This is a genomic window from Paenibacillus sp. fava2, assembly GCF_058313675.1.
The window spans coordinates 5,586,900-5,702,242 of record NZ_CM177755.1 but is presented as its reverse complement, the minus strand read 5'-3'; the positions used below and the strand labels follow the sequence as shown (position 1 = coordinate 5,702,242).

Annotated in this window: 97 protein-coding genes and 1 riboswitch (2 of these 98 cut by a window edge); of the genes, 79 read left to right on the top strand and 18 right to left on the bottom strand. The window is 52.0% G+C overall.

Annotated elements, in window-relative coordinates; all coding sequences use genetic code 11:
- The 7 genes from ruvC to yajC form a co-directional block, all read left to right on the top strand.
- A protein-coding gene (gene ruvC / locus AC4G46_RS25090; protein WP_491125102.1) for a crossover junction endodeoxyribonuclease RuvC crosses the window boundary here: on the top strand, positions 1-115 show its 3' portion. The gene continues 389 nt to the left of window position 1, outside the view; the window shows 115 of its 504 coding nt (coding positions 390-504); its start codon lies off the left edge, out of view; the stop codon is at positions 113-115.
- On the top strand, positions 112-735 hold the full coding sequence (gene ruvA / locus AC4G46_RS25085) for a Holliday junction branch migration protein RuvA (protein WP_491125101.1): 624 nt from the start codon (positions 112-114) through the stop codon (positions 733-735). Before ruvC ends, ruvA begins: the two co-directional genes overlap by 4 nt.
- A 38-nt stretch (positions 736-773) precedes the next feature.
- Positions 774-1,781, top strand: coding sequence for a Holliday junction branch migration DNA helicase RuvB (ruvB, locus tag AC4G46_RS25080; protein ID WP_491125100.1), 1,008 nt, complete (start codon positions 774-776; stop codon positions 1,779-1,781).
- A gap of 56 nt (positions 1,782-1,837) precedes the next feature.
- Complete coding sequence (locus tag AC4G46_RS25075) at positions 1,838-3,916, top strand: SpoIID/LytB domain-containing protein (protein ID WP_491125099.1); 2,079 nt, start codon at positions 1,838-1,840, stop codon at positions 3,914-3,916.
- A 9-nt stretch (positions 3,917-3,925) separates the two neighbouring features.
- The gene (gene queA, locus AC4G46_RS25070; protein ID WP_491125098.1) at positions 3,926-4,954 is read left to right on the top strand and encodes a tRNA preQ1(34) S-adenosylmethionine ribosyltransferase-isomerase QueA; all 1,029 of its coding nucleotides are present in this window, start codon (positions 3,926-3,928) and stop codon (positions 4,952-4,954) included.
- A 23-nt stretch (positions 4,955-4,977) separates the two neighbouring features.
- Entirely contained in the window at positions 4,978-6,114 is a 1,137-nt protein-coding gene (gene tgt / locus AC4G46_RS25065; RefSeq protein WP_491125097.1) for a tRNA guanosine(34) transglycosylase Tgt, read from the top strand.
- Between the two features lie 120 nt (positions 6,115-6,234).
- Positions 6,235-6,540 (top strand): preprotein translocase subunit YajC, encoded by a 306-nt coding sequence (gene yajC, locus AC4G46_RS25060; protein ID WP_491125096.1) that lies wholly within the window; start codon positions 6,235-6,237, stop codon positions 6,538-6,540.
- 76 nt (positions 6,541-6,616) lie between these two features.
- Here the strand turns inward: yajC and AC4G46_RS25055 are convergent, their stop codons facing one another.
- Complete coding sequence (locus AC4G46_RS25055) at positions 6,617-7,462, bottom strand: phosphatase PAP2 family protein (RefSeq protein ID WP_491125095.1); 846 nt, start codon at positions 7,460-7,462, stop codon at positions 6,617-6,619.
- Positions 7,463-7,547: 85 nt separating this feature from the next.
- Positions 7,548-7,940 carry a TIGR04086 family membrane protein gene (locus AC4G46_RS25050; RefSeq protein ID WP_491125094.1) on the bottom strand — a complete coding sequence of 131 codons (393 nt, stop codon included), beginning with the start codon at positions 7,938-7,940 and terminating at the stop codon, positions 7,548-7,550.
- 273 nt (positions 7,941-8,213) lie between these two features.
- On the opposite strand from AC4G46_RS25050, the gene AC4G46_RS25045 reads away from it, so the two are divergent.
- Entirely contained in the window at positions 8,214-9,008 is a 795-nt protein-coding gene (locus AC4G46_RS25045; protein ID WP_491125093.1) for a YetF domain-containing protein, read from the top strand.
- Between the two features lie 3 nt (positions 9,009-9,011).
- On the opposite strand, the gene spoVB is transcribed toward AC4G46_RS25045, so the two are convergent.
- Complete coding sequence (spoVB, locus tag AC4G46_RS25040; RefSeq protein ID WP_491128973.1) at positions 9,012-10,574, bottom strand: stage V sporulation protein B; 1,563 nt, start codon at positions 10,572-10,574, stop codon at positions 9,012-9,014.
- A 255-nt stretch (positions 10,575-10,829) separates the two neighbouring features.
- Between spoVB and AC4G46_RS25035 the strand changes: the two genes are divergently transcribed.
- From AC4G46_RS25035 to AC4G46_RS25010, 6 genes are all read left to right on the top strand, one after another.
- Positions 10,830-11,081, top strand: a complete 252-nt coding sequence (locus AC4G46_RS25035) for a post-transcriptional regulator (protein WP_491125092.1) — start codon at positions 10,830-10,832, stop codon at positions 11,079-11,081.
- A gap of 220 nt (positions 11,082-11,301) precedes the next feature.
- Positions 11,302-12,552: a protein translocase subunit SecD gene (gene secD / locus AC4G46_RS25030; protein ID WP_342562548.1), complete on the top strand. Its 1,251-nt coding sequence runs from the start codon at positions 11,302-11,304 to the stop codon at positions 12,550-12,552.
- On the top strand, positions 12,542-13,438 hold the full coding sequence (gene secF / locus AC4G46_RS25025) for a protein translocase subunit SecF (RefSeq protein ID WP_491125091.1): 897 nt from the start codon (positions 12,542-12,544) through the stop codon (positions 13,436-13,438). The genes secD and secF overlap by 11 nt, the downstream gene beginning before the upstream one ends.
- 124 nt (positions 13,439-13,562) lie before the next feature.
- Positions 13,563-14,525: a cation diffusion facilitator family transporter gene (locus tag AC4G46_RS25020; RefSeq protein ID WP_491125090.1), complete on the top strand. Its 963-nt coding sequence runs from the start codon at positions 13,563-13,565 to the stop codon at positions 14,523-14,525.
- 29 nt (positions 14,526-14,554) lie between these two features.
- A complete protein-coding gene (gene recJ, locus AC4G46_RS25015) occupies positions 14,555-16,954 on the top strand; it encodes a single-stranded-DNA-specific exonuclease RecJ (protein ID WP_491125089.1) in 2,400 nt (799 codons plus the stop codon).
- A 377-nt stretch (positions 16,955-17,331) separates the two neighbouring features.
- Positions 17,332-17,850 (top strand): adenine phosphoribosyltransferase, encoded by a 519-nt coding sequence (locus AC4G46_RS25010; protein ID WP_039876305.1) that lies wholly within the window; start codon positions 17,332-17,334, stop codon positions 17,848-17,850.
- Positions 17,851-18,203: 353 nt separating this feature from the next.
- On the opposite strand, the gene uraA is transcribed toward AC4G46_RS25010, so the two are convergent.
- Complete coding sequence (gene uraA, locus AC4G46_RS25005; RefSeq protein ID WP_491125088.1) at positions 18,204-19,514, bottom strand: uracil permease; 1,311 nt, start codon at positions 19,512-19,514, stop codon at positions 18,204-18,206.
- Positions 19,515-19,916: 402 nt separating this feature from the next.
- Here uraA and AC4G46_RS25000 point away from each other — a divergent pair, with 402 nt between their 5' ends.
- Together AC4G46_RS25000 and dtd are read left to right on the top strand one after the other, a co-directional pair.
- Entirely contained in the window at positions 19,917-22,097 is a 2,181-nt protein-coding gene (locus tag AC4G46_RS25000; protein ID WP_491128972.1) for a RelA/SpoT family protein, read from the top strand.
- Between the two features lie 21 nt (positions 22,098-22,118).
- Positions 22,119-22,562: a D-aminoacyl-tRNA deacylase gene (dtd, locus tag AC4G46_RS24995; RefSeq protein ID WP_491125087.1), complete on the top strand. Its 444-nt coding sequence runs from the start codon at positions 22,119-22,121 to the stop codon at positions 22,560-22,562.
- A 302-nt stretch (positions 22,563-22,864) separates the two neighbouring features.
- Here dtd and AC4G46_RS24990 read toward each other — a convergent pair whose 3' ends face one another.
- A complete protein-coding gene (locus AC4G46_RS24990) occupies positions 22,865-24,070 on the bottom strand; it encodes an IS4 family transposase (protein ID WP_491124640.1) in 1,206 nt (401 codons plus the stop codon).
- A 255-nt stretch (positions 24,071-24,325) separates the two neighbouring features.
- On the opposite strand from AC4G46_RS24990, the gene AC4G46_RS24985 reads away from it, so the two are divergent.
- The 8 genes from AC4G46_RS24985 (at position 24,326) to AC4G46_RS24950 (ending at position 34,497) form a co-directional block, all read left to right on the top strand.
- On the top strand, positions 24,326-24,505 hold the full coding sequence (locus AC4G46_RS24985) for a hypothetical protein (protein ID WP_491125086.1): 180 nt from the start codon (positions 24,326-24,328) through the stop codon (positions 24,503-24,505).
- Positions 24,506-24,860: 355 nt separating this feature from the next.
- Positions 24,861-25,367 (top strand): type 1 glutamine amidotransferase domain-containing protein, encoded by a 507-nt coding sequence (locus tag AC4G46_RS24980; protein ID WP_221802506.1) that lies wholly within the window; start codon positions 24,861-24,863, stop codon positions 25,365-25,367.
- Between the two features lie 28 nt (positions 25,368-25,395).
- The gene (locus tag AC4G46_RS24975) at positions 25,396-25,845 is read left to right on the top strand and encodes a hypothetical protein (RefSeq protein WP_491125085.1); all 450 of its coding nucleotides are present in this window, start codon (positions 25,396-25,398) and stop codon (positions 25,843-25,845) included.
- A 935-nt stretch (positions 25,846-26,780) separates the two neighbouring features.
- Positions 26,781-28,034, top strand: coding sequence for a histidine--tRNA ligase (gene hisS / locus AC4G46_RS24970; protein ID WP_491125084.1), 1,254 nt, complete (start codon positions 26,781-26,783; stop codon positions 28,032-28,034).
- 45 nt (positions 28,035-28,079) lie between these two features.
- Positions 28,080-29,858: an aspartate--tRNA ligase gene (gene aspS, locus AC4G46_RS24965; RefSeq protein ID WP_221802503.1), complete on the top strand. Its 1,779-nt coding sequence runs from the start codon at positions 28,080-28,082 to the stop codon at positions 29,856-29,858.
- 72 nt (positions 29,859-29,930) lie between these two features.
- Positions 29,931-30,686: a tRNA threonylcarbamoyladenosine dehydratase gene (locus AC4G46_RS24960; protein WP_068726588.1), complete on the top strand. Its 756-nt coding sequence runs from the start codon at positions 29,931-29,933 to the stop codon at positions 30,684-30,686.
- 152 nt (positions 30,687-30,838) lie between these two features.
- Complete coding sequence (locus tag AC4G46_RS24955) at positions 30,839-32,140, top strand: NCS2 family permease (protein WP_491125083.1); 1,302 nt, start codon at positions 30,839-30,841, stop codon at positions 32,138-32,140.
- 155 nt (positions 32,141-32,295) lie between these two features.
- The gene (locus AC4G46_RS24950; protein WP_491125082.1) at positions 32,296-34,497 is read left to right on the top strand and encodes a HelD family protein; all 2,202 of its coding nucleotides are present in this window, start codon (positions 32,296-32,298) and stop codon (positions 34,495-34,497) included.
- A gap of 50 nt (positions 34,498-34,547) precedes the next feature.
- On the opposite strand, the gene AC4G46_RS24945 is transcribed toward AC4G46_RS24950, so the two are convergent.
- Positions 34,548-36,593, bottom strand: coding sequence for a methyl-accepting chemotaxis protein (locus AC4G46_RS24945; protein WP_491125081.1), 2,046 nt, complete (start codon positions 36,591-36,593; stop codon positions 34,548-34,550).
- A 546-nt stretch (positions 36,594-37,139) separates the two neighbouring features.
- On the opposite strand from AC4G46_RS24945, the gene AC4G46_RS24940 reads away from it, so the two are divergent.
- The 7 genes from AC4G46_RS24940 to AC4G46_RS24910 all read left to right on the top strand — a co-directional run bounded on the left by AC4G46_RS24940 (position 37,140) and on the right by AC4G46_RS24910 (position 44,921).
- Positions 37,140-37,421, top strand: coding sequence for a CD3324 family protein (locus AC4G46_RS24940; protein WP_039876272.1), 282 nt, complete (start codon positions 37,140-37,142; stop codon positions 37,419-37,421).
- 132 nt (positions 37,422-37,553) lie between these two features.
- Positions 37,554-38,858, top strand: coding sequence for a replication-associated recombination protein A (locus AC4G46_RS24935; protein ID WP_491125080.1), 1,305 nt, complete (start codon positions 37,554-37,556; stop codon positions 38,856-38,858).
- A 354-nt stretch (positions 38,859-39,212) separates the two neighbouring features.
- The gene (locus AC4G46_RS24930) at positions 39,213-40,229 is read left to right on the top strand and encodes an ABC transporter ATP-binding protein (protein WP_491125079.1); all 1,017 of its coding nucleotides are present in this window, start codon (positions 39,213-39,215) and stop codon (positions 40,227-40,229) included.
- Positions 40,216-41,151: an ABC transporter ATP-binding protein gene (locus tag AC4G46_RS24925; protein ID WP_491125078.1), complete on the top strand. Its 936-nt coding sequence runs from the start codon at positions 40,216-40,218 to the stop codon at positions 41,149-41,151. The genes AC4G46_RS24930 and AC4G46_RS24925 overlap by 14 nt, the downstream gene beginning before the upstream one ends.
- Before the next feature lie 5 nt (positions 41,152-41,156).
- Entirely contained in the window at positions 41,157-42,119 is a 963-nt protein-coding gene (gene opp4B, locus AC4G46_RS24920) for an oligopeptide ABC transporter permease (RefSeq protein ID WP_491125077.1), read from the top strand.
- A 28-nt stretch (positions 42,120-42,147) separates the two neighbouring features.
- Positions 42,148-43,053 carry an ABC transporter permease gene (locus AC4G46_RS24915; RefSeq protein ID WP_491125076.1) on the top strand — a complete coding sequence of 302 codons (906 nt, stop codon included), beginning with the start codon at positions 42,148-42,150 and terminating at the stop codon, positions 43,051-43,053.
- Between the two features lie 20 nt (positions 43,054-43,073).
- Positions 43,074-44,921, top strand: a complete 1,848-nt coding sequence (locus AC4G46_RS24910) for an oligopeptide ABC transporter substrate-binding protein (protein WP_491125075.1) — start codon at positions 43,074-43,076, stop codon at positions 44,919-44,921.
- A gap of 158 nt (positions 44,922-45,079) precedes the next feature.
- Here the strand turns inward: AC4G46_RS24910 and mnmA are convergent, their stop codons facing one another.
- Positions 45,080-46,207: a tRNA 2-thiouridine(34) synthase MnmA gene (gene mnmA / locus AC4G46_RS24905; RefSeq protein ID WP_491125074.1), complete on the bottom strand. Its 1,128-nt coding sequence runs from the start codon at positions 46,205-46,207 to the stop codon at positions 45,080-45,082.
- A 321-nt stretch (positions 46,208-46,528) separates the two neighbouring features.
- On the opposite strand from mnmA, the gene cymR reads away from it, so the two are divergent.
- Positions 46,529-46,948, top strand: coding sequence for a cysteine metabolism transcriptional regulator CymR (cymR, locus tag AC4G46_RS24900; RefSeq protein WP_277471788.1), 420 nt, complete (start codon positions 46,529-46,531; stop codon positions 46,946-46,948).
- Between the two features lie 75 nt (positions 46,949-47,023).
- A riboswitch (Fluoride riboswitch) is annotated at positions 47,024-47,084 on the top strand.
- Positions 47,085-47,145: 61 nt separating this feature from the next.
- Entirely contained in the window at positions 47,146-48,471 is a 1,326-nt protein-coding gene (locus AC4G46_RS24895) for a voltage-gated chloride channel family protein (RefSeq protein ID WP_491125073.1), read from the top strand.
- Positions 48,472-48,817: 346 nt separating this feature from the next.
- On the opposite strand, the gene AC4G46_RS24890 is transcribed toward AC4G46_RS24895, so the two are convergent.
- Both AC4G46_RS24890 and AC4G46_RS24885 read right to left on the bottom strand, forming a co-directional pair.
- Entirely contained in the window at positions 48,818-49,003 is a 186-nt protein-coding gene (locus AC4G46_RS24890) for a hypothetical protein (protein WP_491125072.1), read from the bottom strand.
- Positions 49,004-49,243: 240 nt separating this feature from the next.
- On the bottom strand, positions 49,244-49,912 hold the full coding sequence (locus AC4G46_RS24885; protein WP_491125071.1) for an SOS response-associated peptidase: 669 nt from the start codon (positions 49,910-49,912) through the stop codon (positions 49,244-49,246).
- Positions 49,913-50,004: 92 nt separating this feature from the next.
- On the opposite strand from AC4G46_RS24885, the gene AC4G46_RS24880 reads away from it, so the two are divergent.
- From AC4G46_RS24880 to leuS, 6 genes are all read left to right on the top strand, one after another.
- A complete protein-coding gene (locus tag AC4G46_RS24880) occupies positions 50,005-50,487 on the top strand; it encodes a 2-thiouracil desulfurase family protein (protein WP_491125070.1) in 483 nt (160 codons plus the stop codon).
- A 191-nt stretch (positions 50,488-50,678) separates the two neighbouring features.
- A complete protein-coding gene (locus AC4G46_RS24875) occupies positions 50,679-51,824 on the top strand; it encodes a cysteine desulfurase family protein (RefSeq protein WP_491125069.1) in 1,146 nt (381 codons plus the stop codon).
- Between the two features lie 103 nt (positions 51,825-51,927).
- Positions 51,928-52,449: a PRC-barrel domain-containing protein gene (locus AC4G46_RS24870; RefSeq protein WP_491125068.1), complete on the top strand. Its 522-nt coding sequence runs from the start codon at positions 51,928-51,930 to the stop codon at positions 52,447-52,449.
- 14 nt (positions 52,450-52,463) lie between these two features.
- On the top strand, positions 52,464-52,673 hold the full coding sequence (locus AC4G46_RS24865; RefSeq protein WP_042179559.1) for a YrzR-like zinc ribbon domain: 210 nt from the start codon (positions 52,464-52,466) through the stop codon (positions 52,671-52,673).
- 261 nt (positions 52,674-52,934) lie between these two features.
- Positions 52,935-54,002, top strand: a complete 1,068-nt coding sequence (locus AC4G46_RS24860) for an AI-2E family transporter (protein ID WP_491125067.1) — start codon at positions 52,935-52,937, stop codon at positions 54,000-54,002.
- Positions 54,003-54,406: 404 nt separating this feature from the next.
- Positions 54,407-56,857: a leucine--tRNA ligase gene (gene leuS / locus AC4G46_RS24855; protein ID WP_491125066.1), complete on the top strand. Its 2,451-nt coding sequence runs from the start codon at positions 54,407-54,409 to the stop codon at positions 56,855-56,857.
- Between the two features lie 172 nt (positions 56,858-57,029).
- On the opposite strand, the gene comER is transcribed toward leuS, so the two are convergent.
- On the bottom strand, positions 57,030-57,881 hold the full coding sequence (gene comER / locus AC4G46_RS24850) for a late competence protein ComER (protein WP_491125065.1): 852 nt from the start codon (positions 57,879-57,881) through the stop codon (positions 57,030-57,032).
- A gap of 139 nt (positions 57,882-58,020) precedes the next feature.
- Between comER and AC4G46_RS24845 the strand changes: the two genes are divergently transcribed.
- The 6 genes from AC4G46_RS24845 to AC4G46_RS24820 all read left to right on the top strand — a co-directional run bounded on the left by AC4G46_RS24845 (position 58,021) and on the right by AC4G46_RS24820 (position 64,009).
- Complete coding sequence (locus AC4G46_RS24845; RefSeq protein ID WP_491125064.1) at positions 58,021-58,725, top strand: ComEA family DNA-binding protein; 705 nt, start codon at positions 58,021-58,023, stop codon at positions 58,723-58,725.
- Between the two features lie 85 nt (positions 58,726-58,810).
- Positions 58,811-59,416: a TetR/AcrR family transcriptional regulator gene (locus AC4G46_RS24840; protein WP_491125063.1), complete on the top strand. Its 606-nt coding sequence runs from the start codon at positions 58,811-58,813 to the stop codon at positions 59,414-59,416.
- Positions 59,397-59,900, top strand: coding sequence for a flavodoxin family protein (locus AC4G46_RS24835; protein ID WP_491125062.1), 504 nt, complete (start codon positions 59,397-59,399; stop codon positions 59,898-59,900). Before AC4G46_RS24840 ends, AC4G46_RS24835 begins: the two co-directional genes overlap by 20 nt.
- A complete protein-coding gene (locus tag AC4G46_RS24830; RefSeq protein ID WP_491125061.1) occupies positions 59,900-60,571 on the top strand; it encodes a flavodoxin family protein in 672 nt (223 codons plus the stop codon). The genes AC4G46_RS24835 and AC4G46_RS24830 overlap by 1 nt, the downstream gene beginning before the upstream one ends.
- A gap of 69 nt (positions 60,572-60,640) precedes the next feature.
- On the top strand, positions 60,641-61,159 hold the full coding sequence (locus AC4G46_RS24825; protein ID WP_491125060.1) for a deoxycytidylate deaminase: 519 nt from the start codon (positions 60,641-60,643) through the stop codon (positions 61,157-61,159).
- Positions 61,160-61,282: 123 nt separating this feature from the next.
- A complete protein-coding gene (locus AC4G46_RS24820) occupies positions 61,283-64,009 on the top strand; it encodes a ComEC/Rec2 family competence protein (RefSeq protein ID WP_491125059.1) in 2,727 nt (908 codons plus the stop codon).
- An 80-nt stretch (positions 64,010-64,089) separates the two neighbouring features.
- On the opposite strand, the gene dpsA is transcribed toward AC4G46_RS24820, so the two are convergent.
- The 4 genes from dpsA to AC4G46_RS24800 all read right to left on the bottom strand — a co-directional run bounded on the left by dpsA (position 64,090) and on the right by AC4G46_RS24800 (position 69,727).
- Positions 64,090-64,986 (bottom strand): dipicolinate synthase subunit DpsA, encoded by an 897-nt coding sequence (gene dpsA, locus AC4G46_RS24815; RefSeq protein ID WP_491125058.1) that lies wholly within the window; start codon positions 64,984-64,986, stop codon positions 64,090-64,092.
- 215 nt (positions 64,987-65,201) lie between these two features.
- Complete coding sequence (locus AC4G46_RS24810; RefSeq protein WP_491125057.1) at positions 65,202-67,004, bottom strand: ABC transporter ATP-binding protein; 1,803 nt, start codon at positions 67,002-67,004, stop codon at positions 65,202-65,204.
- Positions 66,967-68,697, bottom strand: coding sequence for an ABC transporter ATP-binding protein (locus tag AC4G46_RS24805; RefSeq protein WP_491125056.1), 1,731 nt, complete (start codon positions 68,695-68,697; stop codon positions 66,967-66,969). Before AC4G46_RS24805 ends, AC4G46_RS24810 begins: the two co-directional genes overlap by 38 nt.
- Positions 68,698-68,737: 40 nt before the next feature.
- The gene (locus AC4G46_RS24800) at positions 68,738-69,727 is read right to left on the bottom strand and encodes a LacI family DNA-binding transcriptional regulator (protein ID WP_491125055.1); all 990 of its coding nucleotides are present in this window, start codon (positions 69,725-69,727) and stop codon (positions 68,738-68,740) included.
- Positions 69,728-69,941: 214 nt separating this feature from the next.
- Between AC4G46_RS24800 and AC4G46_RS24795 the strand changes: the two genes are divergently transcribed.
- The 3 genes from AC4G46_RS24795 to AC4G46_RS24785 all read left to right on the top strand — a co-directional run bounded on the left by AC4G46_RS24795 (position 69,942) and on the right by AC4G46_RS24785 (position 72,784).
- Positions 69,942-70,502, top strand: coding sequence for an RNA polymerase sigma factor (locus tag AC4G46_RS24795; RefSeq protein WP_491125054.1), 561 nt, complete (start codon positions 69,942-69,944; stop codon positions 70,500-70,502).
- Positions 70,499-71,650 (top strand): hypothetical protein, encoded by a 1,152-nt coding sequence (locus AC4G46_RS24790; protein ID WP_491125053.1) that lies wholly within the window; start codon positions 70,499-70,501, stop codon positions 71,648-71,650. The genes AC4G46_RS24795 and AC4G46_RS24790 overlap by 4 nt, the downstream gene beginning before the upstream one ends.
- A gap of 117 nt (positions 71,651-71,767) precedes the next feature.
- Positions 71,768-72,784 (top strand): LacI family DNA-binding transcriptional regulator, encoded by a 1,017-nt coding sequence (locus AC4G46_RS24785; protein WP_068724810.1) that lies wholly within the window; start codon positions 71,768-71,770, stop codon positions 72,782-72,784.
- A 522-nt stretch (positions 72,785-73,306) separates the two neighbouring features.
- On the opposite strand, the gene AC4G46_RS24780 is transcribed toward AC4G46_RS24785, so the two are convergent.
- A complete protein-coding gene (locus AC4G46_RS24780) occupies positions 73,307-74,260 on the bottom strand; it encodes a sugar kinase (RefSeq protein WP_491125052.1) in 954 nt (317 codons plus the stop codon).
- A 355-nt stretch (positions 74,261-74,615) separates the two neighbouring features.
- Between AC4G46_RS24780 and AC4G46_RS24775 the strand changes: the two genes are divergently transcribed.
- The 5 genes from AC4G46_RS24775 (at position 74,616) to holA (ending at position 79,161) form a co-directional block, all read left to right on the top strand.
- Positions 74,616-75,257 carry a bifunctional 2-keto-4-hydroxyglutarate aldolase/2-keto-3-deoxy-6-phosphogluconate aldolase gene (locus AC4G46_RS24775; protein ID WP_491125051.1) on the top strand — a complete coding sequence of 214 codons (642 nt, stop codon included), beginning with the start codon at positions 74,616-74,618 and terminating at the stop codon, positions 75,255-75,257.
- Between the two features lie 180 nt (positions 75,258-75,437).
- Entirely contained in the window at positions 75,438-75,692 is a 255-nt protein-coding gene (locus AC4G46_RS24770) for a hypothetical protein (RefSeq protein ID WP_491125050.1), read from the top strand.
- Between the two features lie 273 nt (positions 75,693-75,965).
- The gene (locus AC4G46_RS24765) at positions 75,966-76,517 is read left to right on the top strand and encodes an RNA polymerase sigma factor (protein ID WP_068724820.1); all 552 of its coding nucleotides are present in this window, start codon (positions 75,966-75,968) and stop codon (positions 76,515-76,517) included.
- Positions 76,514-77,761 carry an anti-sigma factor family protein gene (locus tag AC4G46_RS24760; RefSeq protein WP_491125049.1) on the top strand — a complete coding sequence of 416 codons (1,248 nt, stop codon included), beginning with the start codon at positions 76,514-76,516 and terminating at the stop codon, positions 77,759-77,761. Before AC4G46_RS24765 ends, AC4G46_RS24760 begins: the two co-directional genes overlap by 4 nt.
- Before the next feature lie 380 nt (positions 77,762-78,141).
- The gene (gene holA / locus AC4G46_RS24755; protein ID WP_491125048.1) at positions 78,142-79,161 is read left to right on the top strand and encodes a DNA polymerase III subunit delta; all 1,020 of its coding nucleotides are present in this window, start codon (positions 78,142-78,144) and stop codon (positions 79,159-79,161) included.
- A gap of 158 nt (positions 79,162-79,319) precedes the next feature.
- Here the strand turns inward: holA and rpsT are convergent, their stop codons facing one another.
- Entirely contained in the window at positions 79,320-79,592 is a 273-nt protein-coding gene (rpsT, locus tag AC4G46_RS24750) for a 30S ribosomal protein S20 (RefSeq protein ID WP_491125047.1), read from the bottom strand.
- A gap of 396 nt (positions 79,593-79,988) precedes the next feature.
- On the opposite strand from rpsT, the gene gpr reads away from it, so the two are divergent.
- The 6 genes from gpr to AC4G46_RS24720 all read left to right on the top strand — a co-directional run bounded on the left by gpr (position 79,989) and on the right by AC4G46_RS24720 (position 86,932).
- Positions 79,989-80,999, top strand: coding sequence for a GPR endopeptidase (gpr, locus tag AC4G46_RS24745; RefSeq protein WP_491125046.1), 1,011 nt, complete (start codon positions 79,989-79,991; stop codon positions 80,997-80,999).
- A 180-nt stretch (positions 81,000-81,179) separates the two neighbouring features.
- Positions 81,180-82,514, top strand: a complete 1,335-nt coding sequence (locus AC4G46_RS24740) for a stage II sporulation protein P (protein ID WP_491125045.1) — start codon at positions 81,180-81,182, stop codon at positions 82,512-82,514.
- Positions 82,515-82,531: 17 nt separating this feature from the next.
- Complete coding sequence (locus tag AC4G46_RS24735) at positions 82,532-83,023, top strand: hypothetical protein (protein WP_491125044.1); 492 nt, start codon at positions 82,532-82,534, stop codon at positions 83,021-83,023.
- Between the two features lie 205 nt (positions 83,024-83,228).
- The gene (gene lepA / locus AC4G46_RS24730) at positions 83,229-85,043 is read left to right on the top strand and encodes a translation elongation factor 4 (RefSeq protein ID WP_491125043.1); all 1,815 of its coding nucleotides are present in this window, start codon (positions 83,229-83,231) and stop codon (positions 85,041-85,043) included.
- A gap of 132 nt (positions 85,044-85,175) precedes the next feature.
- On the top strand, positions 85,176-86,348 hold the full coding sequence (hemW, locus tag AC4G46_RS24725) for a radical SAM family heme chaperone HemW (protein WP_491125042.1): 1,173 nt from the start codon (positions 85,176-85,178) through the stop codon (positions 86,346-86,348).
- A 92-nt stretch (positions 86,349-86,440) separates the two neighbouring features.
- Positions 86,441-86,932, top strand: a complete 492-nt coding sequence (locus AC4G46_RS24720) for an N-acetyltransferase (protein WP_090712666.1) — start codon at positions 86,441-86,443, stop codon at positions 86,930-86,932.
- A gap of 87 nt (positions 86,933-87,019) precedes the next feature.
- Here the strand turns inward: AC4G46_RS24720 and AC4G46_RS24715 are convergent, their stop codons facing one another.
- Positions 87,020-87,742, bottom strand: a complete 723-nt coding sequence (locus AC4G46_RS24715; RefSeq protein ID WP_491125041.1) for a hypothetical protein — start codon at positions 87,740-87,742, stop codon at positions 87,020-87,022.
- A gap of 229 nt (positions 87,743-87,971) precedes the next feature.
- On the opposite strand from AC4G46_RS24715, the gene hrcA reads away from it, so the two are divergent.
- The 4 genes from hrcA to dnaJ all read left to right on the top strand — a co-directional run bounded on the left by hrcA (position 87,972) and on the right by dnaJ (position 92,877).
- Complete coding sequence (gene hrcA / locus AC4G46_RS24710; protein WP_491125040.1) at positions 87,972-89,003, top strand: heat-inducible transcriptional repressor HrcA; 1,032 nt, start codon at positions 87,972-87,974, stop codon at positions 89,001-89,003.
- Positions 89,004-89,052: 49 nt separating this feature from the next.
- Positions 89,053-89,628, top strand: a complete 576-nt coding sequence (gene grpE, locus AC4G46_RS24705; RefSeq protein ID WP_491125039.1) for a nucleotide exchange factor GrpE — start codon at positions 89,053-89,055, stop codon at positions 89,626-89,628.
- 166 nt (positions 89,629-89,794) lie between these two features.
- Positions 89,795-91,630, top strand: a complete 1,836-nt coding sequence (dnaK, locus tag AC4G46_RS24700; protein ID WP_491125038.1) for a molecular chaperone DnaK — start codon at positions 89,795-89,797, stop codon at positions 91,628-91,630.
- A 119-nt stretch (positions 91,631-91,749) separates the two neighbouring features.
- Complete coding sequence (gene dnaJ / locus AC4G46_RS24695; protein ID WP_491125037.1) at positions 91,750-92,877, top strand: molecular chaperone DnaJ; 1,128 nt, start codon at positions 91,750-91,752, stop codon at positions 92,875-92,877.
- A 185-nt stretch (positions 92,878-93,062) separates the two neighbouring features.
- Here the strand turns inward: dnaJ and AC4G46_RS24690 are convergent, their stop codons facing one another.
- A complete protein-coding gene (locus AC4G46_RS24690) occupies positions 93,063-97,175 on the bottom strand; it encodes a S8 family serine peptidase (protein ID WP_491125036.1) in 4,113 nt (1,370 codons plus the stop codon).
- Between the two features lie 594 nt (positions 97,176-97,769).
- Between AC4G46_RS24690 and AC4G46_RS24685 the strand changes: the two genes are divergently transcribed.
- The 16 genes from AC4G46_RS24685 to AC4G46_RS24610 all read left to right on the top strand — a co-directional run.
- On the top strand, positions 97,770-98,129 hold the full coding sequence (locus AC4G46_RS24685; RefSeq protein WP_491125035.1) for a hypothetical protein: 360 nt from the start codon (positions 97,770-97,772) through the stop codon (positions 98,127-98,129).
- Between the two features lie 46 nt (positions 98,130-98,175).
- Complete coding sequence (locus AC4G46_RS24680) at positions 98,176-98,355, top strand: YfhD family protein (RefSeq protein WP_491125034.1); 180 nt, start codon at positions 98,176-98,178, stop codon at positions 98,353-98,355.
- 106 nt (positions 98,356-98,461) lie between these two features.
- A complete protein-coding gene (locus tag AC4G46_RS24675; protein ID WP_491125033.1) occupies positions 98,462-98,836 on the top strand; it encodes a hypothetical protein in 375 nt (124 codons plus the stop codon).
- Between the two features lie 142 nt (positions 98,837-98,978).
- On the top strand, positions 98,979-99,890 hold the full coding sequence (locus tag AC4G46_RS24670) for a methyl-accepting chemotaxis protein (protein WP_491125032.1): 912 nt from the start codon (positions 98,979-98,981) through the stop codon (positions 99,888-99,890).
- A 220-nt stretch (positions 99,891-100,110) separates the two neighbouring features.
- Positions 100,111-102,564: an EAL domain-containing protein gene (locus AC4G46_RS24665; protein WP_491125031.1), complete on the top strand. Its 2,454-nt coding sequence runs from the start codon at positions 100,111-100,113 to the stop codon at positions 102,562-102,564.
- A gap of 105 nt (positions 102,565-102,669) precedes the next feature.
- Positions 102,670-103,233, top strand: coding sequence for an RNA polymerase sigma factor (locus tag AC4G46_RS24660; RefSeq protein WP_491125030.1), 564 nt, complete (start codon positions 102,670-102,672; stop codon positions 103,231-103,233).
- Positions 103,151-104,851 (top strand): DUF4179 domain-containing protein, encoded by a 1,701-nt coding sequence (locus AC4G46_RS24655; protein WP_491125029.1) that lies wholly within the window; start codon positions 103,151-103,153, stop codon positions 104,849-104,851. The genes AC4G46_RS24660 and AC4G46_RS24655 overlap by 83 nt, the downstream gene beginning before the upstream one ends.
- A 184-nt stretch (positions 104,852-105,035) precedes the next feature.
- The gene (locus AC4G46_RS24650; protein ID WP_491125028.1) at positions 105,036-105,599 is read left to right on the top strand and encodes a DNA-3-methyladenine glycosylase I; all 564 of its coding nucleotides are present in this window, start codon (positions 105,036-105,038) and stop codon (positions 105,597-105,599) included.
- A 151-nt stretch (positions 105,600-105,750) separates the two neighbouring features.
- Positions 105,751-106,803, top strand: a complete 1,053-nt coding sequence (gene prmA, locus AC4G46_RS24645; RefSeq protein ID WP_491125027.1) for a 50S ribosomal protein L11 methyltransferase — start codon at positions 105,751-105,753, stop codon at positions 106,801-106,803.
- 2 nt (positions 106,804-106,805) lie between these two features.
- Positions 106,806-107,501, top strand: coding sequence for a site-2 protease family protein (locus AC4G46_RS24640; protein ID WP_491125026.1), 696 nt, complete (start codon positions 106,806-106,808; stop codon positions 107,499-107,501).
- 96 nt (positions 107,502-107,597) lie between these two features.
- Entirely contained in the window at positions 107,598-108,362 is a 765-nt protein-coding gene (locus AC4G46_RS24635) for an RsmE family RNA methyltransferase (RefSeq protein WP_491125025.1), read from the top strand.
- Positions 108,363-108,365: 3 nt separating this feature from the next.
- Positions 108,366-109,709, top strand: coding sequence for a tRNA (N(6)-L-threonylcarbamoyladenosine(37)-C(2))-methylthiotransferase MtaB (gene mtaB / locus AC4G46_RS24630; protein WP_491125024.1), 1,344 nt, complete (start codon positions 108,366-108,368; stop codon positions 109,707-109,709).
- Between the two features lie 547 nt (positions 109,710-110,256).
- Complete coding sequence (locus tag AC4G46_RS24625) at positions 110,257-110,706, top strand: NUDIX hydrolase (RefSeq protein ID WP_491125023.1); 450 nt, start codon at positions 110,257-110,259, stop codon at positions 110,704-110,706.
- Positions 110,707-110,873: 167 nt separating this feature from the next.
- On the top strand, positions 110,874-113,060 hold the full coding sequence (locus AC4G46_RS24620; RefSeq protein WP_491125022.1) for an Ig-like domain-containing protein: 2,187 nt from the start codon (positions 110,874-110,876) through the stop codon (positions 113,058-113,060).
- Between the two features lie 177 nt (positions 113,061-113,237).
- Positions 113,238-113,798, top strand: coding sequence for an ECF-type riboflavin transporter substrate-binding protein (locus tag AC4G46_RS24615; protein WP_491125021.1), 561 nt, complete (start codon positions 113,238-113,240; stop codon positions 113,796-113,798).
- A 96-nt stretch (positions 113,799-113,894) separates the two neighbouring features.
- Positions 113,895-115,343: the 5' portion of an ABC transporter ATP-binding protein gene (locus AC4G46_RS24610; protein WP_491125020.1), read on the top strand. 258 nt of this gene lie beyond the right edge of the window; the window shows 1,449 of its 1,707 coding nt (coding positions 1-1,449); it begins with the start codon at positions 113,895-113,897; its stop codon lies beyond the right edge, outside the window.

The following is a 115,343-nucleotide window of genomic DNA, read 5'->3' as shown; positions in this document are numbered from 1 at the left end:
GAAGCTGTCTGCTGTACCGAAGCCGGATGATGTGGCCGATGCCCTGGCGGTAGCAGTGTGTCATGCCCACTCCGTGAGTCTAAATTCCAAATTAAATGAGGTATTGCGAAAATGATAGATTTTTTAAGAGGACCGGTTGTTTATCTGGAGTCCGAATATATTGTGCTTGATATACAAGGGGTAGGCTACCGTGTGTTCTGCCCGAATCCGTATGCCTTCGCCAAGGCGGAAGGTCCGGTAATGGTCTATATCCACTATCAGACCCGTGAGGATGCTACGCTGCTGTTCGGGTTCCCGACCCGGGAGGAGCAGAAGCTGTTCCGCAAGCTGATCGAGGTGTCCGGCATCGGACCGCGGGTCGCGCTCGGCATTCTGACCGGGGGGACGCCGGATCAGCTGATCTCGGCCATCTACCAGGAGAATATCACCTTCCTGACCAAGCTGCCGGGTATCGGCAAAAAGACCGCCCAGCGGATGATCCTCGACCTGCGAGACAAGCTGGACGGACTGAGCTCCGTGCCGATCCAGACCGGATTGTTCGCGGTAGCGGCTGAAGCGGAGGCGAAAGCTGCCGCCCTGCCTTGGGAAGAGGCGCGGGATGCACTGAAAGCACTGGGATATACAGAAGCAGAGCTCGACCGTGTATGGCTGACAATGAAGAAGGAAGGCGCGGATACGGGAACTGTCGATGTGCTAATGAAGAAGGCGCTGGGGCTGCTGTATATTGCCAAGTAAGAGGCTGCTAACAGTGTTGAAGAACGGAGTGATAAATAATGGATGACCGGATTATATCGGCCAATCTGATGATGGACGAGCAGGCGGTGGAATTCAGCCTACGTCCGCGTTATTTAGGCGAGTACATCGGACAGAATCAGGTGAAGGAAAACCTGAAGATATATATTGAAGCCGCCAAGATGCGCAGTGAGGCACTGGATCATGTGCTGCTGTACGGGCCGCCGGGACTCGGCAAAACGACGCTGGCGAATATTATCGCCAACGAGCTCGGCGTAAATCTGCGGACAACCTCAGGCCCGGCGATTGAACGGCCCGGCGATCTGGCCGCCCTGCTGACCAATCTGCAGGAGGGCGATGTGCTGTTCATCGACGAGATTCACCGGCTGCACCGCACGGTGGAGGAGGTCATGTATCCGGCCATGGAGGACTTTGCCCTGGATATTATGATCGGCAAAGGGCCAAGCGCACGCTCCGTCCGGCTGGATCTGCCGCCGTTTACACTGATCGGGGCCACGACCCGCGCCGGTCTGCTGTCTGCGCCGCTGCGCGACCGATTTGGTGTGGTTAGCCGTCTGGAATACTACACCATCGACGAGCTCAGCTTTATCGTCTCGCGCAGTGCCGAAATGCTCGGCATTGAGATCGTCGGCGATGCAGCAGAGGCGGTTGCCCTGCGTTCAAGAGGGACACCGCGTATCGCCAACCGCCTGCTGAAGCGGGTCCGTGACTTCGCGCAGGTGCGCGGGGACGGGATTATTACCCCGGAGATTGCCGCCGAATCACTGAAGATGCTGCAGGTTGACCCGCGCGGCCTGGACAGCATAGACCATAAAATGCTGAACGCGATGATCACCTCGTTCCGCGGCGGACCTGTCGGGCTCGATACGATTGCTGCTACAATCGGTGAAGAAAGCCAGACGATTGAAGACGTATATGAGCCGTATCTGCTGCAGATCGGCTTTCTGCAGCGGACGCCAAGAGGCAGAATCGCAACTCCTGCCGCTTATCATCATTTGGGCCTGCCGCTTCCGCCGCAGCCGAATTAAGGTTATGTCCTGAACAGTAATCTTTTTAGCCTACAACTAACTCCAAGGGGGATGACATGATGAAGTTTGCCAGGCAGCTAAGCCGGGCGCTGCTTGCGGCAGCGCTGACCGCCGGAAGTTTGCTTGTTCCTGCAGGCGGCACTTACGCCGAATCCGCACCGATCAGGGTTGCCCTATATGCCGATATCGGCAGCAAATATAAATCGACTGTCCCGTTCGTTACACTGCAGTCTGCAGAAGCTTTCAATCTGATGGCCGGCGGAACAGCGCTGCTGCCGGTTCCCGGCAATAACAAAATCCGCGCGAGTCTGGATCTTTACAAGGTTAAAGTAATGGAGACCTCCTCCTGGCAGACTGCGGCCGATGCTGCGAAGAAGCTGCAGGCCACTTCTGATAAACCGCAGCTGTTCATGACAACACGCGCCGGTGCCAGTGTATACCAGTTGTACACGGCTCCTTATGCCAGTGAAGCTGCCGCGAAGGACGGGCTTGCCCGCGTCAATAAGGCCGGCCTGTCCATTCCGGACGGTCAGGCTGCAGCCGTGAAGGGCAATAAGCATCTGCTGGCCGGTGATTTTGCCACCTCACAGGAAGCGGAAACGGTGCTTGGGAGTATAACGGATGCCGGAATGGATGCCTGGAAGGTGCTGGCGGCAGGTGCTGACGGCAGCGCCCGGTTCCAGGTGTGGGCCGGAGAAGCGGTGAACGACAGTGAGCTGGCTGCTCTGCAGGTACAGGCAGCTGCAGCTCTGCCGCAGCTTTCTTTGGGGACAACTGCTGTGAGCACACCCGGATTAATCATCCGCACGGATGCCGGAATGGACTGGACGAGCCAGGATCAGGCGTTTCATTATGTTGTCTCCGGCAGCGGAGCGAAGTTTACTGCGGCCGGCAACACATCCGGAATCCAGATCACTGAAAGATCCAAACGGACCTACCGCGGGGATCTGGAGCTGAGCGGACTTGCCGGATCACTGGCTGTTATTAATGTGGTTCCCATGGAACAGTATCTGTATGCTGTAGTCGGCGGCGAAGTCTCCTCGGGTTGGCCGGCCGAAGCGCTGAAGGCACAGGCGGTGGCTGCAAGAAGCTATGCGCGGGCCCAGGGCAACAAATTTGAGGTGGCGAATGTGGTCGATACGACACTTAGCCAGGTTTATAACGGAATCGGCGCTGAAGCCCCGGTAATCACCAAGGCTGTTGATGATACAGCCGGCGAGGTGCTGATGAGCGGCGGAAAGGTGGTCGAAGCGGTCTTTTCCTCCAATAGCGGCGGCAAGACAGCCGACCCTTCCGAGGTATGGAATAACGGAGGGAATACCTTCGTCAGCGTACCCAGCTCAGAGGATGCGGCCGCGGTGGGGACCTCGAAGAAATGGTACTATCTCCTGCTGCCTAGCGGTGTGGCCGGTTATGCCCGTGAGGATAATATCAAGCTGACCGGAAGCAGGAATGCGGCCGGACTCAGCATTGCGACGGCAACAACCAAGGATGTGAATGTCCGGCCATTGCCGGTTATTGAGAGCAGTGCCAGCCCCGTAGGGAAGCTGAATCCGGGTGACAACGCCGTTGTACTGGACCAGGTCTACGAAAACGGCAGCTACAGCTGGATCAAAGGGCCTTATAGTTCAGCCGAGCTGCTTAAGAGTCTGAGCGGCAAGACCAGCAATGCTCTGCCATCATCGATTATCAGCCTGCAGGTAACGCAGCGCGGGCCTTCGGGCAGAGCAACGCAGGTGAAGGCAAATGGCGAAATCCTACAGGTGAAATACCCGGATTTGTTCCGGTCTGCCTTGGGCGGATTGCCCAGCACCTTGTTTGATATTGTACCTTCCGGCAGTTATACTGTATTAGGCGCTGACGGCAAAACCGCTACAGTCAGCGGATCGCAGACTGCGGGTGTGTTGTCTGCTGCCGGCAAGGTGTCTGCTAATACCAGCGGAACGGTTGTCATGGGCGCGGATGCTGCCGCAAGAGTCGTAACCGGAACCAGCGGATTTTATTTCATCGGCTGGGGTAACGGGCATGGACTCGGCATGTCCCAATGGGGCGTCAAGGGGATGGCGGACAAAGGGTATGATTATAGGCAAATATTGCAACACTATTTTAATAACGTTACTATAGTTAAGGAATGAAGACAGAGTATGAACGTAGAAGATTATGACTTTCATCTGCCGGAGGAGCTGATTGCCCAAACTCCGCTGCTTGACCGCAGTGCTTCAAGACTGCTGATGGTCGACAAGGAGAACGGGCAGACCCGGCACCGGCATTTCACAGATATACTGGAGCAGTTTCAGCCGGGAGATACCCTTGTATTGAACGATACCCGGGTCATTCCGGCCAGACTGTTCGGAGTCAAGGAGGATACCGGCGCCAAAGCAGAGGTGCTGCTCCTGAAGAATCTGGGCGAAGACCGCTGGGAAGCGCTGGTGAAGCCCGGCAAGAAGCTGAAGAACGGTGCAGTTATTGTGTTCAGCGATGAACTCAAGGCTGTTATTGAAGAAGAGGCTGATATGGGCGGACGGACACTCCGCTTCATCTATAAGGGAATTTTTCAGGAAATTCTTGACCGGCTGGGTTCAATGCCGCTGCCTCCTTATATTAAGGAGACACTGGATGACCGTGAACGGTACCAGACGGTATACGCCCGCCATGAGGGATCGGCGGCTGCGCCTACGGCAGGGCTGCATTTTACGAAGGAACTGCTGGAGCAGATCGCCGCTAAAGGGGTAAATATCGCGTATATTACCCTTCATGTGGGACTGGGCACCTTCCGGCCGATGTCGGTAGATAAGGTTGAAGAACATGTCATGCATGCCGAGTTTTATATGCTGTCCCAGGAGACTGCAGATCTGCTCAATGAAGCAAGATCAAGGGGCGGACGGATTATTGCTGTCGGCACCACCTCCTGCCGGACACTTGAAACGGCCGGAAGACAGGCGGACGGCGGACCGCTTACAGCCTGCAGCGGCTGGACGGATATTTTCATTTATCCCGGCTATCAGTTTACAGTGGTCAATGCGCTGATTACGAATTTCCACCTGCCGAAATCCACCCTTGTTATGCTGGTTAGCGCTTTAGCAGGTCGTGAGCATATCCTCGCCGCTTATGAGGAGGCAATCAAAGAGCATTACCGTTTCTTCAGCTTCGGCGATGCTATGTTTATTTATTAAGCAAGAGAAAGGGTTAGACATATATGGCAGCAATAACGTATGAACACATTAAGACCTGCAAGCAGTCCGGAGCACGGCTGGGCAGAGTCCACACACCGCACGGAATTATCGAGACTCCGACCTTTATGCCGGTAGGCACACAGGCCACTGTCAAAACGATGGCACCGGAAGAGCTCAAGCAGATGGATGCCCAGATTATTCTGAGCAATACTTATCACCTGTTTTTGCGTCCGGGCCACGATATTGTCCGCGAAGCCGGCGGACTGCACAAATTCATGAACTGGGACCGTCCGATTCTGACGGACAGCGGCGGTTTTCAGGTGTTCTCGCTTAGCGACATGCGCAAAATTACCGAGGAAGGCGTACATTTCCGCTCCCACCTCAACGGAGACAAGAAGTTCCTGTCACCGGAAGTGGCGATGGAGGTCCAGAACGCGCTCGGTTCCGATATTATGATGGCGTTCGACGAGTGTCCGCCTTACCCGGCGGAATATGATTACGTCAAAAAATCGCTGGAGCGCACAACGCGCTGGGCGGAAAGATGCCTCAAGGCTCACGCCCGCCCGGAGGATCAGGGCTTGTTTGCAATCGTGCAGGGGGGCATGTATGAAGACCTGCGCCGCCAGAGTGCCGCTGATTTGACTTCCATGGATTTCCCGGGGTATGCTATTGGGGGGCTCAGCGTCGGTGAGTCCAAGCAGATTATGTATGATGTGCTGGATTATACCGTTCCGCTCCTGCCGCAGAATAAACCGCGTTATCTGATGGGCGTCGGTTCACCGGATGCGCTGCTTGAGGGTGCAATCCGCGGAGTGGACATGTTCGACTGCGTCCTGCCTACCCGTATCGCCCGCAACGGAACGACGATGACCAGCCAGGGAAGACTTGTTGTGCGTAATGCGCAGTATGCCCGTGATTTCGGGCCGCTTGATCCAGAGTGCAGCTGCTATACCTGCCGGAATTATTCCCGTGCTTACTTACGTCATCTGATCAAAGCCGATGAAACCTTTGGCCTGCGTTTAACGACCTATCATAACCTGCAGTTCCTGCTGGATTTGATGCGCAAGGTGCGTGAAGCGATCAGAGAAGACCGGCTGCTTGATTTCCGCGATGAGTTTTTTGCACAATACGGATTGTATGATAATCTTAAAGGCTTCTAGTACAACTGTGTGTTTACCATATGGTCTTATTGCAGCATGAACAGAAATGTCTTAACTTGCAGTATAAGTGTACTAGAGAACTAGATTGTGCTTCCATGCATATTGAAAGGGGGGAGAAATATGTTTCAATTAGCAGCTACTACTGGAAGCGGAAGCATACTGGGTCTGGTAGGCCCGTTTGTGCTTATGTTCGTGGTGTTCTATTTCCTGCTGATCCGTCCGCAGCAGAAGAAGACCAAGACACGTAACGCTATGCTCAAAGCGCTGAAGAAGGGCGACAAGATCGTTACGATCGGCGGCCTGCACGGGACGATTGTTGAGCTGTCCGACGATATCGTTGTTCTGCGGGTTAATGATGTAACCAAGCTGACGTTTGACCGCGGGTCGATCAGCCATGCAGTTACGATTGCGGAAGATAAAGAATAATTCCGTTTATTACGTACATAAAAGCGGCGTTCTCTCTTATGGAGGAACGCCGCTTTTTTATTGTGCAGATGAAAGATTATGAATTGGTGACCCGGCTTGGAACGGTAAGGCTCTCCTGGCCGCTGCGAAGGGTAAGCTTAGCCAGCTGGACAGCTACAGTAGTGGAGATGACGGCCAGTACAGTACCCCCGATCATATCGGTAAGCCAGTGGATGCCTAAATAGAAAATTCCGAATACAATCAGTGCGGCTGAAATGGTCGTAATCGCCATCCAGCGCCGGTTGCCGGAGCGGTAAGCCAGGATCGCGGTAGAAACGGAAATGGCCGTATGCAGGCTCGGGAAGCAGTTGTTCAGGCCGGAAAGCGGCCGGTATTCCTGTTCAAATCTCGGAAATACATCCAGCATCGTAAACCGGACACCAGCCGGGGCATAGGCCCAAACCTCATTGACCGGAAAGTAGAGATAGAACGGAATTGCCACGGCATAAACCAGCATAATCGTATAGCAGGTTGCATAGAGCATGACACGGTTTTTATCCAGCAGATACACACCCAACGAAGCGCCAAGTACTGACTGAAGCATAAAAATATAGAAGAACACAATAACCGGTGTCAGCCACGGCGCATAAAAGAGCTGCTGGACATGCTGGACGAAGTGCCCCTCAAGCCCGAAGATAAATGAGGTGAAGTCGGAGCCGAGATGCATTTTTTTCTCAATCTGCAGTTCATATTTATTAAGGGTTAGAACACTAATCATACCGGCAACAATTAATAAAAACTTATAGGAGCGGAGCAGCTCCCTCCCGAGCTCTAAGAATGCTGATAAGGGATTGCGCCTGGACCCGATCCAGATTAACAGGACTACGATTACGATCGTAAACAGCACAACATGATTCATGGATTGGTAAAGCAAAGTAGTCAAAGCCTCCTCGAGCAAAAACAAATCAGATGAACCCAGTGTACCATATTTTCAATAAAAGATTTCAGGTTCTCCGAAATTAAATTTTTTAGGATTTTTGTAAATTGACGCCAAATATACCGCCGAGTGCGCCAATTGCCGCTGCTGCCAGCACCCATAAGCCGTCTATACCGGCTGGCGAGCTGTCCAGTGCAAGAAATCCGACCAGCAGGACAATCACGCCATAAAACACCCCTGTCAGCGCGCCTTGGTACCAGCCTTTACTTGAGGCTCTCCGTCCTGCGGTCAATCCCCCGAAGGCGGCGGCAATCCCGTGGACTATGTAGGTGTATATCGCGAGATCCTGTTCCTTCATTCCGCTGCCCCACAGCAAAAGCGAGAGGACGATGGCCCCCAGCAGCATCCACATAAAGGAGCGGCATAACCCCGAAAGCACAGGACTGGATATTCTCCACGAGAACAGACGCCGGATTAAATACATGATAGAACCTCCTAATATTTTTTTTGCATACCTTCCATTCACTTAGCTCCGTATAAAAATACAAAGACATTTTAAATGATGCTGTTCAGTTATTACATATTGTATGGGAGGGCTTGCCCCAATAGTACAAGTTTGGCAAAGGCTGTTCATTTACCAGTAATTTATAAGGCAGCTTCCGAATGTTCCCTTGGCAGTGAGGCCAGAATAGGGGTACATTCATCCACCCCGGCATACCGGCTGAGGGTGAGATACGGAAAGGGGAGCGGAGAGAATATGCTTCAGCATATTACCAGCCATGTCTTTCTGACCGTGCTGATGTATTTCTTCATTTTCCTGTGTATGCGGGTTATGGGGAAACGGGAGATCGGCAAGCTGTCAGTGTTTGACCTGACGATTTCCATCATGATCGCGGAGATTGCCGTCTTTGTCATAGATGATATTAAACGCCCCATCTATGATGGTATAACTCCGATGGTAACTCTGGTTGTAATCCAGATTATTGTCGCACAGCTCAGTCTCAAAAGCAGAAAGCTGCGGCTGCTGATTGACGGCAGGCCAAGCGTACTGATCTCTAACGGCAAGCTGCACCGGAGCGAAATGCGCAGGCAGCGCTACAACATGGATGATCTGCTGCTTCAGCTGCGCGGGCAGAATATTGTCAGCCCGGCCGATGTGGAGTTTGCGATTCTGGAGACGAGCGGCCAGCTGACGGTCATTGAGAAGAACAAAAATGTCTCGTCATCCAACCAGTCCGGCAACAGCAGCGATACCGCCGAGAATCAGGACCAGAGTTCAGGTGCAGGCCCGGGCGGCACAGGCGGCTCCGGGAAGTCAGGAAACGCTTCAGGAGTAAATATCACCAAGAGCAAAATCAGGTATGAAGGCTTGCCGGTTCCGCTGATAATGGACGGAAAGGTCCAGGATGATAATCTGGAGATGATCGGTAAAAACCGCTTCTGGCTGCGGACACAGATCCGTCAGAAGGGTGTATCCGATTTCCGTGATGTTTTTTTATGCTCCATCGATCATACCGGCAAAATTTATGTAGACCGGCAGCGCAGCCGCTAATGTCTAGCGACGCCTTCTGAAAAAAGGCACCCGGTCCAGATCCCGGACAGAGATCAGGCCGGACAGCAGGCAGATGCCCAGATAAAGAGCCATACCGCATGCGGAGGCGAACAGGAACTGCAGCCACATGGTGCCGGAAAGCGGCACGGAAGTATACACATAAGAGGTCCCGGCAGCCATGATTATCATGGCTGTAGCAGTTTTTAGCGGGTCAGTGATCCGCATTGAGAATTGAATCAGCTTTACGACACTGGCCCCGTGGAGTAGCGTCACCAGGATACTGTTAACGATAATGGCGATTATGGCACCATAAATCCCGTACTCCGGCCGGGAGGCCAGCATGAGAATCAGGAGGATCTTAACCACTGCACCGGCCAGTGTGTTGATGAGTGCCCGGCCGGGCCGGTCCATGGCCTGAAGGGCTGCCTGCAAGGGAGCCTGGACATATAGAAACAAGGCGAACGGGGCCATCAGCTTCAGCATGGGAGCGGTGTCCGCATTGCCGTACATCAGTGTACACAGCGGTACGGCAAGCACATACATAATGGCGGCAAACGGGGCACCTGTAACCATAGCCAGCCTAAGAGCCTGATGCATCCGTTTATGGATTGCGGGCAAATCCCGGCGGGCTGCCGCTTCCGACAGCGACGGTACGAGTGAAACCGCCAGGGAAGAGCTAAGGACTCCCGGCAGCAGCAGCAGCGGAATCACCATCCCCTGGAGGGAGCCGTATTGGGCAGTGGCCGCCGCAGCCGCAATTCCGGCAAGCGCCAGACTGCGGGCAGTAATTATCGACTCCAGCAGATAAGAAAAGGAACCGACGAGCCGGCCCGCGGTGACAGGAACCGCAATACCGAGCATGCGGCTCAGCAGCGAACCGCCCGGCTTTTCCCCAGTCTGGTTATGTTTATTTAATAAAGGCTCAGGCGCTAGATCGGGTGCGGAGCTGTCCTGCTCCTCTTTTTTTACGATAAAATAGTACTGGGCCAGCAGGGCCAGCATCCCCACGATCTCCCCTACCGTTACTCCCAGCATTGCACCGGCTGCCGCATAGGCCATTCCCTTGGGCAGAAGCAGATACGAGAACCACAGCATGAAAAAGATCCGGACTACCGATTCCAGAACCGAGGAAAGCGCGGAAGGAATCATGTTCTGCCTGCCCTGAAAATATCCGCGGAATATGGAGGACACCGCAACAATCGAAATCATCGGTGTCATGCTGACAAAGGTATAATATACCCGGCTGTCCGTCAAAATAAAGCGGGTAACCCAAGAAGCGCTAAGCAGCGCTATCACCGTAAACAGCAGTCCGAGCGACAAGCTGAGAATAAGTCCTGTCTGCAGAATGCGGCGTGACTGTCCGGGCTGATTTTCCCCTTCCGCCTCGGCCACCATTTTGGCAATAGCAAGCGGTAATCCCCCGGTAATAACGGTAATCAGCACGATGAAAAAAGGGTATCCGAGCTGGTATAAGCCGACGCCCTCAGCACCGATAATCCGCGGCAGTGCGATTCTGGGTATAAACCCCAGCATCCGGTTAATAATGCCTGCAGCCAGCAGAATCATCGTTCCCTGTATAAAGGTCTGTTTCCTCTGTTTCTTCAAGGGACACTCCTTCTTCCTGAAATGAAATAAAATGAGACGCAGGTGAGCCGGTCCGCTGATGCTGCGGGGCTTGTATATTGATATGCTTGACCCCGGCCCATCCATGACAAGCTTTGGATATGACATCTTTTTTGCGGGAAGAAGGATAGTCGGCCGGTAAGGTCGAATATATATCCGGTAGCCTGCTTCAGCGCAGACCTTGGGAGGTGTAACACTATGGAATCGGAACCGTGGAAGTACGAGGAGCTTAGTGATGTAATCGAAGCTATGTGCGCCAGTAAAGCGGAGGAATTCCGGCTCCTGGGCTATGAATATGTAACCGGCAAGGATATCTGGGAGTGCGTTAGCAGCAAATATGCCAAGGAGGGCCAACCTCCGCTGTATAAGCTGGTAAATGATATTTATTCGCTTAAAGCTACAACGTATATGAATTACCTGATGCTCGCGGCCTACAGGGGGATTACCTGACTTGCAGGAACGAATTTCTTTTGCAAACCGACTGAGGAAGCAGTAAAGTAAGAGAGGATAACCAGGCACTACCTATCCAAACGGAAGGCTTGCTGAGCAGAGCACAGCCCGCCGTTTCTTTGTGTGATCTAAGCACCGTCGTTCTGCGCCTCAATTGACGGTGATTTCGCACGTAGCTATAATAGGAATATTGAGTAATGAAAGGGGAACTAGCAAGAGCATGAAGAGACTGTTAAGCTTTATCATTACCGTGCTCGTTTTAACCGGCGTCATGGCGTTCACAACCCCCGGTCTGCTGGACAAGGTCCGTCTGGGTCTTGACCTGAAAGGCGGCTTTGAGATTCTGTATCAGGCTTCGCCGATGGATACCGGCGGTGAACTGACCAGAGCTTCGCTGCAGCAAACCGCAAAGAGTCTGGAGAAACGCGCTAACGCACTGGGCACAAGCGAGCCGGAAGTGACAACGGAGGGAACAGACCGCATTCGTCTTAAGATTGCCGGTGTTACCGACGAGGCTGAAGTCCGCGAGAAGATGAAAGAACCTGCTGTTTTGACATTCCGCAGTGCTGCCGAGGGCGATGCAGCGGGAGTATACAGCAAGATCGAGCTCGTGGGCAGTGATTTTGTTGAAGGTGCGGCAGAGGTTCAACGCAGTAATCTGAACCAGCCGGAAATCAGCATCAGCATTAAAGATAAGGATAAATTCGCTGAAATTACCAAGCGCCTGCTTGGGAAAGAGCTTGCTATCTACCTGGATGAGAACCTGCTGTCGGCTCCGTTTGTAAGAGCAGAACTGACTGACGGCAAAGCATCAATCTCAGGTAACTATACGTTAGATGAAGCACGTGAACTGGCCGATACCATTAACCTTGGCGCACTGCCGCTGAAGCTGACCGAGAAATACTCGCAAAGCGTTGGCGCAACCCTCGGTAAACAATCTCTTGACCAGACAGTCAGAGCAGGCCTTGTTGGTTCCCTGATTATTTTGATCTTTATGATCGCTATGTACCGCCTTCCTGGTGTTCTGGCCAGCTTCGCGCTGATCCTGCACACCTGGCTGCTGATTCTGGTATTTGTCGTTGCCGACTTTACCCTTACGCTTCCGGGTATTGCCGCTTTCATCCTCGGTATAGGGATGGCCGTCGATGCCAACATCATTACCAATGAACGGATAAGAGAAGAGATGCGCAGCGGCAAGAGCATTATGTCCTCTGTCAAAGCGGGTAACAAAACCTCCTTCCGTACTGTTATGGACGCTAACGTGACGACCATTATCGTAGCAGCCGTTATGTTTGCATTCGGTACCGGTGCGGTTAAAGGCTTTGCCTTGATACTGATTGTAGAAATTGTGCTCAGTATCGTGACCAACCTCTATTTTGCCCATTGGCTGATTTCGGTGCTGGTGAAAGCTGGCGCCCTGAAGAAACCTAAGCAATTTGGGGTAAAGGAGAGTGACATCCGTGCGCTTTAATAAAGATATGGATTACGTGCATTGGAGTAAATACTTCTTTATTTTCTCTATTGTACTTACTGTACTTGGTGTAGGTTTCCTCAGTTTCCTGGGGCTTAACTACAGTGTAGATTTCCGAGCGGGTTCTAACGTGGATGTATCGTTGTCCAAGAATCTTACACAGGCTGAGCTTAAGCCGGCCCTGGACAGTCTGGGAATTGCCCATGAGCCAAGCATTACCATAGGTGACCAGCGTGTAAATATCCGTTATGATGAAGAGCTTGATAATGCGCAGAGTGAAGCGCTGAAGACCGCAATCACCAAGCTGGATGATCAGGCTTCCTATGAGATCAACACGGTTGATCCGGAAATGGCCAAGGAGCTTGCGCGTAATGCGATCTACTCCGTTCTATTGTCCAGTTTAGGGATTATTATTTATGTAAGCATCCGGTTTGAATGGCGCTTTGCCCTGGCGGCAATTGTCGCACTGCTCCATGACGCCTTTATGGTGGTGGCAGTCTTCTCAATCTTCCGTCTTGAGGTGGATATCACCTTCATTGTCGCGGTGCTTACGATTATCGGTTATTCCATTAATGATACAATTGTTATCTTTGACCGGATCCGTGAGAACCTGCGCTTCGGTAAACAGAAAACCTATGAGGACCTTAAGATTCTGGTCAACAAGAGTATATCCCAGACGCTTATGCGGTCCCTTTACACAGCATTTACGGTATTTATTGCCGCGTTCTTCCTGCTTGTAATGGGCGGCGAATCCATTAAAATGTTCTCGCTGGCTATGGTTATCGGGCTGCTCTTCGGAGCCTATTCCTCCATCTTTATTGCAAGTCCGCTCTGGCTGCTGCTCAAAAAGCGCCAGAAGCCTGCCGTGAAGAACAATCCGGCCTAAGTCTCAGCTTTATTGCCCGAAAAGCCGCGTCAACGACGACGCGGCTTTTCGGAATCTTTGGAACTGGCTGACAGGCGTATGCTGCAACATGAGATTACTTGCTACCAGGTAAGGAGGGCTCGTTATGAATGACAAACAATCACCGCAAAGTGAGACGGTTGCCTGGAACGGAATCGTCAGTGATGCTGTACTGGCTCTGGCTAAAGGCGGTATCGGTTATTTCACGGGCAGCAAGGCATTGCTGGGCGATGCCTTATATTCCGGAGCAGACGCGGCAGCAAGGCTGGCGGAAGCTCTCCCATGGCGTTCAGGACAGGCAAAGAAGCCTAAATCCGCCCGCCGGGCAGGGAACGGCAAAAGCAGTAAGGAACCGATTATTACCATGCTTTTCTCCGCGCTGATTCTGATGGCCGGACTGCAGATTGCTTTTTCAGCCATCCGGGATTTAACCAGAGGACATTTATCGACAGTTCCGCCTGCTGCACTTGTTACGGTTCTTATTTCAATTTTAGTAAAAGAAGGAATTTTCCAGTATCAATACCGTTACTTCAAAAAAATTGGCGACGGCAGCCATGCCGCATATGCGGACAGTCACCGTTTCAGCCTGTATAGTTCGATAGCTGCTTTAATCGGAATAACGTTGTCTATGGTCGGGGGATATATCGGCTGGAGCCCGCTGTTCTACATGGACCCGGTTGCGGCCCTGCTGACAAGCTGCCTGATTCTTCGTAAAGGCTACACCATGATTACCGCTTCGGTCTACGGCAAAGCAAGCCAGGAGCTGCCGTCGGCGGAAGCCGCCAATTTCATTGAAACCGTCGGGCGGGTACACGGAGTCATCCGCGTTGAGCATCTTCAGGCGGTAGAACAAGGCCGGTATGTGAATCTCCAGGTTAAGATCAGCGTGAATCCGAGGATCACAGTAATGGAAGCCCAGGATATCTCGGAATGTGCCAGAAAGCTGTTACAGCACCGTTTTGTCCATGTCGGTGAGGTTCATATGGATGTTGTGCCGTACGATCCGGGTTATCCTTACAAAACCAATCACCAGCTTGCGGACAATGATATCCCGACGCTGCTACAGTAGGCCGCATGGCGAGAGAAAGGTGAGCTCAATTGCTTCATTCAAAAACAAGATGGCAATCTCCGGCAGCCGATCCCGATAAAGTGGGGGAATTGGCCCGGAGCCTTTCTGTTTCACCGCTCCTGTCCTCCTTGCTTGTGACCAGAGGGTTTACTGCCCCGGAAGAGGCATTGCTGTTCATGGACGGAGGGGCGGATGACAGCCATGATCCATTCCTGCTCAAAGGAATGGCCGAGGCTGTGCCGCGGATCAGAAAGGCATTGCAAGAAGAGGAACATATTCTGGTATACGGCGATTATGATGCTGACGGCGTATCCAGCACATCGCTGATGATCTATCTGCTGCGTTATCTGGGCGCTTCCTTTGACATCTATATCCCGCACCGCTCCAATGAAGGCTACGGGCTTCATAATCATGCGCTGGACTGGGCGGTCCAGCAGGGTGTTTCACTTGTCATTACAGTAGATACCGGTATCAGTGCCGTGCATCAGATAGCGTATGCGGCAGAGCTGGGAATTGATGTTATTGTAACGGATCATCACGAACCGCCGGAGCTTTTGCCGGAAGCGTTTGCTTTGATTAACCCCAAGCTGCCGGACTGTCCTTATCCGTTTAAAGGGCTGGCTGGAGTTGGGGTGGCTTACAAGCTTGCTGAAGCGCTGCTTGACGGCAAGGTGCCTGTGGAGTGGAGTGAAATTGCCGCGATCGGCACGGTGGCGGATCTGATGCCGCTGCTGGGCGAGAACCGCAGCCTGGTCCGAAAAGGACTTGCCAGCATGCGGAAATCCCCGTTTCCCGGCGTACGCGCGTTGCTTGAGGTCAGCGGTGTAACGATGAATACCGTCAGTGCAGTCAATATAGCATTCGGTGTAGCTCCGCGGATCAACGCCAGCGGCCGTCTCGATCATGCAGGCCGGGCGGTTGCCCTGCTGACCACAGCAGATAGCGATGAAGCCGGACAGCTGGCCAGCGAGCTCGATCTGCTTAACAAGGAACGTCAGATGGTCGTTGAACGCATTGTGGGTGAAGCTACTGATAAGCTCATCCGGCAGATCGGAGACGGACAGCCGCCGGATATTATCGTGCTTGCTGATCAGGGCTGGAATGTCGGTGTTGTAGGGATCGTCGCTTCTAAGTTGCTTGAACGTTATTACCGACCGGTCATTATCCTTGATATTCATCCGGAGACCGGCATGTGCAAGGGCTCGGCCCGCTCAATTCCGGGTCTGGATATTTACGAGGCGCTTACCTCCTGCGCCGGATTAATGGACCACTACGGCGGTCATCCGGCTGCTGCAGGAATGAGCCTGCACCGCGACAATCTGGATGCTTTTGCCGCAGCCCTGAATGAATATGCCGCAGCGGTGCTTACACCGGAGCATTTGATCCCGGTAACCGCTGCAGACGGGGATATCACGATTGCCGATTTAACGCTGCAGGCTGCACTCGAAATGGACCGGCTGGCGCCCTTCGGCATGTCCAATCCGCTGCCCAAATTCATTGTGCGCGGAGCGGCCGTGAAAGAGACACGCAAGATGGGGCAGGAAGGCAAACACCTGAAGCTTGTCCTGCAGCAGGGGCGGCACACTATCGAAGCCGTAGCCTTCGGCAAAGGCGATCTGGCTGACCTGCTGCCCGGCGGGACTATGATTGACGTCCTGGCCGAGCTGTCGGTCAATGAGTGGAACGGCTCCCGTAAGCCGCAGCTAATGCTGCAGGATCTGGCCGTGCCCGATGCGCAGCTGTTTGATCTACGGGGAACAGCAGATGCCGTTCGTCAGGCCATTCGCCTTAAAGAGGTGCTGCAGCCTTACAGCGGTAGCGCGCCTTTTACAGCAGCGGCTGTTTTTCAGAACAGCCGTCTCTCGCCGCTCAGCGATCTGAAGGGCATGTCGCTGTGGGTTTATGATGCAGAAGGCGGAATTAATGCCCTTCATCATGGACAAGCTGAGCCAGACGGGAAAATCTCACTGCTGTGTCTGCTCGATATGCCGGAAACACCGGAGCAGCTGGATGCCCTGCTCGCCGCTTTCCCTCAGGCTGAGAATATTGCCCTGCTTCACGCCCGGCGTGACGGGCGTGACCGTCTGCAGGTTCCGACACGCGATCATTTTAAGGTATTATATAAATTGCTGGCTTCCATTGCTGCTACAGCAGTACCCGAGCATGAAGTGCTGCTGCGGCTTAGCCGCCAGTCTTCGCTGAGTGTACGGATGCTGGGCCGGATGCTGGATGTATTCGAGGAGCTTGATTTTATCGAACGTACCGGCGGAATGATCTCATTCGTGTCCCAGCCGGCAGCCAAAAACCTGTCCGCCTCGCGCCATTTTGTCCGTTTAGGACAGACTGCCGAGATGGAGCAGTATTTCATGGAGAGCAGCCCCCGCGAACTGGAGAGCTGGATGCAGGCCCGCCGCCTGGGTGTATCGTAGGCCGGGACAGTATAGGTTCACAAACCCATGCAGATGCTCACAAAACTAAGCAAATGCTTCCGAAGCGAGTTTATTCGAAGCGAATCGGTGAGGTAATCCTCACAAACCATGCAGATGCTTCCGAAGTAAGTTTTGTACGAAGCAATTAATGTGGGCGGATGCTCACAAAACTAAGCAAATGCTTCCGAAGCGAGTTTGTTCGAAGTGAATCGGTGAGGTAATCCTCACAAACCATGCAGATGCTTCCGAAGTAAGTTTTGTACGAAGCAATTAATGTGGGCGGATGCTCACAAAACTAAGCAAATGCTTCCGAAGTAAGTTTTGTACGAAGCAATTAATGTGGGCGGATCCTCACAAACTTTTAGGAGATGATACTATTGGATTTCAAAAATAATATTCGCGTAATTGAAGATTTCCCGCAGCCGGGAATCAGCTTTAAAGATATTACCACTCTGCTCAAGGACGGGGAAGCTTACCGCGCAGCGATTGACGAGCTTAAAGCGCTGGTATCCCATCTGAACATTGATGTTATTGCCGGACCGGAAGCGCGCGGCTTTGTAGTTGGCGCTCCACTGGCTTATGCGCTGGGAGTCGGCTTTGTCCCTATCCGTAAAAGCGGCAAGCTCCCGTACGAAACGATCGAAGTGGGCTATGACCTGGAATACGGTAAAGACACACTTGCTGTTCACACCGATGCCATCAAACCGGGCCAAAATGTGCTGATTGCTGATGACCTGCTGGCAACTGGCGGAACGATCGCTACTTCGGTCAGCCTGGTGGAACAGCTCGGTGGTAAGGTTGTCGGAGCAGCATTCCTGATTGAGCTGGTACAGCTGGCCGGCCGCAACAAGCTTTCGGACATCGAAGTTGTATCCCTGCTGACTTACGAAGACTAAACGAATTGCAAAATGCTCCCGTTGAGCTTTTCCCGGGAAATAAAAAGTGGACGGCTGTCGAATATCGACAGCCGTCCACTTTTTTGCTTTATTATGGGTCCATTCATTGGTTCAGCTAATAATCCATAAAATGGACATCATCTTATAAGTAATGTGTAACGAGGATGAACTTAAGGGAACCCCATTAGCGCGGCCGTATAGAGGCTCAATGGTTCAAGCAAGCTGGAATCAAGGGATAATTCCCTTTAAACACCTCACTCCTTTCGTGCAAAGCAGTAAGAGCTATCCCGCAGCTGCATGAATCAGCGCAAAGGGACAGCTCTTAGCTTGTTTATATAGTTAGCTCTTATGATTTAGTGTGCAGATTTCTCTGAATCCTGCTCGTTGGACAAGCCCAGCACTTCAATCAGCTTGAAGAACAGAGACAATACGATACCTACGATGGTCGCCAGCGCCATACCTTTGAGCTGCACGCCATAGATGTTAAGTGAGATGCCGCTGATGCCGACAACCAGAACCAGAGTAGCCAGAATCATGTTGCTTGCTTTGGAGAAATCCACCTTCTGTTCTACGAAAATACGCAGACCCGATGCGGCAATAACGCCGAACAGCAGCAGGGATACACCGCCCATAACCGGCTGCGGGATATTAGCAATAATAGAAGAGAAGGTACCGGAGAACGAGAGCAGAATGGCGATGATGGCCGCTCCGCCGATTACGAATACCGAGTATACCTTGGTCAAAGCCATAACGCCGATGTTTTCACCGTAAGTGGTGTTAGGTGTAGAGCCTACAAAACCGGACAGCACGGTCGAGATCCCGTTACCGAAGAGAGAGCGGTCAAGTCCCGGATCCTTGGTCAGGTCTTTGCCGACAATGTTGCTGGTTACCAGCAGATGCCCGATATGCTCAACAATAACAACTAGTGATACAGGAATAATGGTCAAAATAACCTGCAAATCAAAGGACGGAGTAGTGATTGTCGGATGGGATAGGAAATTAGCGTCGGCAATAGCGCCGGTATTTACTTGTCCCATAATATAGGCCAGCACATAACCGGTAACGATACCGATGAGGATATGAATAATTTTGGGGAAGCCGCGGAACATAACGGAACCAATAACGGTAACTCCCAGTGTGACCAATGACAATGTAATAGCCTTACCGTCCGGAGTCCAGTCTGCAACCGCAACGCCTTCAGGAGCAATCAGTCCGGACATGCGTGCGGCAACCGGTACCAGCTCAAGTCCGATTGTTGCTACGATAGCACCCATAGCAGCAGGAGGGAATACAACATCAATCCAGCCGGTTCCGGCATAACGGACGATTAATGCGACAAGAATAAAGATAACACCGGTAACAATGAACGCGCCCAGTGCAAGCGAATATCCATGCTGATGGTCTCCCTCATATTTGCCGAGCACACTCAGCACCGGTGAGATAAAAGCAAAGCTTGACCCAAGATAGGCCGGAATTTTACCGCGGCAGATCAGAATATAGAGCAATGTGCCGATACCGTTCATCAGCAGAATCATGCCGGGGTCTACCCCGAACAGGTTAGGAACAAGCACGGTGCTGCCGAACATGGCGAACAGATGCTGCAGACTCAGGAGAAAGCCTGGGCCGAGCGGGAGTTTCTCGTTAACTTGAATTTCGCGTTGCAAAGGAGTTCACTTCTCTTTCTCTATGTAGTTTTGTCTTAACCTGGCGAAAACCGCCTTTACTAGATTAAATAGTACGGCGCCGTTTGACAACAACATTTTTTTAACAATGTGAGACTTTATTTGTTTTTGTCATAAATTATCCTTCGATTCTTCATAAAAGCGGATGAATGACATGCGGCGGGAAGTGTTGACGTAATGCATCCTAAGCGTCATAATTATAAACAACTTTAAACTGCGTGTAGTGTAGCTCAAAGGAGCTGAAGGCCTGCAAATAGGGTTTCACTTGCGGGTTTATTTTATTATGCAGGATTCGGAATTTATCTAAACGCATGGATTTAACAACATTTTCGAGAAACTCCTGTCATGGGGTTTTCTTATAGAAAGGAAACGGATACGACGAGAATGGGCATAGAGCAATTAGTTGAAAAGGCCGGCGCTTATATAAAAGAAAAAGAACTTCTCCGCATCCGGGAAGCGTATGAGTTTGCCGACCAGGCTCATCACGGCCAGGTACGCAAATCGGGAGAGCCTTATATCCTGCATCCGCTGGCGGTTGCAGATATTGTCGTCAATATGCAGATGGACGTTATTTCTATTATTGCAGCACTTCTGCATGATGTCGTTGAAGATACAACCGTGTCGCTGGAGCAGATCCGCGAGAAGTTCGGCGATACCTGTGCCATGCTCGTGGATGGTCTGACCAAGCTGGAACGCATCCGCTTCCGCTCCAAGGAAGAGCAGCAGAACGAGAACTACCGCAAAATGTTTATCGCCATGGCTCAGGATATCCGGGTCATTGTGATCAAGCTGGCGGACCGGCTGCACAATATGCGGACGCTCAAGTATCAGTCTGAGGAGAGCCAGCGGCGGATTTCCTACGAGACGCTGGAGATTTTTTGTCCGATAGCTGACCGTTTGGGTATTTCGGCGATCAAATGGGAGATGGAGGATATTGCCCTCCGGTACCTGAACCCTCAGCAATACTACCGTATTGCGAACCTGATGCATAAGAAGCGGGCAGAGCGTGAGCAGTTCATCGACAGCGTTATCGGCAGAATACGCGCCAAGCTTGATGAGATGGGGATCGAAGGGGATCTGTCCGGACGTCCCAAGCATATATACAGTGTCTATAACAAAATGAGCACTAAAAACAAGCAGTTCAATGAGATTTACGATTTGCTGGCGATCCGGATTATTGTTGATAATATTAAGGACTGTTACGCTACTTTAGGGATTATTCATACTCTTTGGAAACCGATGCCCGGCCGGTTCAAGGATTATATCGCCATGCCTAAAGCGAACATGTACCAGTCCCTGCATACAACTGTGGTAGGTCCCGGCGGAGAGCCGACTGAAGTGCAGATCCGAACCTGGGAAATGCACCGGACGGCGGAATTCGGGATTGCCGCACACTGGGCATATAAAGAAGGTACGAGCAACAGCGGAAATCCGGAGAACCGCATGCCGTTTTTCCGGGAAATTCTTGAGCTGCAGCATGAAGCCAAGGATGCCGAGGAGTTCGTGGAATCGCTTAAGATGGACTTTTTCTCTGACCTTGTTTTTGTTTTTACGCCAAAGGGCGAGGTTGTGGAATTGCCGGCGGGGTCTGTTCCGCTTGATTTTGCTTTCCGGATTCATACAGAGGTTGGTAACCGGACCATCGGCTCCAAGGTGAACGGGCGGATTGTGCCGCTTGACCATAAGCTGAAGACCGGAGATATAGTAGAGATCCTCACTTCCAAGAATTCTTACGGCCCGAGCCGCGACTGGCTGAAGATTGCCCAATCTTCCCATGCGCGCAGCAAGATCAAGCAGTGGTTCAAGAAAGAGAAGCGCGAGGAAAATGTCGAAAAAGGCCGGGAAGCAGTTGAACGCGAGCTGAAGCGGCTCAACATGGAGGTTTCTGATTTCCTGACCGAGGATAAGCTGAACGATGTGGCCAAGAAGTTCGCCTTCGGCGACGTCGAAGATATGCTCTCCGCAGTCGGATTCGGAGGAATTACCGCCTCACAGATCGCGAATAAGCTGACCGAGAAGCTCCGCAGGGAGCAGGAGGAAGCAGCCAACCACCTGGAATTGTCTACCGAGATGAAGGAGATCAAATCCAGCGGCGGCAACCGTAACCAGCCTACCAACGGTGTGCGTGTCAAAGGCATCGATAACCTGCTGGTCCGCTTCGCACGATGTTGCAACCCCGTACCGGGCGACGATATTGTCGGATATGTAACCCGCGGGCGCGGCGTGTCTGTGCACCGTGAGGACTGTCCGAATATTCCGACCGACGGTGACGGGGAAGAATCAGCACGGGTGATTGAGGTGGAGTGGGAAGGCAGCATGGAGGCCAACTACAGCGTTGATATCGAGATTACAGGCCACGACCGCAATGGTCTGCTTAATGAAGTGCTGCAGGCGGTGTCCGAGAGCAAGACGAACATTTCCGCAGTCACCGGGCGCTCCGACAAGAACAAGATGGCGATGATTCATATGACGATCCTCATCCGCAATACGGATCATCTGCAGTCGGTTGTCGACAGGGTGAAGCGTGTGAAGGATGTATATACAGTTAACCGGATTATGCAATAGGGCAAGGAGCTGAAAGACGAAGTGAGAGCAGTAGTACAGCGCTGTAAGGAAGCGAAGGTTACGGCGGGCGGAACAGTAACAGGAGCCATTAATGAAGGCTTGATGCTGCTGATCGGCGTGACGCACGGGGATACGGAGAAAGATGCCAAATACCTGGCGGACAAAATAGCCGGACTGCGCATCTTCGAGGATGAAGCCGGCAAAATGAACTATAGTGTTACGGATACAGGCGGAGCGATTTTGTCTGTGTCGCAATTTACGCTATATGGGGACTGCCGCAAGGGACGGCGCCCGAATTTCATGGCTGCAGCGGCTCCGGCCGAGGCTAAGCAGCTCTATGATTACTTTAATCAGGAGCTGAGAGCCGGCGGACTTCAGGTGGAGACCGGCGTGTTCGGGGCCATGATGGACGTCTCATTCACCAACTGGGGGCCGGTTACGTTGATCCTGGACAGCCGGGACTAGAGCAGCGAACGAAACATGAATATCAAGCATGCCGCAGGTTGTTCCGTATAGGAGCAGCCTGCGGCTTTTTTTATAGTACAGCATTTATAGGCTGCCGGGGGTCTTGGAGTCCTCACCGAGTATTTGAGTCAGCTTCCATGCATAACCCCACTTTGTGCACTAGACATGCATACAAACTTACATGAGAGCTAAATTAAACCAAAAGTAATAATTTTACAGTTAGTTTTATAGACTCAATGAAAAAAGAACAGTGGCGTCTTAAAACGTAGGGTTGGTTACCAATAAATGGTATATTATGTTTGTTATCTGAGAATTATCTTTACCGTCGCTCGTTTCTCTTTCGTTTGTTCTGGAGTTTCTGCGGGCTTAGGGATCTTTTGCCGACCTTTAGAACGACGAGTCGGTTCACGATTCAGCGCTTCAATAAATACATCCCAGTCTTTCATGGCGTAATACCTCATCTTTCGCAGCATGCTCCATACACTTAGGGTGGACTGCACTTCTAAATGGATGAGCTGACAAAGTAGCGCCGTAATGATTCCGATGTAACATTGGACCCATACTGCGTGGGGGTGGTGATTATGGAACGTTACGGTGGCCAGATGCTGCTTGATCCATTTAAAAAACAGCTCAATTTGCCAGCGACAGCGATAAATTTCACCAACGTCTTCGGCTGAAAGATCCTGACGATTTGTGATGACCTCGTAGATTTTTCCATGCTTATCTTGGAATTGTACAAGGCGAACGCAAAACGTTTGGCCCGATTTTTTATCCAGAATCTCAACGTCAGCGTCCCGAGTAATATTGCTGCTACCCGAAAGGGGATGTTCGGTCAGCACGGTGTACTTTGTTTTTGCACGGATCCGGGCTACAAAAAGCACCGTCCCTTCCGACCATTCTCTGAAGTTTCCATAATGCACATAGCCACGGTCGAAAATGTAGGTGAATTCTCCAGGCACAACCAGATATTTGACCGCTTGTTGATCCGATACACCGATAGTGGAAAGGACAATCTCATCCGGAAAATGACACCCTGCTTCCAGCGAAAGCAGCCGCGTATGGATTTTGATACCCTTGGTCTTATTTTGATAAAACGCCCAATCGCCGAGTATTTTGGGTAGCGAAAGGCTCGTTGAATCGACGGGTGCTAACTTTCCAAGATGCTTGATGCCCTTGGCTTCCGCTTTTCGCAATTTTAATTCCTGAACAAGATCGGTAAACAACCACTCGAGATAAGCAAGAGGGATGGTGCCGAGCTTGCGGTTCAAGGTCGATTCGTGAATGGTCGTGAGTCCGGTAATGTCCTGAAGCTCTGCATTCGTTTCCAAATGGAGCACAATGTCGGAAAGAGTCCGCCTCTGCTGCAACTGAGCTTCTACAAAAAGGGTAATCGCGGCCCCAACGGTAAGTTTTTTCGAATAATGATCTGCGAATGGACAACGAAAAGAATGTAACATTAAATGCTGTAAGTACTTGCGTAAAACTGAATTTTGCGATATGTTACCCATGGATTAGCTCCTTTTGTGGAGAGATGTGGGTAACCTGCCTACTCTCTCTACATTAGGGCTTTTTTCATTTTTCACCAGAGTAAACTCATCTTTTTTATCCATAATTAGCTAACTATTTCAAAAAAATTTATGTTAGGTTTGCCGCATGTCTAGTGCACTTTGTGGGGTTATTTTGTGCCGGCACAAGGCCGGTCTCCAGCATCTGCACGGGGATAGAGCCAGCTTGTCCAGGATAAACTAGGGAGGATTGAAATTTTGTCAGGGGCAGGTAATCCGAAAATGAGATATTCTCCAAAATCATGGGTATGGACCAGCGTTCCGGTCTACACGGCAGGCAGTGCTGCAGAAGCGGCGGCGGCAGCGAAAGAAGCAAGGCAGGAGGAAGATTCTGCGCTGCTGAAGGGCAGAAGCCGGGGGCTGCTGCCGCGTACCTGAAGAAACCCGGAAAGTTCAGGTAACAGATTGAACAGAAAAATATTAAATAAGGGAAGAATGATGGAGGAGAATTTTGGAACTGTAGGAGCGGTAGCGTCCGCCTTAAAGCTTTTCGTAGAAAAGCTCGCTACGGAAGCATATGCCGTCTGCGGATTTCAACCGCGAACAGCGGTACAAATGAAGAAATCTGCAGACAACAGCGGCCGGAAGTCCAAACATTCTCTGGAGTCATGACTCATCCCGGAATGGGAAATTATAAGTTCAATCAATCGAGCACACCTTGTGTCGTTAGAAATCTGGATATTGCGGGTAATAAGAAAGCGAGAACAAAATAGCGGAGAGGAGAACTTATCCAATGAGTAAAGTAGCATTTCTGCTCGCCAGCGGTTTTGAAGATTCCGAAATGAAAGTCCCTTACGATGAAGTTATACAAGCAGGACATCAGGCTGAAATTATAGGTCTGAAAAAGAATGAGACGCTGCTGGGCAAAAAGGGAAATGTTTCCTATGCTACAGATAAAGCAATCAGCGAGGTAAAGGCCGGTGACTATGACGCAATCGTGATTCCAGGCGGTTCGTCACCCGAAAATCTGCGGCTGGATGAAGACATTCTTGCTTTTGTGAAGGAAGCCGATGCTTCCGGTACGCCAATTGCATCTATCTGCCATGGACCGCAGATTCTGATCAGTGCAGACCTGCTTCAAGGACGCACCATCACCTCCTACCCGCCGCTCAAGGATGATGTCGTTAACGCCGGAGCGGAGTTTAAGGATGAAGAGGTCGTCGTTGACGGCAATTATATAACATCGCGCACCCCGAAAGATGAACCTGCCTTTGTGCGTGAGCTGCTGAAGGTCCTGTAATCAACCAATATTGAAGGAGGGAACAATCATGACCAGAAGAATTCAGGCTTATTTCAGAACGGAAAGTGAAGCGGAGGGCGCGAAAACGGCATTGATTCCATATAGTGTGGAGGCGCTGGAAATTTCTCAGCTGACAGATCCCCTGGATTCCGGCAGGGACCGCAGACCGAATCTTCTTTTGCCGCTAGTTCCGTACAACAATTCAGTGATTACCGGCGGGACAATGGGTGTGGCAGGAACAGCGGGAGCCTTGAGCGGAGCTGCGGTGGTTCCGGCGGTAGCCGACAACGATGATGAAGGGCTGAGACGCGCCGATGTTGACGCAGACAATGATATTCTGCGTGATACCCATGTCAACGATGATGTCGACTTGAGTGATGTGCATATTGTAATGTCCCTGAAAACAACAGAGGAACATTATAATGAGGTTGTAGAGACATTGCGCGGCAAGCATGCTTATGTAGAGGTTTTTGAATAATATTAGTGGGACTGCCGGCTGTTCACCAGCACGCAGTCTGCAGGCAGCCCCGGCCGGTCCGCATGGACCCGCCGGGGCTGCCTTGTGCAGCAGAGCAAAAATTCACTGGACAGCTCGGGCAGCGTAGTGTAAAGTATGTTTGTGCTAAGGCGGACGGAGAATGTCCCAGTAAATAAAACGCTTTCTTTTCTGTAATACAACTGTAATACTGCATTCATGAATCCTTAATATAGGGTGTCTATAATAGAAGCATGACCCCCTTTTTTATAATATATGATTATGGACCTGCAGCAATCGGCTGCAGGTCACTTTTTTTATGTGCACCCAATCTGCAATATTTACACGGGAATTTTATTTCCTTCCTTGACTTTAGCGCAGTGGTTCAGTAGAATCTAACAATATACGAAATGTTTATAATGCTTTGATGACGGGACCAAGTAATCCGTGAACCATGACCCCAGAGAGGAATCCCCGCAGAACCGGCTATCGCCCTTAATGTAGGCGCTATACCCGTTTCGGCACGGCTGTAAGGATTCTGTTGATGACCGGATGAATGACTTCCCCGAGAACGCACGGCGAACGCAAGGCAGCTTTAATTGCCTGAGATCAGTAGCCGGAGCGCGTAGGCGGGCGTTAACCGCTTTGAGCGGATTCAGTTTTGGTGAATGAGTCCGGAATGTGGGTGGTACCACGGGTGAATAATCGTTTATGATAATCTCTCGTCCCTGTTTGTTACAAACAGAGGCAAGGGATTTTTTGCTTTTTTGTGAAAGATCAGAACGTATAAGTCTAAGGACTTATACAGGTCTGATCTTTCTCGCAGAAACGGTTGCCGCCTTCCCTGAAGGACGGCAAAGCCGTTTCTACTTGAAATTGTGCAAGCTAAGGTACAAGCGATGTCAGGCAAGAGGGGTTATTTTCAGGAGGGATAGGCTGTGGCTAAAGAAAGATTTGAGAAACCTACAGGTACACAGGATTTACTTCCAGGTGCCGTAGAGAAATGGCAGTACGTTGAAGGCAAGGCCAGAGATCTCTGCCGCCGGTTCAATTACCGGGAGATCCGCACACCGATGTTTGAGCACACCGGGCTGTTCGAGCGGGGCGTCGGTGAAACAACGGATATTGTGGAGGGCGAAATGTACACCTTCAAGGACAAAGGCGACCGTGACCTGGCGCTCCGTCCGGAAGGAACGGCTGGTGTTGTGCGTGCTTATGTTCAGAACAAGCTGTACGGCGAGCCGGATGTCAGCAAGCTGTATTACATCGGTCCGATGTTCCGTTATGAACGTCCGCAGGCGGGAAGATACCGCCAGTTCCACCAGTTTGGCATTGAGGCGTTCGGTGCAGTAGATCCGGCGATTGATGCCGAGGTGATCTCCCTGGGATATCAGTTCTACAAAGATCTCGGACTCAAGGATGTCCGGGTTGAGCTGAACTCCGTGGGCAATGCGCCAAGCCGCGCCGCTTACCGCGAGAAGCTGCTGAATTTCCTGAGACCGATGCGCGATACGCTGTGCAGTGACTGCCAGCGCCGCATGGAACGTAATCCGCTGCGGGTGCTCGACTGCAAGGTTGATCAGGATAAGTTCGGCGGTGCGCCATCTATTCTGGACAGCTTGGATGAAGAATGCACGACCCATTTCGAAAAGGTTAAGCAGCATCTAGATACCATGGGCGTTGAATACAGCATCAATCCCCGTCTGGTCCGCGGACTGGATTATTACACGCATACTGCGTTTGAGTATAAAGCAGCCGGCATCGGCTCCATCGATACCGTCGGCGGCGGCGGCCGCTATAACGGGCTGGTAGAGGAAATCGGCGGACCGGATCAGCCGGGCATCGGCTTCGGAATCGGGCTGGAGCGTATCCTGCTGATTCTGGAGAATCAGGGTGTAGAGCTTGCGGCAGCGAAGCCGCTCGATGTATATTTCGTAGCGCTTGGCGAAGCTGCAGATCAGGAAATTACGAAGCAGCTGTTCCTGCTGCGCAGCCAGGGGTTCTCTGCAGAACGCGACTATCTCGGCCGCAAAATGAAGGCACAGATGAAGTCTGCCGACCGCATGTCAGCGCGGTATACGGCGATTCTTGGCGAAGATGAGCTGAACAGCGGAGTCATCGCCCTGAAATCTATGGAGACCGGCGAACAGAAGACAGTCAAGCTGGAAGAGCTGGCACAGGCGCTGCTCTAAAGACCGTTTAACACGAATTTTAACCATGAAAGGGTAGGATAAATTATGAGTAGAAGTCATCATTGCGGACAATTGACGCCGGAACAGATCGGCCAGACAGTAACATTGAACGGCTGGGTACAGACCCGCCGTGACCTTGGAGGCGTCCTGTTCATTGATCTGCGCGACCGTACAGGTATTGTACAAATCGTGTTCAACCCGGATTATTCCGGTGAAGCACTGCAGATTGCCGATAAGGTACGCAGTGAATACGTGCTCTCTGTTACGGGTAAAGTTGTTAAGAGAGATGAAGAAACCGTTAACCGCAACCTGCCGACTGGTGAAATTGAAGTGCAAATTACGGAAATTGAAGTGCTGAATGCCGCCAAAACCCCTCCGTTCTTCATCGAAGACGGCGTGGAAGTGGATGAGTCGCTGCGGATGAAATACCGTTATCTTGACCTGCGCCGTCCGGAAATGCACAAGACGCTGCTGCTTCGTTCGAAGGCTGCTAAGATTTTCCGTGACTTCCTTGACGGTGAAGGCTTCATTGATGTTGAAACTCCGATCCTGACCAAAAGCTCCCCTGAGGGCGCACGTGATTATCTGGTGCCTAGCCGGGTGCATGAAGGTGAATTCTTTGCCCTGCCGCAGTCGCCGCAGATTTACAAGCAGCTGCTGATGGTCGGCGGCATCGAACGTTACTACCAGATCGCCCGCTGCTTCCGTGACGAGGATCTGCGTGCTGACCGTCAGCCGGAATTCACCCAGGTCGACATCGAGACTTCTTTCCTGCCGCAGGATGAGCTGCTTGGCATGATGGAAACCTTGATGCAGCGCCTGCTGAAGGAAACGGTAGGCGTTGAGGTTGCGGTTCCGTTCCAGCGCCTGACTTACGCCGAAGCCATCGGCAAATACGGCTCGGATAAGCCGGACTTGCGCTTTGGCCTGGAGCTTGTTGAAATGAACGACATCGTTGCCAGCAGCGGTGTGAAGGTATTTGCTTCCGTTATCGAAAAAGGCGGGGAAGTGAAGTGCCTTAACGCCAAAGGCTGCGGAACGTGGACCCGTAAGGAAATCGACGATCTCGGGCCTTATGCTGCACGTTACGGCGCGAAGGGTCTGGCCTGGATCCAGGTGAAGGACGGAGAATTTAAGGGGCCAATCGTCAAATTCTTCACCGAAGAAGAAATTGCTGCTGTAAAAGAACGTACCGGCGCTGAAGAAGGCGACCTTCTGCTCTTCTCCGCTGACAACAAAAAAGTGGTTGCTGATGTACTGGGTGCCCTGCGTCTGAAGATTGGCCGCCAGCTCGGCCTTATTGATGACAGTGTATTCAAATTCGCCTGGGTTACCGAATTCCCGCTGCTCAGCTATGACGAAGACCAGAAACGTTATGTGGCCGAGCACCATCCGTTCACCCGTCCGATGGACGAAGACCTGCACCTGTTCGATACTGACCCGGGCAAGATTCGTGCGCAGGCTTACGATATCGTGCTTAACGGCTACGAAGTGGGCGGCGGCTCCCAGCGTATCTACAAACGCGATGTACAGGAGAAGATGTTCGAAGCACTGGGCTTCACACCTGAAGTGGCTTACGAGAAGTTCGGCTATCTGATGGATGCGTTCGAATACGGTACGCCTCCGCACGGCGGGATTGCCTTCGGCTTTGACCGTCTGGTCATGCTGCTGGCCGGACGCACGAACCTGCGTGAAACGATTGCCTTCCCGAAAACGGCAAGTGCAACCGACCTGCTGATGGACGCACCGTCCCCGGTAGATGCTGTACAATTGGAACAGCTGCACATCAAGCTGGCGCCAAAGCCGGAAAAAGTGAAAAACTAACTAAACCACATGCCTGCGGAGCGTCTCTATGGACGTCTCCCCAGGCCGCATAATAAAGGAGGCGTGAACCTTATGCTGCATCAGTTCTCGCGTACAGAGCTTGCCATCGGGCCGGAGGGCCTGGAGATTCTTAAGAACAGCACAGTAGCTGTATTGGGGATCGGCGGCGTTGGAGCCATGTCTGTTGAAGCGCTGGCCCGTATGGGTGTCGGCCGGATTATCCTGATCGACAAGGATGCGGTGGATATCACCAATATCAACCGCCAGATTCATGCGCTCACAACCACAATCGGCCAGAAAAAGGCTGATCTGATGGTGGAACGCGTCAAGCTGATCAACCCGGAGATCGAAGCGATCGCCCTGAACATGTTCTATACGGAGGAAACGTATGAGGAGCTGTTCAAGCTTAAGCCGGATTTTGTCATTGATGCATCCGATACGATCATCTACAAAATCCATCTGATTAAGGAATGCCTGTCCAGAGGAATCCCGATGGTTTCCAGTATGGGCGCAGCCAACAAGATGGACCCTACGCGCTTTAAGGTGGCTGACATCTCCAAAACGGAGATGGATCCGATTGCCCGCGTAATCCGTCAAAAGCTGCGCAAGGACGGCATCAAAAAAGGCGTTAAGGTTGTCTTCTCGACTGAAGTTCCGGTGAAGCCGCGTGTGGATGTAACGGAACAGATTGTTCCTGCCGATGCTCCGGACCGGCGCAAGGCCAAGCAGCCGCCGGCGAGCAATTCGTTCGTACCGCCGGTTGTCGGTCTGATTATGGTAAGTGTTGCGGTTGATGATCTGTTGAAAGCCGGCGGCGCAAGCGTATAAAACCGGCTCAGGCAACAAATAAATGAATGGTGGACGAAGGGCGTAAGCAGCCGGATAGCCGGCTGCACGCCCTTTTATTGCGGTTTGCAGGTTATGATTCGTCAAAACAGGGTAATAGCCAGCGGAACTTAACAATCAGTGGAGGTTTTACAATGAATTCGAATTTTTGGCGGAAGAGCGTGGGTCTGGAGCCGGGCGATAACTGGAAACGGGAATGGGCTGCAGGAATCCTGTCTTATTTTGCCTCTGTATATATTGTAATGGTCAATGCGGCCATTCTGCATGATGCAGGCATGCCGCTCAGAGCGGGGATGGTTGCTACACTGCTGACGGCGGTTACAGGCTGCCTGCTGATGGCCTTCGGCGGTAAAACGCCGATTATTGTGGTGCCCGGCATGGGGATCAATGCCTTCTTTACCTATACGCTGGTCCATTCCATGAAGCTGGACTGGCGCGAAGCACTGGCGGTTGTTGTGGTAACCGGCGTACTGTTCGCAGTCGTTGCGTTCACATCGCTGTACCGGATTCTCAGCGAAGCGATCCCGCATAATCTGCAGCACGCCATCACGGTCGGAATCGGGCTGTTCCTGACCTTTATCGGCCTGCAGAAAAGCGGGATTGTCATTGCCCACCGGACGACCTTTGTGGCTATCGGCCATTTCAGCGCCCCGGCGGTTATCACATCCTGTGTCACCCTGATTCTGGCACTGGTGCTGTTCATCCGCGGAACGCGCGGCGGATTGCTGATCAGCATGATTGCCGGCACAGGGCTGGCCTATCTACTGGGTGCTGCACATAAGCCCGAGACAACGGAGTCAGGCCATGTCTTTACCGGCTATGATGATGTTTTTGCGGGCATGGACTGGAACGGAGTGATCAGCCTGGTGTTCTGGATTGCCGTGTTCCTGCTGCTTCTGATCGTCGTATTTGAGAATATCGGGCTGATCTCCTCGCAGACACTGATGGCCGGGCGGCCGGAACGGTTCAAGAGCAGCCTGCGGGCGCTCTCGATCGCGAACATTGCGGCAGGCCTGTTCGGCAGCAGTCCGGTTGTTGCGGCTGCTGAATCTACCGCCGGCATCGCGGCAGGCGGCAAATCCGGTCTGACCTCGCTGGTCACCGGGCTGCTGTTCGGGGCGACCTTCCTGTTTATCCCTCTGCTGGCCTATGTGCCGGACAGTGCCATCGCACCCATCCTGATTGTGATCGGCGGCCTGATGGTCCAGAGTGTGCGGGAAATGGATCTCAGCGACATGACGGAGCTGTTCCCCGCTTTTCTCGTAATGGTCATGATTCCATTCACCTACAGCATTGTGGACGGTATGGCTTTCGGCTTTATCACTTATCCGATTGTCAAGCTGGCTATGGGGAAAGGCAACGATGTCCCTCCGGCGCTGTACGGGATTGCCGGGCTGTTTGTAGCCAATTTTGTGCTCCATGCTTTTATGGGATAACGGCATAGGATTGCTGCGGGAAGCGCGGCGTTCAGCCGGATAGATAATTCTGGATTTTGTGAATCTGTTGTGCTATGATGAGTATCCTTTTTGTGTAAGTGATATCAGCCTTGCACAGATCGTTATGCTCATAAACTTTTAGGAGGTAACTGAAATTGGAGGACAACTTTCAAAGTGCCTATCAAGAGGAAGAAGACAGGCTGAACAGCACGCTTACCGAAATTGATTCGATCCTGACTAAACTGCGCAATACCCCGGTGTATACCGGACATGATTATACGGAGCAGGTGCTGGAGGATTCCAGGGAGCAGCGGCGCAAGGATTTGGCCAGGCTCCGGCCGGAGCCCTATTTCGGGCGGCTGGATTTCCAGGGCAGCGGCGACGGAGCGCCCAAGCCCCTGTATATCGGCAAAATCGGTGTAGACCGTGAGCAGGTAAGCGACCGTCCGCTGGTCATCGACTGGCGTGCACCGGTAGCAAGCCTGTTCTATTCTTTTACCGGAGGGACGGAACCAGCCTCTTATGAAGCTCCGGAGGGGCTGATTGAAGGGCTTGTGTATCTGAAACGCAACGTGGTGATCCGCAAGCAGATCCTGGAACGGGTAGCGGATACCTACAACCGGGACAGCGATGCACCGGCGGTATCGGACGAGTTTCTCGTCTACCGGCTGGGTGAGAACAAGGATAACCGGCTCCGAGATATCGTCTCGACGATTCAGGAGGAACAGGACAAGATTATCCGTGCGGTGAAAAATACGGCGCTGATCATCCAGGGCGTGGCGGGAAGCGGGAAGACTACGGTCGCCCTGCACCGGCTGGCCTTCCTGCTATACCAATACAAGGAGCAGGTCTCGGCGGAGAAAATGATTATTTTTGCTCCGAACCGGATGTTCCTCGATTATATCTCCGATGTGCTGCCGGAGCTCGGGGTAGGCAACATAGCCCAGAGCACGTTCCCGGACTGGGCGGCTAATGTGCTGGATCTGGAGCTGCCCGAGCAGAATACCACGGAGACATTGAACCGCTGGTTCGAAGCGGAGGGCGGCATGCCGGCCATTACAGAAGAAACACCTGGGCGTTTCAAGGGCTCTACAGCGCTGATGGAAGTCATTGAGTCGGCTGTTAAGCTATTGGAGACGGGAGCGGTTCCCGAAGGGGATTTCAGCCCGTGGGAAGGCGCAGTGCTGCGGCGTTCCATGATTCTGCGCTGGCATAACGAGGAATACCCCCCTTATCCGCCGCTAAAGCGCAAAGAACGGGTAATGGCGCGGATTCACCGCTGGATTGAAATGGAGCTGAAGAAAAGCCCGTCCGCAGCAGCGCTGAAGGAACGTAAGAAGAAGGCGGCAGCCAAGGAGAAGACATACGGCGGCAAATGGCCAAAGTATGATCCGCTGATGATCTACAAGCAGATCTTCCGCGCTGCCAAGGTGCCTGCGGACTGGCCGGCAGAAGCACCGGAGCTCATCCCGCAGGGGGTGCTGAAGGAAACGGCGAAGGATCTCAAAAAAGGCATCCTGCGCGAGGAAGATCTGCCTCCCTTACTCTATATCCATTATCTGCTGAGCGGCAATGAGGGTACGGAGCGCTTTGACCATATCGTGATCGATGAGGCCCAGGATTTCTCGCCTTTCCAGATTGCTGTGCTGGATTTGTATGTGAAGGGCCACTCCTTCACGATCCTGGGGGATCTGTCACAGGGTATCCATGCCTATAAAGGCGTGCATGACTGGGCGGAAATGCAGACCCTGTTCGCGCCTGAGCATACAGCCTACCACGCGCTGACGCGAAGCTACCGCTCGACCATGGAGATCATCGAATTCGCCAACGGTATTCTCTCAGCGGGCGTTCAGAGCCCGCTGCTGGCCGTACCGGTGTTCCGCAGCGGTAATCCGGTCCGCTTGATCGCTTATGGTAGTGAGGCGGCTGAGGCGGCTCCAGGAGCGGATCAGCGCCTGCAGGCAGTCAGTGCAGCGCTTAAGGCGCTCTCCGGGCGTGAATACCGGACAGTAGCCGTCCTGACCCGCAGCCTTCGTGAAGCGGAGGAGCTGTATGGAGCGCTGGCTGCCGGGTTTGAGGATCTCCATCTCATTGACGGCAGCATGACACAATATCTCGGCGGGCTGTCGGTACTGCCGGTCTATCTGTCCAAGGGTCTGGAGTTCGATGCAGTCATCCTGGCGGATGCCGATACCAGCCATTACGGAGCAGCCGCCTGGGATGCCAAACTGATGTATGTCGGCTGTACCCGTGCGCTGCACGAATTGTGGCTGCTGCACAGCGGAGAACTGCCTGCTTATGTGAAGACTGCAGGGGAAGAGACCGTTTCCGGCTGGCCGGAAGCCGCTGAACATTAATCCTGCAGTTAAAAGGACCGCCCTGTGGTATACAGGTGCGGTCCTTCTTTTTACTTCTTTGACGCCTCGTGCACAGGCTCCGGGCTCTGCCCGCTGAACCGGAACCGTTCTACCTGCTGCTGCATGTCTGCGGCCATACCGGACAGCGCTGCGGCCGAGGAGGTGATCTCCTCCATCGAAGCCAGCTGCTCCTCTGTAGCTGCTGTTACGCTTTGGAACGAATCAAGCGCAGCTTTGGCAATGACGGCCATTTCCTGCACGGAGGCGGCAACCTCAGCCGAACTGGCAGACATCTGCTCGGTGATGGCCGAGACTTCATGGATTTGTTCACCGACATGCCGGGTGGAGGTCTCGATCTGGGCGAACGCCCTGCTTGCTTCGGCGGTCAGATTCATGCCCTGCTCCACGTCCGCGGCCACTTTAAACCGCATAACATCATAAGCGCTGGCGATCAGCCCGACCATTTCAGAGATGGTCTCATGGATTTCCCCCGCACTGGCCCTGGTAGCCTCAGACAGCTTGCGGACCTCCCCGGCCACGACGGCAAAGCCTTTGCCGTGTTCTCCTGCCCGGGCAGCTTCAATGCCGGCGTTCAGCGACAGCAGGTTCGTCTGCTTGGCAATTGCGGTGATGGCGGTGCTTGTCTCGGCTACTTTGGCGCTCAGCGTGTTGAGCTGGGCAATCAGCGCGCCGGACTGATGAACGGATTCGCGGATGGTCTGCATCTGCTCGCCGACAAGCTGTACTCTGGCGCTGCCGGTGTTCACATCCTGCTCTGTCAGCATTGCGGAGCTGACGATGGACTGGGATGCAGAGGCGATTTTTTGGATGGCTGCTGACATCTCATCCATTGTGGTCGCCACCTCTGTAGAGGCGTAGGCCTGGGTCTCCACGCCGCGCGTGGATTCCTCCACCAGCTCCGTTACATATTCGACTGCGCGGCTGTTCTCGGAGGTACTGGCGGTCAGCTGCTCACTGGCGGCGGCCAGATGCCCGGAGGTCTCGGCGACCTCGCGGACCATAGTCCGCAGAGAGGCAACCATCTTGTTATAATTGGCGGCAAGCTCGCCGATTTCATCGGACCGCCGGGTATGCACGGCTTCATCAAGCTGGCCGTCGCTGACTCTTTTTGCCGAATTATTCAGTTGGATGAGCGGTGCTGTAATATTACGGATAATGATAAAGGTGGCAGCGCCGGCGAGAATAAGGGCGACAGCCAGTACAACCGCAGACTTCAGCAGAATCGGATAAACCGCACGGGTATACTCATCTTCAGGCAGCACGGCGATCAGCTTGAAGCCGCTCAATTCGTTAGTAATGTAATATCCGGCCATTTCAGTATTGGAGATGTTATCTATATAATCAATTTCGCCTGCAGGTCCGTTTGTCAGTGCAGCTGTCTGTACTTCACCTATAGCCGTTCCGGCATCCAGGGCAGGATGATAAATAACCTTATTCTGGCTGTCCAGAATATATACGTAGCCGCTGGAGCCGACACTTACATTTTGGGCCAGCTCCATGAGCTGCGTCAGGCTAAGACTAATGGTTATAGCTCCCCGGCCGTCGGGCAGGGCTCTGGAGATCGGAAGAATGAAGGTATTCGTGACCTTGGAGAAAATCGGATCAATCAGCGAGGCCTTGTCCGGCGCTTCGAGTGATTGGATATACCAGTCTCTTACACGGGGATCGTAATCTTCAAGCTGTGAGTCAGGGGAGAACATATATTGGCCGCTGCTGTTGCCTATAGCCACGATATCAATCTCCGGATGCTCGGACTTGAACTGGTCAATATGCTCACGGATCAAGTCGGCGTTTGCGCCCGGATCCATCTCGCTTGAAGGGAGCTGGTAAGCCAGGTTGTTCACGTTCGCGATTTCAAGCTGGATCAGCTGGGAGAGTGTTTTGTCCAGCAGGTGGATACTTGAGCTGGTGGTTTCCTCCATTTTGGAGCGCAGCTCTGACTCTGAGGTCGACGTAGAGATGACCGTCAGAGCCAGCGAGGGCACAAGGATAGCAGCAATCATAAACAGCATTAGCTCAGTCCGGAGTTTTTTTAATTGCAAAATACGCTTGAATACGCGCCCCATTGCCGCCATGATTAATTCCTCCTTAATGTTTGCAAGCGAAATACCGAAAGATTAAAATGTCAATTTCAATTGTCATGAAGTTGACACATATTTAAGTACTTATTTCGACATTAATCGACCGAATATTTAGTTTTTCGGCAAAAAACCTTTTCCGTTTCTGGTGAAGAACGATTATAACTGTTCTTGATCTTGTATCCCCCCGGCAGCTATGGCTTAATAATAAGTGTCCGGCCGGGCAAGATTACTTCTGGAAGGAGGCTGATTGAAATGATTTCAGTATACGAGGTGGTTTCCGTCTAATACGGAAATCCTGTTTACGGGGAGGCCGCGAGGCCTCCTTACTTACAAACACCTGACAGCAGGTTCGCCCCTCAGAGGGGAGACGGAAATAAAAATGAGAACGAATGTAGACGCTAACCATAGGGTTTTATATAATGAACTTACGGTATTTACCAAATATGAGCTGAAGAAAGGAGGCAGGTGCAATGATTATTACTTTAGATGCTGCAATTGACGGACGCAAAGGGACACACCTGTTGAAGGAGGAAACACAACGTGAGTTATGTAAATGGAAAGGATGTGCTCCCCCCGGGCCTGCTCGAAGAGCTTCAGGGATACATTCAAGGTGAATTGCTCTACATCCCGAAGAAGACGGAACAACGGGTAAGATGGGGTGAGAACAGCGGCTCCCGGCAGGAGATTGCCAGCCGCAACAAGGAGATTTTCTGCAGTCACAGCAGCGGCTGCTCGGTGAACGAGCTGCAGAAGAGATACCACCTCTCAGAGGAAAGCATCCGCAAGATTATTTCAAAAATGCGGCTTGCGATGAACCGCTAGCCTGAAATTTGAACTAAGAGCATGGCGCCCGCTTAGCGTAGCGAGGTCATGCTCTTTCTATGTTTTGTGGTATGATAGGGAGAGGTATTCAGGTGCGTCTTGCCTGAAAGTTAAGAGCAAGGAAGTGGAGTTATGGATTTATTCTCACTCGGGGACAATACCGGAGGCGGCCGTCTGCTCGCAGACCGCATGCGTCCGCAGAGTCTTGATGAATATATCGGCCAGGAGCATATTGTCGGGAAGGGCAAGCTGCTGCGCAGGGCGATCGAGGCGGATCAGGTCTCCTCGATTCTGTTGTATGGCCCTCCGGGCTGCGGCAAGACAACGTTGGCCCATATTATTTCCCATCATACACAGGGCGAATTCGTGCGGCTGAATGCGGTTGAAGCCTCTGTTAAGGATGTGCGGGAGGTTATCGACCGCGCACAGAGTAACAAGGCGCTGTACGGCACGAAGACGATTCTGTTTCTGGATGAGGTGCACCGTTTCAACAGCTCCCGGCAGGATGCGCTGCTGCCCGCTGTTGAGAAGGGCACGATTATCTTTATCGGCGCAACGACAGAGAACCCGTTCCATTATGTGAACGGGGCTCTTATGAGCCGTTCCACGCTGTTCCAGCTGGAATCCTTGACCAGTGAACACAGCATGGAAGCGATGCGGCGTGCGCTGGCCGATGAGCAGCGCGGGCTTGGCTTCATGCGGCTGCATGCTGATGAAGACGCGCTGCTGCACATTGCGGCGATGGCTAACGGCGACATCCGGCGGGCGCTCAATGCGCTGGAGCTGGCGGCAATGACTACAGCGCCGGAGCCGGACGGCAGTGTGCATATTACGCTGGGCGTGGCGGAGGAATCGATCCGCCGGCCGATCGTCAAGGCGGACGAGTCCACCCAATATGATGTGCTGTCCGCCTTCCACAAAAGCATTCGCGGCTCCAGTGACGCCGCGCTGTTCTGGTTCCTCTATGCAGTAGAGAAGCTCGGCATGGACCCGATGACCTTTATCCGCCGGCTGATCGCAGCCTGCAGCGAGGATATCGGCCTGGCGAACCCGCAGGCCATGGTCCAGGCGGTCAGTGCGCTGGACGCCTACCGCAACAACGGCTGGCCGGAAGCGAGGCTTAATGTGACCCAGGCGATCCTGTTTGCAGTAGAGAGTCCAAAATCCAATGCCGTGGTCACGGCGATTGCGAACGTTATGGATACGATCGAAGAGCTCAAATCCGCAGAGGTACCGCTGCATTTGCGTGATACACATTATAAAGGCGCAGTGAAGCTGGGGCATGAGGGGTACCAGTACCCGCATAATTACCAAGGCCATTACGTGCGTCAGGAATATCTGCCCAAGCAGATTGCCGGTAAGGTGTTTTATGAGGCAACCGAGCAGGGCAACGAAGCCAAGATCCGGCATAATCAGGGGCTGCGCCGGGGATTATAGTAGCTTTAAGGTGACAATATGAGCCGCTGCGTACAGCAGGAAGAAAGTTTTCCTGCTGCACGCAGCGGCTTTTTTTACTATTTGGATATGGGGAAATTGTGAAATATAACGTAGAAGGTAATAGAATAGGGGCGGAAATAGTCGCAAAATGTCGTATTTGTCATGTTAATTGACATGAAAAACTTTTTTTATTGAAAAATCATTGATAATTTACCATGAGTCAATTAGAATAAACTCTAACATTCAGGGATTACTTCCATAATAATCCTAAAATTTAAAGTGTAGTTCGTTGGTAGGGTTACTGTATATGACACGGTATCCTTTCTTAAAAATCCTGGTGTTAGGGTGATGAATTTGAGTGAAGACTTACTGCAAATCGAGAATTTAACGACATCCTTCAAAATTGCAGGCCGGTACTACGCTGCGGTTGATGATGTGACGCTCACCGTAAAGAAAAATGAGATTCTGGCTATCGTCGGAGAATCAGGTTCAGGCAAGAGTGCGCTTGCGTTCTCCATTATGGGACTGCACACCAAAGCAAGGATTGAAGGTAAGGTGAAGTACAAAGGCCAGGATATTGTCCAAATGTCCCCCGGCATGCTGAATAAGGTCCGCGGCAAAGAAATGTCGATGATTTTTCAGGATCCTTTAGCTGCACTTAATCCGCTCATGATTATAGGCAGTCAGATCGAAGAAGTACTGCTGCTTCATGATGCCACCCTCTCCAAAAAACAAAGAAAAGAAAAGGTTCTTGATCTGTTGGCAAAAGTGGGCATCCCCCGCCCTGAACATACATACCATCAATATCCGTACGAATTATCCGGCGGCATGCGCCAGCGGGTTATTATTGCGATTGCCATTGCGAACGGACCGCAGCTGCTCCTTGCAGATGAACCGACGACGGCACTTGACGTGACGATTCAGCTGCAGATTCTGGAACTGCTCAGAAAGCTGAAGAATGATATGCGGGCAGGCATTATTCTGATTACCCACGATCTCGGGGTTGTCAGCGAAATGGCAGACCGTGTGGCCGTTATGTACGCAGGCCAAATTGTTGAAATTGCTGATATTTACACGCTCACCTCTAATCCGCAGCATCCGTACACAAGATCCTTGTTTAATTCCATTCCTACTGTAAAAGAAGTGAAGTCAAGGCTGCACGTTATTCAGGGGATTGTACCTTCGCTCAAGAACCTGCCGCGTACCGGCTGCCGGTTTGCCGCAAGAACGCCCTGGATTGATGACTCCGCACATGAGGAGAATCCGCAGCTTCACGAAATTGCTCCGGGCCACTTTGTCCGCTGCACCTGCTACAGACATTTTCATTTCCCGGAGAGCGCGGAGGAGGCTGGCACCGATGGCATTGCTTGAAGTTAAAGATCTGCAGGTTCATTTTCCGATCAGGGGCGGGCTGTTCAGCCGCCAGGTTGGCGAGGTTAGGGCGGTTGACCGTGTCAACCTTACAATAGAGGCCGGCCAGACCTACGGTCTTGTCGGTGAATCCGGTTCCGGCAAAACAACAACCGGCCGGGCTATTATCGGCCTGAATCAAATAACGGGGGGGAGCGTCCTTTTCGAGGGAACCGACCTGGCTTCAAGAGGAGCACGCAAGCAGAATAGTGTCCGCCGCGAAGTTCAGATGATTTTTCAAGATCCCTATTCCTCGCTCAATCCCAAAAAACGTGTACTGGATATCATATCCGAGCCGCTGCGGAATTTTGAAAAGCAGTCTCCGCAGGAGGAGAAACGGAGGGTTCAGGAACTGCTGGAGCAGGTTGGCCTGAGTCCGGACAATATTTATAAATACCCGCATGAATTTTCCGGCGGCCAGCGCCAGCGGATCGGAATTGCCAGAGCAATTGCCCTGAAGCCCAAGCTGATCATTGCCGATGAGCCGGTCTCTGCACTGGATGTATCGGTGCAGGCGCAGGTCCTCAATTTTTTGCGGGATATCCAGAAGGAATTAAATCTGACTTATCTGTTCATCAGCCATGATCTCGGAATTATCCGGCATATGTGTGACCGTATCGGCATTATGTACAAGGGAAGGCATGTTGAAGAAGGGGTTCCCAAGGATATTTTTGACAATCCTCAGCACATTTATACCAAGCGGCTCATTGCAGCGATCCCGGACATTGATCCTTTGCAGCGTGAGGAGCGGAGCAGTTTCCGCCGGTCCGTAAGTGAGGATTACGAACATGCCTACCGGAGCTATTTCGACGATGACGGCCTGGCTTACCCGTTACGATCCATTTCCGATACCCATAGGGTGGCTATGCCCGAGAAAGGTTGAGACGTATGTGGAAGATTATTGTACGAAGACTGTTAATTATGATTCCGCAGGTACTCCTGCTAAGTATACTGGTATTTCTGATGGCCAAAGCGATGCCGGGAGATGCGCTTACAGGTATGCTTGATCCGAACATCGATCCTGCGGCTATTGAAGCAATGAGGGAAAGACTGGGGCTGAATGACCCGTGGTATATACAGTACTGGAACTGGATCAGCAATGCCGTACAGGGAGATCTGGGCCAATCCTTCAATTTCAAAATGCCGGTGACCGAGCTGATCGGCCAGCGTCTGATGAATACGGTCTGGCTGTCTCTTGTCACGCTGGTGCTTACCTATCTAATAGCCATTCCGCTTGGTATTATCAGCGGGCGCTTCAATGATACATGGGGCGACCGGCTGATTACCGGTTATACCTATGTCGGCTTTGCTGCTCCGCTGTTCATTGTTGCACTCCTGATGCTCTGGATGTTCGGCTTCTACTTTTCCTGGTTTCCGACCGGAGGCAGCGTAGCGCCAGGTGAAGTTCCGGGAACCCTCAGCTATATCCTCAGCAAGCTTTATCATATGCTGCTGCCGGCTTTATCCATCGCCTTAATTACAACTGTAGGTACAGTCCAGTATCTGCGTAATGAGATCATCGATATGAAGCAGAAGGACTTTATACTTACAGCCAGAGCAAAAGGAGCTTCGGAATCACGGGTTTATAACCGTCATATTCTGCGTAACTCCCTGCTGCCGATAGCCGCCTTTTTCGGGTATGAGCTGACAGGCCTTATCGGAGGAACCATCTTTGTAGAGAGCATCTTCAGTTACCCCGGCATGGGCCAGTTGTTTCTGGGCTCGATTGTTATCCGCGATTTCACCGTGGTGACAGCACTGGTGCTGCTGTATGGGATTGCCACCATCATCGGCTCCCTGCTGTCCGACATTATATTAAGCATTGTTGATCCCCGTATCCGGATTAAATAATGACCAGAACTTTATTGAGGTGAATGTAATGGCAAAATCAGGCACTGAGCTGCCGCTCCCGCACAATATTGATAAGAGCCCCTCCGGCTGGAGTATTCTCTGGCAGGAAATTATTAAAGACAAACTTGCATTAATCTCCCTGATCTTCCTGGCTGTCGTCATCCTTGGAGTATTCGGCACTGCTCTATTCCTTGATCAGAAGGAGATTGTTACTGTAGATTTATTTGCTCTCTATGAAAAGCCTTCAGCCAGATTCTGGCTGGGTACCGATTACGGCGGCCGGGATGTATTCGGTCAGCTCATCATCGGCACCCGGAACTCGCTGAGCATTGGTATCATGGTTACCGTTATGACAGGTGCTATCGGAATTCTGGTTGGACTGGTGTCAGGTTACTTCGGCGGTCTCATTGATAACCTGTTTATGCGTCTGGTTGACTTCTTTATGATTCTGCCGATGCTGATGATGGTCATCGCTTTTGTAACGGCGGTTCCGAAATATAATACCTTGACCTTTTCGCTTATCATGACAGCATTCCTGTGGATGGGGATTGCCAGGCTGATCCGCTCCAAGACACTGCAGGAAAAAGAGCTTGAATATGTCCAGGCTTCCCGGACACTCGGCTCCTCCCATCTCAAGATTATCTTCAAGCAGGTGATGCCGAACCTGAGTTCGATCATCATCGTAACAATGACCCTGAACCTTGCGGCTAACATCGGACTTGAGTCAGGTTTGTCCTTCCTTGGATTCGGATTTCCCGAAAGCACGCCAAGTCTGGGTACACTGGTCAGCTATGCCCGCAACCCGCAGACTCTGGAGTCCAGATGGTGGATATGGTTACCCGCATCACTGCTGATCCTGGTGTTGATGTTGAGTATAAATAATGTCGGTCAGGCGCTGAAGCGTGCGACGGACGCAAGACAAAGAAAAGGATAATAAGGGAGGAAGAAACAAGTATGAGAAAAAGAAAAACCGGAAAGACAATGCTAGCCAGTCTGCTGCTTGTCCTGTCACTTGCCGTTACTGCCTGCGGTTCAGGAAACAACAATCAGGCGGCTGAGCCCTCAGCCAGCGCCGCAGCTACGGATGCTGCAGCGACTGCTGCTCCGACAACAGCTCCTGCAGCTGAAGACGGGCTCTATTCAATCGAAGATTTCAGCCCGCAGAAGACTAACCAGGGTGAAGCCATCGAAGGCGGTACGCTGAATTACGGACTTGTTTCTGATACTCCATTTGAAGGCACACTCAACTATAACTTCTATTCCGGCCAGCCTGACGCGAATGTACTGCAATGGTTTGACGAAGGCTTGCTCACTTGGGATGCAAACTATGTGTTTACCAACGATGGAGCCGCTACGTATGAAGTGTCAGAAGACGGCCGGACCTTTACTTTCACGATCCGTGATAATGTCAACTGGCATGACGGCAAGCCGGTAACAGCTGAAGACTGGGCTTTCGCTTACGAAGTTATCGGTAATCCTGCTTATGACGGACCGCGCTATGGTTCCGACTTCACGAATGTTGAAGGAATGGAGGCATACCATGCCGGCACTGCTAAGACCATTTCCGGTATCAAAGTGCTGAGCGAAAAACAATTGCAGGTTACTTATATTAAGTCCACCCCGTCCCTGCTGACAGGCGGTATCTGGATCTATCCGCTTGCTAAGCATATTTTCGGAGGAATGGATGTAGCCAAGATCTCCGCTTCCCCTGAAGTACGCCAGAAACCTATCGGCTTTGGTCCGTTTAAAGTGGAGAGCATTGTACCTGGTGAATCGGTTGTGTATGTTAAGAATGAAGATTACTGGCGCGGTGCACCGAAGCTGGATAGTGTAGTCCTGAAAGTGGTTGCTCCGACTACAGTGGTGCAGGAACTCAAAGCGGGCAACATCGACCTGGTAGACAGCTTCCCGATCGACCAGTTCCCGGACAACGCTAATCTGTCCAATGTTGAATTCCTCGGCAAGATTGATGCAGCCTATACTTATATCGGCTTTAAACTCGGCAAATGGGATGCGACAAATGCTGTCGTTGTTCCGGATCCGAAGGCAAAAATGGCGAATATAGCTTTGCGCAAAGCTATGTGGCAGGCAGTAGATAATAATGCAGTAGGTGATAAGTTCTATCACGGTCTGCGCTGGAATGCAACAACGCTGATTCCGCCATCCCATCCTGAATTCCATGACAGCAGCAATCCGGGTATGCCTTATGATCCGGAAGCAGCGAAGCAGACGCTGGAGGATGCAGGCTTCAAGATGAACGGTGAATTCCGTACAAATCCGGATGGCACACCGCTGACCATCAACTTTATCTCGATGACCGGTTCGGATGTGGCTGAACCGCTGGCCCAATACTATGTACAGTCCTGGAAAGCGATTGGTCTGAACGTAACACTGGAAATGGTTGAATTCAACACCTTCTATGACCGTGTAGGTTCCAACGGTGAGGATGATCCGAGCGTTGACGTCTACCAGGGTGCATGGTCTGTAGGTATCGACGTTAATCCGCAAGGCTTGTACGGACATGATGCCATCTATAACTTCCCTCGTTACCAGAGTGATGAGAGTGACCGGCTGATGGAAGCGGGTATTTCTGCAGAAGCCTTCGATGTAGAGAAACGTAAAGAAATCTACAATGAGTGGCAGCAGCTGATGGTTGAAGAAATTCCTGTATTCCCTACCCTGTACCGTGCAATTGTTGTACCGGTTAATAACCGTGTCCTGAACTATGCAATCAATGACGGCGCTACAATATATCTGAGTGATCTGGCGTTGTCCGCTGATAAAGGTATTGCGGCACAATAAGTATTGGATTCAATAGCTTTGTAAAGCAGATCTAACAGCAAAACACCCTTCGGCTTAAGCCGAAGGGTGTTTTTTGCTGGAGCAGAGTAAGAATTGGTAGTGTAGCTGGCGCTGAACGGGGAGGTCAAGCTTTCAATAAGGCCTAACCCGCGCTCGTGTTATCCCTGCGGCTGCGGCACAACCTTCTGCGCCGCTTCGATGGTTCCGCCGCCCAGGCACTGCTCGTCCAGGTAGAAGACTACGGCCTGTCCCGGTGTGATGGCCTTCTGCGGCACATCGAACAGGACATCCAGGCTGCCGTCTTCACGGGCAGTAAGCGTAACGCCCTGGTCAGGCTGGCGGTAGCGGAACTTGGCGGTACACTTCAGCGGTGCATCGCCAGGCGTAAGTGTCCGGCCGTCAATCCAGTTCACGCCGGAGGCAACCAGGCTGTCGGAATACAGGCTATGGTGCTTGTCCCCCTGTACAACATAGAGAATATTCTTCTCCAGATCCTTTTCGGCTACGAACCAGGGTTCACCGTTACCGGAGCCACCGATTCCCAGACCCTGACGCTGTCCCAGTGTGTAGTACATCAGGCCGTCATGCCGGCCCTTCACTTCGCCGGTGGAAATATCAACCATATCTCCCGATTGTGCCGGCAGGTACTGGCTGAGGAATTCGCGGAAGTTACGTTCGCCGATGAAGCATACGCCGGTGCTGTCTTTTTTCTTCGCGGTATACAGGCCGGCCTCCTCAGCAATTCTCCGAACTTCCGGCTTAGGCAGATGTCCGATCGGGAACATGGCCTTCGACAGCTGGCTCTGATTCAGGGCATTCAGGAAGTAGGTCTGGTCCTTATTGTTGTCCACGCCGCGCAGCAGCTTGAACACCCCGTCTTCTTCAACCACACGGGCATAATGGCCGGTTGCCACATAATCCGCACCAAGCTGCAGCGCCTTGTTCAGGAATTCCCCGAACTTGATCTCCCGGTTACACATGACATCCGGATTAGGGGTACGGCCTGCCTTATATTCTTCGAGGAAATAGGAAAAGACTTTATCAAAGTATTCCTTTTCGAAATTAACGGTATAGTAAGGAATATCAATCTGCTCACAAACGCGGCGCACATCCTCGGCGTCGGTCTCGGCAGTACACACTCCGAATTCGTCTGTATCGTCCCAGTTCTTCATAAAGATACCGATGACGTCGTAGCCCTGCTGCTTGAGCAGAAGCGCCGTAACGGAGGAATCGACTCCCCCGGACATGCCGACGACGACACGGGTATCCTGTTTTGCCTTTGTCATTCCCATCACCATTTTCTATGCACAAAATACCGGTATTTGAACTGAACACCCGGCTCATTTCGTATTATAACATACCTGTCTACTGTTAACTGCCTAAGGACTAAGGAATTTGGTACAGAAACAGCGGAGATTTTGACAATTTGTCCACCACTCGCGAACATTCCGCCAAAAAAATGACTTAAACGCTGCAAATGTGTCCGCAGATATGATAACATAAGCATAGAGCAAACATCGGAATACGTTGATATGACATTTCTCATAATGTCTACTTAGCTTATTGTGAACTACAACTACAGCAATTAAACCGAAAGAGGTGCCCCTTTGAAAATATCAACAAAAGGACGTTACGGATTAACTATTATGATGGAGCTTGCCCTGAAATTCGGCGAGGGTCCAACCTCCCTGAAAAGCATTGCCGAAAAAAACGGATTGTCCGAGCATTATCTGGAGCAGCTGATTGCCCCGCTGCGCAATGCCGGGCTCGTTAAGAGCATCCGCGGAGCTTACGGCGGATATATCCTGTCGCGTGATTCTGCGACCATTACAGCAGGAGATATCATCCGTGTGCTGGAAGGGCCGATCTCACCGGTCGATTTCACCGAAGAGGACGATCCGGCCAAGCGTGATCTCTGGCTGCGCATCCGCGACAGCATCGCCGATGTGCTGGACTCCACTACCTTGTCCGATCTGATTAATTATAAAGAAGAGAGCAAAGCCGATAACTACATGTTCTACATTTAAGAACCGGCCTTTGGGCGGAACTCCCGCTGCTCTTTACCATTGACGTTTTTCCACCGAAACATTAGAATAATATACGATAATAAGGGCGATGGAGTTCGCCATTAACTGCCGAAAGGCTAATGACTCCTACCAGTGAAGCGTGTTCCTGGTAGGAGTCTATTTTTTATGTACGACTTTATATGAGGGGAAGAACGGCGATGGCACCGTGGAGGCAAAAAGGATCTGATATTATTGAAAAATGGTGGTTTGCCGCGGCCTGGGGAACCCTGTTGAAATGGATTGTGCTCGGCAGCGGAGTGGGGGTGCTAGCCGGCACTGCATCCGCTTTTTTTCTGAAAAGCCTGGACTACGTGACAGGGATCAGGATGGCCAATCCGTGGCTGCTGTTTCTGCTTCCGCTGGGAGGTGCGCTGGTCAGCTATCTGTATTCTAAATACGGAGGCAGCAGTTCAAAAGGGAACAATCTGATTCTGGAACAGATTCAGACAGACAGTGAAGCCGTACCCCTGAGAATGGCGCCGCTCGTATTATTCGGAACTTTGATTACCCATCTGTTCGGCGGATCGGCAGGCCGTGAGGGGACGGCCGTACAAATGGGCGGTAGCCTGGCGGAGTGGTTTGGACGGCTGCTCAGAGTAAAGCCCGTTGACCGCAGAATTCTGCTTATATGCGGGATCAGCGGGGGATTCGGCTCGATTTTTGGAACGCCTTTGGCCGGCACTGTGTTCGGACTGGAGGTGCTCGCCATCGGGCTGATCAGCCATGAAGCGCTTATTCCCGCTTTTATAGCCAGCTTTGTCGGAAACCTTACTGCGGCTTCTTTCTGGGGCATTAGCCATGTGCATTATCCGATAGGGGAGATTCCGGCACTCACTATGCCTGTACTGCTCAAGGTTGTGCTGGCTTCGGTTCTCTTCGGGCTGACAGGGACACTGTTTAGTGAGCTGACTCATGTGCTGAAACGCGGTTATACCCGCCTGTTCCGTAATCCGGTACTAAAAAGCGCCGTGGGCGGTGTAGTGGTCATCATTCTTGTATATGTACTGGGAACGAGGGATTACCTCGGACTGGGGCTGCCGCTGATAGAATCTTCCTTTACCGGAGAGGTCACACCGTTTGCCTTTCTGGGCAAGCTGGTGTTCACCTCGCTTACACTTGGAGCCGGCTTTCAGGGCGGGGAGGTCACCCCGTTGTTTGCCATTGGTGCTACTTTAGGCCATGCGATAGCAGAAATGCTGCATTTATATGCCCCTTTCCTGGCCGGACTCGGATTTATCGCTGTGTTTTGCGGTGCTGCCAATACGCCGGTCGCCTGTTTCTTGATGGGGATAGAATTGTTCGGGGGAGAAGGGGCGGTGTACTTTTTTATTGCCTGTCTGGTGAGCTACTTATTTTCCGGACACAGCGGGATTTATACCTCACAGCAGATCGGCATTTCGAAGAGCAGGTTCAGAGTCTTCCCGCCGGGAACAACACTGGGCACAGCCAAGCAGCACAAAAAGAAAAAAGACGGCACACTTTAAGCAGGCCCTCAGCATTATTTCATCAGGGGTTAAGCTAAGTGGGTTATAGTAAGCACATCCCCTTTTTTGTATAGTTTCTTCAGGCCCTGCCGGACGCCGGCGGGGCTCCTTTTTTGCCTGAGAGAGTTTACGTTCTTCTTACCTGTGCCTGACACTCAGAGAACAAATCGGTGTTAAACTTAGCCTATCCCCAAAAGTATGTAATGTTCGTTCATGTCCCTCTTGAAACCCTGCCGGTTGCCGGCGGGGTCTTTTTTTTGGTCCGCTGAGGGTTGGGGAGTTACCGGATTTTAGATGGAGGAAGATAATGGTGAGGGTGTGAGCGGGAGGATTGCAGGGATGCAGATTATAATCTTTTGTAGCGCTTAACCGTCCAGAACGGCAGGCTTAATAAGCCTTTGTCCGTTTTGAGCTCAAAGGAGTCTGCCGAATAGCCTTTTTCACCTGTGCCTCTATACGTTTCCCCGCTGATTAGATGGATTTCGAGCAGAGCTCCTTCAGCGATCGCTTGTTGAAGTTTTGAAGTTTGCAAAATATGGTCTCCTCTTACTGTATGCTGTTTAAAATGCTATGTGCTTTATTAAACCAACTGCCTGCAGTTTACACGTAAAATTTGATATTTGACAAAGTTGTAATGTTTCACTACAGAGAGAATTTGCAGGCATTAGCACCGGCGTATGACCCGGAAGTCATACAACCTTCTTATGTAGTTTAGGGCATAATGCGAAAAAAGGGAAACTCTCCAGAAGAGCACCCTTAAAAATTTAAGATTTTAGGCTTCCTTAATAAGCTCCGGATAGTCATTTCGTACGTTGCCTACAGCTGCTGATACCGGATAAGCGCGCATCTGTGAGCTATCATAAGGCTGGAGCAGCCGGAGCAGAGACGGGATATCCTCGTTGCTGCGGTCGAGCCACTGTGTCTCGGCTTCAGGAGTAAGGATCACGGGCATCCGGTTATGAATGTCTGCCATCAGGCTGTTGGGCTCTGTGGTGATGATTGTGCACGTACTCAGCCTGTTTCCTTCCTCATCAACCCGAATATCATACAGTCCGGCTAGTGAAAAAATCCGGCGTTCCGGCAGCACGATCCGCATCGGCTGCTTCCCTTCCGACCCCTGCTTCCATTCATAAAAGCCGTCTGCAGGAATGATACAGCGCCGCGAGCGGATGAGCCCTTTGAAGGAAGCCTTCTCCAGCAGCGTTTCAGCGCGGGCATTAATCCGTGTGCTGCCGCCTTTGTCATCCCTGGACCAGGAGGGGACCAGCCCCCAGCGCAGCTCACCCAGCCGGTTGCGGGTTCCGTCATGGATGACTGCCGGAATTAGCTGCACCGGAGCGGCATTATACTTGGGGGTGTAGTTAACCAGCGGTGTACCCTCTATAAAATACCTCAGCATTAATTCGTCCAAGCTTACAGTAATCGTATATCTTCCGCACATGCTCAAAGCACCTCCTGTATTTACGCCGAAACTATTTGTTATTATAATTCATGCTGCGGACATACGTGAAGTTAAGGGAGGGAATACGTTTTATGATTCTTGTAAGCTCCTGTCTGGCAGGAATGAAGGTAAGATATAATGGAACGGATTGTCTGGAAAACAGTCTAAAGGAGCTGTTTGACAGCGGCCGGGCGGCAGCGGTTTGTCCAGAGCTGCTGGGCGGATTCTCTACACCGCGGGAACCGGCAGAAATTAGCGGCGGGACCGGTGCGGATGTGCTGGACGGCAAAGCCAGAGTAATAGACCGGTCTGGGAATGATGTCACCGGAATGTATCTGGAAGGTGCACGCATCACGCTGGAAACAGCCCGCAAATGCAGCGCCTCTATTGTAGTGCTTAAGCAAAACAGCCCGTCCTGCGGCAGTAGAATGATCTATAACGGAGACTTTACAGGCGTAAAAATCGCCGGTGAAGGTGTTACTGCCGCGCTGCTGCGCAGAAACGGAATCCGGGTCATCTCCGAGCAGGAGCTGCCGGAAAGGCTGGAAGAGCTGCTGCAGTCTTTTACATCATAAAATAGACGAAACAGCGTAATTCTATTCAGCAGAGCGGCACTGCAGATGCATAGCATGAAGCATGGCGGTCCGCCTGCTGCAAATGTTACAACATTGTGTTCTTTGGCGGGTGGTAAAAGGCAGCATTCAGCAGTATAATCGAGAAGCCTCAAGAAATCCTTAATTTAATCTCAAGAAGCGGAGAATCAAATATGAAATCCATCTATTTGGACCATGCCGCCTCAACCCCGGTTCATCCGGAGGTGGCCAAGGTCATATACCATATACTGACTGAAGAATACGGCAACGCGTCCAGCGTGCATCATTCCGGACGGTCCGCCAAAAGAATTGTTAACGGCGCGCGCGATACTATCGCGGGCTTTTTGGGCTGTGCACCGGATGAATGGGTGTTTACCAGCGGCGGCACAGAAAGCGACAACCTGGCACTGCTGGGCGCTGCTGCCGCCACTGTACAGAAAGGTAAACATATCATTACCACTGCTATTGAACATCATGCGGTCCTGCATACCTGCGAGGAACTGGAGCGGCAGGGCTATTCCATCACCTATCTCCCGGCAGATTCCACAGGAAGGGTGTCGGCTTCGGATGTTGAGGCAGCCCTGAGGGAAGACACGGTACTGATCAGTGTGATGTTTGCCAATAATGAGGTTGGAACGGTTCAGCCGGTTGAAGAAATCGGCAGGCTGGCAGCAGAACGGGGAGTCCTCTTCCACGTTGATGCTGTACAAGCCCTCGGCATGGTACCGATTACGCTGCGCGAGCTGCCGGTGGATTATATGAGCTTTAGCGCGCACAAAATCAACGGTCCGCAGGGCATCGGCGGACTCTATGTCCGGCGTGGAGCTCCCCTGCATCCAAGGCAGCACGGCGGCCTGCAGGAACGGGGCAGACGGGCCGGAACAGAGAGCCTGGCCGGTGCAGCCGGATTTGCCAAGGCGGTGGAGCTGGCAGCCAAGGGGCTGGAGCAGCGGCGGGAACATGCCCTGGAGCTGCGCGGCACACTGCTGGCAGAGCTTGAAAAGCGTATAGGACAAAGCGGATATGCCGTCAACGGCAACCCGCAGCATTTTTTGCCGGGCATTCTGAACGTCAGCTTCTCCGGAGCGGATACAGATGTGATGCTGATGAATCTCGATATGGAGCGGATCGCCGCCGCCAGCGGCTCGGCCTGCACCTCCGGATCACTAGAAATCTCTCATGTGCTGCAGGCTATGAAGCTTCCGTCAGAACTTTTGCGCTCAGCGATTCGTTTTAGCTCTGGTTTGGGTAATACTAAGGAAGAAATGGAGTACGTTGCCCAAAAAGTTGAAACCATTCTGAAACGGCTGCGTAAATAGGGCTAGGGGTTACTTTAGTTCCTGTGGCTGTTCCAACGAATAAAGGTCTTTTCGGCTCAAGGGAACTCGTAAGTACACTCAGAGTGGGGAGACTTTGACAGTCATGAAACTTCAGGATTTGATTGGCCTCACTGTATATGAAGTTGAAGAAGGTAACGAAGTCGGCAAGCTTGTCGATTGTGTTCTCGATTCAAACTGGAATATTACGGGTATTGAACTGGAAGGCAAAACTTTTTTTTCCAGTCATGTGAAAGTTGTGGCATGGGAAGATATTGTCGCATATGGCGAAGATGCTATCATGATTCGCAATAAAGAGTCGATTGTTAAGGCCGACACTGACCATATACCATATACTTTTCTTTTGGGAAAGAACAAACTGAAGGATCTTCAGGTATTGACGACATCAGGAAGTAACCTGGGACGAATATCGGATGTTTATTTTGACCAGAAGTTGGGAAACACAATAGTAGCGCTGGAAATCAGTGACGGGCTTGTAACGGATTTGATAGAAGGCCGCAAATGGCTGCCTTGTTCTGAAGAGATGTCCATCGGTGAGAATGCCGTACTGGTTCCTGCGATGAGCGAAGAACGGCTACAGAAAGCCATTAATATTGTTAACGGATAGGTGGAATGTATTATATGAAGTGTCCAAACTGCAACTCCAAGGATATCGGCAAGATCGGTTCACACCAGTTCTACTGCTGGGGCTGTTTTATTGAACTAACGGTCAATGGTGAAAAAATGTCGGTTTATCAGGTTGAAGAAGACGGCACGCTCAGTTCGCTTGACGATCTGTTCTCAGGCGAAGAAATTGCTCAGGATTTCCCGCAAATCCACGCATCCTCCTGATTTACGTTCTCGCTAGGCGTTAATTAGCGGGTACATATGAAGAATTCTAAAGCGTCAATTTCCTTTCAGCATTGTGAATGCTGAGGGTTTTTGGCGCTTTTTTTTGCGGATACGCTGATTGGTTAAGAAGCAATGAGCTCTTGCTTGCGGTGCTTGCAGAATTCTGCGGTTATTTTGCAGCCGGTATACATATACTTATCACGGAGCCTGTCCGAAATCGGCGGCTAATGAATGAGGATTGTGTGTCAAGGAGGTGCAATCGTGGAGCAATGGTCGCAGAGCAAGTGGTTCCGCTGGATGATAGGAGTACTGCTGACCCTGATTATCCTATACTTTGTCTGGCTGCTCCGTCCGATGCTGCAGGGGATTTTTGTATTCTTAAAAGCCATTCTGGCGCCATTCCTGGCTGCCATGATTATATCTTACGTTCTGAACCCGGTGGTCAGCATGCTGGCCGGCCGGAAGATGCCGCGCAGTGTGGCTGTGCTGCTGATCTATACGGTATTCCTGACCACGCTTGCCGTGATCGCCATCAACCTGATTCCGATGTTTATTGAGCAGCTTGAGGAGCTGAATGAGCATTTGCCGGAAATGACCCTGCACGCCCAGGGGCTGATGCGCAGCATGAATACCAGACTGATCCCGCCGGGGGTAGAGACAGGGATGAACAACTGGTTTTATCAGCTGGAGAACCGGCTGGCAGGGGGGATCTCCCATTTTCTCGATAATATCGGATCTACGATCGGGGTTCTGTTCAATGCGTTTATCGTGCCGTTTCTGGTGTTCTATATCCTGAAGGATTTCGATGTGTTTGAACGGACTGTGGTATCCTGTCTTCCCCGCTCCCGCCGCAGATCGATTGTCAAGCTGCTGAAGGACATTGATGATGCGCTGGGCAATTACATCCGCGGACAGTTTCTGGTCTGCCTCATTATCGGCGTGCTGGCTTATATCGGCTACGTGATTGTGGGCATGCCTTATGCTTTGCTGTTTGCCTGCGTGGTGGCTGTATTTAACATCGTCCCCTACATGGGCCCGTTTCTCGGGGCTGCTCCGGCGATCGTGATGGCCACGACAATCTCTATGCGGCTTGTGCTGCTGGTTGCAGTTGTAAATACGCTGTGCCAGATGCTGGAGAGCAATGTCATCTCTCCCCAGGTTGTAGGACGGAGGCTGCATCTGCATCCGCTGCTGATTATTTTTGCCCTGCTGGTCGGCGGTGAAGTGGCCGGAATGATCGGACTAATTCTCGCGGTACCGGTCTTTGCCGCCGGAAAAGTTGTGATTCAGCACCTGTTTACCTACTATATCCGGCGCAAGCCGGTTTAGGGCGGCAAAAACGTTGACTATCGGCAAATAATTTGTATATAATATTGTGTAATATTACGATTGCTTCACAAAATAGTTATCGATGATGAGGAGTATTAGTTCGCTGGACGTTAGCTCAGAGAGCCGGTGTACAGGTGCAAGCCGGTTAACGAAGCGGATGAACTCACCTCGGAGTAATGGCGCAAGCCGCGGGTTCTGTAATGATCCAATTGCAGGCCAGTGTGTGAACCGCCGTCGGCTCACCCCCGATAGAGGGTGTCAAAGTGAGCGGCAGACATAGCATGTCCGGCTGCTAACTAGGGTGGTACCACGGGAATTCAGACCTCTCGTCCCTAGCGTTTATACGCTGGGGATGGGAGGTTTTTTTGTTACAGTCAGTAGGACTTCAAGGAGGAAAATAAGAGATGAGCGAAAACCAAACAAGCACAGCAGCCGGAGCCGGCTACCGTGCCCAGACCATCGAGCCGAAATGGCAGAAATTCTGGGATGAGAACAAAACGTTCAAGACAGGTGAAGATGCGGACAGACCGAAATTTTACGCGCTGGATATGTTCCCGTATCCTTCGGGTGCAGGCCTGCATGTAGGCCATCCGGAAGGTTACACAGCGACAGATATTATCTCCCGCTACAAGCGGATGCGCGGCTATAATGTGCTTCATCCGATGGGCTGGGACGCCTTCGGCCTTCCGGCAGAGCAGTATGCCATGGATACCGGGCAGCACCCGCGTGACATTACCGTTAAGAACATTGATAATTTCCGCCGCCAGATCAAATCGCTGGGCTTCTCCTATGACTGGGACCGCGAGATCAGTACAACGGATCCGGAATATTACAAATGGACCCAGTGGATTTTTATCCAGCTGTATAACCGCGGTCTGGCTTATGTTGCCGAAGTGTCGGTGAACTGGTGTGAAGCGCTGGGAACGGTACTTGCGAATGAAGAGGTTATCGACGGCAAAAGCGAACGCGGCGGCCATCCGGTTGTACGCAGACCGATGCGCCAGTGGATTCTGAAAATTACCGAGTATGCGGAACGCCTGCTCGAGGACCTGGATGAGCTGGACTGGGAAGAGAGCATCAAGGATATGCAGCGCAACTGGATCGGCAAATCGACCGGTGCGGAAGTCAACTTTGCGATCGACGGTCATGATGCAAGCCTGGAAGTATTCACAACCCGTCCGGATACACTGTTCGGTGCAAGCTACTGTGTACTGGCGCCGGAGCACAAGCTGGTTGATGTGATTACAACGGAAGCACAGGCTGCTGCCGTAGCGGAATACCGTGACAAGGCAGCCCGCAAGAGTGATTTGGAGCGTACGGATCTGGCAAAAGAAAAAAGCGGCGTATTCACCGGGGCGTATGCCATTAATCCGGTCAGCGGCGCTAAAGTGCCAATCTGGATTGCCGATTATGTACTCGCCGGCTACGGAACCGGGGCAATTATGGCTGTTCCGGGCCACGATACCCGTGACTGGGAATTCGCCAAGCAGTTCGGCCTGGATATCATTGAAGTTGTACAGGGCGGCAATGTCCAGGAAGAGGCATACAGCGGTGACGGCCCGCATGTTAACTCTGATTTCCTGAACGGTCTGGACAACAAGGAAGCTATGGCGAAGATGATTGCCTGGCTGGAAGAGCAGGGCAGCGGCCAGGGCAAAGTGACCTACCGTCTGCGTGACTGGCTGTTCAGCCGCCAGCGCTACTGGGGTGAGCCGATTCCGATTCTGCATCTGGAAGACGGCACAATGAAGACGGTGCCTGTAGACCAGCTGCCGCTGATGCTGCCTGATGTGGATGCCATCAAGCCTTCGGGTACTGGTGAATCCCCGCTGGCGAACGTAACCGAATGGGTGGAAACTATTGATCCGGAGACCGGCATGAAGGCCCGCCGCGAGACCAACACGATGCCGCAATGGGCCGGCAGCTGCTGGTACTACCTGCGGTATATCGATCCGCACAACGATAAGGAGCTGTGTTCGCCTGAACTGCAGAAACAGTGGCTGCCGGTTGACCTGTATATCGGCGGTGCCGAGCATGCGGTGCTTCACCTGCTGTATGCCCGCTTCTGGCACAAGGTGCTGTACGATATCGGTGTAGTGGATACGAAGGAACCGTTCCACAAGCTGGTTAACCAGGGCATGATCCTGGGTAACAATAACGAGAAGATGAGCAAGTCGCGCGGCAATGTGATCAACCCGGACGAAATCGTGGACGCTTACGGCGCAGATACCCTGCGTGTCTACGAAATGTTCATGGGGCCGCTGGAAGCAACCAAGCCATGGAACGAAAAGGGTGTGGAAGGCGTTCACCGCTTCCTGTCCCGCGTATGGCGCCTGTTCGTGAACGAGGACGGCAGCCTGAGCAGCAAAATTACAGCAGACGGCGGAACCGACGAGTTCAAACGCACCTGGCATAAAACGCTGAAAAAAGTCGGCGAGGACTTCGAAGGCTTGCGCTTCAATACAGCGATCAGCCAGCTGATGATCTTCACCAACGATGCCTACAAGCAGGAAACCCTGTCCAAGGAAGCGGCTGAGCACTTCGTGCAGATGCTGTCGCCGCTGGCACCGCATCTGGCCGAAGAGCTGTGGCAGCTGCTTGGACATGAAGGAAGCATCAGCTATGTGCCTTGGCCGTCTTATGACGAAGCCTGGACAGTAGATGCCGAAGTGGAAATTGTTGTACAGGTGAACGGCAAGATTGTACAGCGCGCACTGGTGGCAGCAGATATGGGCAAGCAGGAAATGGAAGAGCATGCACTGGCTCTGCCTAATGTGCAGTCCGCTGTGGAAGGCAAAACGGTCCGCAAAATCATTGCAGTACCCGGCAAGCTTGTAAATATTGTAGTGGGTTAAGCGAAGAATGCAACTCTACCCGCAGCTACGGAGGAATCCGTGCTGCGGGTTTTTTGAATTATAAGAATTTATAGGTTGCACGGCATAAATAATCCTTCTATTTCGCGCAGAAACGGATACCGTCCTTTTAAGGACGGCGTAACCGTTTCAACTTGTTGGAAAGATAAGTTGTCTAACGGTCCAGCGGACCCTGGGCGATGCCGTCACGGCCGAAGGAAGCATCCAGCTGCTGCACGTCCTCGTCGTATTTATCATGTGTGGTTGTAATCAGCCGCTCGAATACGCCTTCCAGGCTGGTACGCAGGTGATTCAGCGCTTCGGCCGTAATCCCCCCGCGGACAGCAACCCGTTCCTGCAGCTCCTGGGGCGTGAAGGAGCCTTCCGTCAGCAGCTTGCCTGTACCGAGCAGCATTTCACCGGCCAGCCGGCTGACCAGCGCTTCATCAATGCCGGTTGCGGAAACAGCGGCCTCGATCCAGCGTTCCAGAAAATAACTGAGGAAGGCCGGGCCGCAGCTGGAGAAGTCTGAAGCGATCCGGGTATGGCTCTCAGGGATTTCCGCAGGCACGCCAATGAATGAGAACAGCTGAAGCAGAGACTGCCTGTCTTTTTTATTTAACCTGCTTCCGAAGATGCAAAGAGAAGTCCCGCTCTTGACAGAATGGGTGATGCTGGGAATAATCTTGGCAATTTTGGACGGCAGAACGGATTCCAGGTGATGGAGCTGGACAGGGCTTGTAATGGATACGACAATCTGCTCACTGCGCAGGTAAGGAGCGATTTCATCAGTCAGCGCCTTGAACTGCAAAGGCTTAACGCACAGAAAAACAATATCGCTGCCTGACGCAGTCTCAATGTTGCTTGAACACACAGTCAATCCGGGATGCAGCTTCTGAAGTTCCAGCAGCTTGCCCGGACTGCGGTTGCTGGCCAGTACATTGCATGGATCAAGCGCCCCCGAATTAAGAAAGGTGTCGATGAGCAGACCGCCCATGCTGCCTGTTCCGATAAATCCCACTTTCATCCTGTGGTAACCTCCTTTCTTATGTTGCTGGGCTTACAGGAATCCTCTTCCTTCAATGTATGCCGGCGAGTCTTGGACAAATGACATGGTTTACACAAGTTTTTGAATGAAATTCCATTAAAATTAAGGGGATTAGCTGATGAACAAAAAAATGCTCGGGTGTGCAATTGCTGCAGTGCTGCTAGGTGGCGGGCTGGTCTGGGCTGCAGATCACAGAACGGTGGCGGGGATAGAAGGCTGGGAGACACTGAATGCCGGGATGGCGCAGGCGCTGGGGGTAGAGGGGGGAGCAGAAGCAGCATCTGCAGTTAAAGCAGGAGGCAATGCGGCCCCGGTTGGGGCAAGCGGAAATGAAGGAACGGCTGCAGCTGTGGAGAGCAGCGGAACTGTGAACAGCGGGACGGCTGAAGCTGCGGGGAGCAGTGAAACGGTGCATGGCAGTAGTAGAGCGGGAATTGAGGATAGTGGTGCATCGGATACAGTAGGAGCAGGAACTGCGGGCAGTGATTCGTCGGGAGCTGAAGCTAGTGGAGAAGCGGTAAAAGGTAGTGATGCAGCGGGAAAGGGTGCGGAGGGAACCGCAGGCGGTGGAGGAACAGATGCAGCGGGAATTGCAGGAGCCGCAGGGAGCACGGCCGCAGCGGCGGACGGGAGGATTAATGTGAATACAGCCGATGCTGCAGCGCTGATGGACCTGCCGGGGATCGGTGAAAAGAAGGCCCAGGCAATTATTGATTACCGCAGCAGCAAGGGCGCCTTTCGCAGTCTGGACGATCTGGGCAAAGTAAAGGGAATCGGACCCAAAATGCTGGAAAAGCTGGAGGGGCAGGTTATTTTCAATTAGAAAAAAGTGTAATTTTAATCTTGACACTGTAAAGTTAAGGGGTTATATTTACAGTGTAAAGTTTGAGAGAAGGGACAGTAATCTTTTGAATCAGAAACCTTACCATCATGGCGATCTACGAAACACATTGATTGAAACCGGCATTGAGCTGATTAATGAGGAAGGGTTGGGCGGGTTCTCCCTGCGTAAGGTTGCGGCCAAATGCGGAGTTAGCCATGCGGCTCCGTACAGTCATTTCAAGGATGTCCAGCAGCTGCTTGCGGCAATGGCGGATCATGTTACCGGACAGTTTACGGTTTCCCTGCAGGCTTCTGTCGAAGGACAGGAAGACCCGATGTCAGCAATGGGGGAGCTGGGCACAGCCTATATTGCTTTTTTTGAGCAGCATCCGGCCTATCTGCCGTTTCTGTTCTTTCAGTCGGGCATTGCGATTCAGGTGGACGGGGGAGATGAGGGAATTCCGGCTTACCCGCCGTTTGCCGTTTTCCGGACGACAGCCTACCGGCTGTTCCGCAGTCTGGGGCTCCCGCCTGAACGGGACGGTACCATGCTTATGGCTTACTGGTCGCTTGTCCACGGGGTAGCTTCTCTTTTATCCAGCAGCGGAGTCCGTTATTCGGGGAATTGGCAGGAGGTATGGCAAGTCATTCTTCAATCGGGAGGAACAGAGAATGAGACTGATCGTGCATGATCTGGGGGAGCAGGATTTCAATACCTGGCTCGGCGGCTTCAGCAGGGATACCGACGAAATCATAGGGGAGCAGGAAACCATCCGTCATTGCGTAGGCTGCTTCGGCTGCTGGGTCCGTACTCCGGGCACCTGTGTGCTGAAGGATTCTTATAAGCATATGGGCGAACGGCTTGCCGCCTGTGAGGAGTACGTGTTCATCAGCCGTAACGTGTACGGTGGCTACAGCCCGTTTGTCAGCAATGTTTTGAACCGGACGCTGCCCTATGTGCTGCCTTATTTTCTAACCAAAAACGGAGAGACCCATCATCAGCAGCGCTATGAGCGCCAGATCAGATTCACGGTTCATTTTTACGGGGAAGGCATGACTGAGGCGGAACGTGAAACGGCAAAGTCACTGGTGCGGGCCAATGCGCTCAATCTGGATGCGTCCGGTTACAAGGTTTCTTTTCACGATACGCTTAACAGCCTCAAGGAGGTGCAGTGATGAGAATTGCGCTGGTTAACGGCAGTCCCAAGGGCGGGGCAAGCAATTCCGGGATTCTGCTGGAAAAGCTTAAGCCGCTTATCACCGAAGGCAACGAACTGAACGCGTACCGGGTTAACGTGAAGCCGCTGAAGCCTGAGCAATACCGGGAGCTGAACGAAGCTGACGTACTGGTGCTGGCTTTTCCGCTCTACTTTGATGCTATTCCTTCGCATTTGCTGCGGATGATGGTCGAAATGGAGAAATTCCGGCAGCAGGAGCCCGGGAATCCGGACCTGATGGTATATGCATTGATCAACAACGGATTCTATGAAGGCCATCAGTGCATCATTGCGGCGGATATTGTGAGCAACTGGTGCAGCCGCTGCGGCTTCCGCTTCGGTATGGCAATCGGGCACGGGGCTGGAGAAATGTTTAAATCTTTGAGCCAGGTACCGCTGGGTAAAGGCCCGCTGAAGAATCTCGGCAAGGCGATGGATCAGCTCTCAGCTGCAATTCTCACCCGGAGGAGTGCGGATTCGCTGTTCATTCAGCCGAATTTCCCGCGTATTGCCTGGCGTATGGCGGCGACTTATTCTTTTTGGCATCCTCAGGCAAAGAAGAACGGGCTCCGGCCTAAGGATCTGCGGAGACAGCCCTTTCAGCAAAGCGGGAACGGGAACCACGGTTAATCATATTGAAACAGTGCCACAGTATGTTACAATAATGAGCAACTAAGAAGAGAAAGTGGAGAAACGCCGATGACTGTGGCCTACCGCAAAAACTGGGATACATACTTTATGGACATTGCCTGCATGGTCTCCACCCGTTCACGCTGCCCCCGCCGGCATGTTGGTGCTGTGCTGGTACAAGGGAAAAAGCTGCTGGGAACGGCATATAACGGAGCGCCGATGGGTGTGCAGGATTGCTCGGAGGCCGGCTGCATGCTTTCTGAGCAATATGAGCGGGAAATCGTGGACGGTGTGGAAGCGATGGTGATGAAGCAGCGCTGCATCCGCACCATTCATGCCGAGCAGAATCTGCTGCTGTTCACCGACCGGAGCGACCGTGAGGGCAGTACCGTTTATGTAACGGATGAGCCGTGCTGGACCTGCGCCAATATGCTGGCCAACAGCGGTATTGTCGAGATTGTCTATCTGCGGCCTTACCGCAAGGATATGAAGAAGGTAGAGGCCATGCTGGGCTCAAAGGGCATTATATTCCGCCAGCTTGAGAATTATGAGCCGCCGAAGGAAACGATGATTACGGTCTCGGAATAAACGGGATTTACCGGAAGCAGCAATTGAATATCGCAAGCAACTGGGGAAGAACCTCTGTACACGCAAGTATTGCGTGGGCAGGGGTTCTTTTTGCTGTCTTCGCATTATAGGGGAGGAAATGTAATGAACATAAGGCCGTTATTAAGTTTTACTATCTGCTGGGTAGCCGGCAGTGCGGCAGGCTGCTTGTTTGGCGGATATCAGCTGCTGGCTGGAATTGCCGGCTGTCTGCTGCTGATCGCTCTGTGGGCGGTCAGCGGGGGAATCCGGTGGAGAACCGCTGCTGTATTTGTGTTGGCGCTGGCTGCGTCAGCCCTGTATTGGGAATGGAACGAGGGCAGGAATGTCAGCCTGCTGCCGGCGGCGCTGGGAAGGCCGGAAGCCGGGCTGAATGAGACATACATAACTGCTGAAGGTGTTGTTGCTTCGCCGGTGGAGCGGGACGGGGACCGGGTGGATTTCACGCTGAAGCTGGCACGGATTATAGGAGACGGGCAGGAAGGGCAGGCTGCGGAAGCTCCAGCGGCAAAGATGCAAGCAGCAGAGTATGTAAACGGGGCAGCGGCAGGCAAGCCGGCAGCGGGAGGTTCAACGGCAGCTGCAGACCCCGCAGGTGAACGGATTGCTGTGCAGATCAAGCTCCAGGCGGAGAGTGAAATCGCGGCAGCGGCGCAGTGGCAGCGGGGAGACCGGGTAACCGTCACGGGAGAGCTTGAGCTGCCGCCGGTAGCGCGGAACTTTGGCGGCTTTGATTACCGCGCGTACCTGCAGACGCAGCGGATTCACTGGCTGCTTAAGGGGGAGGGCACAGCAAATGTAACGGCTATGCCCCCGGCATCCTGGCAGCTGTCCAATATTCTGCGCTGGAATGATACTGCCCGTGCTGCGCTTGGCGCTGAGATGGACCGTTTATTTGAGGAACCGCATGCCGGCTATATGAAGGGGCTTGTAATCGGTCTCCAGGATGATCTCGATCCTGAGACGTTCAAGCAATTCTCACAGCTTGGGCTGACGCATATTCTGGCCATTTCAGGGATGCATGTGGCTGTTTATGTTGGAGTCATCCTTTTTCTGCTGCGGCGCCTGCGGTTTACCCGTGAAACGGCGCTGACCGTTACGCTGCTGCTGGTGCCGGTCTATGTGCTGCTGTCGGGTGCCGGGCCATCGATTGTACGTGCCGGACTGATGAGCATGATCGCCCTGCTGGCTGCAAGGCTCGGACTGCTGAAGGACGGCATGAATATTCTCGCCGCTTCAGCGCTGATGATGCTGGTCTGGAATCCTTATTTTCTGCTCAGTGTCAGCTTCCAGCTGTCTTTTCTGGTAACGGCCGGATTAATGGTCTATACCCCGCTGGCAGCCCCACTGTTCGGCAGGCTCCCCAAATGGCTGGGCAGCTCCATAACAGTAACGCTGATCGCACAGCTGGTATCCTTTCCGCTCACGGTGTACTACTTTAACCAGTTTTCCCTGCTGTCATTTATCGCTAATCTGCTGCTCGTTCCCTTTATTACTTTTCTGGTTCTGCCGCTGGGCACCCTTGCGCTGCTCCTTGGACGAATCTGGGATGCCGGAGCTTCTGCGGTTGCAGGAGCTGCAGAGCTGCTGAACAACTGGACGTTTGCGGCAGTGGAATGGGTAAACGGGTATACAGCAGGCGTGCTGATCTGGGCCTCTCCGTCTTTGCTGTGGATATGCCTTTATTACGCACTGCTCTACGGCCTGCTTAATGCGTTGATACGGAGGAGGGAGGCGGGATTTGCCCCGCAGTATATGGAGGATGAGACCAGGCCGCTGGCTGGGCTTGCGCAACCGGGAGCGGCGGGAGTCCGTGATACATTCCCGTATCCGTCTTATACGGGCGTTCAATCCGGGCTGCGCGGCAGTGGTTATGCAGCCACACTATGCGCTGCGGCACTGGGTTTACTGCTGTACAAGGGTTACTACACGGAACAGCTGAACGGCACAGGAGCCATATACTATCTGGATGTGGGCCAGGGAGACAGCATTCTGATTACTACACCCGAGGGGGCTCATATTCTGGTCGACGGCGGCGGAACGGTAAGCTTCGGGAACAGAGAGGAATGGCGGATCCGCCGCAGCCCGTTTGAGGTGGGAGCCAAAACCTTGCTGCCGCTTCTGAAGCAGAGAGGAATTCACCGGCTGGATGCGGTGATCCTGACCCATGGCGACCAGGATCACGCAGGCGGACTGCAGGCAGTGCTGGAAGGAATGCCGGTCTCGGCGCTGTTGTTCAATGGAACCATGGCGGATACGGAGCCTTACACCAGGCTGATGAATACGGCCATTGCCAAGGGTGTCCGGCTGTATACTGTGCAGCAGGGAATGGTGCTGGCTCCGGATAAAGCGACGGCGCTGCATTTTCTCTGGCCGGAGCCATTGGCGGCAGCGCAGCCGCTGCTTCCGGAGGTGGAGGAGCAGAATCATGAATCGGTGGTGTTCCGGCTGGAGATGAACGGCCGCAGCTTTCTTTTTACGGGAGATATGGATGAAGCGGCTGAGGAAGAGATTATTCAGGCTGCGCAGCAGGCCGGTATCCGGGAAGCAGGGCCTATAGACGTATTAAAAATTGCTCATCACGGAAGCAAAACCTCGACGGGCGCAGCCTGGCTGGAGTTCTGGGAGCCTGCTACCGCAGTAATCTCGGCCGGAGTCAATAATTTGTATGGCCATCCGAATGCCGGTGTGCTGGAGCGGCTGGAGGAAGCGGGTGCGGCGATATTCCGGACGGATCTGCACGGGGAGGTGCAGCTTAGGGTGGGGGAGGAGATCCGTATACGGTATAGGATAGATTCAAATGAAGTTAAAAGCCATAAGAAACCTGATTAATTTAGCATACGATTGCCAGTGGCCTGTGAAGTGACAGGGTAGGGCTATTGAGCGCTACCTGCAAATGGAATGGGATGCGCTCAAATAGAGCCGTTCTCCAAGGGAGAACATTCTTTGAGGATAGCCCGGGCAATTATTTGCCCAGAGGTTTTTGGAGCAACCATTCCAGGTAAACCAGACGCAAGGAGCGCTTTTATACCAACCTTTTCAGCAAAAATAAAATCAGTGCCGCCTGGTTTGGATGCCAAATCAATAATAAGGGTGTCAGTTTTAAGATTTGAAATAATAGGCTCAGTTAAATACTTATATTCGATTGTGTTAAAGATTACATTTGCATTGGATACTTGTGTAAATATGTCTGATAGATAAAAGGGTTCTAAACCCATTTCCCACGCGCGGGCAAAAAGGCTGGATTCGCCTACACCAATCTTCACCTTTGCTCCTAGATTTTTCAGTTTATTGGCTAAAGTTATTCCTATCCTCCCGAATCCAAGTACCATACACACAGAATTATGGATAGTAATTTCAGTATTTTGAATGGCTAACATAATGGCACCTTCTGCAGTAGAGATCGAATTATAAATGGCAATTTCGTCTTTGGTTAATAATTCTACTAACTCGATATGATGCTTATAGCAAAGAGACTTCAAGTATTCTGTCGCCGTTCCCGTGAAAATTTTGCAGGAGTCTGGAACACACTGAATGTGTTCTTCTAGTAATACAAGTGTTTCAGAAGTGTAGCTGGATTCGATCAGACCCTCATTATTCGTTCCGTTTACGGGGAGGATTACCGCATCAGCATTATTAAAAATACGGGGAGTTAGCTTTGATTTTATCGTATGATGCACTTTGTCATAAGTGTCAAATCCAACCAATATAAGGTTTGCATTTTGTTCAGTTAATATACGGATGACCTCCTTATGGCGGCCGTCACCTCCAATTACAATTATTTTTTTGTCAGATAGCACAAATATCACGTCCAGTCGAGTAAATAATAGAATCTATTTTATGGAATAAGCCTCGTTTATACCTGGTATGGAAAAAATACTAAATTCTTATTATGCAGATAGCAAGTCTTTTATTTAATAGCAACAATTTGGGAACATAAGTTACTTTCGCTGTAATATGAATTTTCAAGGCTAAAAAAGCGGACCTCGGGCCGCTTTTTTAGCCTTGTTTTTTGCACGGGCAATTAAGAACTCACCACATGCACCCGGCTCTCCCGCAGCAGCCGGGCATAATAGCCCTCCCGCTCGAGCAGCCTGCGGGGCGGGCCGGACTCGGCGACCCGCCCGTTCTTCATCGCGATGATCAGGTCAGCTCCGGCGATGGTGGACAGCCGGTGGGCGATGATCAGCGTGGTGCGCTCACGGGCTACATTGTCGATGGCCTGCTGGATCAGCTTTTCCGTGCGGGTATCGATGTTCGCGGTAGCTTCATCCAGCACGAAGATCGCCGGATCATGGGCAATGGCCCGGGCGAAGGAGATCAGCTGCCGCTGCCCGGCAGACAATGTTCCGCCCCGCTCGGTAACCGGCTCGTCGATGCCTTCCGGATATTCCTGTACGAATTCAATGGCGCAGGATGCTTCTAGCGCGTACTGCACAGTGTCCTCCGCGATCTCGTCGCCCAGCGTAATATTATCGCGGATCGTGCCGGAGAACAGGAAGACATCTTGCAGCACGACGGAAATGTTCCGCCGCAGATCATCCAGCCGCATATCGTTCACATTGACGCCGTCGATCAGGATTTCTCCCTTTTGGGCCTGGTAAAAGCCGTTGATCAAACTGATAATGGTCGTCTTGCCCGCGCCGGTCTCGCCGATAAAAGCTGCCGTCTGCCCTTTGCGGATCACAAAGCTCACGTCCTTCAGCACCCAGTCTGTATCCTTGTAGGCAAACCAGACATGGCGGAACTCAATCGTGCCGTCCAGCCGCTCTACAGCGACTCCGCTCTCCGGCTGCTCCAGCCGTTCCTCCTCGCGGATCAGCTCATCGATGCGCTCCGTAGATACCAGCGCGGATTGAATGGAGGTATATTTGTCCGCCAGATCAGAGATAGGGGCAAAAAACTGCCTGATATAGGTCGTGAACGCATACAGCACACCGATTTGCAGCACACCGCCGGAGATTTGGCCGACGCTGAACCAGACGAGGATGGCAATCGCCAGACTCTGGAACATATCCGATGCAGGCTTCAGGATACTGTTGAGCCGCACCTGAATCAGCGTGGTCCGGAAGTAATCCCCGTTCAGCTTCAGGAACTGCTTCTCCTTCTCTTTTTCCGCGCGGAAGATCTGAATGACCCGCATCCCCGCAACGCTCTCGGCAATGAAGCCGTTGATCTGCCCGATGTAATGCTTCATGTGGAAGAAGTTCTTTTTGATTTTGTTTTTGATGAACAGGACCAGAAAGACAATCACGGGAATTACGGTAAAAGAGACTAGCGTTAGCTGCGGGCTGAGCATCAGCATGGCGTAGATAATGCCGATCAGCAGCAGCACATCCTTGACCAGCGAAATGATGACATCGGTATACAGGTCGCTGACCTCAGCGGTGTCATTCGTCGCCCGGGTAATGAGCCGGCCGGACGAGGTGCGGTCCAGAAACGACAGCGGCAGCCGCTCGATAATCCCGAACACCCTGACCCGCAGATCATGGATCAGGCTCTGGCCGACCTTACCGACGATCAGCGCCTGCAGGTAGGCAAAGCCGGAGCCTGCCGCCGACACCAGCAGATACAGCAAGGCCAGACCAAGAATAGAGTCAAGACCATGCTCTGCCGCGCCGCCGATCAGAAAATGGTCAATGACCCGCTGCAGCAGCAGCGGCTGGACCAGAAATGCCGCATTGACAATAATGACACAGACGCAGGCCAGGATAAGCTGAAAGGTATAAGGGGCGGATAAACGCAGCAGCAGCTTTACTGCGCCGGACTCAGACTTTTTGGGACGTGGACTAATGGCCGTCTTCATGCTGTTCCGTGTAGATATCAAAGTACAGGCCTCCTTTCGTAAGCAGCTGTTCATGCGTCCCGCGTTCGGCAATAACCCCTTTGTCGAGCACGATAATCTCATCTGCTTCCTTAATGGACGAGATGCGGTGCGAGATCAGAATATTGGTTTTGCCTGCACGGACCTGCCGGAGATTCGCCAGAATCTGCCCTTCCGTTACGCTATCCACTGCCGACAATGCATCATCCAGAATCAGAATGGCCGGATCACTGATCAAGGCGCGGGCGATGGCCAGCCGCTGTTTTTGTCCGCCTGACAGATTGACGCCGCGTTCCCCGAGAAGTGTATCATAGCCGTCCGGAAACCCGCTGATGCTGTCAGCGATCAGTGCAGACTCAGCCGCCTGCCGAACCTCACTGTCACTGTAGCCGTCTTTGAAAAAGGCGATGTTATCCTTAACTGTAGCGGCAAAAACAAAGCTGTCCTGCGGCACATAGCCCATTCCTCCGCGCAGCGCCTCAACCGTGTAATCGTTGATATCCCTGCCGTCCAGGACGATCTGCCCGGGCTCTACATTGTAGAAGCGGAAGAGCAGCGAGGCCAGGGTGCTTTTACCTGAGCCGGTACGGCCGATGATGCCCAGGCTATGTCCCTTAGGGAGGCTGAGCGAGAGGTTTCGCAGGGCAGGCGTATCCGAGCCATTGTAACAGAAGGTCAGATCACGCAGCTGGACCTCACCTTCAGGTTGAATGTGAACCGCCTGCGGCATATCCTTAATGTCAGGCTGCACCCGCAGTACCTCATACAATCTGCCCAGAGAGGCTATGCCGCGCTGGATCGTGGCGACGATTTTACCGATGGACACGATAGGGCTGATAATCAGGCTCAAATACCCGTTAAAAGCGACGAAATCCCCGACACTGATGTCACCGCGCATGACCAGACGGCTGCCATAGACTAAATTAATGACAAAACAGACCGCAAACCCGAATTCGATCATCGCCGGCAGCGCAGCAGAGACACGGATCAGATCCAGATTGGCCTGTTTCATCCGGCTGCTCAGCCCGCTGAAGCGCTCCATTTCTGAACGCTCCTGCACATAGGCTTTGATGACACGGATACCGGAAATATTCTCCTGAACCTTGCCGGACACGGCGCCGAACTGCTGCTGGACAATTCTGAACCGGGTCTGAACCTTACGGCTGCTGAACAGCATAATCACAATGATAAAAGGCAATGGGGCAAGCGTAGCCAGGGTAAGACGGGGATCAACCGTAGCGAACATGAAGTAAATGGAGGAGCAGCAGATCACAATGCCGTTGAACGACATCGCCGTAGCCGGACCGAACGTCATCCGTACCGCGGAAATATCATTGATGGCATAAGCGATCAGGTCGCCTGTCTTGCGGCTGTTATAAAAAGAGGGGGAGAGCTTCAGGTAGTGCCGGACCAGCTCTTCACGCAGGTAACATTCGAGGTTGCGCGCGCTTTTGATAATGATATTTCTCCATAAAAAAGTGCAGGTGAACACGCCGGCGGCAATCAGCACCATCCACAGCACCTGAAGCTTTACCTGCCCTGTGTTGAAGCCGCTAACCTTCATTAAGTCAACCGCACGGCCCAGCACCTTGGGAAACAGCGTCTGAATAAAGGAAGCGGCGAACATAAAAGAAAACCCGATCAAATAATCAGTCTTGCGGGCTTTGAAAAAACGCAGCAATATAGAGGATTTCATTTGGCATCCCACCTTTTGAAAATACACCTGCCTATAGATCTCAGATGCTCCTTACGGATTCTCTTTCCACAAAAGTGCTAAGCACAGCAATATTCTCCGCAGGCTTCTGCGGGTCGGCAATCCGGCTGAGCAGTGTGGCTACCACTCTCTGGCAGGAGTAATCGATATTCAGGTCCATCGTAGTAAGTGGAGGTGTTGAAAGAGCCGATATCTCCGTGTTGCCGCTGCTGAGAATGGACACGTCCTCCGGAACTTTAACTCCGCGCTCCTGCAGCAGACGGATCAGCTCAACAGCCGTGAAATCATGCTCGCAGATAAAAGCGGTCGGAAGTCCGCCGCCGGCAATCAGCCCGGACAGCCTGCTCCCAAGTGCATCATCACGCTCCAAAAATATCGCCTCTGCAGCCGGCAGGCCATGCTCCTCCAGCGCGGAGGTGATACCTGTTTTCTTTTCCTTGTTGCGGTAGGCGCCAAGATTCCCTACAAAGCCGATTCGGCGGTGTCCACGGTCAATCAGATATTGGCACTGCTTGTAGCCAGCGTGCAGGAAGCTGAACCACACACTGTCGAAATCATAGGCCGGTGAGTACCCTACATACAGAATCAAGGCCGGAATCTGGTCATGAATAAAGTGGATATAATCACTGTTAAACCGCCCGATAAAAATAACCCCGTCGAACCTGTAGCCTTTACTTAAACGGTAGGGCAAGGCCAGCCTGTTCTGGTGCTCCTTATCCACAAATTCAATGCTGTAATCCGTGTCGGCCTGCTGCAGCGCCTTCTCAATCCCCTGAACCTTATAGCTGAAGTTACTGTTGTCATACTGATAAGGCTTCTGGTGAAGCACCAGAATTTTCTGAGGAGCTGCCTTGCGGGGCCGGATATAGCCCATTTCCGCCGCTTTTTCCACAATCTTGGCCTTCATTTCCTCGCTGATGCCGCCCTGATCCGCCAGCGCTCTGCTGACTGATACCGGAGACAGCCCGAGTGTCTTGGCGATCTCGGTGAGCGTTACCTTTTTGCTTTTCACAATAATCCTCCGTTTTTGCTGCACAACACAGCAGCTTATGCCTGAATACTGTTATTATATTCCTGTATTACACAGGATACAACGCAAGAAAACGATAAAATCAACGTAAGAAATAGATTATTTAAAGTTAAAAAATACATAACTTTTCGACGTTTAAGCGCTGAATATCATTTTTGGAAGATTGAGGGAACCAAATGAAGTCCGGAGAGTCTTATTGACCAAAGAGGTGAGAGAGAATATGCACAGTGAAGAGTTACCGTATGCCGTAGCCTATGCGCCGTCCATGACGCTGCGGGAAATGATGGAGACTTACGGGCGGGATGTGTGGAATTATGCGTATTTTTTGAGCGGCAGCCGGGAGCAGGCGAATGACATCAGCCAGGAGGTATTTCTGAAGGCGCACCGCAATATCGCCAAATACCGGGGCAGTGCCACCTTGAAGACCTGGCTGCTGACGATTACCCGTAACACTGCGTTCAGCTGGAGACGGAACAGCTTCTGGCACCGGTTCATTCCGCTGGGGAAAGGCCAGTCTCCCGGACAAGCACGCTCTGCCGAAAAAGAGGCGCTGAGCAAGCAGTATGTTAACCGCATCTGGGAGCTGATTATGGAGCTGCCCGATAAGCACAGGGAGGTGCTGGTGCTGGAGATTCAGCAGGGATTGTCCACTGCGGAAATGGCGGCTCTGCTCGGAGTAGCGGAAGGAACGGTGAAATCCCGGCTGTCCCGTGCCAGGGAGAATATGAGAAAAGCGCTGGAGGAGGATGAGCGATGAAGCACAGACAGGCGGAAAACGCAGGAAAAGTAGGGACAGGGAAGCCTGAATGGTACCGGGAGGCCGGACGCGGCCCTTTCGCGGAAGACGGGTTCACCCCGCAGCTGATGACCCGGATCGAGCTTGCTGCTGAGCGCCGTAACGGGGCGGGAAAGGTTATTATGCGCAGGCGCATCGGTATTGCTGGAGTGACAGCAGTGCTGCTGCTTGGTGTACTGCTGTGGCCGCTGGCGGGCGGCGGGGGAGACGGTTATACGGCGCAGCTAAGCTCATTGTTGGGTAAAAATAATGCGGCATCGGTGCGGCCTTCCGCCTCTCCTTCTTCAGCGCCGTCCTCAGCAGCCGAGGCTTACAATCCGCCACTGGGATCGCCGGAATTTGAGCTAGGCGGTGTGAAGTATTATATGCCAATTCCATCTAACGTGGATAAGACTCATGCGCAGGTACTGGAAACACCGCTGGGGATTGTCTGGTCACCGCCACCGCAGATGACAGATTACCTTAAGCCGAAATACACACGCAATACGGAACCCTACTCACTGTACCTGACTCCTAAGGGACATGTGGAGCTCTCGGCGGATTCCGCCAAAAGAATCTATACTTTTCCTTTATATGTAGGGAGTGCACAGACTTATTTTGCTCTGGGGCAATTTTATAGTGCAGGAGATTATCTTATAGTGGCACACTATTCCTACAGTCTCGGAGAGGAGCGGGAGTTTCGGAAGTGGAAACTTTCGAGAATAAATCTTAAAGAAGCGGCTGCAGGCAAGGTGTCTGCTCCGGAGGAGATACTGAATTTAGATGCTTCGTTTACAGTTTACAGATCCTTTATGGCTATTAATCCGGACAGGGAGGAGTTATTGGCAGTTAGTTATTCGGAGGATGGAAAAGGCGGGTATATACAGAAGAGCAAGCTCTATGATATTGCCGGCGAAAAATATCAGCTCCTCAAGGAGGAAGTATCAATAGAGAATAAAGAAAAGCCGTCGGTCATTCTTTTTAGCCAAAATGTTTATAGTGTTCTGGCGGGTTCTGGGGTTGCCCATTATGAGCTTAATGGAAAGAAATATGCAGCGGAGGTTGTACTGTTAACCGGCCCGCAATGGTACTACGACTATCATCCCCAGGAATACCAAACAGGCAGTTGATTCTTTCACAGTAAACAATAAATTTAGTTCATTTCATCTGGATAATTTACTAAAAAAAAGCTATACTTTTGATAATATCAAAGGTATGGCTTTTTTATGCGGAGTGGAGCGGAAAAGATGAAAAAACTGACAATTGAGGATGTTGCCCAGAAGGCGGGAGTCTCGAAGAGCACAGTCTCACAATTTTTGAATAAACGCTTTAAATACATGAGCGAAGCGACCAAAAACCGGATCGCCGATGTGATCGAGGAGCTGAATTATCAGCCGAACGGCCTGGCCCGCAGCCTGAAGCAGAACCGCACGCATATGGTCGGGATCATTGTCGCCAATATTGACTACTCGCTATCGATCCAGTGTATCCGGGCAATTGAAAATGAGCTGCAGCGCCGCGGCATTCAGGTCATTATCTGTAATGCCGACGAGAACGCGGATAAGGAAAATACGTATGTGGAGACGCTGGTGGCGCGCCAGGTGGACGGGCTGATTATTTTTCCGACCGGTCACCAGTCCTCGGCTTACACGCGGCTGATTGAAGCTGAGTACCCGCTGGTATTCATGGACCGGCTGGTTGAGGGGGTAACGACCCAGAGCCTGCTGCTGGACAATGAAATGGCCGTCAAGACAGCGGTCAAGGAGCTCACCCGCAACGGCCATGAGGCTATCGCCATCCTGTCGCTGCCGCTAGGGGAGAACGCGATTACCCCGCGCAAGGAGCGGATGAGCGGCTACAAAAAGGCGATGGAAGAGGCGGGGCTGCCGCTGAATGAGCGTTATATGTGCAGCGTGCCCAGAGAGCGGATCTCTGCCGCGCTGGATGAGCTGCTGAACGGGCCACAGCCGCCGACGGCGCTGGTAGCCGCTAATGACCTTGTGCTGGGTGAAATCCTGAAATATGCGAACCGCCATTCGGTTGATATTCCCGGCCGCCTGTCCGTTATCGGGATCGACGATGCCGAGTTTGCCCTGATCTACAACCCGGCGATTACGACGATCCGCCAGCCGGCCTACGAGATGGGGATGCAGGCGGCGAAGATTATGCTCTCGCTGATCGAGGACCAGGATGCCGCGGTTCCGATTACGTACCGCTTTCCGCCTGCGCTTCAGCAGGGGCAGTCTGTACGGCCTCCAGTGTAACGGAGTCGGAGTAAAACGGTTTATTCTCTTAGCACCTGCTTGGGCCTGAATTTGTGCACTGTACTGCCTGTGCCGAAGTTTGTTTTAGACAAGTTTAGAAGTTGCTTATGGAGGGGAGCACAGCTTCCCTCTTATTTGAGTTTATGTCTTTTGCAATTCGGAAGTTTGCTGGATTAGAGTAGCTTGAGTGGGTTACATGCCTGGAGAACTCTGCGGGAGTGCAGATGAGCCGAGGAGTTTAGCTGGAGTAAAGGAAAAATCCCACTAACAGAGCTGTAGATAGCCAGTTGGCGGGTGAATAAGGGGGGAAATCCCACTAACAGTGCTGTAGATGGCCAGTTTGCGGGTGAATAGAGGGAAAATTCCCGCTAACTGCGGCCCGTCCGGCCACCAGGGGACCGCTGCAAAAGCTGTAAGAAAAAACAGGAGTGCTCCCGGCGTTTAGCCGAGGGGCACTCCTGTTTTTGGTAAATGAATGATTGCTGTCTCTATACTTGATCCTTAGCGCACCGGCAGTAATTTTTACACGCCGGCGCTCATGAAGCTCTCCAGCTTGTCGCGGGTCGGCAGGCCGTCCATGTCTCCGGGAGACATAACGGCCAGCGCACCGATGGCATTACCTCGGCGTACGGCTTCGGCTACAGGGAGCTTTTCCAGCATGGCGCTGATTACGCCAACAGCGAATCCGTCACCTGCACCTACTGTATCTACTACCTCTTCCACCTTAAAGCCGCTTACGTAGCCTTCTTCTCCGGCAGAGGTTTTGTAGTAAGCGCCTTCGGGACCCAGCTTGATCACAACGAGGGATACGCCGCGTTCCAGATAATAAGCAGCAATTTCCTCCGGAGTTTCAAGACCTGTCAAAATTTTGCCTTCGCTGAGGCCCGGCAGGAACCAGTCGCAGCGGGTGGCAAGATCATTGATTGTAGCTACCATGGTCTCCTTGTCAGGCCAGAGGGTCGGGCGCAGGTTCGGATCGAGGGAGACGGTTTTGCCGCTCTTTTTCATAAATTCCATAGCGTGAAGCGAGAACTCATGACAGGTTTTCGAGAGCGCTGAAGAGATGCTGGTTACATGCAGATGGCCGGCGGAAGCGAAATAGGCTTCATCAAAATCAGCCAGGCTCAGCTTGGACGCTGCGGAATTTTTGCGGAAATATTCAACCTTGGGATCTCCGGTAAGCACCTTGGACTTGATCAGCATTCCGGTAGGAGCTTCCTTTGTATAAGTAATGCTGTCTGTATCAATATTTTCTTTGTTCAAAGCCATCGTAATGAACTGCCCGAAGTTGTCTTCACCGAGCTTGGTTACATAACCCGTAGTGTGTTCTAGACGGGACAGTCCGGTTGCCACATTGCTTTCTGCTCCGGCCAGCGCCTTCGAGAATGAGGTAACCTCATGCAGCGGCCCTACTTCATTTGCATAAAACATTGCCATCGGCTCGCCAAAAGTGACAGCACTAAGTTGTTTGCTCATCGTTAAATTCCTCCCCAGGGCAATCCGGAGACTCCCTGTATAATGATTAGTAATTTGAAATTATCACATAAATCGGTTTTGTACAATAAGACAACGCTCATTCGGACCCGTGAATTTTCAGTACAAAAATGTGACGTAACAAAAAAACCTTTATAAATCAGGGAATGAGGCAGGTTGGAAGGCGGAGTTATCTGTTGCGGTAAAAAAACGTATTGACTGTTAGCACGATTATTATTACTATTTCCATAGAAGGTTTCGTAAGAAGGTTAGTAAATGGGATAAAAAAGTTTATCTAAATAAATATTCTTTTTTTATGTCTGTTTTCATACTACGTTATAGTGAGAGGAAGTTAATCATGAAGAAAATAAAAGTATTGCAAAACCTTACCTCTGTCGGTGTAGTGGCAGTTATCCGTGCTGACAACGCTGATGATGCATTCAAGATGTCGGCTGCCTGTATCGAGGGCGGACTGAACAATATTGAGGTTACTTTTACTACTCCGGATGCGGATGTAGCAATCAAACGTCTGGTAGCTGAATACGGCAGCCGCGCGGTTATTGGTGCCGGTACAGTGCTTGACCCGTTAACAGCCCGGATTGCCATTCTGGCCGGATCTGAATTTGTAGTGAGCCCTTCTTTTGAGGAAGAAACCGCCAAAATGTGTAATCTTTACGGCATTCCTTACATGCCGGGCTGCATGACCCTGAATGAGATGAAGGAAGCGCTGAAGCTGGGTGTGGATGTGCTGAAGCTGTTCCCGGGCAGTGCCTTCGGACCGGATTATGTGAAGGCTGTCAAAGGGCCGATGCCGCATGTTAACATCATGCCTACAGGCGGCGTGGATCTGAACAACATGGGCAAGTGGATTGCGAACGGCTGTATCGCTGTCGGCATCGGCGGCAACCTGACCGCTCCGGCCAAGGAAGGCCGCTACGACCAGATTACCGAGCTGGCTGCACAGTATGTGGCTAAGTATAAAGAGGTTAAGGGCCTGTAAAAGTTAGATAGCAGCACCCGTGAATAGAAAAGGATAATCCATTGACTGCCCTCCGTTTACGGTGAGGCAGTTTTTTTTCCTACATCTAAATGAAAATCGTGATGGTTTTCCCGGCTTCCGGGCAATACTTACAGCAAAAGCAGCTGCCAGTCTGCTGATGCTCTGAGAATGCCCCTGAAGATGGAGGGACCCGTCATGCCCGGGAATGACAAGAATAGGACGCTGTACCGGACTTTAAATGAAGAAGAAGCGGAATACGTGCAGATCATTTCATCTGCCAGAGGCTGCAAAGTAACGGCCGGTAAGCTGTATGCACTGCATAGAAATCATAATCATCCGCAGCTTTTTGAACAGGGAGAAATGTATGTAGTGGATGACGACGGCAAAGACAACTACGCTGTGCTGATGCTGTGCGCTACTATAATGTTTAAGTGATGCAGGCTGTCTCCGGGTATAACACCCGACGGGGCAGCCTGTTTGATTTCATTTTTGTCATAAACCTCTTGCAAAAGAGTATTTGAAGAATATGCGCTTCCCTTGTATGCTTAGTAAGGATTATGGACAGTTATGGCCGTTCGCCGGAGCGGAACCGGTGGCGGCCCAAGACGTATTATGTAAAGTTTGGTATCCTAAAAATAATGATTACAGGCTTGCAACAAATCCGCAGTCTTGCGCGTCAGTAAGATTGCATAGAGAGGGGGAACCTTCGTGGTGGAGCAGGGACTCATCAGAGCCGCTCAAGCGGGCGATCGCGACGCTCTAATCACCCTATTGCGGGAAATTGAAGGACATGTATATAAGACGGCCTTCTACATTTTGCATAATGAACAGGATGCTCTGGATGCATCACAGGAAGCGCTTATCAGAGTGTATACCAAAATCGGTTCCTATGAGGAGAAGGCCCAGTTCAAAACATGGGTTCAGCGTATCGTGACCAACATCTGTATTGACAAATTCAGGAGAACGAAGCCTACTGTGTCTATCGACGAGCACGAAATGGTGTTCCAGGATAATAAACATAATGTAGAGCGTGAGGTGATGTCGGGTTATTTGGCGGAGGATATACGCGAGGCCATCGACCAGCTCCCAGAGCATCACCGGACGGTGATTGTACTGCGATATTTGCAGGATTTTTCTTACAACGAGATTGCAGACTGTCTCGACCTGCCGCTCAACACAGTGAAATCTTACCTGTTCCGGGCCAGGCAGCAGCTGCAAAATAGACTTCAGGAGTATCAGAAAGGTGGTGTATCAGGATGAAGTGTACGGAGGTGACAGAATGGATGCACCGCTATTTGGATCATGATCTCAGTCCCGAAGAGACTGTGGAAATGTATCGCCATATCGATAATTGTCCTTCCTGCGCGGAAGTCTTTGACCGGTTGACCATGCTCTCTGAGCAATTGGAGCAGCTGCCGGATGTTAAGCCTCCTTTTAGTCTGGTTGATTCGATCCTGCCGCAGCTTGAGCAGATCGATTCCGGTATTCGGGGTTCAGATGCAGAAGTTCCGGAGCAAGACAGCAAGGTTGTACCGATGACACGTAAAGGTACTCACGGCAAAGAGGCCAAAGGAACTTCGAGAGCAGCTTCCATGGCAACGCGGACAGGCATTGGCGCAGTTGCTGCTGCGGTTATCCTGCTGTTTGCTGTATTTAATATGCCGGAGCGCTTACCTTCGGCAGATGTGGAAATGTCACTGAACCAGGCGGCTGAGACAGCTGGAAGCAATGAAGCAATGAGCAAGATGGCAACGGAAAGTACGGATAACGGTGCCACCGGAGATAAGGCCGGCAATGTGTCAACCTATCAGATGGAGATCCAGCCTTCTGAAGGTGCAGATGCCGCAAGCGGTGGTGCAGCGGCGGATACCGCTGCTCCGTCTGCGGTGGAAGCTGAGCCGACTGCACAATCCGGTGCGGCGGCCCCTGCAGCAACTGAGTCATCTTCAGCTAAGCGGAATACGCCGGCTGCGCGCAGCACACAAGCGGTGACGCCGTCTCCAAGGGATAATGCCAGAGCTGGAAGCGGCAATTCCAACAGCGCGTCAGATGCCCAGATATTCAACAGCAGTGCGGCAGATATGCCTGCCGGTACGGCAGACACGCCTGCGCAGGATCCGCAGCAGCCTCCGGCAAGTCAAGAGGCTGGTGTTATGGGACTTCTGCCGGCGCTTGTATCGTCTCACGGCTCGTGGAGCTCTCCCGACGGGCGTTATGCAGCCGAGCTTGCCGGCCAGCAGCTGGTAATCTACAGCCTGCCGGCTGACGGACAGCCGGAAGAAAGGACAGCGGTAACCTCACTTCCGCTGGAGGGGACCTGGGTATCCGGTTCCTGGTCAGGGGACAGCCTGCAATTTACGTATGTGACAATGCAGGATGGTGCTGAAGTTACAGAGGTATATACAGCGCCTGCAACTCAGGCTACTCCGGCACCGTCTGCATCACCTGGGAGTCCGGCTACTGCAACCCCGGCACCGGCAAGCACGGCTCCGGCCAATAAATAATTACTTCGGTGGAACGTTTTGAGGGTACCCCGAATATGCTATGGTGAGAGGACAGGAATTACACGATTTGCGAGTTCCATCGGTATGACCGACGGAAGCGGGGTTTCTAGGGCCTTTTGCTTCCGCCGTTTATATAGATGCGCCGCTGAAACGGAGCAACTTTGGCCCTGGCTGCCGAGGTTGCTCCGTTTTTGCATTTACACACTGGATGCCGGCAGTCGCAGCCATAGCAGATTCATAAAATTTCAATTATCTTCCACATAGCAAGTAAGTACAAAAAGCATTAAGCGCAACTTTTACAGCCCGTTTTCTGTTAAACTATAGACACGTATGTGTATTTGAGGGTTTACCCGAATTGAAATAGAAAAGGAAGTGGCAGGATGGATGCCAAAGCGGCGGCCAAGGACATCAGACAAGGAAAAATTTCACCGCTCTATGTACTCTACGGCAGTGAAAAGTTCCGGATGAATGAATTTGCGGCCTTCCTGGAGGATCACCTGATCGCCAAAGAGGACCGTGATTTTGCAGTAATACCCTTCGATCTGTCAGAGACGCCTGTCCAGGCGGTGGTGGAGGAAGCGGAGACCGTACCGTTCATGGTGGAACGCAAGCTGCTGCTGGTGAGGGACGCCTCGCTGTTTACTGCGGGCAAGGAAAATGCCAAGATCGAACACCGCGTTGAGCTGTTAAGTGATTATATGCAGGCTCCCGCTGATTTTAGCGTAATTGTGTTTCTGGTTAATAATGACAAGCTGGATGAGCGCAAGAAGATCGTCAAAGCGGCCAAGGCAGCCGGAACAGTTCTGGCTTTTAATCCGCTGGGTGCAGAAGAGCTGCTCCGCTGGGTAGAGAAGGGCTTCAAGGACCGCGGCTGTGCCGTAGCGCCCGGGACTGCAGAGGCACTGGTAGCCAGTGCCGGCACCGGCCTGCAGGGCTTGTCTGCAGAGATGGACAAGCTGTCCCTGTTCGCCGGAGCCGGCGGGACAGTGGATGCAGCAGCGGTAGAGAGCCTGGTACACCGCGGTACGGAGCAGAATGTATTCACGCTGGTGGAGGATATTGCGAACCTGCGCCTTGACAAGGCGCTGGGTACGCTCTATGAGCTGCTGAAGCAGCGCGAGGAGCCGATCAAGATTGCCGCGCTGATTGCCCGGCAGTTCCGGATCATCCTGCAGGTGAAGGACCTGTCAGCCCTCAGCTATTCCCAGGCCCAGATCGCCTCACAGATCGGTGTGCATCCGTATGCCGTGAAGCTGGCCGGAGAGCAGGCCCGCAAATTCGACAGCCGGCGGCTGCGTCAGATTCTGAGCGGCCTGGCTGATCTGGATTACCAGATGAAGACCGGAGCCATTGACAAGGTGCTTGGCCTGGAAATGTTCATGCTGCGCCTGGGAGCGTAGCTCCCGGCGAAGGCCCCGGCCTGTCCGGCCCAAAGAGCCTGCCTTTACGCTGAATCAGCGGATAAGGCAGGCTCTTTTTGGGGAATATAAACAAAAAAACCTAACCGTATGCAGGATAACGGTCAGGTTCTTATAGTGCTCATTATGAAAGTCGCTAATTAGGCCTGAGCCTTAAGAGCGTTCAATTTCTTCGCCAAGCGGGATTTTTTGCGGGCAGCCGCATTTTTATGAACCAGACCTTTAGTTACGGCCTTGTCCAGCTTTTTGGAAGCAGCTTGGAAAGCAGCTTGAGCAGTTTCAACTTCCGTTCCAGCCAGTGCTACATCAGCAGTTTTCACAGCTGTACGAAGCGCGGATTTCTGGGAAGCGTTCAGAGCACGACGTTTCTCGATCGTCTTGACGCGTTTAACCGCGGATTTGATATTTGGCATTGCATTCACCTCCTGGAAGACATTCGAAATCATCAAATGATTCACAACTTAAAATATCTTAGCACGCCCGGGGGCAAAATGCAACACTAAAAGCATATAGAAAACCGTTGACTGATTCCCCGAGCCGGCCGGGTGAAAAGCTGTGCAGCTGGTCTTACCAGCGATAACGGATTAAACTTTGCCCGGCAGTGCGATTTATCCATGTCTTCCTGCATAAACATAGCGCATCTCTCGCACACTACCGACACCAAGATAATCTTCCGCAAAGAGTTTTGTACGAAGAAACTCAAGGAAGCTTATGCTCACAAAACTTAGGTGTATGCTTCCGAAGTGAGTTTTGCACGAAGAAACTCAAGGAAGCTTATGCTCACAAAACTTTTAGGAGGCTGAACTAGGATGGAACTGGATCTTCAGCTGTATTCGGTACGCACAGACCTGGCGGTGGAGGCGAAGGAACTTGCCCAGGGTCTGCAAAAAACGCCGATTCCCGGTGTTAATGAAGAAGTGGAGGAAGCGGAAGGGATCAAGGTTACACGGCTTGGCGTTGCCACGGCTGCGGGCTCACAGGCGATCGGAAGGGCGCTTGGAAACTACGTGACACTGGAGGTTCCGGCGCTGCGCGGCGGGGATACCGGGCTTCAGCAGAAGGTGTCAGTCGTGTTTGCGCGTGAATTTGAACAGTTTCTGAACCGGATCGGGATCGGCAAGGATTCCTCGGTGCTGATTGTCGGTCTGGGCAACTGGAATGTGACTCCCGATTCGCTGGGACCGCTGGTGGTGGAGAATGCGCTGATCACCCGGCAATTTTATGAGCTTGTGCCTGACCAGGTCTCTCCGGGATACCGCAACGTGAGCGCAATTGCACCAGGGGTGCTTGGACTTACCGGTATTGAATCCAGTGAGGTTGTGCAGGGGATTGTGGACCGCACCAAGCCGGATCTGATCATTGCCATCGATGCGCTGGCCTCCCGCTCGCTTGAGCGGATCAACACGACAATCCAGATTGCCGATATCGGCATTCATCCAGGCTCAGGCATCGGCAACAAACGCCGCGGACTGACCAAGGAAATACTGGGCGTTCCGTGCATTGCCATCGGTGTCCCTACGGTGTGCTACGCATCAACAATCGTCAACAATGTGCTGGAGATGATGAGTAATCATTTTGGCCAGATGAGGGACGGCAGAGCGCACACCAAAGAGATAATGGGAATGCTGGACGATATTTCGGAGCAGGAACGGCTGCAGCTGGTAAAAGAGGTACTGGAGCCGCTCGGGCACGACCTCATTGTGACGCCTAAGGAAATTGATGAATTTATTGAAGAGATCGCAAACATTGTCGCCAGCGGCCTGAATGCTGCACTTCATGATGCGGTGGATCCGGGAAATGTCGGTGCGTACACCCATTAACCTGTTTTCATATGAAAATTATGTATAGTCCGGATTACCGTATGAGCAAAGCCCGAGCGGCAGCGCTTATGCGGTTTTTTGCTCTATTAATTTGTCTCTACCTTGGTTCTACTACTCCATCCACGCTCATAGATTTGAAGTATAAGAGATTACAGAGGGCTGGAGGAGGACATAACAATAATGAACAGAAAATGGTTTCAGCTATGGAATATCGGCAGGCTGCGGGGAAAACTGCTGGACGTTCTGTCGCTGGGGAAGACGATGCTGCTGCTGGCCGGAGGTTCACTTGTTTTTTTCATGCTGCTTGGAGCCGGCGGACTGGCCGGAACGAAGCTGAACTCTTCACCTGTTCCTTCCATGAAAGGTCTGGCGGCATCCCTGTCCAGCGGGTTCTTTATGGAGCTGCTGGGCATGGAGGTGCCGCACCTGCCGAAAGGCGAAGAGCCGTCAGCTTTCTCTGCGCCAAAGGTAACGTCATTCGTGTTCCGCATGCTGACCAGTGTAGACCCCGGCAACCCCAAGAGCCTGCTGTCCCGTGAAGTGCCCGGACTTGCAGCCGATGATCCTTTCCTGCTGCGTGAAGGCTCGGGCGGTACAGCCGGCGCACCTGCAGACTATCATCCGGGGACAGATGAGCTGGCCGGCACGGAGGATCAGCCAGATCCGGGAGCTGCAGAGCCGGACCCAGGAGCAGCGGCTGACCCGGATACGGACAAGCCTGAGGATAATCCTGAAGTGCAGCCCCAGCCGACGGCGGCGCCGGATAAGGGTAACTCTGCAGAGCAGGGAGACAGTAGTGGAGCCGGCCGGGATAACAGTGCAACCGGGGATGCATCTATTAAAAGAGTACTGGTCTACCACTCTCATCCCCGCGAAGCGTATAATCCGCTGCTGGGAGCAGAAAGTGACAATCCGAGTTCCGCATCACCCTCCAAAAATGTGCTGCTGGTAGGCTCCTACATTACCGACAGACTGGAGCAGCGCGGAATCGGTACGGTTCATGCCAAGGATGATTACGCAACGGAAGTGCCGGATTACAACTGGAACTTTTCCTATAAATATTCACGGATCACCATCAAGGCGGCCCTGGCCGCCAACCAGGAAATGACCGAGCTGATAGATATCCACCGTGATTCGCAGCGGCATGGCAAAACGACAGCCGTCATTAACGGAAAAAGCTATGCGCAGGTGTACTTCATTCTTGGCCACGCCAATAAGGACTGGAAGAAGAACGAAGCCTTTGCCAATTCCATTCATCAGCTGCTGGAGAAAAATTATCCCGGACTCTCGCGCGGCATCTGGGGGAAATCCTCCGGGAACGGGAATAACGGGGAGTATAATCAGTCTCTTTCTCCCAACAGTGTATTAATAGAAGTAGGCGGAATCGACAACAGTGCCGAGGAGCTTAAGCGGACAGCGGATGTGCTGGCTGATGCGATTGCCGATGTATACTGGGACAGCCATGATGCGGAAAAGGCGGCTGCTCCGGAAAAAAGTACAGGATCTGAGAACTGATAAAGGAGTGAACCGGGATGTCCCGTTTCGGCAAAAAACTGGTTGTGATCGGCCTATGGGCCGGTATCGGCATATTGGTTGGCATGCAGTTTGGCGGAAGCGGCGGAACGAGGACAGCACCGGTCGCTCCGGGCTGGAACGGAGCTGCGGTCATGCAGCAGACGGGGCAAGCTGCCGCTGCTGCATCCGGTACTGTGCAGGACAGCCCGGTCTATGTATATGTGCCGGTTGCCGTTGATCCTGTGACCGGCGCCTATACGGCACTCCCGACTGCACCCCCTGCGGCACAGCCGCCGGCAGCAGTCCAGAATCAGACTCCTGCCGGCAGCGGCAGTCTGCCGCAGCAGGAGGTGCAGGACTACAGCACGCTTACGCCTGAGCAGATTCTGATCCCTGAGGAACAGCAGCCTGGCATTGATGTGCTGGCTGACAAAACGGCAGGCCTGCTCCAGCAGGCCTCCCAAAAAAGCATCCGCTGGATCGTCTCCCTGTTCGACTCGGCGGAGTAAACGTCCGTATGCGCACGGTGTATTTGCATTATGACGAGAAAAGGCCTCCCCGGAGGCCTTTTTATATCCCCGCCTGCCTTACAGCCGTGGTTATAACGGCACTGTACTCCGCTTTCTTTACTTTCCCGGCTGCACGGGATTGATGGGGGAAGCGCGTACTGTTATAATAAGTGGATTAACATAAGGCTGTCTGTGGGGGTAAGGAATGACTGACGTTCAGAAAAGACAACAACAAATTCGCAATTTCTCGATTATTGCACATATAGACCATGGTAAATCGACTCTGGCCGACCGTATTCTTGAATATACGGGCGCACTCAGCTCGCGTGAAATGCAGGAGCAGGTGCTGGATCAGATGGATCTGGAGCGTGAACGCGGAATCACCATCAAGCTGCAGGCTGTTCGCCTTACTTACAAGGCTGATGACGGTGAGGAGTATCTGCTGAATCTGATTGACACTCCGGGGCATGTCGACTTCACTTATGAGGTTTCTCGCAGTCTTGCTGCCTGTGAAGGAGCACTGCTGGTAGTAGACGCAGCCCAGGGGATTGAAGCGCAGACGCTTGCCAACGTATACCTTGCACTGGATAACAACCTCGAAATTTTGCCGGTTATTAACAAGATTGATCTGCCGAGCGCCGATCCTGAACGGGTGAAGCAGGAGATTGAGGATGTCATCGGGCTCGACGCCAGCGAGGCTGTGCTTGCTTCGGCCAAGGCGGGCATCGGGATCAAGGAAATTCTGGAGCAGGTCGTCAAGCAGGTTCCGGCTCCAACCGGAAATGCCGCTGAGCCGCTGAAGGCACTGATTTTTGACTCCCACTACGATCCGTACAAAGGCGTTATCGTTTATGTCCGGGTAATGGACGGCAAGATCCGTGCCGGCTCAAAGATCAAGATGATGGCTACCGACAAAACATTTGAGGTTATTGAAGTCGGCGCCTTTATGCCGCGCATGACCATTGTAGACGAGCTTAACATTGGGGATGTAGGCTTTATCGTTGCCGGTATCAAGCATGTCGGCGATACCCGTGTCGGGGATACGGTAACGGATGCCAAGAATCCGACACCGGAGCCGCTGCCGGGCTACCGCAAGATCAACCCGATGGTGTACTGCGGTCTGTATCCGATCGAAACCTCGGATTACAACGATCTGCGTGAAGCGCTTGAGAAGCTGCAGCTGAATGATGCCTCGCTCAGCTTTGAGCCGGAGAGCTCCAGCGCGCTCGGCTTCGGCTTCCGCTGCGGCTTCCTTGGACTGCTGCATATGGAGATTATCCAGGAGCGGATTGAGCGTGAGTTCAACCTGCCGCTGATTACAACTGCTCCAAGCGTTATCTACCGGATTATGCTGACTAACGGCGAAATGATGCAGATTGACAATCCGTCGAACTACCCGGAAATCGGAACCATTGATTATGTGGAAGAGCCTTATGTCAAAGCTGCAGTTATCGTTCCGAACGATTTCGTGGGAACAGTAATGGAGCTGTGCCAGAACAAGCGCGGGGAATTCGTGAACATGGAGTATCTCGACTCCAACCGGGTAACCATCACTTATCAGATTCCGCTTTCGGAAATCGTATATGATTTCTTTGACCAGCTGAAATCAGGCACGAAGGGCTATGCCTCCTTCGACTATGAGATTTCCGGCTACCGCCAGTCCAACCTGGTGAAGATGGACATTCTCCTGAACGGCGAGCAGGTTGATGCCCTGTCGTTCATCGTCCATCGTGACCGTGCCTACAACCGCGGCCGCATTATTTGTGAGAAGCTGCGCGGCATCATTCCGCGGCAGATGTTCGAGGTGCCGATCCAGGCATCAGTCGGAACCAAGGTTGTGGCCCGTGAGACCGTTAAGGCGATGCGCAAGAACGTTCTGGCCAAATGCTACGGCGGTGACATTTCACGTAAGCGTAAGCTGCTTGAGAAGCAGAAGGAAGGGAAGAAGCGCATGAAGCAGGTCGGCAGCGTAGAGGTGCCGCAGGAAGCGTTCATGGCGGTTCTGAAGATCGACGAATAGGTAAGCTGCGGGGCTTTCCTTTTGCGGAACGTACCGTTTAATTAGTAGGGAGACACTGAAGGGAAGCCTGACGGCTTCCCTTTTCTGGCTATATAGATTGGCATTACTAAATAAAATTTAAAGGAGACAGCTATGACCACTCATAACAATGGCCGTCCCCCTGAGGCCGTATATATTCATATTCCGTTTTGTACGAATAAATGCTTTTACTGTGATTTCAATTCCTATGTGCTGAAGGATCAGCCGGTAATGGAGTATTTGCATGCGCTTGACCGGGAGATGGAGCTGACCGTGCAGCAGACTCCGCCGGGAGTGATCAAGACCATCTTTGTAGGCGGCGGAACACCGACGGTGCTGAAGCCGGATGAGATGGCCTATTTCCTGGCGTCGGTCCGCCGGCATTTCCCGCAGTGGGATGACAATATCGAATTCTCGATGGAGGCCAACCCCGGCACCACGGATATCGAGAAGCTTACAGTGATGAAAGAAGGCGGGGTCAACCGCGTCAGCTTTGGGGTGCAGGCCTTCCAGAATGAGCTGCTGAGCGGAATCGGCCGGATTCATAACATCGATGATGTCTACCGCAGCCTGGAGAATGCGCGCAGTGTGGGATTGAATAACCTGTCGGTAGACCTGATGTTCGGCTTGCCGAACCAGACGGTGGATATGCTGAGAGAGAGTATCAGCAAGGCGCTTGAGCTGGATCTGCCGCATTATTCGATCTACAGCCTGAAGGTGGAGGAGAATACGCTGTTCCACACCTTGTTCAACAAGAATAAGCTGCCGCTGCCAAGTGAAGAGGATGAGCTGGAAATGTATCTGCTGCTCATGTCTGAAATGGAGAAGGCAGGTTATGTCCAGTATGAGATCAGCAATTTTGCCAAGCCGGGTATGGAGAGCCGTCATAATATAACGTACTGGCGTAATGAGGATTATTACGGCCTTGGTGCAGGGGCGCATGGCTACGTCAAACGTCAGCGGCACATCAATATAAAAGGCGTTAATCCCTATAATGAAGCTTCGCGCAGCGGCCTGCCGCGTCTGGATTCCTTTGAGATTACGGAGCAGGAGGCAATGGAGGACTTTATGATGGTCGGCCTGCGTATGCGTGCCGGGGTATCAGGCAGTGCGTTCCAGGCCCAGTTCGGCAAAAAGTTGGAGGAGATTTTTGGCGCACCGCTGCATAAACTGCTGCATGCCGGGTTGTTGGAGCAAGACGGTGACACCTACCGGCTGAGCAAGCAGGGAATCCTGTTCGGCAATGATGTTTTCGGGGAATTTGTCGGACTTTTAACAGAGGTTTAATTTTAAAATACCCCTTGAATTGTAATTCACCTTGTTGTATATTTATTCATATTAACAACGAGGGGTGAGTTAAAGTGCTTGTCAAGACGGAAATGATCCGCCAGTCGGCTCCTGCGGGAGAATCTAAAGTGATATGCAGAAATGCTACGGTGGAGGATGTGGAGCCGCTGTACTTAATGATAGAGGAGTACGCCCAGCGCGGAATTATGCTCCCCCGTTCCAGGCAGGCACTGACCCGCCAGATCGACCAGTTCGTCATCGCTGAGATTGACGGCATGTTCGTGGGTTGCGGTTCGCTGTTCAGACTCGGAAATGACCTCGTTGAAGTCCGTTCCATCGGCCTTCGGGATGAAGGCAAGGGCAAGGGTGTCGGCTCCATGATTCTGGAGAAGCTGACGGAGGAGGCAAGACGTCAGGGCATTCCGAAGATCATGGCACTGACATATGCAGTCGATTTCTTCCTCAGAAACGGGTTCACCGTAGTGGAGAAGGAGATTTTTCCCGAGAAGGTATGGACAGATTGCGTAAACTGCAAGAAGCAGCATGCCTGTGACGAAATTGCCGTAATGAAGAGATTAGATTAAGCAGGCAGCCGCATGCTGCCACGCTACAACATACAAAAGCCGCTGTCCGCCAGGGAGCCAGTCCCGGGAGCAGCGGCCTTTTTTAAGTTACTTGGCATAGATTAGCTTACGCTGCTGCTCAATAAGCTCTGCAAGCTCGGGAGGAGCATAGGCAGGGGGGTTAAAGGAGGGGGATAGCGTATTATATACGATGGTAATAGCAGAACCGTCCTTCAGCTCGATTTCGAGCCAATAGTTATCGCCAACCCAACTGTTGGTTTCCTTATACAACTGTTCAAACGGGATATAGTTCAGCATGGGGAACTCTTTTATAAAAAGTTCAGCAGCCTCCGGTGTGAAGTCCATAAGGGGTGTGGTGCCATCCATTCCGCTGATAAAGCGGACCGCTGTTATTTTGCCTGAGATGTCTAGCAGGTCGTTAAGGGTCCCGGCTTTCGGATTACTGCGGGCTACGAACAGCCTGTCTCCCGCCCATAAACGGGCGGATGTCCTGTATCCGCTCGCTTCATACAGCTCTGTACCGACCTCAAGCAGAGTAGAATCGCCGTCCCGCATCTCACTACGCGGACACTGATGGTCGGCTATGCGGTAAGAGATTTCGCCCAGACGTTTGCCCTTAACGTGCTCCCCGGGCGGACTATTATCATCCTCCAGGTAGACGACACCATCCCACTGTAACACTGAGGCATAATCCACGTCACCGTAAAAGCAGCTGTCCTGCCTGCCGGTCTCTTTCACATAAAACAAAACAGCAGCGGCCAGAAGCAGCCCGGCGGCCGGGAAAATCCAACGGTATTTTTTTCTTTTCATGCAGCTTGCCCCCATTTCTTCTATATTTTATATACAGACGAAAGCTGGAGGCAGAGGTTGCGGAGGATTTCCGGAATCAGGGCTGAAAATTGATAAAGCTGTAATCCAAATCCGGACTGAATCTGACTTGACAATCTCAAGGTCAGTTTGGTATTTTTGTATTAGCGGTTAGCACTCATCTGAGTAGAGTGCTAACGAATCGGAGCCTCAGCCGATAGGAGGGAATAACATGTTAACTGAACGCCAGAGAATGATCCTTAATGCTATTGTGGATGATTATATTTCTTCCGCAGAGCCTGTAGGCTCGCGCAGCATCTCCAAACGTGGTGATGTGGGCTACAGCCCGGCAACCATCCGCAACGAAATGGCTGATCTGGAGGAATTAGGTTATCTTGAGCAGCCGCACACTTCGGCTGGAAGAATTCCTTCACATAAAGGCTACCGTTATTATGTGGATCACCTGGTGCCGTGGAATTCCGCCGGAACAGCAGAAATGGGCACGATACGCGCCTTTTTTGCCGAGAAGCTGAATGCTACAGAGCAGGTTATCCAGCATGCGGCAATGATTCTTTCCAATATGACGAATTACACTTCCATCCTCTTGGGACCGGAGGTTTTTCATACTTCACTGCGCCATTTTCAGCTCCTTCCGCTTGACGGTAATAATGCCGTGGCAATTATTGTTACCAGCACCGGGCAGGTAGAGAACCGTACGGTTCAGATTCCGCCGGAGATTTCCCTTTCCGAAATGGAAAAGGTCGTAAATCTGCTTAACAGCAAGCTGGTAAACGTTCCGCTATATAATCTGAAGAGCCAGCTCTATTCCGAGCTGGGCGAGGAGATGCAGCGTCACATCTCCCATTACGAAGAATTGATGCAGGTGCTTGACCAGGCGCTCGAAAGCGATCATGACCAGCGTATCTATCTGAGCGGGGCAGCCAATATGCTGACTCAGCCGGAGTTCAAAGACGTTGACAAGGTCAAGACGATCCTTGATCTGCTGGAAGAGACGCCGACGTTGCTGAAGATGCTGTCCCCCGCATCCGGCGGAACCGGAATACAGGTCCGTATCGGGACGGAGAATAAGCATGAGGCCTTTGCCAACTGCAGTCTGATTACAGCAACTTATTCATTGGACGGCAAAGCGCTCGGCAGCATCGGCATTCTGGGTCCGACCCGGATGGAATACGCCCGTGTGATGGGCATCCTCGGGATTTTATCCCGGGATTTGACAGCGATGCTGGCACACTGGTATAAGTGAACAGAGTGTAATTGATTTACGTGAATGATTTGAAGGAGGTGAAGACAACTTGAAAGAGGAACAGGTTCAGGATCCGAATGAAATGAAAGATGAAGCAGTAAATGAAAACCTGGCGGCCGATGAGGCCGAAGCCGCGGCTGAGAGCACGGCGGACATCGAGGAGGCTTCAGACGGCGGTGAAGCTGCCAAACGACTCCAGGAGCTTGCAGAGGAGGCTCAGGCCCGCACCTTGCGTGTACAGGCGGATTTTGATAACTTCCGCCGCCGCACCCAGAAGGAGAAGGAAGAGCTGGCGCAGTATGCCACTTCAAAGCTCGTTACGGAATTGCTTCCGGTACTCGACAATTTTGAGCGTGCACTGGTAACTGCTCCGGGCAACGCTGAATCTGAGGCCTTCACCAAAGGCATCAACATGATTTTCCGTCAGCTGGAAGGGGTATTGAAGTCTGAAGGCCTTGCGGCCATGGAAACAGTAGGACAGCCATTTAACCCTGAATATCATCAGGCGATTATGCAGGTGGAGAGCGAGGAGCACGAGGAAGGCATCGTGACGGAAGAGGTCCAGAAGGGCTATCTCCTGAAGGATAAGGTTCTTCGTCCGGCCATGGTCAAAGTCAGCATGTAGTCTGTCTATATACCTTGGGTAACACCATGCCTGTCACAGAAGATGCTGTGCCGGAAGCTTCCGGCCGTATTGTTATGTGCAGATCCCTATCATTATCAGCGTTATTCAATTAACTATAAATTACAGGAGCCTGGGCTCCATAACATTTTTGAGGAGGCACATTACAGTGAGTAAAGTTATCGGGATTGACCTTGGAACCACCAACTCTTGCGTTGCCGTTATGGAAGGCGGCGAAGCTGTCGTTATTCCTAATCCGGAAGGCGCGCGTACAACCCCTTCGGTTGTAGGCTTCAAGAAAGACGGCGAGCGGATCGTCGGCGAAACAGCAAAACGCCAGGCGATCACTAACCCTGACCGTACAATCGCTTCGATTAAGCGTCATATGGGTACTAACCACAAAGAAAGCATCGACGGTAAAGACTACTCTGCACAGGAAATTTCCGCAATGATCCTTCAGAAGCTGAAATCCGATGCTGAAGCTTACCTGGGACAAACGGTTACACAGGCGGTTATTACAGTTCCGGCTTACTTCAATGACAGCCAGCGTCAAGCGACCAAGGATGCTGGTAAAATTGCCGGCCTTGAAGTTCTGCGTATTGTCAACGAGCCAACTGCTGCAGCACTTGCTTACGGTCTTGAGAAGGCTGAAGACCAGACTATTCTCGTATATGACCTGGGCGGCGGTACATTCGACGTATCGATCCTTGAGCTGGGCGACGGCTTCTTCGAAGTAAAAGCTACCAGCGGTGACAACCGTCTGGGCGGTGACGATTTTGACCAGGTTGTTATGGACTTCCTCGTAGCTGAATTCAAGAAAGAGCAGGGCATTGACCTGAGCAAGGACAAGGCTGCTGTACAACGTCTGAAGGATGCTGCTGAAAAAGCGAAAAAGGAACTGTCCGGCGTACTGACTACCACGGTATCCCTTCCGTTCATCACGGTTGTTGACGGCGTGCCGCAGCACTTGGAAGTAAACCTTACCCGTGCTAAGTTCGAAGAGCTGACTGCAGGTCTGGTAGAACGTACACTGGGACCAACACGCCAGGCGCTGAGCGATGCAGGCATGACTCCTGCTGATCTGGACAGAATCGTGCTTGTCGGCGGTTCCACCCGTATTCCTGCGGTACAGGAAGCAATCAAGAAGCTTACCGGCAAAGAGCCGCACAAAGGCGTTAACCCGGATGAAGTGGTAGCCCTTGGTGCTGCGGTTCAAGCGGGCGTATTGACTGGTGATGTTAAAGACGTGGTGCTGCTTGATGTAACTCCGCTGTCCCTCGGTATCGAAACTGCAGGCGGCGTGTTCACAAAGATGATCGAGCGTAACACTACTATTCCTACAAGCAAATCACAGGTCTTCTCGACCTTTGCCGACAACCAGCCGAGCGTGGAAATTCACGTGCTGCAGGGTGAGCGCCAAATGGCGAACGGCAACAAGACGCTGGGACGCTTCATGCTGAACGAGATTCCGCCGGCACCGCGCGGCGTACCGCAAATCGAAGTTACTTTTGACATCGATGCTAACGGTATCGTTAATGTATCAGCAACAGACAAAGGCACGAACAAGAGCCAGAAGATCACGATCACTTCTTCCAGCGGCCTGAGCGATGCTGAAGTGGAACAAATGATGAAGGATGCCGAGCTGCACGCTGAGGAAGACCGCAAGCGTAAAGAACTGGTTGAAGCGAAGAACAATGCTGACCAGCTCGTGTATTCTACTGATAAAGTAATCAAAGATCTTGGCGATAAAGTGGATGCTTCCGAAATCGAGAAAGCAAACGCCGCTAAGGATAAAGTAAAAGCAGCACTGGAAACTGACAATCTGGAAGAAATCAACGCAGCTACAGAAGCGCTGACCGAGATTGTACAGCAGTTGTCCGTGAAACTGTATGAGCAGGCTGCACAAGAGCAGCCGGGCGCTGAAGGTGCTCCAGAGGGTGCTAAGAAGGATAATGTTGTTGACGCTGACTACGAGGTTGTTGACGACGAGAAGAATCAAGGGTAACCTTAAACGATAAGTCTATTTCGTACGAAGGGAAGGTCAAGACCGGGGCATCCCGTGTTTTGGCTTTCCTTTTAACATGTTACAGGCTAATTGAGTATTGATGTACGGAGGTGAAAGCAGTGGCAGATAAACGCGATTATTATGAGGTGCTGGGTCTCGGAAGAGATGCATCTGACGATGAAATAAAGAAGGCCTACCGTAAGCTGGCACGCCAGTATCACCCTGACGTCAACAAGGCCAGTGATGCTGAAGCCAAGTTCAAGGAAGTGAAGGAAGCATACGATGTCCTGAGCGACGGCCAGCAGCGTGCCCGATATGACCAGTATGGCCATATCGATCCTAATCAGGGTATGGGCGGCGGCTTTGGCGGAGGCGGCGGAGATTTCGGCGGACTTGGCGATATCTTCGATATGTTCTTCGGCGGAGGCGGCGGACGCCGTGATCCGAATGCCCCGCAGCGCGGCGGCGATTTGCAGTACACAATGACCATTGAGTTCAAGGAAGCGGTATTCGGCAAAGAGACCGATATTACCATTCCGCGTACAGAGTCCTGCGATACCTGCTTTGGCTCCGGAGCTAAGCCGGGTACGAAGCCGGAGACCTGTTCCGTCTGCCACGGCAGCGGCCAGCAGGAATTCGTGCAGAATACCCCGCTTGGACAGATGCGTAACCGCCGTCCCTGCTCCCATTGCAGCGGCACAGGCAAAATCATCAAAGAAAAATGTACGACCTGCGCAGGCCAGGGTAAGGTTAAGAAGCAGCGCAAGATCCATGTACGCATTCCAGCCGGCGTAGATGACGGCGCACAGCTGCGTATGACCGGTGAAGGCGAAGGCGGTACACGCGGCGGCCCGGCCGGCGACCTGTACATTGTCATCCGTGTGAAGAACCATGAGTTCTTCGTGCGTGAGAACGATGATATCATGTGCGAGGTTCCGCTGACATTCGCCCAGGCGGCGCTTGGTGACGAGATCGAAATCCCTACCCTGACCGAAAAGGTGAAGCTGAAGATTCCTGCGGGAACCCAGACCGGCACCTTCTTCCGCCTCAGAGGCAAAGGGGTTCCGCATTTGCGCGGCAGCGGCACAGGCGACCAGCATGTGCGGGTAGTCGTTGTAACGCCAAGCAAGCTGAGCGAAGAGCAGAAGGATTTGCTCCGCCAGTTCGCTTCTTACAACGGCGAGAACACGCATGAGCAGGAGCAATCGTTCTTTGACCGTGTGAAGCGTGCCTTTCGCGGTGACTAAGTTTTGGAAATGAAATCAAATTAACCCCCGGATTCGCGAGATAACGCGGAGCTGGGGGTTAATTTATTGTTAGCGTTGTTAAAAAAAAGATCGTGCACCGGCCACAAGGCCCTGCACGATCCTTTTTGCATTTCTGCCTGCTGTCAGCCTCCTGAGAGGTGGACAACAGGCATATTAACTAAAGACTACTCGATCAAGCCAATTTTGTTCAGCAGCTGGTACAGGGCAGCAGCGGCTGCTTCACGGGTTGCCGGAGCAACCGGATTGAAGCTGGAACCTGTATCACTGCCGATGATGCCGGCTGTGGACAGGGTCTGCAGGCTATCCTTCGCGTACGGTGCCACTTTCGCGCTGTCTGTGTACGTTGTAAAGGAAGGATTTGTGCTCTTCAGTTCAGTTCCGGTTAATTTGAGCGCTCTGTCCAGAATCACTGCCAGCTCCTGGCGGGTTACATTCTGGGTTGGTGCAAATTTGCCGTTGCCGATACCCAGAATCAGACCTGCCTTGGTAGCAGCGGCCACATCCTGGGCATACCAGGCAGTGGAGCTGACATCAGTGAAGGTAACACTGGCATCAGTACGAAGCCCGAGTGCGCGGGTCAGGAGCGCAGTGAATTCCGCACGGGTCAGGCTGCTCTTCGGCGAGAAGGTCGTAGCCGATGTACCTTGGATAATCAGCTTGTTAGCCAAAGCTTTGATGGCTTCAGCCGCCGAAGAACCGGCAATATCTGTGAATGCTGCGGCAGGCTTGCTTACTGCAGCATAAGTCGAAAAGCCTGGACGGCTCACAGTAACAAGGGTTGATCCGTCTGCCTGCGGAGTAAATACCGAAGCAACCGGCGTTACGACTCCCTTATCTTCAAAGAGAACGCCTGCAGTATTCGGCTGGATAGCGCCTGGTACAGTAAAGGATCTCTTAATAAAGAGGTTAGTCGGTGTGTTCAAGTAGGTGCTGCCAGTAGCGGTTGTCCAGGAAGCCTCGAATGTAACCGGAGTTCCGATTACCGTGGACCCGGCAACGCTGGAAGTCAATCTTCCCGCAGCTTCAGGCGCCTGCTTGATGTCAAGCTTGAAGTTCTGTCCTGCAGGTGCTGATTTCAGCAGGGATACAGGCAGAGCAACGGCAGAACCATTGACTGTAACCACAACACTGCTGTCGGCATGAATGCCTGCCAGCTGAGTTACCTGGGCTGCTGTCAGGTTCAGTTCTACTGCTGTGTCGGTTGTTGCAGGCAACGCAATTACGACAGCGGTCTTGGCAGCTGCAGCGTTAGCCAGAGCGGTCTTCAGGTTGTCGTCGGTTACAGTAACAGTAGTCACTTTATCCTTGGACACAGTAGCCGGAGTCAGGGTGGCCCGGGCCGTTCCTTCCTCAATCAGTGATGCAGCAGCAGCAGGGACTGCCGGTGTTACAGGCGTTACTACACCGCCGCCTCCGCCATTTGAACCGCCGGTGCCTGTGTTTGGCGCAGGCTGATTAATGAAACGGAATGAGGTATAGGTAGTATAGAATTCATCTTCGTATTGGTTGATCTTGATAGGCAGTTTGGAATTATCTTCAGCATTGATGCCCAGCACTTGAAGCTTATAAACCCCGTCTGTCAGATAAGCAACAGCAGGATTGCCGTTTGCATCAAGAATCGGATCCCCTTTACTGTCATATGGATGATAAGTGGCGCTGATTACAGTAGAGTAATCTCCCGGTTTAAAATATTTATCCGGAGAATCTGTAGCGGTAACCTGGAAATAACCCTTGGTTTTATCGTCCATACCTACGAGATCTACTTCATAATAATTGATGTCATCAGCTTTCAGCTTGTAGTTGAGAACAGCTCCTGAATTGTTGTACACAATCGGTGTTGTAATCTCTGCTTCCTGGATACCAGTGCCCCAGTCAGGCTGATCCACGGATTCATCGACGTTAATTGCGAACGGCAAGTGCAGGGTAGGCTGTCCCGCTGCTTCAAGAACAACATTACCTTGCAGCATCTGCGGTTCGGTTTTTGCAGACACATTAACGTTCAGATTGAAGTTGGAAGTACCATAAGCGGAGGCTGTAACTGTTGTCTTATCCAGTGTTGCAGTTACATTCTCAAGATCACCGTAGTTCCAGACTACAGAGGCAGAATAAGTAACCGCGCTGTTGCTTACGTTTTTAAGCTGCAGCTCTTTGGAAGCAACTGCGCCAGGCAGAAGAGTTCCGAAGCTGGTGGATGGATTGTAGTTAATTACGTTTTGTGCCGCAAAATTTTTGTCAAGAATAGTAATTGGCTCGAGCGCCTGCAGCAGCGCCGGTGTCTTAATGGCATTCTCTACGTTTGCCCGGCCAGGGCCTTGGATATACAGATCTTCAGGCGCACCCTTATAAAGGAGCTGATCTGCAGTATTGGCTAGAGCGGCACGGATATCAAACGGGGTATATTCCGGATGTGCCTGTTTGATCAGTAGTGACAAGCCCGCCACGTGCGGAGTAGCCATACTGGTACCGCTGCTGCGGTGATATGCCTCGGTATAATCGCCGCCATATGCCGGATAGGTGGACAATACACCGTCACCAGGAGCGACAATATCAGGCTTGATGCTGAGATTTCCGTCCACGTTAGGACCCATGGAGGAGAAGTAAGTTATTTCATCGCCTGCAGTCATCGTCTGCTTGTACTCATCTCCGAAGGAGAAGTAGACGGGCTTACCATCATTCGCAAGAATGGCTCTGGCGAGTGCGCGTCCCTTGGAGCCTTCGATATCGAAGGTTGGGATATAGTCGTATCCGTCACCAAGGTTACTGCCGATGAATCCGTCGCGGTCTTTGATGCTCTCATCAAGGATAGCTTCTTTGGTAGCAGGGTTTGCATTCCCGTTAAAGATCACGACAGCTTTGGCCCCGTGTTCTTTGGCAATGGCAATTTTATCGACAAATGCCAGATCCCCGCGGGACAACAGGACAATGGAGCCGCTGATGTCGCGGTCCGGATAGTCTGATTCTGCACCAAGGTCGGCGTATACGACTTCAACCGGATCGGTGCCGATAATATCTGTGAAATTATACTGTCCGAGCTTGTATGCCATTACATGAAAATCGAAGTACTCGGAATAAGTGACAGTAGTTACAGAATCGGCGATTTCTGCTTTAAAATCACCCGAGAAGGCTTTGATCGGGCTTGTTACAGCACCAACCGAAATGGCCAGCTGCGCAGCCGCAGGAGAGCCAAGGGAGAAATAGCCCGCTTCCCCGTTGTTTCCGTTGGCAATAACCGCTATAACTCCTGAGAGCACGGCGTTATTGATCGCGATGGAGTCAGGGGAATTTACGTCTTTTTCGGAATCAGAGCCGAGCGACAGGTTGATGACATCCATACCGTCCTTAACGGCATGTTCAATCCCGTCGATAACCTGGGCGGATGAACCGGAAGAGGTGCTCGGGTCATCAAGATTTCGTCCCAGAACCTTATATGCGTAAAGCTCTGCACCTGGTGCTACGCCTTTTTGGGCAACATCACCTTTTGCGGCATATTGTCCGATAATCGTACCCGAGACATGCGTTCCGTGGGAAGTTCCGGCATAGCCTGTCTTGTAAGGATCTTCTTCCTTGGTCAAAGGCACTTCTTCATAAGGATCTTCATCCTGATAGAAGGAATCGTAACCGCCCTTGTAGACAGGGGCAATGTCCGGATGCAGGTAATCCACACCGGTATCAATAACACCGACCTTGAGCCCTGCGCCTGTAATGCCCTGATCCGCAGCCCAATCCGCATGAATCTGCTCCAGCGGAGCATTGTCATTTCTGTAAGTAGCTTCCGTTACGGTTACATCCGGAAGGGTGTACCAGGTGCTGTTCGGATAGATGGAGGTAACGCCGGAGATTTTGGCCAGCTTTGGAATTTCATTGGCCGGGACGGACACTTCAAAGCCGTTCAGTACTGTGTCATACTGATAGTTGACGGTCAGATCAATGCCGAGAGCATCGGCTTTATCAAGTACCTCGGACTGCTGGCTCTTGACGGCAGCTTCCGTAGCTGTCTTGGAGAGCGCGGAGATTCCTTGCTTGGCTGCATATTTACCTACTGCAGCAGGCTGGCCGCTCAATTGCACAATAACGCGGACATCTTTTGAAGTTTTGGTGTCAATCTGCGGTGAAATATAAGTCTGATTGGATGTCTGGGTAACCGAGGTTAAAGATTTAGTCGATGATAGCGTCTGCGGGCTGCCGGCGGCAAAGGCCGCTCCAGGAATCATGCCTGCTGTCACTCCAAGTGACAGGGTGATAACAGACAGCTTGCGAGGTAGTTTATTCCACTCCAAATGTAATCCCCTCCAGATGAGTATGTGTACTGATACAGCTGAATTTTTCCTGCTATAGACAGCAGTCCGATTCTCCTTTCTAGTAATCTCGTTTTATTTCCGTCCCGGCTAGTAGGAAAAATATTAAGAAGATTCTACCATTGGTAAAATGTAAAATCCAGTTAAAAGTAATGTTGTTTTTATGGGGATTGTCATGTGTGAAGGAAAACGTAACATATATACGCTCCGAAATAAGAATAAAATGGATAAAAAGTACTATTTTAACGAAAGAATGATAATATAAATATTACTAGAGTGAGGTAATATTACACATGAAATCGAAAAGTCCTGTATTTATGAGTCGAAAGTATTAAAAGCACTGCGTTTAAATAATCGAAATAATATATATTTCTTTGTTATCTAATGGAATTGTTAACTGAATGTAGATATTATCCCGAGAAAGGGAGTGGGGAAAAATGAACAGACCAGTGCCAGGTAAGTTTTTCCTGCTGATTAAGATTAAACATAAAAACTGCGTATAAACCATGCAGCATCAATACAAAATAAAATGGTCAATTTGTGTTTGGCATATCAGGCAGAAAGCAGGGATTATCCTTGTCAGAAAAAAGCATCCTCGCCTATTTCAAATCTCCCGAAGAAGCTGAGGGCGTCTCCCTGAAGCTTCAGGCTCTGCGCGTAACCGAGCTTTCCATCGACCGCTTCACCCGGTTCAGCGGAGGTGGCCTGCAAAATGCTGTGAATCCGGTGACTGGCAGTCTGGCCCGTATGGATTCCATGACCGCCGTGAGCGCGCATTCGGGTATTTTGTCCGCTGCGCATACAAGCTCAAGCGGGATGAGCCATGGCGGTGACGGAGGGCCTACCGGCAGAAACATTCTGCTGACCGTGATTGTACAGCCGGAATCTTACCAGCAGGCCTTATCCATCATTGAGGAAGCCGGCGGTATGATCTAGATGCGTGTACTTGTTTTTATCAGGAATCTGAAAGGTGGTAGCTGTTATGGATAGAGAGAACTCGGACATTTTCTCCAAAACGGAAAAGCAAAAGATGCTCTACGAAGCTAAACTGGAGGATGTGCAATTTGTGGCTGCGGAAGCTGACCAGGAGGATCTGGAAGCGCTGGACCGCGCGCAGGAAGCGGACAAGCGCCAGCTGAACGAGATTATGAAAAAGAAATAGCCGGCCTATAGTACTGAAAATTAAGGACATCTGCCCCACTGAAAGTGGGGTTTTTTGCGTGCCGGCGTGTATAATAGGGAAATGGACAATGGCAGGGGGGATGTTGGTGAATACGTTTATTATGTGGGGCGGACTGGCGCTGCTGGTCGCTTTGCTTACTTTTTTGAATCAGAAGCAGATTTATTCGTCCAAAGTGAAACGGGCATACCGTGAACTGCGAGGGCTTGCGGAAGCCGTCCGGGACGGACGCACTTCTCCTGCCGATCTGAAGAGATGGGAAACCGCACTGGCAGAAATGGATAGGCATCCGAATGAATTTAACAAGCTGGACGCTGAAATCGGGCTGCGCGCGGTATTCGTCCTGTATCTGGAGCAGTATTACCCGCATGATCCGCGTCTTCCCGGATTGCAGGAGGCGGCAGGGCACCGGAAGGATTCGGTGTGGGGAATGAGGTTCGGGGACTACGGGTCCAAGAAGTAAGCGCGAAAAGTAGGGTGATAGAATCAAATCTTTTAAATCGTTATAATTCATAGTAGCTTTTCTGCCGTTAATATAGAATATATACCTTATGAATATTTGAAAGCCGCACAATCTCAAATGAGCCGGACAGGGAGATAGTATTATGGAGAATGTATCAGTTCCAGCAGTCACAGAGGCGCTGGTAGTCAAAGCTATGGAAAAGAATCTTGCCCTGATCCGCTTTGATCTTGACCGCAGAGTGGCCTATGTCAATGAAGTGTTTGCCGGTTCAATGAAATATAAATCAGAGGATATGTACGGAATGCATCACCGGGAGTTATGCTTTCCTGAGTTTGTGAACAGTCCGGACTACGAAATCTTCTGGCAGAATCTGCTTTCCGGAACCAGCTTTCAGGATAAGATTGAACGAATGGATTCAGAGGGGAACACTGTGTGGCTCGAAGCAACCTATATGCCTATTTTTGACGAAACAGGCCACCATGTTATCGGCGTAAGCAAGATTGCGACCAATATTACGCACCGCCAGACCGATGTAAACCATGTTGTGGAGCAGATGCAGAGAATGGCTGACAGCCTGAACCGGCGGGCTGAGCAGGGAATTGAACGAAGCCGGGAAATGCTGCACAGCATCAATAATATCGCCATAGTATCGGACGAGAACACTCTTATCATCAAGAATCTGCAAAACAAGGCTGTGGACATTCAAGGGGTAGTACAAACTATCCGTGATATTGCTTCGCAGACACATTTGCTGGCGCTTAATGCTGCAATTGAAGCGGCGCATGCCGGGGAGTTCGGGCGGGGGTTCGATGTGGTGGCCAAGGAGGTCCGGAAGCTCTCGGGTATGGTGCAGGAATCCATTGGCGAGGTACGGAACAGTGTCAAGGCGATTACGGAGGAAATCGGCAGCATGTCGACTGGTCTGGAGCATGTTCAGGCAAGCGTCAAAGAGAGCCAGAAGCAGATTGAAGTAGCCCTTGAGGAGTTTACAGGCATTGCGGTCTCGGCCAGTGAGCTGGATATTCAGGCAAGGGCGGTTATGAATATTATCTGATCTTATCCAAAATGGCAGTATGGTGCTCCTGAAGCAGGGAGGCCATACTGTTTTTTTTATTGGATATTTCTGTTTTGCGGAGGGTGCAGCCGTTTTTACTTATTGCTAAATTGCAGGAAAGTTATTAGATTTTCGGCTGAAATTGCCGATATAATATTAATTATATAAAATTTAGAATTTTGCCAGTCATGTTTGGAATGGTTTAAAGGGGGATGAGGTCATGGAGCACATGCATATGCATGGCAGTCATGACAAGCTGCTCGTATTTTTTTCGTATTTGATAGCTGTTGCAGCTTCCTATACGGTTTTGGAGCTGGCGGGCATACTGGGGATATCCAAGGGCAGGCGGAGGGTGCTGTGGCTTGTGTTCGGCGCCGTCATCATGGGGATGGGCATCTGGTCTATGCATTTTGTCGGCATGCTGGCCTTGAAACTGCCTGTACCGGTCGCGTATAACCTGATGGTTGTACTGCTGTCTATGACAGTCGCAGTCATTGCTTCACTGGTTGCCCTGCTTGTCATCAGTAACTTCAAGCGTGGAACGGTTACGCTTCTGGTGAGCGGTCTGCTGCTTGCCTCTGGTATTTTCGGTATGCATTACATAGGCATGTCCGCAATGCAGATTGGCATCTCGTATAGAGCAGACTATGTCATCCTGTCGTTTGTTGTTGCTCTGGCAGCATCCGTTGTTGCGCTGGGGCTGTCCTCCCAGCTGTTAGTGAACCGCTCGGCAGTAGGGCCGGGAAAGAAGCTGATTAGCGGACTAGTCATGGGCGTCGCTATTGTAGGCATGCACTATACCGGAATGCTTGCGGCTGGCTTTGAGCCTGAGAGCCGTTCCTGGCTGAATACCGGGGTGGTACTGGATCAGAAATGGCTGGCCTATGTCATAGCCGGGGGAACGCTGTTCACGCTGGGCCTGTCTGTTACCGGAGTTTATATTTCGAGCCGTTTTTCCAGAAAAGATACGGAGCTTCTAATCAGTGAAAAATGGTACAGATCGCTCTATGAAAATAATCAGGATGCCATCATCTCCATAGATCTTAATTTACGCATTATCGGCTCCAATCCTGCAGCCACGGCGATTAGCGGCATCAGCAGCAAGGAGTTCAAAGAGCAGTCCCTGGACTCCCTCCTTGGTATTATTGCAGCGGAGGATCAGGCGCTGATCCGGGAAATGTTTATCCGGTCCCTTGCCGGAGAGCAGGTTGGCTATGAAACGGCGATCATGCACAGTAACGGGCAAAAGCTGGATATCAGCATCAATATCGCTCCGGTTATGGTCGATGGCCTGGTGGCCGGCATTTATGTTATTGCCCGGGATATTACGGAGGAGAAGCAGGCCAAGGAGCAGACCCGCTATCTGGCCTTTCACGATGAGCTGACAGGTCTTCCGAACCGCCGGATGTTCAGTCAGCTGCTCTCCCAGACCATTGAAGCACATCATGAAACCCGGGAGCCTTTTGCCGTACTCGTTATGAATGTTGACCGGTTCAAGCTTATTAATGATACACTCGGACATTTGCACGGCGATCTCTTTCTGCAAGAGATGAGCAGCAGGATTATTGACAGCGTGGTTAACGGGCAGATGGCGCTGGCACGGCTGGAGGGCGATGAATTCGCACTGCTCTGCCGGTTCTCGCGGAAAAAAATGAATGTGACGGATATTGTGGAACAGATGATTGCTGCAATCAAGCAGCCGCTCCACCTCAAGGAGCGAGATCTCTACGTTACAGCCAGTATCGGTATTTCTTTTTATCCGGGCCACGGCCAGACTCCGGAAGAGCTGCTCAAAAATGCCGGAACGGCCATGTATGAAGTGAAGAAAAACGGCAGGAACGATTACCAGTTTTTCTCGGACGACCTGAACGGCCAGATTATGGAGCAGCTGGAGCTGGAATCGGATCTGCGCAAGGGGCTGGCGCGCGGTGAGTTCACGGTGCATTATCAGCCGCAGATCCGGGCAGCAGACAATGAGCGGATTATCGGGGTAGAGGCGCTGGTGCGCTGGAATCATCCGGTAAAAGGCCTGCTCGGTCCAGGTCTGTTCATTCCCGCTGCGGAAGTGACCGGACGGATCGTTGAGCTTGGCAATTTTGTGCTGCGCGAAGCCTGCCGGCAGATGCGGCAGTGGCATGATGCGGGCGGTCCGCGCATTCCGGTTGCCGTCAATTTATCCTCTCAGCAGTTTCTTCAGTATAATCTGCTGGAGGATATCCGGGATATTCTCCGGGAAACAGGTCTGGCGCCCGAGTACCTCGAGCTGGAAATTACCGAGAGCATGATGATGGATGCCTCCAGAGCCAGCGCTATTCTGAATGATCTGGTAAAAAGCGGGGTCCGAATCAGCCTTGATGACTTCGGGACCGGCTATAGCTCGCTTGGGTATCTGAAGCTGTATCCTATACACAAGGTGAAAATCGACCGTTCGTTCATCAGCGGCATTACGGGCAGCAGCCATGACCGGGCCATTGTGGCAACCATCCTGACCATGGCAGAGCATCTCGGCATGCAGGTGATTGCCGAAGGCATCGAAACGAAGGAGCAGCTGGACATCCTTGTGGAGAGCGGCTGCCGGGATATTCAAGGGTATTATTACAGCAAGCCGCTGGCTGCTGAGGAGCTGGGACGGAAATATTTGCTTCCGGCAGAGTCTGTTGGCAAAATAATCTGAAAAGGCGCGGTCCGCAATGGCCGCGTTTTTTTATTTTGAGAAATGAACCTTTTCCGCGGACGGATTGTTTATAAGACAGACCTGTTAAAGAAGGGAGGAGTCGGATTGCAAAGCAACCGTGAATTATTTGAAGCCTACAGCAAAGCAGTGTACCGCACCTGTTACTATATGGTGCAGGATGCGGCAGATGCTGAGGATCTGTGCCAGGAAGTGTTTATCACCGTCTTCCGCAGCCAGTGGCAGAATGTTGAGCATACGCGGGCCTGGATTTTGAAAATTGCGGTCAATACCTGCCTTAACCATTTAAAACGCTCAAGCAGCTTGCGGCAGAAGCTTGTGCAGAATTTGCATTTGTGGGGCAGGGGCGTAAGTGAAGACCCGGTAGAACGGCTGGTTGAACAGAAGGAGACGGCGCAGGAATGGGCGCGCTATATGTCCAGGCTTCCTGCCAAGATCAGGGCAGTGCTTACCCTGAGGTACATGCATGATTTCAGCCTGACTGAAATTTCGGAAGCCTTATCCATCCCTGTAGGGACGGCAAAATCGAGACAGCACAAGGGCATTAAGCTGCTGAAGGAGATTCTGCTTGAAACCGAAATCCAAGATGAGAAGCGGAGGAATGAGCACTGTGAAGAAGCTGGAGCTTATGCTGGAGCGGCAATTAAATGAAGAGGATTCTGTAAGCTATCCCGATTTTGAGAAAATGTGGAACGGCCTGGAGCAGTCGGGTCACACCCGTTCCTCTGAAATGAGCCGGGCTGAGGTGCAGGTCCAGTACCGGAAAAGAAGCTGGCGTAAGATTACGTTCGCGGCTTCTATGGGCTTGCTGCTCGCTGCGGCCCCGGTATATGCCGCGATTCAGCATGACTGGGGAAATCTGCTGCACGGCAAGGAAGGAGTTCAGGCTGCGCTTGAGCAGAATCTGGGCCAGCAGCTTGGCCAGTCCGTTACAAAGGACGGAGTGACGCTGACGCTGCGGACAGCAATAGTTGATGAAAAACGTACTGTTATTCTGTACACACTGGAAACGGGAAAACAGACGGAAGGGCAATTCTGGGACGTGCAGGGGTTCTCTCTGCAGGATGAAAAAGGCAACAGCAGTGAAGGGGAAAACAATTATCTGCAGTGGGATGAAGTAAACAACCGCTATAACGGCTATTTCGAAAGCGAATGGACCCCGCGTAAATCTGAAACCCGTGTTACGCTTAAGGCCGCCGCAGTACAGTCCTTTAGCCAGACTCAGATGGACATCCGGCTGGACAGCCGTTCTCGGGCCATACAGAGCTTTCCCGTCGGACAGGAGGGCATGGAGAAGCTGGAGGTACAGCCTTTCATGCAAAGCGGGGATAAGCTGCTGCTGTCTTCCGCCGTTACATTTAATCAGCCTGAGACCAAGGATTGGGCGTTCCCCGAGATCATTGCTTACCGGAACGGTACGGTAATCCGTTCTTTGTCCGGGGGGACTTTCGGGACACCCGGTGACAACGGTGAATACACAATGAAGCAAACCTTCAACGCAGCCGATGTTCCTGCGGACGAAACCGCGTATAAGCTGCAGTATACCAGACTGGAGCAGAATATTACCGGGCCATGGGCCTTTGACCTGCAGCTAAGCAAACAGCAGATGGAGAGCGGTACGTTTAAAAAAGCATTGGATCTTCCACTGGAGCCGGGTGACACGGTGAATACGGTTGAGAACATGATCATCACGCCGACACAGATCCGGGTCTCCATCCGTGTGAACAGCGAAACTCCAAATTTTCCATACCAAAAATATGCGCTTGAGATTGACGGCCGGATCGTGGAAGGCTTTCGATATATGTCTCCAAAAGATGATGTGGAACTTGCCGTAATCGCCTTTGAACGTCCGGTAAATGTGGAGATTGGACCGGAGACTCCGCTAACATTTGTGGCCAGCTACAAGGTTAACGTACATGAAGGGGATAAGACACCGCTGCAGCTGACCAACATTTCTGCTGCGAAGCAGACGGTGATGCGCAGTACCGGCGGCTATCCCGTAAAGTGGACCTACTATATGGAGGGGAAAGATCTCTTTGTCGAAACAGAGAGTGAGGCTGTGCGTTTCGGCGGAGTCAATCAGACCCATATTAATCTTGGCAAAGACCGGATTATAGGCAGGCCGGTCACTATCAATTTTGCGGGGGACGGAAACAACCGGGCCATTGATGTATATAAGGATTTCCAAGGAACTGAAGCCTCCATATATATGTTCTACTATACAACAGATGAACCTGAGCGGGAGACGCGTGTGCAGCTCCAGCCGTAACCGTACTGTTCTATCAGTAAACCATAAAGCCGTCCGTACCCTGGGAGCAGGGGCGGGCGGTTTTTTTGGCAGTAAAGAATTTTGGTAGCTTTTTGCGGCTTGTTCCTTTATCCTTGCAGGACGGAAGCCTGAACGAAGATGAATTATAGCCGGGAGTCTATGCCAGGCAAAAGGAGAGAATAATTTGAATAGGGAAATAACACGCTGTGCCTGGGTCAACGAAGATCCTTTGTACATTGACTATCATGATAAAGAGTGGGGCAAGCCCCTGTATGATGACCTCAAGCTGTTCGAGCTGCTGATGCTGGAGGGCATGCAGGCCGGACTCAGCTGGTATACAGTACTGAAGAAGCGGGAGCATTACCGTAAGGTATTCGACGGATTTGATCCGCACATCATTATCCATTATGACGAGGACAAAATAGAAGCATTGCTGCAGGACACGGGAATCATCCGCAACCGCCTCAAAATCAATGCCATTGTGAAGAACGCGAAGGTTTATCTGGACATTTGCCGGGAGGAGGGCAGCTTTTCGGATTATGTGTGGAGCTTTGCCGGCGGTGAACCCGTCATTAACAAATGGAATACCCGGGCTGAGGTGCCGGCAACAACGGTACAGTCCGATTCTATGAGCAAGGCGCTGAAAAAGAAAGGCATGACTTTCGTCGGCTCGACGATCTGTTACGCTTTTATGCAGGCTTCCGGTATGGTGAATGATCATACTATGGACTGTTTTTGCCGGAAATAATTAACCGTGATCTGTACAGCAGGCGTAGTTTTGGCGCTACCTGTGGTAGAAATGGTATACTGATAAATGTTGAATAACTGGATTAGTGAGTTTTGAATGAAGCTAAATCATGGAAGTACTGCTTACCAAACTTTTAGGAGGACCCACACACATGTTATGGCATGAATTGACGGTACATACAACAGAAGAGGCGCAGGAGATGATATCCAATCTGCTGTATGAAGCCGGAGCAGGCGGTGTTTCGATCGAAGAATCGGGAACACTTAATAAAGTTAGAGATACCCGGTACGGTGAACTATACGATGAACCGCTGAACGATATCCCTCCCGGTGAGGCTGTAATTAAAGGCTACTATGCCGAAAATGTATCGATGGACGATGTCATCAAAGAGGTTGCTCCACGCGTTGAGGAGCTGCGTGAATTCGGGATAGATCCCGGCAAAGCGCTGATCTCCTGGAAGACGGTAGACGATGAAGAATGGGCCCATGCGTGGAAAGCTTACTTCAAGCCGCTGCGCGTGTCTGACCGTCTGACGATCAAGCCGACCTGGGAAGAATATACACCAGCCAGCCCGGATGAAAAGATTATCGAAATCGATCCCGGCATGGCCTTCGGAACAGGAACGCATCCGACTACGGCGCTGTGTCTGCGTGCGCTGGAGAAGCATATCAGCGGCGGCGAAGAAGTCATTGACGTGGGAACCGGCTCCGGCATTCTGGCGGTCGGTGCGGTTCTGCTAGGTGCGGGGAATGTGCTTGCGCTTGACCTTGATCCGGTCGCTGTGGAGAGTGCGCGGGAGAATGTGGAGCTGAACAGACTGCAGGCCTCGGTAACGGTAAAAGAGAGCGATCTGCTCTCGCTGCTCGGAGGCGAAGGTGCGGCAGATACTGCGGCGGGGGACATGTGGCCAAGTGCAAGACCCGGCTATACCGGGACAGCTGCAGAAGGGGAGCAGTCTGTGGAGGCAGGCCTTGGCGTTACACTGCCAGTAAAGCTTATCGTCGCCAATATTCTGGCAGAGATTCTTGTGCTGTTCACGGATGATGTGTTCCGTGCGCTGCAGCCGGGCGGAATCTATATTACTTCCGGTATTTATAAGGATAAGGAAGGCCTGGTGTCGCAGGCGCTGGAGGCTTCCGGTTTTGAGATTATAGAGATTACCCGTGAAGAAGACTGGGTGGCCATTACAGCCGGAAAGAGGTAGAGATGGATTTTTTAAATGATATATTGGTTTATCCACTGCAGCAGCTTCCGTTTTTCCTGATTACGATCGTCATTGCCTTTACTGTGCACGAGTTCGCGCATGCTTACTTTGCCAACAAATTCGGCGATCCGACGGCCAGGCTGCTTGGCCGCATGACGCTGAATCCGGCCGTCCATTTTGACCTGTTCGGCATTATCCTGCTGCTCATTGCCGGTTTCGGCTGGGCGCGTCCGGTTCCGGTGAACCGTGATAACTTCAGCCGTCCGCGGCTGATGGGGATTGTCGTGTCGGCTGCCGGGCCGCTGAGTAATTTTCTGCTGGGGATTATTGGGGCGCTGATTTACACGGTGCTCATGGGTACAGGAGCGATCGACTCCATCACCAATGAGCAGCTGCAGCTGGCGATTGTCTGGTTTTTCGGTATCTTTATCAAGACCAACTTTTTTCTCTTTCTGTTTAATCTTATTCCGCTGCCGCCGCTTGATGGTTACCGGATTCTGGAGGATGTCGCACCGCGTCCGGTCCGTGCCAAAATGCAGCAGATTGAGCAGTGGGCTGTCTTTATCTTTTTACTGGTTATTTTTATCCCTGTTCTTAGCGCCAATACGATTGCTCCGCTCTATAACTGGGCAATTCAAATCGGCAATCATTTTATCCGGTTATTCCTGAACCTGTTCGGATTCTCCGGGTTCTACTAAGGGCTGGTCATTGCCCTGCAAACGTTGTATGATGGAATATGTTTTTTCTAAAAGATTAACGAAGTATATGAATTTTCAATAGAATGAGGCTAAACTATGCAGCGTTATTTTGTAAGCCCGGAGCAGTTTGGTGCAGAGCAGGTAGCTATTAGCGGTGAAGATGCCCGTCATATTGCCAAGGTGATGCGCGGGAAGGCCGGGGATAAGCTGATTGTCAGCGACGGGGTGTCCCGCGAGGCTCTGACGGAGATTGCTTCGATTGAAATCGGCGAGGTTGTCGTGAATATTGTGGAGCTGCTTGAGATGACGCATGAGCCGCGCATCCAGGTTACGGTAGCACAGAGCCTGCCCAAGGGCGACAAGCTGGAGACGGTGATCCAGAAATGCACTGAGATCGGTGCCGTGGCTTTTGTTCCGTTTCTCTCGGAGCGGACTATCGTGCAGTACGATGAGCGCAAGGAGAGCAAGCGGCTGGAGCGCTGGCGCAAGATCTGTAAGGAAGCCGCTGAACAGGCGCACCGTAATATCGTTCCTGACGTTCATTCTCCGCTCAGCTGGAAGCAGCTCCTCAAGAGCTTCAGCGGATATGAGGCGGTCTACTTCTGCTATGAAAAAGAAGAAGGCTTGCAGCTGCGCAGCGCCGCCGCACCATGGATTGCCGGATTGCCTGACGGTTTCCGGGGCAAGGTGATGGTTGTGGTCGGCCCGGAAGGCGGGTTCAGTCCGGAGGAGTGCGAGGCGGCAGAAGCCGCCGGGGCGTTATCCGTAGGGCTTGGACGGCGAATTCTGCGCTGCGAGACAGCCGGTATGGTTGCTGCAGCCTGCATTTTATATGAATCCGGAGAAATGGGGGGAGCTTGAGGAATGCCATCCGTAGCATTTTATACTTTAGGTTGTAAAGTGAATTTCTATGACACTGAAGCCATCTGGCAGCTTTTCAAAAATGAAGGTTACGAGCAGGTGGATTTCGAGGGAACCGCCGATGTATACCTGATTAACACCTGTACGGTGACGAACACAGGCGACAAAAAGAGCCGGCAGATGATCCGCCGCGCCGTTCGCCGCAACCCGGAAGCGATTGTCGCTGTAACGGGCTGCTATGCCCAGACCTCGCCGGGCGAGATTCTGGATATTCCGGGCGTCGACCTGGTTATCGGCAACCAGGACCGTGAGCATATTATGACTCATGTGAAGAACATTCAGGAGTCGCGCCAGCCGGTTAACGCGGTGCGCAACATTATGAAGACGCGGGAATTCGAGGAGCTTGATGTACCGGGCTTCGCCGACCGGACGCGGGCGTTCATGAAGATTCAGGACGGGTGCAACAACTTCTGCACCTTCTGCATTATTCCATGGTCACGCGGACTGTCGCGCAGCCGGGATCCGAAGTCGATTGTAGCCCAGGCCCACCAGCTGGTTGAGGCAGGCTATAAAGAGTTCGTGCTGACCGGTATTCACACCGGCGGCTACGGCGATGATCTGGACAACTACCGTCTTGCCGACCTGCTCTGGGAGCTGGACAAGGTGGACGGGCTTGAGCGCGTACGGATCAGCTCAATTGAAGCGAGCCAGATTGATGAGAAGCTGCTGGAGGTGCTGAACCGCAGCTCCAAAATGTGCCGCCATCTGCACATTCCGCTGCAGGCCGGCCATAACGAGGTGCTCAAGACGATGCGCCGCAAATACACAACAGAAGAATATTATGCCAAAATGCAGCTGATCCGCCAGGCTATGCCGGATGTAGGCATCACTACTGACGTCATTGTCGGCTTCCCGGGCGAGACGGACGAAATGTTCCGCGCCGGATACGACTTCATGAAGGCTGTTAATTACTCCGAAATGCATGTGTTCCCGTATTCCAAGCGGACCGGTACTCCAGCCGCGCGGATGCTGAACCAGGTGGACGAGGAGATCAAGAATGAGCGCGTACAGCAGCTGATCGATCTCTCCGAAGAGATGCAGCTGGCTTATGCCCGCAAGTTCGTCGGCAAGACCGTCTCGGTTATCGCAGAACGCTCAGCCAAGGACGCGCCGGGCCGCAGCATCCAGCACGGCTTCAGCGACAACTACCTGCAGGTGTTCTTCGGCGGTGACGATTCACTGCAGGGCGAGCTCTGCCAGGTGAAAATTACTGACGCGGGCATTAACGAATGCAAAGGCGAGCTGGTTGGCGTCAGCCGGACTGCGCTTCATCAGACTGCGAACTAGCAGGCAGGCAGGAGACGGAAGCAGCGTAAATGTCTCTGCGGACGGATACTCCGGTAAGATAGAGTATGTTTTCTTTAAATATAGCGTATCCAGCAAGGATTTCGTTTCCCGTCCGGGAGATGAAATCCTTGTTGCTGTTTGGGGTGACGTACGAGACTAAGTCAATCGCAGTGCGGGCGGCTTGTAACAGAGTGCTGCGCTTGAAGCATTGAAGAAAGGGTAAGGAGTATGCAAGGAAGCAGACCTCCAGAAACAAGTATATCTAACTCAACTACCTAGCTCATCCAATTAGCTCATCTACCTGGCTGAAGCATGCAGTTGGAGCAGCACTGGCTCATTCCGGCGGAATAATCTTCTGTCCTTCTCTGTCCAGCTAAATAGCTGTATTCCGTACACTTAAAAGTAACGAAAACTCGGATGCGCCGCATATAACTGCAGTTTGTGCAATTAAATCTGCCCGATCGGCTCAATCTAGTAAATGTGCGGCATTTTAGTTGTATAAAGTACAATTAAGTTATAATCACAATAACGTTAAGGAGCTGTCAACATGGCGCATAAGCAAATTTCAGCGGGCGGCGTTGTGTACCGGCGGGCCAGCGCCGGTCTGGAGATCCAGCTGATCGTCGACCGTTACGGCAAGGTGGCGCTGCCCAAAGGCAAGATGGAGAACGGGGAGACGGTAGAGGAGACAGCGCTGCGGGAAATTCGGGAGGAGACCGGCGCTGTCGGCATTATTAAGGCTCCGATTGATGTCATTAAATACACGTATGAGCACCATATATACGGAACCGTAGATAAAGAGGTTCATTACTTCCTGGTGGAGGCGGTTGGCGGGATCACCAAGGCACAGGCAGAGGAGATTAACGCGGTGGAATGGCATGAAGCAGAGGCCGCCTGGGAGCGGGGGAAGAGCAGGATGTATGCCAACAATGTGCCTATTTTGCAGAAAGCAATGGCGCTGCTCTCCGGGCTTTTACCGAATAAGCAATCTAGTTAAAAAGTCCTGAATTCGCCGGGAACAGAAAATTAACTGAAAATAGGGTAAACACTTCAGGCGTAATTGTCGATATAGTGGAAGAGTGTGGTAATAACCACCGATAAACTTACGCCCTAAGGAGAGAACAGATGACCGTGTACAGGAAAATGACGAAGATGCTCCTCATTTTGATATTGGTTACTGCCGCAGCTTTTCCGGTAAACGTCTTTGCGGCTACAGGCGACACGAACTCAATTGATTTTGACAGCTCGGCAAAAGTGGAGCTTACGGTTGGACAAACCCCCAAACAGCTTAAAGTATATGCCAACATTGAAGGGTCCTCCTCCAAAAAGGATGTGACCGCGGCTTCAACCTGGGTATCCTCAAATACAAGCGCAGTCAGAGTAGTAAACGGGCTGCTGACCCCGGTCGATACCGGAACAGCCATGATTACCGCTACATATCTAAATGCGGTAGCCACCCTTGAGGTATCCGTTACCCATCCCTTTAAAGATTTGACCCTGGAGCGTAGCTCTGACGGGATTTACAAATTAGGTGACAGCGAAGAAACGCTGCTCGTCAAAGCCAAGGCCACAGGAGGACAATCGGCAACCTCGGTGAAGGATGTCTCGGCTGATGCCGACTGGAGCAGCTCCAATACAGGCGTATTGACCATCGATGATGGCCAGATCACCCTGGTGGATGAAGGAACCGCAACTATTACTGCGAAATTCAAAGGACTTACTGCTACTTTTAAAGCCAAGGTAGAGCTGCCTTATTCAGCTATTGTTCTTAAAGAAGATAATGTGGCTGTCAAGGAGCTCGAGCTGCTGGTCGGGGATGATCCGGTGGTGCTGACAGCTGTGACCAAAGCTACGGAGAAAAGTGATGAACAGCCAATAGGCGATGAGGCAGAATGGACAAGCTCCAGCGAAAGTGTGGCAACAGTAGAGGCCGGTACCATTTCAGTAGTTGGTCCCGGTAAAGCTGTAATTACAGCAAAATACCTTGGCGTAGCCAAGTCCGTGGATGTTTATGTGCGTGCGCCGTATGAAGCGGTTCTGCTGACTCCTTCAGAGGATCAGACGCTGTTCTTGGGCGAGAGCCTGCAGGTAAAGGCGGAGATGAGAAACGCTGTGAACTCGAAGCAAAATCAGTCTTCTGACGCAACCTGGACCTCCGACAACCTGCTGGCGGCTACAGTTACCAAAGATGCGTCAGCAGCAACTGTTACAGCTAAGGCGGTCGGTTCGGCAGTTATTAAAGCAGAGAGCCTCGGTGTCAGCAAAACATTGAAGGTAACCGTACTGCCGACTATTACTGAACTGGTTCTGGATAAATCCGAACTGGAAGCTTACACAGCAGACAGCGTTAGCCTGCCGAAGGTTAGCGGAACGAAGCTGGATGGTACAAAGCTGGATCTCAGCCAGGAAATCGAATGGACCTCGGCTAACGAGGACATTGCCGAGATCAAGGATAACAAGCTGTCTGCCGTCAAAGCGGGAACAGTAACCCTTACAGGAAAGATCAAGAAAGGTAATGTCTCCTCCGGTACTTCCCCGATCCGTGACAAGAGCGTGGAGCTGAAAGTTACCGTACAGAACAAGGTGCTGGTGCTGATCGGGCCTGAGGATGCGCTGGGTCTCGTTATTGGTGAGGAGCAGGGATTGCCGTCCGTAAATGCAGTGCTTGAAAACGGCGATGAGGTTGATGTTACAAGCACTATTACCTGGGAAATTACCGGAACCAATGCGGTCCTTAAGCAGACAGCGAACGGTAAAGTGATTAAAGGCCTGACCAAAGGGTCGGCTACACTTAAAGGTACTTATTCAAACAAAACGATCAATGTTCCGGTAACGATTGAGCAAAAGGTTGTGAAGCTCGTTGTTGAGCCTGGTACAGTAGATCTGAATCTTAAAGCTTCCAAAGCGATCAAGGTAACCGGATATTTTGCCAACGGCAAGTCGGCGAATTTCTCCGGTGCGATGAACTGGGAATCCTCCAATACTGCAGTGGCCACAGTGAAGGGAACGACAGTCAAAGCTGTAGCTGAAGGTTCGGCAACATTGACCGGCTCCTATCAGGGTATCGCCGCTACAGTTAAGGTCAACGTAGTGCCTAAGCTGACCAAGCTGACTGTGAATGAAACCAAGCTGGTGCTTGCTGCCGGCGCTTCCCAGAACGTAGTGGCAACAGCATTGTATGATACCGGCAAAACAGCCATCGTTACGGGCAGTGTAGTATGGACCAGCTCCAAGCCTACAGTAGCAAAGGTGAATGCTTCCGGTACAATTACAGCGGTGGGCAAAGGTACAGCGTCCATCAAAGGCAAATGGAACAACAAGACGGTAACCGTAACCGTTACTGTAAAATAAATTCATCTGATCTGCAGAGCTGCTGTTCCGGCGCTTTGCAGATTTTTTTTGGCTAAAGCTATAGTAAACCCGAGTAATCCGATGTATAATTCTGAAAAGTACATAACAGGCGTATCCAGGTCAGGCAGAACATGCTGTACGCCATAGGTAAATCCAATTATCAAGGAGATGAAGCAGATGGCGAAGAGAGAGTTATTATCTATCAGATCGATTGTAGCGGTGGGGATCGGTTCGGCCTTATTCGTAATTTTGGGAAGATTCGGTTCGATTCCCTCCGGCATTCCGAATACGAGCATTGAAACGACTTACGCGCTGCTTGCGTTGTTTTCGCTGCTGTATGGTCCTGTAGCCGGACTGCTGATCGGGTTGATCGGTCACACGCTGAAGGATTTTATTTTTTACGGCTCCCCCTGGTTCAGCTGGATCATCTCCTCCGGACTGGTCGGCCTGATTATCGGCCTGCTGGTTGCCGGCATTTCCATCCAGGATGGTGTGTTCGGCAAAAGAGAGATCATCCGCTTTAACCTGGCGCAGATTGTGGCCAATGCCATTGCCTGGTTCGTTGTAGCACCGACGCTGGACATTCTGATCTATGCAGAACCGGCGAATAAGGTATACACGCAAGGGCTGGCTGCCGGAGCGGCAAACATTGTAACGGTGGCTGTCATCGGTACGCTGCTCGCAGCAGCCTATGCCAAGACGCGGACCAAGCAGGGAAGCCTGCGGAAGCTGGGTTAATTGAAAATTTAGCAGAAAGCCGGTGACAATCACCGGCTTTTCTGTTGAAATAAAGAGGATGCATACGGAACGAATTATTGAAAGAGGAAGGTAGAGATGAGCAAAGCCGTTATAGAATTTACAGATTATAGCTTCACCTACCGGGCTCAGCAGGAGCCTACACTGCGCGGAATCAATCTGAGGATCAGAGAGGGAGAAAAGGTGCTGATTGTCGGCCCTTCGGGCAGCGGCAAGAGCACGCTCGCCCATTGCATCAACGGGCTGATTCCCTTTTATTACCCTGGAGAGACGGCGGGAAGCCTGCGGATCATGGGGCAGGAGCAGCAGAAGCAGAGTATCGCTGCTTTATCACAATCGGTAGGAACAGTCCTGCAGGACCCTGACGGACAGTTTGTCGGGCTTACTGTGGGCGAGGATATCGCTTTTGTGCTGGAAAATGCGGCTGTGCCCCTGCATGAAATGAAGGAGCGGGTAACCGCGGCAGCCAGAGCTGCCGGTATTGAGGAGCTGCTGTCTGCTTCGCCGCAGGAGCTCTCCGGCGGCCAGAAGCAGAAGACGATGCTGGCCGGTGTACTCGCCGGTAACGTCGATATTCTGCTGTTTGACGAGCCGCTGGCCAGTCTGGACCCTTACACCGGTACCCGGACAATTGAACATATTGACCAGCTTCAGCGTGAAACCGGCAAAACGGTGGTTATCATCGAACACCGGCTTGAAGAAGTCCTGCACCGGCCGGTGGACCGGATTATCATCATGAACGACGGAGTCATTGTTGCTGACCTGCCGCCTGCCGAGCTGTTAAGCTCGGGCCTGCTGGCCGGAACCGGGCTCCGTGAGCCGCTGTATCTGACGGCGCTGCGTTATGCCGGTGTGGCAATTACGCCGGATCTCCAGCCCCAGCATCCGGAGCTGCTCCGGCTGGGGGATTCCGCCGGGCGTCTGCAGCAATGGATTGACGGTAACCGGGAGCAGACCACTCCGGCTGAGCCCGTTCCCCTGCTTGAGCTGAAAGAGGTCAGCTTCGGTTATGAACGGGATGCGGCGGTGCTGGACAAGCTGTCACTGACTGTTAACCGGGGCGAGATGCTGGCCATCGCCGGCAGGAACGGGGCCGGGAAGTCGACTGTATCCAAGCTGATCTGCGGTTTTTATAAGCCATCCTCGGGAAGTATCTGGCTGAACGGCCGGGATATCGGCCGCGATACCATTAAAGAGCGGGCGGAACGCATCGGCTTTGTGATGCAGAATCCGAATCATATGCTGTCAAAGACGCTGCTGTATGATGAGGTCGCCTTTGGCCTTAAACTGCGTGATGTGCCGGAGGAGCAGATCCGTGAACGTGTTCATGAGGTACTGCGAATCTGCGGCCTGCATGCGTTCCGCGAATGGCCGGTATCGGCGCTAAGCTACGGGCAGAAGAAACGGGTCACCATCGCTTCAATCCTGGTGCTGGAACCGGAGATTATCATTCTGGATGAGCCTACCGCAGGCCAGGACTACCGGCACTATAATGAGATGATGGAATTTCTGCGCGGGCTGAGCAGC

Coding starts and splice junctions, on each gene's coding strand:
- AC4G46_RS24770 (WP_491125050.1), top strand. CDS start 75,438: ATGGAGGGACCCGTCATGCCCGGGAATGACAAGAATAGGACGCTGTAC.
- ruvB (WP_491125100.1), top strand. CDS start 774: ATGGATGACCGGATTATATCGGCCAATCTGATGATGGACGAGCAGGCG.
- AC4G46_RS24825 (WP_491125060.1), top strand. CDS start 60,641: ATGACTGTGGCCTACCGCAAAAACTGGGATACATACTTTATGGACATT.
- spoVB (WP_491128973.1), bottom strand. CDS start 10,574: ATGATTCTGCTGGCTGCAGGCATTATTAACCGGATGCTGGGGTTTATA.
- AC4G46_RS24720 (WP_090712666.1), top strand. CDS start 86,441: ATGATCCGCCAGTCGGCTCCTGCGGGAGAATCTAAAGTGATATGCAGA.
- AC4G46_RS24865 (WP_042179559.1), top strand. CDS start 52,464: ATGAAGTGTCCAAACTGCAACTCCAAGGATATCGGCAAGATCGGTTCA.
- AC4G46_RS24830 (WP_491125061.1), top strand. CDS start 59,900: ATGAGAATTGCGCTGGTTAACGGCAGTCCCAAGGGCGGGGCAAGCAAT.
- AC4G46_RS24785 (WP_068724810.1), top strand. CDS start 71,768: ATGAAAAAACTGACAATTGAGGATGTTGCCCAGAAGGCGGGAGTCTCG.
- AC4G46_RS24875 (WP_491125069.1), top strand. CDS start 50,679: ATGAAATCCATCTATTTGGACCATGCCGCCTCAACCCCGGTTCATCCG.
- AC4G46_RS25035 (WP_491125092.1), top strand. CDS start 10,830: ATGGAATCGGAACCGTGGAAGTACGAGGAGCTTAGTGATGTAATCGAA.
- AC4G46_RS24625 (WP_491125023.1), top strand. CDS start 110,257: ATGGCGCATAAGCAAATTTCAGCGGGCGGCGTTGTGTACCGGCGGGCC.
- AC4G46_RS24960 (WP_068726588.1), top strand. CDS start 29,931: ATGCTGCATCAGTTCTCGCGTACAGAGCTTGCCATCGGGCCGGAGGGC.
- aspS (WP_221802503.1), top strand. CDS start 28,080: ATGAGTAGAAGTCATCATTGCGGACAATTGACGCCGGAACAGATCGGC.
- rpsT (WP_491125047.1), bottom strand. CDS start 79,592: ATGCCAAATATCAAATCCGCGGTTAAACGCGTCAAGACGATCGAGAAA.
- AC4G46_RS25075 (WP_491125099.1), top strand. CDS start 1,838: ATGATGAAGTTTGCCAGGCAGCTAAGCCGGGCGCTGCTTGCGGCAGCG.
- AC4G46_RS24945 (WP_491125081.1), bottom strand. CDS start 36,593: ATGGCGGCAATGGGGCGCGTATTCAAGCGTATTTTGCAATTAAAAAAA.
- AC4G46_RS24665 (WP_491125031.1), top strand. CDS start 100,111: ATGGAGCACATGCATATGCATGGCAGTCATGACAAGCTGCTCGTATTT.
- mtaB (WP_491125024.1), top strand. CDS start 108,366: ATGCCATCCGTAGCATTTTATACTTTAGGTTGTAAAGTGAATTTCTAT.
- AC4G46_RS25045 (WP_491125093.1), top strand. CDS start 8,214: ATGCTTCAGCATATTACCAGCCATGTCTTTCTGACCGTGCTGATGTAT.
- AC4G46_RS24955 (WP_491125083.1), top strand. CDS start 30,839: ATGAATTCGAATTTTTGGCGGAAGAGCGTGGGTCTGGAGCCGGGCGAT.
- AC4G46_RS24715 (WP_491125041.1), bottom strand. CDS start 87,742: ATGAAAAGAAAAAAATACCGTTGGATTTTCCCGGCCGCCGGGCTGCTT.
- AC4G46_RS24925 (WP_491125078.1), top strand. CDS start 40,216: ATGGCATTGCTTGAAGTTAAAGATCTGCAGGTTCATTTTCCGATCAGG.
- AC4G46_RS24805 (WP_491125056.1), bottom strand. CDS start 68,697: ATGAAATCCTCTATATTGCTGCGTTTTTTCAAAGCCCGCAAGACTGAT.
- prmA (WP_491125027.1), top strand. CDS start 105,751: ATGTTATGGCATGAATTGACGGTACATACAACAGAAGAGGCGCAGGAG.
- AC4G46_RS24760 (WP_491125049.1), top strand. CDS start 76,514: ATGAAGTGTACGGAGGTGACAGAATGGATGCACCGCTATTTGGATCAT.
- AC4G46_RS25020 (WP_491125090.1), top strand. CDS start 13,563: ATGAATGACAAACAATCACCGCAAAGTGAGACGGTTGCCTGGAACGGA.
- queA (WP_491125098.1), top strand. CDS start 3,926: ATGAACGTAGAAGATTATGACTTTCATCTGCCGGAGGAGCTGATTGCC.
- holA (WP_491125048.1), top strand. CDS start 78,142: ATGGATGCCAAAGCGGCGGCCAAGGACATCAGACAAGGAAAAATTTCA.
- AC4G46_RS24635 (WP_491125025.1), top strand. CDS start 107,598: ATGCAGCGTTATTTTGTAAGCCCGGAGCAGTTTGGTGCAGAGCAGGTA.
- ruvA (WP_491125101.1), top strand. CDS start 112: ATGATAGATTTTTTAAGAGGACCGGTTGTTTATCTGGAGTCCGAATAT.
- AC4G46_RS24835 (WP_491125062.1), top strand. CDS start 59,397: ATGAGACTGATCGTGCATGATCTGGGGGAGCAGGATTTCAATACCTGG.
- AC4G46_RS24975 (WP_491125085.1), top strand. CDS start 25,396: ATGACCAGAAGAATTCAGGCTTATTTCAGAACGGAAAGTGAAGCGGAG.
- AC4G46_RS24885 (WP_491125071.1), bottom strand. CDS start 49,912: ATGTGCGGAAGATATACGATTACTGTAAGCTTGGACGAATTAATGCTG.
- opp4B (WP_491125077.1), top strand. CDS start 41,157: ATGTGGAAGATTATTGTACGAAGACTGTTAATTATGATTCCGCAGGTA.
- AC4G46_RS24615 (WP_491125021.1), top strand. CDS start 113,238: ATGGCGAAGAGAGAGTTATTATCTATCAGATCGATTGTAGCGGTGGGG.
- mnmA (WP_491125074.1), bottom strand. CDS start 46,207: ATGACAAAGGCAAAACAGGATACCCGTGTCGTCGTCGGCATGTCCGGG.
- AC4G46_RS24845 (WP_491125064.1), top strand. CDS start 58,021: ATGAACAAAAAAATGCTCGGGTGTGCAATTGCTGCAGTGCTGCTAGGT.
- AC4G46_RS24990 (WP_491124640.1), bottom strand. CDS start 24,070: ATGGGTAACATATCGCAAAATTCAGTTTTACGCAAGTACTTACAGCAT.
- AC4G46_RS24915 (WP_491125076.1), top strand. CDS start 42,148: ATGGCAAAATCAGGCACTGAGCTGCCGCTCCCGCACAATATTGATAAG.
- comER (WP_491125065.1), bottom strand. CDS start 57,881: ATGAAAGTGGGATTTATCGGAACAGGCAGCATGGGCGGTCTGCTCATC.
- AC4G46_RS24670 (WP_491125032.1), top strand. CDS start 98,979: ATGGAGAATGTATCAGTTCCAGCAGTCACAGAGGCGCTGGTAGTCAAA.
- AC4G46_RS24790 (WP_491125053.1), top strand. CDS start 70,499: ATGAAGCACAGACAGGCGGAAAACGCAGGAAAAGTAGGGACAGGGAAG.
- lepA (WP_491125043.1), top strand. CDS start 83,229: ATGACTGACGTTCAGAAAAGACAACAACAAATTCGCAATTTCTCGATT.
- AC4G46_RS24740 (WP_491125045.1), top strand. CDS start 81,180: ATGAACAGAAAATGGTTTCAGCTATGGAATATCGGCAGGCTGCGGGGA.
- AC4G46_RS24680 (WP_491125034.1), top strand. CDS start 98,176: ATGGATAGAGAGAACTCGGACATTTTCTCCAAAACGGAAAAGCAAAAG.
- AC4G46_RS24735 (WP_491125044.1), top strand. CDS start 82,532: ATGTCCCGTTTCGGCAAAAAACTGGTTGTGATCGGCCTATGGGCCGGT.
- AC4G46_RS24870 (WP_491125068.1), top strand. CDS start 51,928: ATGAAACTTCAGGATTTGATTGGCCTCACTGTATATGAAGTTGAAGAA.
- leuS (WP_491125066.1), top strand. CDS start 54,407: ATGAGCGAAAACCAAACAAGCACAGCAGCCGGAGCCGGCTACCGTGCC.
- secD (WP_342562548.1), top strand. CDS start 11,302: ATGAAGAGACTGTTAAGCTTTATCATTACCGTGCTCGTTTTAACCGGC.
- yajC (WP_491125096.1), top strand. CDS start 6,235: ATGTTTCAATTAGCAGCTACTACTGGAAGCGGAAGCATACTGGGTCTG.
- hemW (WP_491125042.1), top strand. CDS start 85,176: ATGACCACTCATAACAATGGCCGTCCCCCTGAGGCCGTATATATTCAT.
- AC4G46_RS24910 (WP_491125075.1), top strand. CDS start 43,074: ATGAGAAAAAGAAAAACCGGAAAGACAATGCTAGCCAGTCTGCTGCTT.
- AC4G46_RS24935 (WP_491125080.1), top strand. CDS start 37,554: ATGGATTTATTCTCACTCGGGGACAATACCGGAGGCGGCCGTCTGCTC.
- hrcA (WP_491125040.1), top strand. CDS start 87,972: ATGTTAACTGAACGCCAGAGAATGATCCTTAATGCTATTGTGGATGAT.
- AC4G46_RS25050 (WP_491125094.1), bottom strand. CDS start 7,940: ATGTATTTAATCCGGCGTCTGTTCTCGTGGAGAATATCCAGTCCTGTG.
- AC4G46_RS24880 (WP_491125070.1), top strand. CDS start 50,005: ATGATTCTTGTAAGCTCCTGTCTGGCAGGAATGAAGGTAAGATATAAT.
- AC4G46_RS24820 (WP_491125059.1), top strand. CDS start 61,283: ATGAACATAAGGCCGTTATTAAGTTTTACTATCTGCTGGGTAGCCGGC.
- AC4G46_RS24775 (WP_491125051.1), top strand. CDS start 74,616: ATGAAGAAAATAAAAGTATTGCAAAACCTTACCTCTGTCGGTGTAGTG.
- AC4G46_RS24780 (WP_491125052.1), bottom strand. CDS start 74,260: ATGAGCAAACAACTTAGTGCTGTCACTTTTGGCGAGCCGATGGCAATG.
- tgt (WP_491125097.1), top strand. CDS start 4,978: ATGGCAGCAATAACGTATGAACACATTAAGACCTGCAAGCAGTCCGGA.
- AC4G46_RS25000 (WP_491128972.1), top strand. CDS start 19,917: ATGGGCATAGAGCAATTAGTTGAAAAGGCCGGCGCTTATATAAAAGAA.
- AC4G46_RS24980 (WP_221802506.1), top strand. CDS start 24,861: ATGAGTAAAGTAGCATTTCTGCTCGCCAGCGGTTTTGAAGATTCCGAA.
- gpr (WP_491125046.1), top strand. CDS start 79,989: ATGGAACTGGATCTTCAGCTGTATTCGGTACGCACAGACCTGGCGGTG.
- AC4G46_RS24895 (WP_491125073.1), top strand. CDS start 47,146: ATGGCACCGTGGAGGCAAAAAGGATCTGATATTATTGAAAAATGGTGG.
- AC4G46_RS24640 (WP_491125026.1), top strand. CDS start 106,806: ATGGATTTTTTAAATGATATATTGGTTTATCCACTGCAGCAGCTTCCG.